The following is a 115,343-nucleotide window of genomic DNA, read 5'->3' as shown; positions in this document are numbered from 1 at the left end:
GCCAAGGACATCGACGACTTCGACTTCGCCGACACGCCGGTCACCCCCTGATGCGCGATCTCGCCCGGCGGCGCCTTCGTCGCCGATCAGCGCAACACCGTCCTGGTCGGCCGCCTTCACGGGTCACCCAACTCGCGCGGAAGGTCGACCGCATTGTGACGGGCGCGTGTCGACTTCCCAACAATGTCAGACAGGAGACACAACGCTATCGGAGCGATCGCATTGCCCGAAATGATTTTCCCAGTTGGCACGACAATTGCGGTCCTATGCGCAAAAGCAAACTAGACCTGAGAGCCGCACCGCATGAATGTAGCCTCCCAATATCTGCCGCTTGTGGCGCATCACGAAGCCGGGCACGCGGTGGCCGCCATCGTTTTGCACCGTCAGATGTTCGACGACGACCGTGAACTCCCTGCTTTCTCAAGTGTTAGTATTTACCCCCACGCCGGTGACGGAGAGTGCGGTGGTGTTGTCGAAGGCGCGGGTTTTTATTTAGCGCAAGGATTCACCTCGAAGCGAAAGCCGATTTTCGAGGACGATATGGATCGATGTTTGGAACGCGATGATGCGATCCGGGAGATAGTTGCGTGTCTGGCAGGTCCTTTTGCAGAATCCGCATTCGAAGGCTATCTGGACCCGCGCGATATGGCGATGAATGCGTCCGATGGGAATGAGGGGAGCAGCGACTACGCGGATGCCAAGCGAATCTATGGTGAGTTGCGGTTCCTGATGCCGCGCCGCCCCGATTGGGGGCGGATCGAAGATTGCACGGCCCGGCTAGTACTCGATCACTGGTCGGCCATCGAAGCATTGGCCGCGCATTTGCTGGTCAAGTATGATCTCCAATTCGATGAGGCTCTGACGATTGTTGCGCCGCATCTTCCGCCCATGCCAGCAGCTACGCCGCCAGAGCGTCATCCGCAGCCTGCTTGATCAGCCATTCGATGTGATTTGACCACATCTGCAACACCTCGCGCTTCTCCTTGACGTTGCTATAGAGATTGTAGATTTCGCCAATGTCTGTCAAGGACGCCGCCTTGTGTTCACTATGTGCTCGATGACGTGTGGCAATACCTGCCGCCTGCCGAGATTTGTCGCGAGCGTCCTGCGCAGATCGTGAAGGGTCCAGTTCTCCAAAGCCACCCCGTCAGTATTGACCTTGCCGTCTAGAGCCTTCTTGCCCTTCGCGTAGCCTGAGAAGTGGCTTCTTTCGTTGCCCCTCGCAGGGAAAAAAACGTGTCATTGGTCTTCGGTACCGACTGGGGGACCGACACCGCCAGTGTGGACAGCGGAATAAGCGTAGGCTCTTCGTTCTTCGTGCGGTCACCCGATAGTTCCATGTTCCGGCTTCAAGGTTGAGGACCAACGCATCGCGGCAACTTCCGTACGCCTCTGTCCGGTCAGAATGAGCAGCTTGACGATGGAGCCGAACGAATAGCCGATATCGCCCGGTTCGGGCTCACAGCCCGTCCATATAGCCGCCAGTTCGGCATCGTTCACCACTCGCTTGCGCTTGACGATCGGGGCCGGATCCGGATTTTCCAATCCCTCGCGGGGAAACCGCGATGAGCCGTTGCGGCGGTTTGCGACACCAGTTGAAAAATGCCCGCATACACCAGAAGGCCGTGTTAGCCGCTTGCGGGTGACCCCCGGCGACGATCTTCTTGGTGATGTTAGCAATGTCGGTGTCGATCACATGGTGGATAGAGCGACTCCCGAGGGCAGGCACAAGATACCGGTTCAGGCTGGCCTCGACCAGTGCGGTGTTTTGAGGGTCGTTACTCGGCGGCCTGGAGGTGACCGCCATCGCCGTCCTCGGTATCGTCAGCGCTGATATGCGCCTGATCGGCAAGGAAGGCTGGCAGTTCCGATGGAGCTATGCTGGAATTTGGGTGACGAGGCTGATCAAGCGGCGCTCTGCGGCTTCGTTTCGATGACCTCGATTCCGTCCAGGAACCTGGCACCTGCGATGAGTTTCGGCAACTGATTTTGTCCTTTCAATCGTGCCACCTCCTGGCCGCGGCAATGACCAGCTTGAAGACCATCAGCTGGGCGATTTTCCAGGATAGCGAGCCCTTGCTACGCACCGTGCGATGGCGAACGGTTGCAAAGACGCTTTCGATGGGATTGGACGATCGCAGATGATCCCAGTGTTCGGCGGGGAAATCGTAGAGCGCCAGCGACGCATTCTGATCTTTCGTCAGTCAGTCGACCGCCTTGGCATACGCTTCGGCCTCCATCTCGATCGCATGCGCAAGCAATTTGCGCGCGCCGCTGCGAAGTACATCCGTCGGGGTATCATCGATTTCGTCGGGCTGACGAAGGCGAACAATGTGTTGATAGTCTCGTTCATGGCATATCACTCTCCTTGAGAGGTACTGGCAGGCTTCATCACCCGCCTCGATACGCCGCTCTCCTCAAGCCGTCATCATCCAGTTTCCGCCATGGCTCCCCCTGATTGATCCGCTTCACCTGTGCAACTGCACAGGCTGCCCTAGCGGGGAGATTGGCCTCCAATGGCGAAAACTTGCCGCAGGAGACCCTCCGATGACCGTGCCTATGGCGCCGCCGCTACGACAACTTGCCGACAAGCAGCGTGCGATCCACTGCCGCGCTACTGCGCCTTCAAGGGACGTCTGGATCGCGACGCAGGAGCCGATGACCGTTACGGAATCAATTCCAGGTCGCGCTGGCCGTCGCTGTGCCCGTTCGACGGTCTGGTGGCAATTTGGGCACATCTTCTGTCGCCGACAGTGGCGATGGCTGACGCTTCAACGAAACGGGGTCTTCGACGTCTGCTGCCTTCGCCGATGCTTTGCGAAGTGGCATAATGTTTCGACGCACGCAGGCGCGGGCAGGGGATGTCAGTCATGAATCTCCTGACTGGCGCGGATCAGGCCGATTGGCGGGATGAAAGATCATACGACTACACCGCTGGCCTGACGCTGCGGGAATGGGCTTGGGAGTTCTTACGCCGCAATCCAGCGTTCCAGCGCGATCTGACCGCTGCGCGCCAGCATTGCAAGACTTGGTCTCTCCAATCCTTTCTCGATATGGTCGCGTCGGCCGGCGACCTGTCACGCTGGGGTGTTCTGTTTCGCGGAGTCTTGTGGCCGCGCTTCGGTCGTATTCTGGTGTCCGCTCTGGTGCGTCCATGTGCTGCCGGTCATTGCGGAACGGTTGCCTGCCTCGTCGCCGACACCGCCGTTCGAACTCTCGGCATTGCCCTGTCGTGCAACCGTCCTGCTGGCGCCCGACAAGAGCCAGCATGTTCTTCTTCGCAATGCGGACCACGCGCTGCAGCTCGCCGTCTCGGGCGCGAATATCCTCCACCCTGTTTGCCTGCATACGCAAGCCATCTGGCCCGCGGTGCTTTTAAAGCATCGACTGAGGGGACTGGAGTGCCTCAATGCTCTCAGTCTAGGGCAACAGTTGCCCCCCCGCTTGTTTGCGCCGGAAAAGCGCGGCGTCCGTTTGTCCTTCGTTCTTCGTGCGCTCGACGGTTCGCTCGCCGGAGCACCTCATCGCGAGCTCGCCGAAGTTCTCATCGGTCAACGGCGCGTCCATGCCGACTGGGCGGATCCTCGCGATCATCTGCGCGACCGCATCCGTCGGGCCGTCTCGCGTGGCCGCGCGCTCATGAATGGTGGCTACAGAGATTTCCTAATTTGAAAAGCGACAGTCCGCGCTGTGCGTCGGTGGATGAACGTTCGCTCGCAGCTGTACCCGTCACCAACAGTTCGCCCGCCGACAGGACTGCATGGCGCCTTGCAAGGTGCGCTCTGGTCTAGCTTGTCGATGCCGAAATGAGATGGGCGAGGGTGCCAAGGCGGTGGTTCATTAGGGCCGGCCTCGACCTGGACGCACATCATTGGTCGGAAAGCGGCGTGCACCGCAATGTCGCCATAGCAGCCAAGATCCTTTGAGTCCGGACCTGCAGTCCTGTTGGACCGGCGGGTGCAACAATATGGAGGGATTTGAGGCCTCACACCGTTCCCTGGTCGACAGCTCGGTCAACATAGCACCCACCGCTTGATTATGGAAATGGTGTGCCTGGAGTGCAGCGAGTAGCGGCTTGCTGCGCACTGTCCTAAGAATAGCAGTCATGACCCGTCTGGGCGTCTCCAACACGACGATTCAACCGCTTGGGCATTGTCGCATATCCCACAATGTAGAATGCGCAACAGGGCAAAAGCTGATCCATCGGCGGTTTATCAATGCTTTTTGGCTTGGCACGGCCCATGCAACGCAATCGGCAAAAGGCGCACGAACTGAGTGGCCCATCGGCCCTAGGAGCGCTGACTTATGCCCTCCCAAGGCATGTCCGGCCCGGCAGCGAGCTCAGTCGCCTGCCGGGCATCCGTGTTTCAGGTCAACGGCGTTTGGAACTTCCAATTAGGTGGCGGCATTGACCGCAGGCCGCCCCCCGGTGGGGCGGAGAGACAGTGCAGCAGGTTTCAAATCCCGCCCATGCAAAGATATTTCATTTCCAGATAGTCCTCGAGGCCATGACGGGAACCCTCCCGCCCGATGCCGGATTGTTTGATCCCGCCAAACGGTGCCGCCTCCGAGGACATGCGTCCCGTGTTGATGCCAACCATGCCATATTCCAGAGCCTCTGCCACACGCCAGACCCGCTTCAGGTTTGAGGCATAGAAGTATGCGGCGAGGCCGTAGATCGTGTCATTGGCCTCGCGCACGACCTGATCCGCATCGTTGAAGCGAATGATCGGCGCGAGCGGCCCGAATGTCTCCTCTTGCGCGACTGCCATGACGCTGGAAATCTCGGTGAGGACCGTGGGTTCGAAAAACGTGCCATTCTTGCCGATACGCTGGCCCCCGCATCGTATTGTGCCGCCTTTCGCAATGGCATCTGCGATGTGAGACTCGATCTTGGCCAGAGCATGCTTGTCGATGAGCGGTCCGATGTCCACTCCGGCATCGAATCCGTCGCCAACCGACAAGTGCCGGATTCTTTCCACGAATTTCTTGACGAACTCATCGTGAACGCTCGATTGGACGTAAATGCGGTTCGCGGAAACGCAGGTCTGGCCGGCATTGCGGAACTTCGCCTGGACCGCACCGTCAACAGCACCGTCAATGTCGGCATCATCGAAGATGATGAAAGGTGCATTGCCGCCGAGTTCAAGGCTGACCTTCTTGATCTGGTCAGAGCACTGACGCATCAGCAGCCGTCCGACCTCGGTCGAACCGGTGAAGCTGATCTTTCGAATCTTGGAATTGGTGCAGAGTTCACGGCCCACGCGATCACCTTCGGACGCATAGATCAGGTTGACCACGCCATCGGGAAAGCCGGCCTGATGGGCGAGGGCGAACATTGCGCCAGCCACGAGCGGCGTCTGTTCAGCGGGCTTGAGCACGATTGTGCAGCCCGCAGCCAAGGCCGGCGAGATTTTGCGCGCCACCATGGAGGCCGGGAAATTCCATGGCGTGATCGTGCCAACAACGCCGATGGGCTGCTTGATCACTAGCATTCGGCGGTCTGTCGAGGGTGCCGAGATCGTCTCGCCATAGACGCGATTGGCCTCCTCGGCATACCATTGCAGATACGCCGCCGCATGCGATACCTCTGAAATGGCTTCGGCAAGCGGCTTGCCCATTTCCGCAGTCAGAATCGCGGCGAGATCGCCTGCATGGTCGATGATCAGCTGATGCCATCGCCAAAGAACGTCGCTACGTTCTCGGGCCGTCAACGCGGCCCATCCCGACTGCGCAACATAGGCCTTGTCTACCGCAGCACGTGTCTCCTCCACGCCCATATCGGGAAGCTCTGCCAAAACTTCGCCGGTCGACGGATTGACGACCTCGAACGTCTTATTGCCAACTGGTCTGCCGAGTGCCGGCAGGCGGTCGATGGCTCCAAACAGGTGCGGGGATTTCAGACGGCGGATCATCGGCAGGCACAGGGGCAATACCGGATTCCTCCTCAACGCAGCGAACATCCAGGTCGACAGGCCGTCAGTGTGTATTCTGCACCAGTGGGTTCGTCGTAGGGCCTCGGCAAAGCAGCTGGTAGACCACGCTAGCCCGATGAAAAGACAGCAGTTTCGTTAGTTTGAGTGCCCGCGGTTCATCAATTGATGGATTGAGCAGTCGGATGTTTGCTTCATCCACCATGCCTGCTGGTGGCATGCGACTGAATTCTGCAAAAAGGCGGCATACATGCTGAGGAGCGCCATTTCGGCGAGAGGCCGCCGGACCGCCAATGCCGCGCAAGGTCGGCGAAAACGACTCCGCGCGTCTGCATGATCTGCTTGGCCCACGGGCCTCCACATTCGCTCTTCCCACGAGAAGCCCCGATGAAGAAGGAAGGTGAGATGAGTTTCTTTACTCATCCTTGCCGCCCAGCGGCGGGCCGACCACCAAAATGGCGGGCTCGGCCGAAAGCAGCTTTTTGGCCGCCGCCTTGACCTGTTTGAGCGTCACCCGACCGATGCTGCGGGCGCGACGCTGGTTGTAGTCGACGTCGGCCTTGTGAATCTGCAAATCCAGGAGCCGGTCTGCAATCGAGCGGGTCGAGCCCAGTTGGTCGATGGCATAGGCGCCGATCAGGTGCTTCTTCGCCGCCTTGAGCTCGGCCCCGGTCGGTCCTTGCTGCGCCATCTGCTTTACCACATCTCGCACGATGCTCAGTGTTTGGGCAGCGCAGTCCGAGCGTGTCTCTGTCGTAACCAGAAGCGAGTCAAGGGTTAGTTCAGAGCTGACGTGATAGGCAAGGCCGCGTTTTTGACGTACCTCCTCGTAAAGGCGGGAAGTCAAGTATGAGCCGCCAAGGATGTCGTTCAGCAGCACGGCCGCGTAGAAATCCGGCGCGCTAGGCTTCACGCCAGGCCAGGCCAACGTCAGCGAAGTCTGCGGCAGGTCGTAGTTCTCCTCCACCAGTTGACCGAGTTTCGGCGCGACATCGTAGACGGGGACGAGGGTTTGTTGCTCAGGCAAATCACCAAACAGCTGGTCAAGCCTTTCCCTCAACGTGTTCGCGTCAATGTCACCCACCACGGCAATATGGAGCCCGTCGCGAGCGAAAATGGCCTGGTGGAAGGCGCGGAGGTCGGACGGCGTGATGCCGGGGAGGCTCTCTTTTGTGCCTTTTCCCGGCCTTGAACAAGGATGCGCGCCATAGATCGCGCGCAGCCATTTGCGCTGAGCGATGGCGTTAGGGTCTCGCTCGCTGCCGACGATGCGGGAGACAATCTCGGCGCGGACGCGATCGATCGGCCCCTGCTCGAAGCGCGGCGCGTTCAGCGCGAGCCGAAGCAGGCCGAACGCCGCGTCCTGCTTTTTGGAAAGCATGCACATCGATCCGTAGATGTCGTCGCTTTGCGCGTCCAAACTCATTTCGGCGCCGGCATGGTCGAGCTTCACCTGGAAGGCATCGCTGTCGTAATGGCCAGCGCCTTCGATGAACAGGCCGGCCATCAGTTTGGCCATCCCCTCCTTCCCGACCGGGTCCTGCTTGGTGCCGCCCTTGAAGGCAAAGCCGATGTTGACCGTCATCTCTTGATTCTCCGTCTTGGGCAAGAGATAGCCCGTGGTCGAACGGTCGAACGCGAGATAGCGGGCGGCAACTGCTTTGATTTGCTCGGGGGTAACCTTGCGGATGCGCTCGGCGCTCGGCCCCATGCTGCGATGAACATCCAGGAGGTGAAGTCCGAAAAGGGCATCATCGCCTGGCTGGTGGAGGACCACACAGTGGAAATCGATTCGGCCGTTCCTCGACATCCTTCACGGTACCGCCGGTGGCCAGCGTCGAGCCGTAGATGCTGGCGAGCCAGTCCAGGTTGTCTTCCGCAAAGATCATATTGCGCAAGTAGTGGTCCTTGGCCTTGCCTAGTTCCTCGTTGCTGACACCATCCTCGGCAATGCGGGCGACTTCGGCAGCGGCCGCCGCTTCGAGATCAGCCAGCTTGGCATCGCCGCGCGGTGCGCCATAGATGGCGAACTTGGTGTCGTCGAGCATAGTGCCCTGGAAATAGACGCGGGCGCTGGAAGCGATACCTTGCTGGACAGCGAGCGCCTGGTAGAGCCGGCCGCGGTTACCGCCGCCGAGAATTTCGGCCAGCAGGTCGAGCGCTTCGGCCTCGCCCGGCTTGGCGGTGTGGTAGGACGGCACCACCCACTGCGTCGAAAAACTGGGCACGCTGACGCGGGCGTCTGAGAGCGTGACGGTGCGCCTGGTGTTCTGCTCGGGCTCAACCGGCCGGATGCGCGGCGGCAGGTCAGGTCCGCGCGCCACCTTGCCATAGGTCTTCTCGGTCAGCACCTTCACCGTCTCCGGCTCGACATCGCCGGCCACGATCAGCACGGAGTTGTTGGGCGTGTAATATTTGTCGTAAAAGGCCTTGGCGTCGACGCGGTTCAGCTGCTCGATCTCCTGCATCCAGCCGATGATCGGGATGCGATAGGGCTGGTTCTGCCACAGCGTCGCGTCGATCTCCTCATGGAGCACGTCCTGCGGGTTAGTGTCGGTGCTTGAGCGGCGCTCCTCGATGACCACGTCGCGCTCGGTCTTGACGACATCGTCGGTCAGGATGAGGTTTCGCATTCGGTCGGCCTCGAAGCTCATCATCAGCTCGAGCGCCGACGGCGCCACTGTCTGATAGAAGGCGGTGTAGTCGGAGGAGGTGAAGGCATTTTGCGAGCCGCCGATCTCGAACACTGCGCGGTCGAATTCGCCGGCCGCATGGTTGGTCGTCGCCTTGAACATCAGATGCTCGAAAAAATGGGCAATGCCGGATTTGCCCGGCGGCTCGTCGGCGCTGCCGATCTTGTACCACACCATGTGGGTGACGATCGGCGCCCGGTGGTTGGGAATGACGACCACCTCCATGCCGTTGTCGAGCACGAAATCCCTCGCCTTGCCGTCCTCCCATGCGACGGGGATCGGAGCCGTCCCCGCGCCGACCAACTCGGACGCAACGGACGTCCTGCGAAGCCCATGAGTGCGGGGCTTGCTTGGTAGTTCTGATAGGGAGAGTGGGGTTATGGGCTGCGTTCCCGGCAAAGTGATCTGTTCCTCATTTTGAAGGATCTATGTCTCCCGAACGCCTATTGGGAGAAAGTGGATCGGCACGCGACGCCGAGCCACGTGAGCCGTCAGCGTGTTGCTGGGCCTGACGCGAGCCTCATCTTTGGATGCGTCCGGGAAACTTTCGGCATGGTGAGGCCATGGGAAGTCTGCTCGTTATCCATTGGGTGTTTGCGGATACCTGAGCATGCCCCGTGCCAAGTAAGAAAGCCCCGATTCGCAAGGTTTGATCCAACCTTGATACTTGCGATATCCGACATTGTCGGGCATCCGACAGAAAGCGCCTTTCGCCGGCGCGCCGGCTATGACGCTCGCCTCCTCCGGCGTGACGACGATCCTTTGGCGGGCGCCGCGCACACCGATCTGCCCGCCTATCAGCACCGCGACATCGAAGGACAGCGCGATCGTGACTGGATGGGTCTTACGCAAACATGCAGCAGTGCCACCGCGATCAGGACTTCATCCGCCCCACAAAGACCCGAGCGCGAGGGACGACGTGTAAGGCAACATGTCATCCTCGATAATGATGCCGCGCATAAAGAGGTAAGGTCCCTCGTCGTACCGGCGAGCCCCTTCGCTGGGTCTCGCGAGGGTCTGGTTTGCGAACGTCGACCGACAGCATCACGGCATGGGCGGCCCCATCGGTAGGCAAGCATTGACCGTGCCATCAGCGTTGAGGCAGCGCAGAGCCCAATTTCCCGGTGCCAGCCGGTACGTTGGAGCTTCAACTGTGGCCAGCCAAGCGGGCCGAGGCCGTGAAACTCCTGATACCCTGGACCGTCCGGATTGCAACGCACGACGCCTTGGTCTCGCGCCAACGTCCATTGACGCTCAGCGAAGCATCATGCGGACGAGCTGGGAAAGCTTGGCCGGGCCGGCGCCTTCCCAGGCGCACGGGACGCGCGACGACCCATGTGGACCTTGGATTTCACTACGCACTTACGCTGCTTCGGCCTTGTCAGCAGCCTGAGCATAAAGCGTGCTCAGCTTTCAGGGCGAGCCTCTTTCATGTTGATAGCATCTGTCGTCATTCAGGATCGCCCCATTTTCGCATGCCGCTTGCAGCTTTCAGACTGTTGTCAGCCAGGGCCGCCATAAAGGGTCTCGTTTAACGCATTCGGGAGGCTTCATGACTCGACCACATTAATTTCGGGCGGTTCGCCGGCGCTCCGAATGGCACTTAACACCAGATCCTCTCCAAACCCGTGATGATCCAAGAGGAAAACGAAAAATCCCTAAATCAGAAAAAAGCACCGATACGGTCGGCTCCAGGCTGATGAAATTGCGGTCTCACTTGCCACGCACGATACTTGCGATGGCGATGGCCATTGCAAGGGCCGGTCAAGCACCCAAGACGCTGACAAGCACGCCTCCGACCAAAGCTCGATCGTTGGCAGCCTTTCTAGCCGTATACTTGGGGCATTTTGGGACGGCGATCCGGACGCCGATTAAAACCTGCCGGTCGTCTAAATGGAATGGTTGGTCCGGGTCCTTACTGGACCTGCGCCAACCCGATCGGGCCGGCGCACAGGGGCACCCAGACAATTGGACACGTCGCCTTTGCGCGGCGGCTTGCACTTTCTCGGATGGCCTTTTTTCTCCCCGGGCGAAATCGAGCGAGCGGTGAGGCGGAGCCTTCGATTTTGCCGATCATGTCGTGTCGCTTCGATCGAACTGCTCAGACGATGATAGCGGCATTGATTGCCGCGGCCGAAATGCGTTGTGTGAAGTACGATTTCTACGCCGTATACATACTGCCGTACAGTTCGCCATGTCAGCAGCCTTGCCAGCAATCCGCCCTGTGTCCAACTGTCGTCGAATTCACCGGTGTCATTGAGGAATTCGTATGATCGCCTCGAAACCATCATTGCGACCGCGGGCGGGCGACGCAAGCTCTAGACTGCCACCGATCCGCTGGATAACCATGTTAGCGATATGTAGACCAAGGCCTGAGCCCGCAGCAGGAGTAGCACCACGACTAAATCGCTTTGTAAGCCCTTCGAGGTCGGGGAGGGGCACCACCGGTCCGGCGTTTGCAATAGCGATGGTTCCATCAGTTTGGACGGAAACTGTTGTCGGAACAGTGGCCAGTCCATGTATCAGCGCATTCTCGATCAGGTTACGAAGGAGGATCCCAAACGCATCGACATCCACTTTGCGCATCAAAGTGGGGCAGCCGTCGACGTTAAGATGCAGGCGTCCGGCATATTGCGGCTTTTTCCTCAGGTCGTCGATTTCCAGCCGAACCGATCGGACAAGATCGATCGCGTGATCCGCCATGCCAACCCCCGATTCAGCTTGAGCGAGCTGAAGCACTTTTTCGACAAGGCGGCCAAGGCTCGACAGCGCTTGCTCGATGCCGCGCGCACGCATTTTGGCCGACCCATTGGGGAGCTCGGCCACTAATCTCTGCATCTGAGCGATTGAACCTGCGATCGGCGTGCGCAGTTCATGCGCACTGTTTGCGGCGAACTCGCGTTCGGCCTCGAGAGCCGCCCGCAGACGATCGAGAAGCCGATTGACGGATGCCGCGATTGGAGCCAACTCTGCCGGGAAATCGCTCAAGTCCATTGGTGACAGATTGCCGCCGTCGCGCGATCCGATCTGCTGTCGCAGTACCTCGATTGGCCGCAGCGAGCGCCGGATCACGATCCACCAAACAGCTAAGCTAAAGGGCAGGAGCACGAGTGTCGGAAGGAAGACAAAAAGTGCGCCCTTCGCGATTGTGGTACGGCGGCCATCAAGCGGTTCGGCCAACTGATGATACACGCCGTCTTGGATCTGCTCTGTGTAGACGCGGTAATCAGCGTTTCCCCAAAAGCCGTTACTCAGGGGAGCATCAGGGAAGGGCTGCTGACCCTCTTCCGGTTCAGAAATAAGCACTACCCCGTACTTATTAATAACCTGCTCACGATAGGTCCAGTACTTTTCATAAGTTTGCAAGTGGTTATTGTATTGATCAACGTGTTTTCCATTCAAGACCTTGATCAGCTCTGGTTGTCTGTACTTTGCGCTCGCCTGGAGCAAGTCATCCGAACTTTCGTTTACATTATTGCAAAAAATGAACGCAGCAATGGTTGGGGCGGCGATCCAAACCAGGAGCGTTGCCCCGCCTAACCACGATATCAGCTTTCTCGTCATGCTGTTCGAGTTCGTCATGTGACCACGAGCCTGTATCCGAAGCCACGCACGGTTGCTATTCTATCCCCGCCGATCTTCTTGCGGAGCCGGCTGACATAAACCTCCACTGTGTTGCTCTCGAACTCCGAATTGAATGAATAAAGCGCGTGCTCGATCTTCCCCTTTGAAACGACCGAACCGGGCTGGCGTAGAAGGCAGTCGAGCACCGCCCATTCGCGTCCAGACAGGTGGACCTCCTGCCCGTCGCGGAAGAGGCGTCGCTCGGCTGCCTGTATGGAAAGCGTCCCAACCGAAAATTGCGGCTCCGGAAAATGCCCTTGGCGACGTGCCACTGCACGGATGCGTGCCGAGAGTTCCCCCAGATCGAACGGCTTGACCAAATAGTCGTCGGCGCCAGCGTTGAGCCCCTCGATGCGATGCGAAATCCGATCGCGGGCTGTCAGAATGATGACCGGCGTTGTATCAAGCCCCTTGATCAGCTCCCGCAGATAGTCGATGCCATTGCCGTCCGGCAGGTGAACGTCGAGCAAAATAACGTCGTAGCCGGCCACAGCTGCATGAACGCGCGCTCTGGACAGGTCCTCGGCCCAGTCGACCGCGTGGCCACCAGCCACCAAATGATCGTGCACAGCACTTCTAAGGTCGTCGTCGTCTTCAATGAGCAGTATTCGCATCAGGCTGCCGAGCTCCGGTATGAGGGCAAGGCTCCTGCCTTATTGATCGAAGCTGACAGTAGGCTGAACCGGCGCCAGCGAATATCTGGGGGCTTTCAGGCTGCTGTCAGCTACAATTGCAAGAAAGGGGTCGTTAACAAAGCCAAACGAAGAGGCCTTATGAAACCCCTCCTGATCTCGGCACTTTTGCTCAATGTGACCACCGGCGGCTGTACACTGGTTGGCGGGCAATTCGACGTGGCGGTCAACGAATGGCAGCCGCGCCACGCGTCAATGTCCAGGCTTGAAACTGACAGGTGTCTTAAATACGAGGGCACCGTAGCGGGTGCCTCCAGTTATCGAACAGTGCCTAGCAGGTCAGAAGTGCACTTTGACCATAGGGGTCGTCCGTATTTTCGGCGCTCGCGAACAGAGTCGACGGTCAATCGATGCGCCACTGCCAGAGTCTGGAACGGTCAAGTGTTTGTTATCCCCCGTCCGGGCCATATTCTCTGCCGAGGACCAAGAAGGCCCTATTTTCGGTGCCCACGAACAGAGCCAACGGTCAATCGATGCGCCACTGCCAGGGTCTGGAACGGTCAAGTGTTTGTGATCCCCTGTCCCGGCCGTGTTCTCTGCCGAACTCGCCCTTGTAGTCGGCACACCAAAGATCGTTAGGGCGACAGCCGTTTGAAAGTGGTGTCCCCGTCGCCCTGTTGCGCCTGCGCTTGCGGCGCTCGACCATGCCGTGGCGGTCGAGCACGGCATATGCACCGTCGAGATCGCGGGCCGGTGCACATCCGGATACAGCCGGGCCAGCCGCTCGCGTATCTTCGGCGCACCCCATGTCGGCTTGTCTTGCTTGAGGCGCACAATCAGCTTCTCGATTTGAAACGGAAGCTGATTGGCGTGGCGATAGGGCCGCCGCGATCGGTCCGTCAGCCCCTCCAGGCCGCTATCATTGTAGCGCGTGAGGATCTTGTAGCCGGTCTTGCGCGAGATATCGAACTCCCGGCAAAGCACCGCCATCTTCTCGCCGTCCAGCAGCCGGGCGACGAACTTCAGCCGCTCTTCCATGACGTTACACTCCTTCCAAGGCACCTTGCTCTCCTTGCAAAGGGCCGAAAGTGTAACCCATCTATCCGGAATGAAATGTCACCCATCTCTCGGGAAGGGCAGTCATGGCCAAGGCAACTGGAAGCCGAATTTTCTTTTAGAGTATGAATCAGCGCCGTCTGCCGAAAAGCGCGTCCACGATCTTCCCTTTTGAAACGACCGTGCAGGGCTGGGGCAGACGGTAGTCGAGCACCGCCCATCCGCGTCAAGTCAGGTAGACCTCCTGCCCGTCGCGGAAGAGGCGTCGCTCGGCTGCCTGTATGGAAAGCGTCCCAACCGAAAATTGCGGCTCCGGAAAATGCCCATGGCGACGTGCCACTGCATGGATACGCGCTGAGAGTTCCCCCAGATCGAACGGCTTGACCAAATAGTCGTCGGCTCCAGCGTTGAAGCCCTCGATGCGATGCGAAATCCGATCGCAGGCTGTCAGAATGATGACCGGTGCCGATTCAAGTTCCTTGATCAGCTCCCGCAGATAGTCGATCCCATTGCCGTCCGGCAGGTGAACGTCGAGCAAAATAAGGTCGTAGCCGACCACAGCTGCATAATCGCGCGCTTCGGACAGGTTCTTGGCCCAGTCGACCGCGTGGCCACCAGCCACCAAATGATCGTGCATAGCACTTCCAAGGTCCTTATCGTCTTCAGTGAGCAGTATTCGCATCATGCTGCCGAGCTCCGGTATGAGGGCAAGGCTCCCATCTTATTGGTCGAAGCTGACAATAGGCTGAACCGGCGGCAGCGAATTATTTGGGGAGCTTTCAGGCTGCTGTCAGCTACAACTTGCAAGAAAGGGGTCGTTAACAAAGCCAAACGAAGAGCCCCTATGAAACCCGTCCTGACCTCGGCACTTTTGCTCAATGTGACCCCCGGCGGCTGCATCAGCAAATTGATTTGGGAAACAGGCGCGCCGGTTCTAACGACCGACGCAGGCCGAGGTCTGGAACAGCTGGACCAGCGAACGGCGTCTTCGGTTTTTCAGGCAACAGCCACATGGAAGAATATGATTGGCTCGACCATGCGCCGAGCTTTGTCGAACGGATTGGTCGCGGGCGCACCACCACAGATTATGGCAGGTTTACGCCCTGGCCTTGACACCCGGGGTGATCGTCACCGGCGGAGCCGCGGCGTACTGATCGGATATCCAACGTCGCTGAGTCTCTCGTCGGTGCAGTGGATCTCTCGGCTTAGCCATCATGCAAAAAACGACGGTTCCGCGACACCACTTTTCAGGTCCGTGACACAGGCTTTGTGAGCCGATCTGTTGTTCTTACCCCAGGCTAATGGCTGAACAGCTCTGTCGCCGGCTCGATGCGCCAGATGGCGCGATGTTTTGAACCCTTTCACGAGGCGACGGCAGCAGCCGACCGGCTCTCCTATCGCGGCTCCCGCGATCCACACACCCAACAAGGGAATCTACCATGGTAATGAAGGCACCGGTTGCCGACGCTAGGAATGGGTCGGTAGTAGATCGGCTGGTCGGCATCGACCTCGCTCGGGGCCTGGCTGTCTTCGGGATGTATGCCGCCCATCTCGGTCCCGACCCCGGCGAAGGAGGACTAGTCGGGTTTCTGATGGAACTAACCCATGGGCGGCCGTCGGCCCTGTTTGCCGTATTGGCCGGTTTTTCAATCCTCCTGATTACAGGTCGCAAGGCGCCGAAGTCGGGGATAGCCGGTAGACAGGCCATCGCCAGAGTCGCAATTCGTGCCCTTGTTTTGCTCGCGCTTGGCTCAATCCTGGGCTGCCTCGGTACCCAGGTCGAAGTCATCCTAGAATACTACGGAATTTGCTTCTTGTTGGTATTGCCGCTCCATCGGCTCAGCGCATATCAGCTGGGCTTGATCGCTGCCGCTACGGCATTAGTTCTCCCGCAAGTCCGTTCCTCCCTTCTGTCGGTTGCCCCCAACCTCCTCGACCCGGTCTTCAACCTCATGGTCAACGGCTACTATCCCGCGGTGACCTGGGTTCCTTTCCTCATCGCTGGCATGGCCATCGCGCGCCTTAATCTTAATACGCTAGCAGCGCATTGGCGCCTTGGTCTGGCGGGGGTCGCGCTGGCCGTGTTGGGCCATGGGGGATCCTTGCTCGCGCTGAGTTCCCGCGCTTTGACTGAAACCTCCTTGTGGTGGTCTGACGTTGACGGCTTTTTTGAGCCTTCCAAGTCGTCATTGATAGTCAAGTCGTCATGGATAGCCGCACCTCATAGCGAAACGACGCTTTCGATCGTGGGCAGCACCGGTTGCGCAATGATCATCTTGGCGGCTTGCATGCTCGCTGTGGATGCGCTCCCGCGTCTGCGAAAGCTGGTCTGGCCAATAATCGCAGTCGGCTCGATGTCTTTGACGGCCTATGTGCTGCACATTGCGGGAATAGCCTATCTTATGAAGATAAACATTTTCAAAGACGAGAGCCTGTCCACGCTCTTTGGCTTCGTTGTGGTTATCAGCACTTTTGCGGTGCTTTGGCTGCGCGTCTTCCAGCGAGGACCGATGGAAGTGCTGATGGGTAGGGTCGCAGATCTCGCGCGTCACATCCGCTGAGCACCGCCGCGCCCCGGCCTCCCGATCACATTACGGACAAAAAAGGTGGGGTTTTGTCCAAAGCTTGTTCGCGGCAGGGGAGGGTACTTCCTCCCACCCTGCCGCCTTGTTGATGGAAGCTAAAACGGTCGCGCAGGCGCTAGAGTTGGCATCGGCATAATCAGCTTAAACTCGCGAAGTTAAACCCGCGGTTGGTCTATGTCGGCCCGCCTCACCTGAAAGGCTAAGGTATCCGTTTCGGTCAAGGGTTTTAGGGGCCATTTTCGCTGCGCCTTGAGGAGAGCGTTTGCTAGGATGAGGAGCTTTCGCAACAAGATGATGACCTTTGCGGGTTTGCCTGCCGCCTTTAGCGCCTGGTATTTTGCCTTGAGGTCGGGGTTGAAGCGCAGGGCGAAGGCCGGGCATGTAGAGGGCCTGGCGAACATTGGCCCGGCCGCCCCGGATGAAGGCGCGGCCGCTCCATTTTGCCGAGGCCGGCGAGGCTTGCGGCCTTTGGTTCCGAGTTCCGGCATGTCGATGGTGAGTGTGCAGGCGGTGGCATCCGAGGCGCCATATGCTGGTCAGGATTTCGCGGCGCTGGACAGCGTCGGGATCGGCTTTCATGAGGGTAAGCATCGTCTGATCGATATCGCTGAGTTCACGTGGATCTGCTCCAGCCACTCGTTGTTGTGGCGCCTGAGCAAGGCAAGCGGTCAAGGTCTGGCTCTGGTGCTGGCTGCGGTGCGATCCCCGCACGGGCCAGGTGCCGATCGTGTCGACGATCCACCTCGCCGCGACCAGAGAGCTGCTACTCTCTTCCGCTGTTCATTCTGGCCTCTTCGCAATGAATGTCATAAAATCACCTGTCGCAATTAATGGTTTTTGATTTGGCTCCAACAGCTGGCAGATATCGCCGAGAGTTCCGCAGAGAGCGTCGAAAGTTTTGGCCGCCTTCTTCCGCAGCCGCGCCTTGAGTTTTGAGCAGACCTGTCTTGATCGGGTTGAGATCGGGCGAGCATGGCGGCAGGATCAGGAGCCAGTGCCCCTTTGGCCAACCAGTGGGCGGCGCGTACCTTGCCGACAATCTGGGGTTCCGAACCCGACAGTTGGTTTTCAACCCGACAGTGGCCCGCCTCAGAGCAGGCTACCGCCCTTCGGAGCAGGCAAAAGCTAATCGAGGTTCGCGGGTTCCGGTTTGAGTGTGCAGGTCGCTGCGCGCCTGATCTTTCGGTCTGGCGGCACATGACAAAAACCCTCATTTTGGCCGACGATACCCGGTCAGGAGCGGGTATCGCAGTCGAGAAGCGACCCGAGCACGTCCACAAGATGTGCCGAGTTTGCAAGGTGTGTCATTGTTTCTGTCAACGTTCGAGCGACAGCGCACGACGAAACGTCTGGCATACGCCTCGTCTGGCACGAGCCTCGCATATGTTGCAGTTGCTGCTGGAGATCAGGCGATCGAGTGGGCCTTGCAATTTTCCGATTTTGCTGCGCCTAAAGTCTCGTGTACAAATCAGGCTGGCGTGAATGGCCTGCCTAAGTGCGACTTATTACAAAGGAATGGATATGGCGACTGGAACGGTGAAGTGGTTCAACAGCACGAAGGGTTTTGGTTTTATTCAGCCTGACAACGGCGGTCAGGATGTCTTTGTCCACATTTCCGCTGTTGAACGAGCGGGCCTGTCGACCCTTAATGAGGGCCAGAAGATCAACTACGAGGTGGAACAGGATCGCCGCACGGGAAAGTCCTCTGCAGGCAGCCTCAGCAAGGCTGGCTAACGGTCCGGGAAAGCCTTGGCAAGGTTTCGTCATCGCCGGAACGCATTGACGGCTCGAAACCCGGGCCGGAGCATGCAAGTTAATGCCGCGGCAGGGATTGCTGGAGCCATCATTAATTACTCTGGAAATGAGGCTCTTGGACGGGAAAGGCGGGGCTCATCCCCGCCCTTTGATTCCGCGCAGATTGGGCCTACGGCTGCTGCGCGTCCGGAACGACTGTTGATACGGATTTAGGCTGCGACCTTCTTGCGGGTCCGTTTCGCCGGCGCCGGGGCGGGGGCTTCCGGCTCTTTCGGTTTGCGGCCGAGTCCCATGGTCTTGGCCAAGGCGGAGCGCGCAGCGGCGTAATTCGGCGCCACCATGGGATAATCCGACGGCAGACCCCATTTGGCGCGATATTCGTCTGGGGTCAGACCATAGTGCGTCGCCAGATGGCGCTTTAGCGATTTGAATTTCTTGCCGTCTTCAAGGCTAATGATGTAGTCCGGTTCGATCGACTTTTTGATCGGGACAGCAGGTTTTTTTACAGGCACAGGCTCTTCTGCCGGTATGAGTCCAGCCGTGCCGTTTAGAGCCCCGTGCACTTGGGCGATCAGGGCAGGAAGCTCCCCCGCCGGGACGGGGTTGTTGGAGACGTAGGCTGATACAACATCGGCAGTGAGCTCGATGAGGATGTCGGTCTTGTGGGGTTCTTCTGTCATAAACTTCTCCGGGCAGCTTGAAACACAGTTGGGCGAAGTGTCGCTACATAGTGGCGGTTGCCGCTGAAAGCAAATGGATCGACGGGTGCGCTGCTCCTCCACCATTGAAGTCTCGGCGACGCATCCCGTCATCGTCCATCGCTAAAGGCAGCGTATTGAATTATGGGAGCGGTCGCGCCCGCCCCACCATAGCGATACAGCAAGACAATCAAAAAAGCCGGTCTTTGCTTGGCCCCAAATCTTTTCTCCTTTCGTGAACGCTGAGCTGCCAAGCTGCTACAGTTCACCTCGCGGGGCAACCGTGCACAACACAGGAGTCGCCCGAGCGATACATTCTTCACTTGCCGCTTATCAGCGCTGGTGATTGCACTTTGCAGCCTGCCTCCGGACCCGCAGCGCTCACGCTGTTGGTTTTGCGCCTGCAGGCGTCGGAAGTCGGATCGCCGCAGCTAATTTCCTCAGGCGGACGAATTCAACAAATCGATTGTTTGGATCGAAGGCATCCGCACCATCGATGCCTCTAGAATAGGATCCAGCTACAATCACCGTGCTGTAATGGCAGGGACGGCCAGCACAAGCGCGACACGATCCGGCGGGTCCATCGCTGCGTTACGTATTCATGGCTACTGCATCGGGCGCTCGGTCGACCGCCTTAAGCCAGGTCGCCGCATTGCGAGACGGTGACCGGCGAGGGAGAGGGCGCTCTGGCAACGAAGCGAGGCGGGTGGCCTTGCGGGTGGCCGCGTGATGTCATCCGGCTCTCCTGCCGATCTCTGCCGGCCAGATCTGGAGCAACTGTTTTGCATAGATATGGCTCTCTTCAGGGGGCCATCTATGATGGGAGCCGAGCGCGTGTTCGAGCGGGGGAACAGGCTGCACATGCGCTGTGCCCACCTATTGCGATCGTGCTAACCTTGGTTGTTCGGACTTGCCGTTAAAGGCAAGCGACAGATTGAAGTTATGCTGCACCATCTGATTGCCTGGCTCGTTTTCGAGAGCTCGCCGATACAGGGCCTGTGCCGCGTCATGCCGCCCCTCAATGTCCAAAATCACGCCCTTCGCATTCAATGCACGTACGTTTCCTGGGGCTGCAACCAAGACGCTGTCGAGCACCTCAACCGCTTCGTGCGGGCGCTTCTGGCCCACCAAGGCATTTGTAAGTCGTATCGCCGCATCAACATTGTCCGGGTGCTGCTTCACCTCATCCCGCAAAGCCCGCTCTTGAACATCCTGACCAACTTCGCGCAAAATGCGTTCGCGCATAGCCGGATCGATTTGATCGGCGCTGAGCAACTCGGGGGAAGATGTCTCCTGCACGGAAAGAGCCGGCTTTTGCCAGCTGGCGCAACCGCCCAAAGGCAGAATGGCGAGTAGGGCAAAAAGAAGTGAGTTCCGGCGCAGAAACATAGGCGATGGAGAAACTGTATTACTATTCATATTATCTCTCAGTTATCGGGGAGGCGCGTGGCGTTCAGTTAGGAAAGGTGGGACTACTCTAACAATCCGCTGTTCGATCCGTGCGGGAGTGTGACGGATCCTGCGGGGCGAATTGTAAAGTCGGAGGCGAGGTCTTGATAAGACAGCACGGCGAGATCAATCCCGTTTCGCGTCAGAAAGCCGCGGACGAAACGTCGGACATCCATCGACGTCAACAGAATAGGGCGGGTTTGACCCGGTTCTGCGTTCGAAAGGACCTGACGTATCTGTGATAGCATCGCTTCGCTTTGCCGATCCTCCAGTGCGAGATAGGGGCCTGCATCCGAATCTCGAACCGCGCCACGCATCACATCCTCGCTCTCGCGCTCGACGACCAAGGCGGACACGATGCCCTCCGTGTTGGCATGGCGGTGGCAGATCTGTCGCTTCAAACCAGAACGGACATATTCCGTCAGCAGGGCAACGTTTTGCTCACGCTCGCTCCATTCGGCCAATGCCTCCAACACGAGACGGGTGTGGCGGATTGGGATACCTTCCTCCAGGAGGCGGCGCAGAACATCGGCAATCCGAGGAATCGGCGTCGTGCGTAGCACCTCTTTCACAAGCTCAGAATATTCCTGCTCCATTCGGCCCAGGAAATGTCGGGTCTCTTGGATGCCCACCAATCGCGGTGCGTAGCGGGTCAACGCTGCATGGACGCGCAAGGCGAGGAGTTCGCCGGGAGCCCTATGCTCCGTGCCGGCGCCCGTAAGGGCCTTTGCAGGGGTATGTTCAACCGGGAGTCTGTCCGTTTTCGGCTCACGTCTAAGGGGGACACCGCTCGAGTCGACGTGCGCTACATCGGCTCGGAGCGTCATCTGGTTTGGATCTAAGGCGTCCTGTTCGACTGGCACGCCCTCGACATCAATCCGGAATTGCGATGCAGGCAGCTGCTCGTCAACCAAGACAGGGATGCGAGGAACGATAATGCCCAGATCGGCTGTGACCAGGAGCGAAACGCGCCCAATATGTTTTTGCAATTCGGCTTGATCGACCGCCTGCATAAGATCTGGCGCTAGAAAAAATGCGATCGGGAATTCCTTCGCAGGCGCGGCTTGCTTAGGCTCCGCTGCAGTTCCACCTTTCGCATCGGCAGTGCCGGCGCCCAGCACATCAGCCTTGACAATGCTTGCCGCAGCGAACACTGCGGCCAGCATCAGAAAGACGGGGAGGGGAAACCCAGGAACGAACCCCATTACAACCAGGACGCCGGCCGCCAGTCGCAAGGCTCGAGTGCTGGCCGTGAGCTGACTGACCATTTCGGTACCGAGGTTGATCCTCGCCGTCCCAGTCACACGGGTGACGATGGTCGCCGCAGTAATGGAGAGCAGAAGGGCCGGAATCTGCGATATCAATGCATCGCCTATCGTCAGCAGAGTATAGTGATGCAGTACCTCGCCGAAGGACATGCCCTTGGAGAGCAGGCCGATCGAAATTCCACCCAGCATGTTGATGCAGATAACCACCAGCCCGGCGATGGAATCGCCCTTCACAAATTTCATCGCGCCGTCCATCGCACCATAGAGTTGGCTTTCCTTCTCTAATTCGGCGCGCCGCCGGCGGGATTCGTTGGCATCGATGTGGCCGTTGCGTAGCTCTGCGTCGACCGCCATTTGCTTGCCCGGCAGAGCATCCAGCGTGAAACGCGCCGCCACTTCTGCCACCCGTTCGGCACCCTTCGCGAGGACCATGAATTGCACCATGGTGACGACCAGAAATATGACGAAACCCACCACGATATTGCCTGAAATGACGAAATCGCCAAAAGTATGAATAATGCTGCCGGCCTCCCCCTCGGCCAGGATCAGTCGCGTCGTTGCGACCGTGAGCGCGAGACGGAATACAGTGGAAATCAAAATAACGCCGGGCAAAGAGGAAAAATCAAGTGGAGTACTGACATACAGGGCAACCATCATCAGCAGTATGGCCAACCCCATATTGAATCCTATCAGGGCGTCGACCACCACGACCGGGATAGGCATGACCATCATCGCGACAGCCAGAAGCAGCATCAACGCAACCATTAAATCCGGGCTGGCCGGCGCACGCTTGATGAAGTCACGCAGGACGTTGGCCATCGAGACACCTTTGCAATCGGTTGAGACTTACTCTGCTGTTACGCCATGAAACGTGGCTTTCGAACTCCGAAGGCGCCTCAGCCTTGGCCAGCGCGTGACCCTGCATGAGAGCCACAAGCAGGCGCGAAATGGCTGGGCAGCAAATGTTTCCAACGCAGCCAGCTTGTCAGCACCGAGCGCGACAGGATGTTTGGCTGGCCATAGAGTGCTGCTTGATGGGGCCTGCGAGCTTTCAATATTGGAGAGCAGCAATGCGGCCATTCCTGCTCAGCAGCACACGGCTGTCCTCAATACGATCGACCACCCATCCATCAGCCAAAATGGCGCCGACAAAATACTTCTCGCTGTCGATGACAATATATGGTTGGACCCCATGCCACACAGCTTCGACCGCGATTGCGGATGGCGCCTTCTCCTCTTTGATGAGCACTCCGTTCACCAGTGTTAGAGTACCCTTGGTGCGACGATCGAACGATTGCTGAAGCTTCTGCCAGCTGATGACCGATTCAGACGTGACGGTGCCTTCGGCGGTCACAACACCCTTTGCCGACCCAATCTTGACGTCGAGAAGACCCGCTCGATCGACTTCCTCCTGCAGCTCTTGGGCCGCTGCCTCCGTAAGTTCATTGTCAGCGCGGTGACTGATCGTTCTGGACGCGACTTCAGCCCGAAGTGAATTGGGGCTCGATCCACTTGCATTGCCAAGATAGGAGATCGTGCCTGAAAGCGCGCCGATCCCGAGTGAGCTGATTATGACCATGGCGAGCACACCGATCGGTAGGCGCGGTATGCCGGTCGAACCAGGCGGCTCTGCATCCTGCACGGACAAAGCAATGGACATCTCGCCTACGAGCAGGACGACAGGAAGGGGCACAACAACGGACTGGCCTGCGGCGATATTCCGGTTGCCCTCGATACTGAGTCCGGGTGCAAGCGCCTCCAGTTCGATCGACTTGCCAAGAAGAGTTACACGAAGGTGATGCGGTGCCAGTCCCTGCTCGACAAAGACCAAATCGGCATCGAAGCCGCTGCCGATTAAACACTTTTGAAGATCCGTCTTGCCGGTCAGACCGCAATAGTGCCCCGAACGCACTTCGAAACGGAGGGAAACGGCGTCATCCACAGAGCATCTCTCAAACAGGATAGAAGCCGCATGGCAATTGCCATGCGGCTCATTTCGGGACTACGTCGCGTCAATAAGGAGACGCGCTAGGGGGCAGTCTAAAACCCGCTTCCGACATTACGAAACGCGTTCGTCGGCGGCCTTCTTGATGGTCTGGAGATTGGTCGTTAGAGTGCGCAACTGGACACTCCTTTTCGTCGCCTCCAAGCTAACATTGGTTAGTTCCTGCACTTGCGCCTGAAAAGCAGTAGCATCAGCTCCGCTTGTATTGCCGGGAGTGCCACTGTTAGTTTTATCGGTATTGCCGGCGCTACTGGTATTGGTATTGCCTGATTTTTTATTATTATCAACTGCAGCCATGATCATTCCTTTTTCTGTTGGAGTTGTGCCGTCAATAACGGCCTGTATGACCTCACGCCGGATTTTCCCGCGTCAGGCATCTTCTGTGTCATCCAAAGCTTCATCGGCCTCAGCCATCGCATTGTTCGCGAATTGGAACGCGAACGATCGCAGGATACTTTGGAAGGCTTCACTTTGTGCTGCAGACTGTGAGTTGTCTTGAAGTTGATCATTTGAAACGGTCCGGTTATCCGCCCGATCGTTCCCGCCAGCTGGCTTGCCATCATTCCCACCAGCTGGCTTGCCATCATTGCCACCAGCCGGCTTGCCATCATTGCCACCAGCCGGCTTGCCATCACCAGAATGCTCGGATTTCGAATCCCCATGGCCCTTTCGGATCAAGGAAGTCCCGAGGTTGCCAACTCCACTCCCAATTGCTGCTATCATCAGGTACTCCGGCATTTGCCATTGGCGGCGACGTGTTAAAGGTTAACCTCGATCAAGCTAAGGGCGGGAGCTTTCGAGAACCTGACGGCTTTTGACAAAAACCGGCCAGCGCAAAAACGTATGCTCTGCAGGATGTTGCTCTCGCATCGAACAGTCGACCACGATCTCGGCTGTTCGGCCAATCCCGCCGTCCACGCATGCCGCGACCGAATGGCAGCCGCAGCAGCTCGTTTGCATCCTCGATGCTGTGGTGTCGAACAGGAGACACGGTCCACGTGCTGCATGACCGCAATGACCGTATTCTTGCTGGCTCCACGGGCGCACGCAACGAGCAGGAACTCGGTCTTTGCATCACCATTCTCTCGCCTGCACATCACGGCCCGGCGCGGTGAGCTCATTGGCTTCGAGAAGGTCGGCGACCGTACGAACATGGGATGGTCTGCCGGCTTTGGGAGGCCGGTGCGGATCCTCTTCTCACCATATCGAAAGCTTGAAGCGGTCGGATTTTCTTGCCCTGTTCGTGAGAACTCCCATCGTCAGCTAATCGTCAGCCAAGCGGTCTATCTAGGCCGGCCGTGCCTGACCTTCGGATCCAAAGGTCCCGTCTCGACACTTTTTGTAACTATAGATCGAAATGGTTTCCCGCGCGATACGCAACGCACACGCTTCTCTGAAGCAAATGTGTGACTTTGTCGGTGGCGAACGAGAGGAGTGACGCCTCAATAAAATCGTCAGGCACGTGTCTAGGAAGGGGAGCTAGCCGAGTTGGTCTGATTTCATTCGCTGTTCCTGGAAATCGGCGGACTGAAGCGCTGATAATCTCAGGACATCGATGGCAACGTTGCGAAAGTCCTGTGAGCTCGGGCCAATCTTGGCCTGCTACTGAGAAGCACTTTGGCGGGAACATTACGCCGTCGCGGGTCTGGCTGACCGTGACGTTAACCGAAAGATGCCGCTGGTCTCGTCAGCCGCCAGCACAATAGCAGCACATTCTCGCCTACTACGGAGACGCAATATGAAGGGCATTGGCCGACCACGGAAATCGCAGGCTGAAACTGGAGCCAGCCGCGCGGGGCGGGCGAGCAGTTCCCTTCCGCAATCAAGTCTTGCTGCGGGAGAAGGTGGACAGTCATTCGATTCCGTTGTGGAGCAGATGCGCTCTGGGGACGCCGATAGGAGGCCCTCCTCCCTTCCAGTTGCGCGCGGTCCAGGCGATGCCCGCGAAAGTCTGCCAGGCGCCTCGATTGGCGAAGATCAAATCCTGAACGCACCGCCACGTGGAGCCGCTGCGCCACCACGCGGAACCGTAGCGCCACGTGGCGCAGCCGCAAGGCGGCGCGGTTCTCCCTCCATGTCTGAGGGCGAAGCCATGGCGCCGGTCGGTAGCCAACTATCAACCGCGCAGGTGGAAGGCACCAGCTCATCGTCAAATGAAGATATCAGTCCGACACAGCTCAGAATGAACAGTCTTGTTCAACAACTGACTGATTGCGAGGCTGCGGCCAGGAAAACCGACGTCCCCGAGGAGGCGGTGGAGCTGATCAGTCGGGTCGTCGATGCAGCCTCAGCAATTCTGGAGTACCGCGCTAGCCTGCCTGCGGCTGAGGCGCAGACAATTATGCCAGACGACAAGGTGCGTAGATGTTGCCAGATCGTGTGCGACGCCGCGAATGAAGTAGACAAACTTGGCCTGTCGACGATCACGAAATTGGACAAAAAGACCAAGAAAGCGGCAGGTATGGTCGATAAACTCTACTCCTACTCCCAGGCGGACCGGCAGGAGCTGTTGATTTTAAATGTGGAGAACCACCATACGGCGGCAATTAAGTGGTGGGAAAAAAAGGCATGGCGCTCCGAACGGCAGCGATCCGCCTGCGCTGCCACCGCTAGCCTATCCAGTGGAACGCCCGTGATGCGGGAAGCCGAGCGGTGCGCACTGCGGCTGCGTGCCGGCTCGGTACTGAGTGTCAGGATCTGGCTGGTCCGTGAGCGGATCGGTCTTGCGCGGGCCAAGATTGAACTGCGGGCGAGCAGGTTCGAGCCAGATTTGAAGGAACTCCTCGTCGGTCGAAATGGAGTGGTGCAGCTGATGGCAAGCGCCGGTCAAGAAGCTCTTCGCGCCCTCTCTTTGGCGAAGGGCATAATGGATGATGGCAAAGCACTCAACGCTCATGATTGCGCGGTTGTAGAAAAAATCATGGAGCGGCTTTCGGATTTTGGATTGGCGTTGCACGAGGTGCATACCAAGCTAAGCCATACCTACCCAGATGCCGGCCTCCCATTGAAACTGTTCGAACGGATCGTGGACGATGCATGGATCACTGCGCACGATGCCATGCACTTGTTGAACCTGCAGTCTCCGCCGTCAGCCATCATGGCGCCACAGGCCCAGGCGGGCGCTGCGATGCCGGCCAGGGCAGGCGCTGCGATACCGGCTGACACTGCTGGTACGGCTGCAGTGTCAGAAGGCACTACAGCGCGAAGGAAAGGGAAGTCAAAGCATAAGTCGGCAGCTCGCGCCGGGACTTCTGCCGCCGGGCAGCCATCAACACCAGTCGCTGCGAACGCCGGCACAGTGCCAGCAGCCAAGGTTCTCGCGCGCTCGGATCAAGTTGCGAGTACACAGGTGAGAGCGCAAGAGGTGGCTGCGAGTTCGTCGGGGGCAGGCTCGACAATCGGGGGCGCCGCGTTGTCAATGGAGGTATTGACGGAGCGGCTCAAACGATTGGACGAACTTTTGCAGTTCGATCTGGCCGGTCAGCAAAGCGTCGTCTCCCAAGTGCGCCAGATGAAGCCTGAGGAGGCCGGTAAGGTCGTGGACGATGTGGCCCAGTACCTGCGAGCCCAGGCCATTGAGATGCAAACCTGTCTCGCCGGGTTGCAGGGGCGTAATGTACGCCTGCTACTCACCTCCACCCAGCTACCCAAAGTGCACGAACGCACAGACCAGCTCAAAGGGTTGCTGAACATGGTGCTGGGACAGGCCAACGCATTGAATGAAGGAAAAGCCGGCATTACGACTGATTGCATGAAGACCTACGCATTTCCGGCGCAAAAATACCTGGAACATTTGTGCAATGCCGACGAATTGATGCCGCCGGAGGCACCGATCGCGCTGCGTGGCGAGCCAGGAAAGCTGTTTGAGATGAAGCTGCAGCCCAAGATGCTGGTCAATGGTGCGATGCCGAGCCCGATGTGGGTGCACATCCACACGAGTCGCCCCGTCATGGCCAGAAACTTGGAAGGGCTGGCTGATTCCGAATTCACCGCTTGCCACGTTAAATCCAACGAACAGCGCGGCTACAATCGAGAGCGAGAGGAAGCCGATGCTAGGTCCGGTCGCGAGAAGGTCATAATTCATCGCGGCAAACTCACCCCCGCTTTCTGTAAGTCCTTGTTGACCTCGGGGCTTGGCCGCCAACCACGCCATTCGCGTGCCGAGCTCCCGTCGGCGCAGGCTGCATGACAGGGCACGTACTTTGGGGTCTAGGGCAGAATGCGGCCGGCCACGCTGTGAGTCAGCGAGCATTTCTCCTGGCCAAACCGCGAATGCCGCTGCGCGAGTTGCGGTCCGGCGATTGGAGTCGATCGGCTACCGTCAGGGCCGATTTGCGATGTCGCGTTACCTGCTGTTGACGTGGCGGCGTATCTTGCCTCCCATCCAACTTATCGCCGAGATCGCGCCGCCAAGATCGAGGCGGAAGGTCTTCCTGCGAGCGCGGAGCAGGCATAGCCGATCCGATCGGGATCGGCGCATCGCAACGACCCAACGGTGTGGTGGAGAAAATTGGATTCGGGAGAGCTCGTATCCAAGAGGCGGAGTTCCGGCCCGAATACAATCCGCTCGCAAGCACCCACGATGCGCATCCGCAGTTTATTGTCTGGGAGATGGGCTGGATTGCTCGGCGGCGCTGGCGCTAAGGCGGGGCTGTCGCCGGACAATTAGCATTCACTGCCAACAGCCTTGCAACCGTCACCAGTTGCAAGGCTCGGCGGCGGGTCGACAAATCACATGAAATCGTCGTCGGACCCGCTATCGCTGCTGTCGCTGTCCTCGGTTTTGTGGAGATAGAGTGGAGGTTTGCCTGCACGCTGCCACTCACCGGCACTGTTCTTCGTCCATTTGTCGGGATGCTGCGTAGGGTCAAGCACCAGGTCGCCATGATCCACTTCAACAAACCCCATCGTCTGCGCGCGCGCTTGTGCTTCCGGATTAGCCGCACGCCAATTCAGCAACGGTCGGTCGCCGTCTATCCGAAGTTGATGCTCCAGCAGAATATCGCCCGCATTTTCGACGAGCGGATGGGCGACTTGAAGATCCACTATGGAAGTGACCTCAGTTCGACCAGGAAATTGTTCCCGCCAACTTTCCGATTCGAACTCGTTCATGCTGAATCCGCCTTCCATTCTCAGCAGTCCGGCACTCCGGTCTCCCAATTGGTAACTGAAATATCGCGCGTGCTCCGTATCTCGACGGATGCCATATTGCTGAGCAACGTCCGCGGTGCGCCTGGCTCGTGACGATACGAACTCCGAATACTCTTGAGGATTGTCGGCGATGTGCGTGATTTCATCACCATGAAATTGCCTCACCTGTCTCCTGAAGGAAGTCCTGTTGATCTCCACCACAGGAGGTCGGGAATTGAGGGAGTATGCTTGGGGAGCCGCCGATGATGAGGCGCCGCTACCTTCCGATCCGGATAAGTGCATTCGGGCAAATGTGTCCGCGAACCCTTCGCTTCCTGCATCCGATTGCTCGCCGGCATTATGCGCGCGGTAACTATCGGATGAGCCACCAATTCGACCATACATGACGATTCGTACTCCTATGTTTCGCAACCGAGCTCAAGTTAGCACGGCTGTTCAACATAGGGCGCTTAGTTGACGACTAGCTGACGAGGGCATTCCAACGGCTGCACCAATCAAATCCGCACTGCCGGCCTCAAAACCTCGGACTGCGCCACGCACCGGCCAGCAGAGGCTGAAAGGTCATGCCCGGAGGACTTGCCGTAGTTGCTGGGTGGCAGATCCGAGGGGAGTGATTGCCCCAGGCCCGCGGTTGCGCGGTTGGCCTGACAGAGACACTGGGGCACGGATGGCCAGCCGACATTTGCCACTAGCATGGAACCAGGTCAGTTTTGAACTGGGCAGTCGTGGACTTCCAATGACTAGGCCAAGCCTGCGGCAAAGAATGCTTTCGCGACAGGCTGGAAATATTGCATAGGAACCGCGTGGCCGAGTTTTGTAGTGCTTATCAGCTGACGCGCTAAGACATGGTCATGGACGATCGTCAGGCGTAGTGCCCGCGCCTCACTCAACACATGTGAAACGCGCTCACCTTCGGCACGGCAAACTAAGAACGGCACCCCGGTTTCACCGCGAACGTAACGCAGACCGATCAGGACCGCCCTTCCTGTTAAGACCAGCGTGGCGCGATGCACGCCAAGCGCAGGCTCGTCGGCCGCCTCCTCGCGGATGCGACGCTGTTCACCTTTCAACTCTGGCGCTCCTTGCTGATCCTTCGACTCGCGCGTCACTTCGGTATTGGTCATGCGCATTTCGCGCAGATACAACGCGCGCTGGAGCAGGAGATCGATCAGTCCGCCGACCAGCAGTGCGCCGGCGCCAATTCCCATCAGCAATTTTGTCTCCATAAAGATGAGGCCAACACAGCCCATGCCGCAGATCGGCAGAGGGACCATTGTCTTCCACATCCCGAGAAGGACAATGGAAAAGGTTGCGCTGAGAACCAATACCTTGAACATGGTCTTGCAGACTTCGACCATGGAACGAGCAGACCCCAAGCGCTTCAGCCCTTCAAAGGGGTCAATTTTCTTAAAGCTGAGCTTCATCGGCTCCAGAGAGAAGACAAATCCACCATTGGCTAGCAGGCTGGCCAAAATCACCGCGGCGACGAGGGTTCCAAGCAGCGGGCCAACAGCCGCGACGGTGAGTTGGACGAGCACAACCAATGCCTGCGGCACCGCGGTATCGAAAGGTAGGCTCTGCAACTTGGTGGCTAATAGGAGCGCTTCCCGGCATTTGTCCTCGATCACGCTGCCTCTTAGCCAAAGGTAGCCGAGCCCAGCGCAAGTCCCGACCGCGCGGACGAAATCGGAGCTACGTGGCAGCTGTCCTTTTTTGCGCGCTTCACTTAACTTCTTCGGGCTGGCGGCGTGTGTCTTCTCTTCACTTGTGTCGCTCATGGCAGCAATTTGTCGAACCACTCCAGCGCGCCGTTGGCTTGTGTGACCTCCAGTTTCATGCTCTCCACCAGATAGGCAGCGTAGGTGACCATGAGAACTGGAAAGACAATGTTCTTGATTGCCGGAGACAGTTGGCTCGCCTTAAATTGCGGGGCAAAGCGACGCAGCAGCATCATCGATATATCAATCAGTATCAGGAAGAACACGACAGGCCCCGATACCAATAATGCCGTGCGCATTATGCGGTCGAGAAGCCCCAACAACTCCATTGCTCCTGGCCCGCTCAGTGTCGGGTGAAACTGATACACCGGCCAGATCAAGTAGCTGCGGTACAGGACACTGATCAAAGTTTCCAGGCCTCCTGATCCGACGAATATGGCAATCGCAGTGATCCCCAGAAAAACGCCCATCGCGGAAGCCTGACTGTTCGTCGCGGGATCGGCCGAAGCGGTCGGGCTGCTGATGCCGCGTTGGTTGTCGATAAGCTCCCCGGCAGCCTGAAGGCCCCAAAGCGGAATGCCAAGAAAAGTGCCAAGGAGTACACCGACAAAAACTTCCTTGAATCCGAGCAGGGTTAGCTGGATCAGGCGTGTATCAGAATCCAGCGCCGGCAATCCGCCGCTGACGTGTGCCAGGCATGGTAGTGCGAAGCCAACAGCCAAACAGCCCCGGATCAGCCCACTGATCTGCGAGCGTGTGAATACGGGAAAGATCAGCATGATGCCCATCGCGCGGGCTGCCCCAAGACCTGCCGCAACGACGAGTTCGAGAGCCGTCTGGATCAGAATTTGAATATCGGCCGATGGCGCGTCCATGGGGCGGACTAGTAGCTAAGTGTCATTGCGGGAAACTCGGTGAAGATCTGATCGGCTAGCTCTATGAGCGGGGCGCTTAGCACAGGAGCAAACAGCCCAATCACCGCGACAACGACCAGAAGCTTCACGGTGAGCGGCAAGCTTTCATCCTGGATCTGCGTCGCCGCCTGGAGGATGCCGATGACGAGGCCGACAACCACTGATGCAATGAGCGGCGGTAGAATCCAGATCATGAAAACCACCAGTGATTGGCTCATAAGAGTAATGATGCTGTATTCAGTGATGATCAGCCTCCCGGTAACGTATAACTCAGCACAAGCCCATGCATCAATTTTGACCAACCATCAATGGCAACAAACAAAAAGATCTTGAACGGGACAGATATAACAGTTGGTGAGACCATCGACATACCCATTGCCATCAAGATAGTTGTCACTATCAGATCTATAACAATAAAAGGCAGATAAAGTAGAAATCCTATCTCAAATCCGCGCTTCAATTCTGATAGCAAGAAAGATGGTACAAGTATTGCAAAGTCATCGGGCGTGGCTGCAGCGTGCATTTCCTCTGGCCAGACCTTTTCTGTCGAAGATAGGAAAAATCGCCGCTGCTCTTCATTTGTGAATTTCTTGAGATGCTCGCGCAAGGGCTCACTTCCGGCTTTAGCGGCGCTTACCCAGTCGTCGAATGTCTGATAGTGGAGCTTGGGATCCGACATGCGGTCATAGGTCTGCTCAGCAACGGGCGCACTAACGAACATAGTGAGGATCATCGCCGCGGCGTACAGCACCACATTGGGTGGTATGGTCTGGGTCCCGAGCGCATTGCGGACGAGGAAAAGAACAATTGATACCTTTACAAAGGCCGTTGTCGTGGCAACTGCTAAAACCAGCAGACCGAGTCCGGCGGTAACCGCAAGAAGCGCCAGGATTGTCGGCTGAGCTTCACTCATTGCATGCAAACCCGCCACGGAGCCTGATGCCCAGCTCTTCTCCGATGCGGACAATGTCGCCACGCCCGATACGCTGACCATTGGCCACTATGTCGACCGGGCCGTCGATCGGCCATCCAAGTTCAAAAATATGCCCTTCGCCGGCACTTCTTAATTCCCCAAGAGAAATAGGCCAGCGGCCGCATTCAAAGACAAGCACGATCTCGACATCGTCGAGATCCTTAGTAAGCTCCAGTTGCGATCCGGGTTGTGTCATATGCGCACTCTCCAAAGGACACGGTCGCGGGCGGAAAGGCCCCCGCAAGATTAATTCATCGCCGTCAAGATCCGCCTCGGCGCACAACTGGCCGACAGCTAGGGTGATCTGGCCGCGGCCGAACGGCGCAATATCGGGCAACAATGCATCACCGACACATGCGCTTCGAAGAAGCGCCGCAGGAAGGCGAAGCGTGCCGACCTCTCCTGCAACAATGAGCGGGAGCTCTGGAGGCAGCCCGCCCAGCTGCCGCGGCAACTGGGCAAGCAGTTCGCCTAGCGCGCGAAACGCAGGCGGTACTAAGCCGTCAAGAGGCGTGAACAGGAATAGACGGCCCTTGCCCTTGACCGCGCCGAAAATGATGTCGAGTTCAAGATGAGGAGCCAGCATCGTGGCTTCGCATACCCGCACGAGTTGCACGTTCAGCCGCGTCGTCTCCTCCAGTCGAGTGACAAGCGGCTCCAGAGCGAGTTCGAGAATTAGCGAAGCAGTTGGCTCGGAAGGGAAGGCCAAGCCGTTCTGCACTGTCGTGATGAACTCCTCTACGAGCGGGCGCGACAGTGACAAGATGACCGTTTCGGCTCCCACTCTCCAGACGCAGTCAAGCATCGGAATGGCAGCAGGTTCCTGCTGCCAGACAAGCCCTGCCGTTCGCACCGATAGCGGCACCTCGTTGATCCGGCTTTGAAACGGCGTGCGCGGCGCTCCTGTATCATTGAGCCACGAGACAACCGTGCGGGACAGTTTCAGAACTGGTTCGAACATGGCGGGTGTGACCGCAGCGCCTATCAAAGACTGCACGGTCGTGTCATTCGGACGACCTCTTGCGACCGTCGGATCCGGTTGCGCGGCATTTAGGCAAGCGACCCCCTCGCATATTTCAGCAGTATCTCATCGTCGGCCTCGATCTCGGCTGCGGCCTCCGAATGAGTCTCGACGGCGCGCCGCACGTCGTCCTCGATTTGTTGCCATTTGTCCCTTGCCGCCGAACATATGACCCATAGCTCCCTCGTCCTGGACGCCGCCATCTCAGCCTCCTCTTGAGCGATTTGGGTATCATCAAGCATCTGCCGTCTGGAATTGATCTCAGCGGCAAGCTGTTCAGTGTGAAGGCGGTGACGGTCGAGCGCTGCGCTAGACAAGTTGTCGAGTGACATCAGATGCTGATAGAGCGCTGCTTCTGTTCTTGAACAATGTTGCTGTATCATTGCAAGCTCCCTAGCGGCATTTTGTACGGCTGAGGCGGCCACATCGCGCTGGGCTTCCTTCTTGGACAGCTCGCCAAGTGCACGACGCTCTTGCATTTCCTTCAGAAGCCGTAACCTCGAAGACTGAACCCAGTTCACGCGGTCAGACGCGACATCCATGCGACCGTCTCCTCGAAATCTGACGCGTCATCTTCGCTCTGGCGCAGAAACTCCCTCAGTTCGTCGATTGACGCGACGGCCCGGTCAGTCAGGGGATCTCCACCTGGCTTGTATTCGCCAACATTGATCAAGAACTCGGTCTCGGCATAGCGCGATAGGAGCTCGCGGAAAATGGATGCTGCCTTGCGATGTGTCCCCGAAACGACTGCATCCATGACGCGGCTGCGACTCTGCAGCACATCAATAGCGGGGAAATGCGATCGCGCCGCAATAGCGCGTGAGAGGATGACATGGCCATCGAGAATACCACGCGATTCCTCGGCGATTGGATCACCCGTGCCATCACCCTCTACAAGCACCGTATAGAAGGCCGTGATTGAGCCCCGCTCACCCATGCCGGCGCGCTCGAGCAGGCCTGGCAGCATGCCAAAAACGGAAGGAGGAAAGCCCCGTCGCGTCGGCGGCTCACCCGCAGCAAGGCCTATTTCGCGCATAGCGCGGCAGAAGCGCGTCAGCGAATCCAGCATGAGAGCAACGCGTAGGCCCTGATCGCGAAAATATTCCGCGAGCGCAGTCGCCATTGGAGCGCATTGCGCACGCTCCACCGCCGAGCGGTCGGAGGTTTCAACCACGACGACCGTACGGAGAAGGCCCTCTTCACCAAGATTCCTTTCGATGAATTCACGAACTTCCCGTCCACGTTCGCCTATGAGCGCCACTATGACGACGTCAGCGGCGGCACCCTTTACGATCTGTGACAACAGCGTCGACTTGCCACCACCTGGCTCGCCATAAATCCCGATCCGCTGGCCCTCGCCGCACGTCAGCAGACCATCGAGGACACGGACCCCAAGCGGGAATGGCCGCTCAATCATGCGCCTCGTCATCGGATTGGGGGCTCTGCCATGCAGGGGCCGAGTTTCGACGGTCTTGATTTCGCCTTTGCCGTCCAATGGGCGGCAACGACTGTCGATCACGCGACCGAGCAAATCGCCGCCGACGGGCACCTCACGCATTCGGCCAGTGGCCACGACCTCTGCGCGGCTGGATAGGCCCACCAAGTCCCCGATCGGTGTCAGCAATACACCATCACCCGACAGGCCGATCACCTCGGCCTCGAGCGACAGCCCGGTTCGCGGGTCCTCTAGGAGGCAAAGTTCCCCAATACGAGTATCTGGCAAGACGGCATGAACCAGTGTGCCGATAGCCCGCGTGATCCGACCGCGCACCGCACGCGTGTCAATTCGCTTGGCCGCAGCCCTCAAAGACGAGATTGCTGGAACGAGAGCTCGAGTGTCGGCGTCAGCGTTATGTTCTGGGACGGGCTTTCTCATAGCTCGCCTTTTTCACATAGCGTCCCGAAACCAAGGCGCAGCGCGCGCATCTGGGCGTCAAGTCCCAGGTCGACATTGCCGTACTCGCTCCACAGCACGCACCGTTGCGGCGACAACGTCGGGTCGGGCTCGATCCGCACCCTTGGTCGACCATCCTGGCCGTCGCATCGAGCAAACTCTCGTGCAAGCATGTCGACTTGCATGGGAGAAACATGAAGGCAAACTTCGGCGCCGCTGTATTGACACTCTATGGCGTGACGAACAGCCCTCACCAGTAGCTCGCCCGGATCGAAAGCGCCGATAAGATCGCTCAATATTTCCATCACGAGCTGCGGCAATTCCTGCTCCAGAGCCGCCTTTCGTCGCGCGATTTCGGAGATTGTCTCCGCAATCAGCCCTGCCATCTCCTCGGTGCCTGCATTCGAGCCCTCCATGTGGCCGCGCACCCACGCCCGCTGGTAAACGGCGCGTGCCCAGTTTCGAACGCGCTGCCGATGCCGTTCTGCCGCGGCAAGCGCTTGCGCGGCGCTGTGCCAGGTTTCGAGCTCGCTCGCGGGTATCAGTGGTCCGATTGGACGCATCTGCGGCGCTATTGGCCCCTCGGAAAGTTCGGCTGTCATTTCACCGGGGTCTCTGTCTCAAAATGAGCTAGTACAAGTGAAAGCAATTGGCCGGCGGCGGTCCAATGCTCAGGTGCTGGAGTCTCCGCGGCAGTCCCCTCGGGCAACCGAAGAAGCACGCGGTTACGCTCGGTCGCTGAACTGTCCTGGAGCCAAGCCCCAAGACATGCATGTCCATCGTATTCGATTTGCTGAGCGAGTTTTTCTGGGTCCGCGATCAGTCTGTTCTCAACGGCATGCAGCAGGTGTCGGATTCCGAATGCGTGTGCATCCACGCCGATGCGTTTAACAAGGATGGCAAGCTCAGGCTGAGAGACAAACGCGACCAGCGAACGGGCATGCCAGATACTACCAGCAAGAAGGGCAGCTCGATATGGATCGTGCCCGCGTAGAAGGTCCGGCCTGCAGCCGATGTGGTTCAGATCCACGTCATAGTTGCCCAGCAATTCTGCCAGCCTTGGATGCAGTCTGGAACACTTCTGCAACTTCACTAACGTTTCTGCCGATAACGCTGGATCAAGACGCGCCGCTAGACGGGTCGGATGGGCCGAAGCCGCAAGCTCGCTCGCGCCCGGAAAACGCAATTGGTGCGGACCATCAGGTCGGGCGGTCTGTATAGGCATTGGCAATGAGATGTCACCCACGTCCAATTGCAGGCATTCTTTTGCGAATGGCCTCGACAGCAGAAGCATCCCGGCGCCCCTCGACCTTGGAAACGCCGGTTGATTGCTTGCGCCGACGCGTAGCAACGCTGCCCAAGAGATAACAGGCCACTGCGAATACGGCTGCGGCAAAACCTGTCACGGTCGCCAGAATTGGCGCAGGAAGAGGTGTTGATGCTTGTGGCAAAACAGCAGTCGGATCGGGCCGTTGCTCGTGTGCGGACCGTTCTACCGGCACCAAAACCACTTCCACCTTATCGTAGGACAAGCCTTCGATGCTGTCGGCTACCAGCATCTTTATCTTTGGCAGCAGAGCCGCGACATTTGTTTTGGCGTCGTGCCTGATAAACACCGCGGCCGAGGATGGCGTGGCGCCGGCTCGCACAAGGTCGTTATGCGGCAGCACGACGTGAACACGTACAGAAAAAACGCCATCGATATCGCTGATCGTCCGCGACAACTCTTCGCTCAGGGCATACACGTAACGGGCACGCTCCTCGGTCGGCGAGGCAATCAGGCCTGATCCTTGGAATATCTCACCGAGGTTCTTGAAGGATTGGCGCGGCAACCCCTTGGCGTTCAGAAGGTTGATTGAGAAGGCGAGCAGCTTTTCGTCAACCTGGATCGTGCTGGTTCCATCCTTGGCGACCACCCGGATCGCGGCGACCCCGTTGTCTTCAAGAAGTGCGAGCATTTCATTTGCCTCACGCTCTTGCAATTGCGTGTAGAGGTCGGCTTTGCAAGCAGTGAGGGCGACGAGAACTGGCAGCATGACAAGTCTAACCGACCGCCACCCTGACAGGCCACGCATGATTTCGCCCTCGGCCAAGCCAATCATGCGCGCGGTTCAGCCTTCCTTCAAAAGTTTATTCACGGATGATGTGACGCCGCTGACGCCTTTGGAGATAAGCGCCACCTGGGTGACGCCGTTGTAAACATCCCGAAGACCAGCCATCATCATTTCGAAGTCTTGCCCTTGTTGAGGAATGCCCGAGATTCCGGTTCCCGCCTCACCTGGGACGGGAAGCTTCTGCGCCGGTCCCGGTAGAGCGCCCTTCGAAAGGGCTATGTCATGGTCGAGCGCGGGGAAGGAAACAGTATTGTGTGGATATAGGGAGGAAATCGTCTGCAACACGCGATCGCCCATGCCGCTCGTCGGCGCAGCCGCGCGCTGAACATCCATCGCCGCAGCAACTGGCGCCGCACTCGCTGGCCCCGCGGCGGCATCGTTTTTCAGCGAGTCGGCTGCATGCCCTAAGGCGCGCTCAAACTGGGCCTGCTCGACAATCGACGGTGATCCGACCCTGGGGAGGCCAGCCGTTAGAGTGGCAGAGATCGACGTGACAGGCATCATCATGTAAGGACTCGGTTGCTCTCTCTGACCGGGCGAGCCCCGCCCATTCATCACCCGGTGTCGGCGCAACACTCCTAGGGGGGCAAGCTGACAACAAGCTGACTAACGGCGGCGTCATTTCGACAATCTAAAATCTCTTCGGCAATTTAGTCACTTGTGATGATTTCAGCGTTTGGTTTATCAGTGCGACATGCCGAGAACGCTTATCCAACCCGTCACCCTGCATGTTTTGAGACTTCTTTGTGCCGGGTTTTTTCTGTCCACCGGGATTCAACCGGCGCACGCAGTCCCGCTGTCCCTTCCGGCGACACCCTATAGATACACGGTTCTGGATCAGGAACTCGCTGCAGCGTTGCAGGAATTCGGCAACAACCTGAATATCAGGGTCAACATCAGTCCTGCGGTGAAGGGGCGAATTCGCGGACGTATGCCTGATTTGCCACCGCGCGCGTTCCTCGACCGCTTGACGAACCTTTACGGTCTCCAATGGTACTATGACGGCCTTGTACTCTATGTGTCTGCTGCACAAGAATCGCAAACTCGAATGCTTTTGATGACGTCGATTCGCTTCGATGCGTTCAAGGGGGCTCTCGACAAGCTTGATATCTCCGACGAGCGCTATGTGGTCAAACCCGTGCCAGGCAATGGCCTCGTCTTCGTTTCCGGTCCACCGCGCTTCGTCGCACTCGTGGAGCAGACCTTTAACGGCTTGGTGGCGGAGGCGCAGGCGCAGACTCACATAGCGGCCACGCCAAAGGAATCAGTGCTGATCTTGTTTCGTGGCTCCTCCACTACGGTCGTTCGCGACGGACGACCGGATGCTTCTTATTCTTCTGACATCCCACAACAGGATAGCGTTGGCGGGAAGCCTGAGCTGGGCAAGAAATGAACATTGAGGATTTCCCGCAGCTCTGAAGAACATGACTGCGGCTACCCCTTTGTGAACTCTTCGCAAACTCGTCAGTTTCTCGAAAGCTAATCCGCTCATGATGAGTCCCGGCAGCTCTCGCGGTGACTCCGGCCATTGTGTTGGACCGAACCTTGGAGCCGGCCCGGAACACAGCAATTGAAGGCAGGGCAGGCGCATTCGTGACCTGCCGACGCTTGGAATTGTCGAATTTTGTGAAACGCAAGGGATCTTCTGTCGGGGTCTCTTGTGGGGATTTCAACGTCACGTCTGAGGATGCATAATGTCGGCCAGCAATCTTTCAACTTTCTACCGCTCAAATTCGCTACAGTCCGCAAGGGGTTGGCCGGGCCTGAAAGTTTCCCATTTTGCGACCCAGCATCAGCAAAGTGCATCGTGCTTCGAAGCGATGCTGTCCACTTGTGTGCTGGCAGACAAGCCCGGCTCTTTCGCGCAAGGGGATCTGCCAGCGTCGAATCTTGATTCGACAATGGATAACTTGCGGCAGGACCCTTTGGGCCATCTGGCACCGGATGTCGAATTGACATTGAAGGGCTTGGAGCAACACCCACTGGATCTGCTGCCGCCAAATATGAGGGCGGCTCTCAAGGAGGACCAATCGCAACGCTCCAAGGCGACTGAAGCCCAACATCTGCTCCGCGTCACCCCGAAGATCGAGCCGGCTCCCAGGCCGAGCCCCGGAATCACGTGGAACGGTGGGTCGCTGACCACGGCTGAGTTGCAGATTGTTGCGGTACTCAACCGTCACAAGGACCAATGCCCGCTTACTTGGAAGTCGTTGACCGACAAAGCCAATGATCCCTCTACGCCACCGGATCTGAAAGCGGCGATCCAGGGACTGCAGCAGGATTCGGGACTTTTTTATGCGATTGGCTCGCAGGGCGACGGCCGCTGTGGAGGCAAGATCAACGCCAAGGACTTGGCCGGATTTTCAAACCACCACCCACAAGTTGCTGCATTTCAGGAAGCCCAAGCGCAAAGCTACGAGCAGAACTACATACCATCCGACGGCAGCGGAGGTTTGCAGCCTTCGGTCATGACTTTGAGCGATGCCTTGCGGGAGTTTTACCGGTACTCCGAAAATCTGTCCAAGGACCTGAGTCTGGATGAGTTCAAGAAAATGGTCGGCGGCGAATCGAAAAACGGCAAATTTCCGCCCCAGGTCATTGCGGCGGCGCAATATTTCCTCGATCACCCCGATGCTTGGAACCAGTTGTGCGGTGGCTCGAAAGGGAAGATGCACAAAGAGGATTTCCTGCAAGTCGCCTCATCGTCGATGAGCCTCACGCAAACTGAGCTGAATACGGTCGAGATGATCAAGGACCATCAGGACACGTTCTTTGGAAGCGGTGTTCTGACTCGCGACAAACTGGCGAAAATGAAAGACGACAAGAGCCTTGATCCGAAAGTGCGGGAAGCAGCCTCTCAGCTCCTTTCAGATCCTCTTCTGTTTGGCCTCCTGAACAATTCGATCACGGGCTATAAGACCCATCATAAATTCTTCGACTTTGGCGGCGGGCATACGGTTGATTCCGGCAATATCAGCAAAAAAGACTTTGCCCATTTTTGCACAAACATGTCGTCTGCGAACCGCAACGTTCAGCAGCCAATCACCCACGGCGCCCAAACCGCAGAAGAGCAGAATGCCGTCGCGGACATGAAGATGGGCCTGATGGACCAGCCTGACATTAAGTCAGCCAAAAAGAACGGCGGGGCCGTCATGCACGTCGTCGACTCCGTGCTCAAAATCGAGACGAAAGTGCTCGACTTGGCGGCAACGGCGGTGGGACTGCTCAGCTTCATTCCGGGCCTCGGACAAGTAGCCGATCTTGCCTCGATGGTTCTCGAGGCTGAGTCGCAAGCAGCCAATCTCCTGCGTACGGCCATTAACGGAGGCGATATGAAGCGAGCGCTGGAGGAAGCTGGCCTCAATATGGCCGCGCAGGCGATCGGCCTTATCGCAGGCCCCGAGGTCAAGCTGGCCATTCGAAATGGGCTCGTAAAGCACCTGATGGAAGAGGCCTTGGCGGCAGGCATTGATCTTTCGGTCTCGACGGCGCAGGACTACGCAGAAGGCTATGTGAATAACCTCAAAGCGCGCCTTGCAGGCGGCCCTGAGCAAAGCCTAGGCCTTCCGAGCATGCCATCATTCCAGAGTGTGGCAAGCAATGTGCCCTTCGTCGGCATTGCCTTATCCTAGCCGTCGCCTTGCGCGGAAGCTTTGGCTCGCGCGCTGACATAAGGGTCATTGTGGCACAAGCAGGGGTTCATCCGCATCAACGCAGCGGTGTTCCTGACGCCATCTGGATCGGACTGTGAGGGGGATGTCCGAAGTCTGTGAAGGCTTCGGTATATGACGACTTCAGAGTTACGCTGAGCCCAGCCATCTCGAGCCGGTGCGCCGGGTCGAGGTTTTCACGGGCGCCGGCCGGCAGCGGGAATGGTCTCCGGAAGGCACGGCGCGGATGGTGGCGGAGCGGCGCAGCCGAAGGAACGGCTGTCGCGCGCCCAGGGCGGCCTCCCGAACAGCAGACGATGATCTCCTGCCTTGGGCCTATATCCTTGTGCCCACGCTCAAGGCAGTCGGCTGAAAACAGCGCTGATTTAAAACAGCATTATCCTGCACTGCACCCTCGATCCTTGCGCTCACCGATCGCTCGTCGACACGCACGCGGTCAAGTCGTTATCGGCGCTATGCCGATGGGCTTCGAGAGCAAGGTGGACGCTGAGCGGTGCGTCAGCCTCAGGGCGCGGCTGGCCAGCTTTGGGTCTCACGCTCTATGACGGCAACACCCGGCTGATCAACTTGGCCTGTTCGCGGGCTCCCGGCAGCGGCGCGGAAGCCACGGTCCGCCTTCCTCGGCTTCAGGCCAAAGATACCGCAGCATGCTCCAGAGCTATGTCTGCCGCCTCCGCCCCATCGTCGCTGGTCATGTGGAAAGGACAAGCAGGCTACGCACCCCATAATCCCGTCGGGCAGGATTCGACAGTCGACGGCGAGACATTCGCCAAACCTCACCCTTGATTCTCAGCAACGTTAAAAAAAATTCACATAATGTTCGTGAGTGTAGTCTCCTGTCAGGTGGTACATTAGCCCCAATATCTGGCGTCTTAGTCGTAGAAAGGACTGTGATCCATCTTCCATTAGCATCCATACCAGCGGATTTACAGCAAATGACGAGAGAGGTCTCATGCGGATTGATGGGGATAGAAGGGCTAGCGGCTTGCTGCATCCCGTCCGGGTTGATGCCAACCAATGTTGACACTGGTAAATCGCCTAAGGACGGCAGCGCATCTTGATCGCCTTCGAATCCTGGGCCTTTGCGCGCATGCGGATCTAACCGTCGGCGAGCTGGCCGATATTACCAGTCTGCCTCGCGAGCAGGTTCGACGCCACGTTCGGCGGCTGGGCAGAGCCAACTTTCTTTGCTGCAACGAACAACGTCCGCAGTCTTCGTACCATATGCAAGCAGGAGGCAAGGATGGCGGGCTGGCTCAATTGGTGGTCGATCTCCTGCCCCACGATGATGGCCATCATAAAAGAGACCTACAACGCCTGGAAGCAATACAAGACGCGCGGTTGAAGGGACCGCCTGCTTGATCGTGAAATAGATCAGTCCAAATGGAGCGCGACTACCATGGATAACTCCGCCGGCGGCGCCATCGCGCAGCCCGACACTTACGGGCGGCCTCACTTAGCCGCCGTCGACTCCCGCGTTCACGAACTGCTTCTAAGACAGGAGCGTCAGGAGCGGACAACTCTCAAACTGATCGCCTCCGAGAACTTTGCCTCCTCGGCGGTGTTGGAAGCGACCGGGTCGATTTTCACCAACAAGTATGCCGAGGGATACCCCGGTGCGCGCTACTACGCCGGAAACGAGATCGTCGATGAGCTTGAGACCCTCGCGATCGAGCGCCTGAAAGCGCTATTTGGCAGTGAACACGCCAACGTCCAGCCTTATTCAGGCTCGCCAGCCAACCAGGCTGTCTATCGCGCGCTTTTGAGCCCCCGTGACAAAGTCATGGGCTTGCCTTTACCCGAAGGCGGCCATCTGACTCACGGTTGGTCCGTCAATTTTTCCGGCAGCGATTATCAGCGCGTCCCGTACAGGCTGCACGAAAAGACACAGCAAATTGACTATGACCACTTGCGCGAGACCGCCAAGCGGGAACGCCCGAAGCTAATTTGGGTCGGCGGAACTGCTTATCCGCGTATTTTTGACTACGCGGCAATGGCCGAAATTGCTTCGGAGGTGAACTCGTATCTGGTGGCTGACATCGCCCACATCTGCGGCCTGGTTGTCGCAGGAGTGCATCCGAACCCCGTGTCCCATTGCGATGTGGTCACCAGCACCTCTCACAAGTCGATCCGCGGTCCCCGGGGTGGCTTCATTTTATCAAGGAATGAAGACCGTTATCAGCCCCTCCATCATCCGAAGAGCAAACACAATCTGCGCCGTGTTCCCTCTTCTGCAAGGCGGACCGCATATGAATACTATCGCCGCGCTTGCCGTCGCTTTGCAGGAAGCAGCGAACTCGTCCTTTCGTGTCTACGGTCAGCAGATCGTCCACAACGCCAAGGCTCTGGCCCAGGCGCTTCTGGAGCGAGGTTATGAACTCGTCACTGGGGGCACTGACAATCACATGCTGATCCTTGATCTTCGGGACCGGCCGCTGTCAGGCAAAGCCTATGCGGAGCGCTTATCGCGTGCAGGCATCATTGCGAATTTCAATATGGTCCCGGGCGACCGGCGGCATCCGGCGCTGACAAGCGGCATCCGCTTAGGGACACCAGCGGTGACGTCCATGGGCATGCGCGAAACGGAGATGGTGCAGATCGCCGCTTTCATCGACTCGGTCTGCCGCCAGCCCGATGACCAGGAAGTTCATGCGAGCGTACGAAGAGACGTTGCCGACTTCTGCACTGCGTTCGATGTTCCCGGCATCCGCGACCGATAAGCCACCCCAATCCAGAAACTCCTCACTAACTCCAGCACTTGAAGCGAGGGCATTTTTATGACCAGGCAGTTCGTGTTCTCTTCCGAATCCGTCGGCGCGGGACACCCCGACAAGATGGCAGACAACATCTCCGATGCCATTCTCGATGCGGTCCTGCGCACCGATCCGAAGGCGCGCGTCGCCTGTGAAGTGTTGGTGAAGACGGGGATGGTCGTTGTGGCTGGCGAGATCACCAGCCATGCCCACATCGATTACAGCCAAGTCGCCCGCGATACGATACTCGATATTGGCTACGACGATGATGCGATTGGCTTTGATGGTCGACGTTGCGCCGTCGTTCTGGCCCTCACCGAGCAGTCGCCCGACATAAGCCAGGGCGTTGATGAAGGACGAGGGCAGGATCTCGGGCAAGGGGCAGGGGATCAGGGCATCATGTTTGGATTCGCATGCAACGAGACGGATACATTGATGCCCCTGCCGATCCAACTCGCTCACCATTTGACGAAAAGACAGGCCGAGGTCCGGAAAGCGGGACAGCTTGGCTGGCTGCGTCCGGACGTGAAATCTCAAGTGTCGGTACGCTACGAAGGGCTCCGCCCGGTGGCGCTGGATACCATAGTCCTGTCAACGCAGCATGACGAAGCGGTCTCACAAGCCACGGTCCGCGAAGGCGTCATTGAGGAGATCATAAAACCGGTCCTGCCGGCCCACCTGGATACTTCGGGGATCAGATTTCTGGTCAACCCAACAGGGCGGTTCGTGGTCGGTGGGCCTGCCGGCGACTGCGGCCTCACAGGACGGAAGATCATCGTCGATTCCTACGGTGGGACCGGGCGTCACGGCGGCGGTGCCTTTTCGGGCAAGGACCCATCCAAGGTTGACCGCTCGGCGGCCTATGCCGCCCGGTATGTCGCGAAGAACATCGTTGCCAGCGGCCTTGCAGAGGTCTGCGAGGTTCAGCTTGCCTACGCGATCGGCGTGGCCAGTCCGGTTTCTGTCATGGTCAATACCTTCGGAACCGCAAGGATCGAGGAAAAAAGGATCGAGCGCCTTGTTCTCGAGGTTTTCAATCTCCGACCGAAAGGCATCATCAAGATGCTTGATCTCTTACGGCCGATATACCGCAAGACGGCGACATACGGACACTTCGGGCGTGAAGAGCCTGAGTTCACTTGGGAGAAGACGGACAAAGCTGACGATTTGCTGCGTGAAGCCGGACCGGCAGCTGCGTGAGGGCGGCTGGATCAAGCGCATGCGGCAACCCATTTCAACTCGCGAGACCACGCCCGGCCGGCGTGGCAAGAAGCCGGCTCGGGTTTTGGCGGAGATTTTGATGCCGGATTATGACGTGCTTTGCATCGGCAATGCCATTGTCGACATCATCGCCCAGTGCGACGAGGAATTCCTCGAGACCAACGGCATCATCAAGGGCGCGATGAACCTCATCGACACACAACGCGCCGAACTGCTCTACAGCCGCATGGGTCCGGCGATCGAAGCGTCCGGCGGCAGCGCCGGCAACACGGCGGCCGGCGTCGCCAGCTTTGGCGGCCGCGCGGCCTTCTTCGGCAAGGTCTCCAACGATGCGCTGGGCGAAATCTACGCCCACGACATCCATGCGCAGGGCGTCGCCTTCGGCACCACGCCGCTCAAGGGTGAGCCGCCGACGGCGCGCTCGATGATCTTCGTCACGCCCGACGGCGAGCGCTCGATGAACACCTATCTCGGCGCCTGCGTCGAGCTTGGCCCTGAGGATGTCGAAGCCGACAAGGCGTCCGGCGCCAAGGTCACCTATTTCGAAGGCTATCTGTGGGACCCGCCGCGCGCCAAGGAGGCAATCCGCCAGACGGCGAAGCTGGCGCACGCGGCAGGCCGAGAAGTGTCGATGACGCTATCGGATTCGTTCTGCGTCGACCGCTACCGCGACGAATTCCTCGACCTGATGCGCTCGGGCACGGTCGACATCGTCTTTGCCAACAGCCACGAGATCAAGTCGCTCTACCAGACATCGTCGTTCGACGAGGCGCTGGCCCAGATCCGCAAGGATTGCCGGATCGCCGCCGTCACCCGCTCGGAAAAAGGCTCGGTGATCGTGCGCGGCGACGAGACCGTGGTGATCAAGGCGACCGCCATCAAGGAACTGGTCGACACGACGGGCGCCGGCGATCTCTATGCCGCCGGCTTCCTGCATGGCTACACGCAAGGCCGCGACCTGCAGACTTGCGGCGACCTTGGCTCACTGGCAGCCGGATTGGTGATCCAGCAGATCGGCCCCAGGCCCCGTCAGAATTTGCGCCGCGAGGCCGAGCAGGCGGGGCTGACCATTCCGGACGTTCAAACGAGTTAGTGGCCTACCTTCCCGTTGTGCAGGCTATCTCGCCAGAAGCGCAATCACGGAATAGGGAAATCCTGATGTCGAACATGATGAAGGCGCTTGTGAAGGCCAAGGCCGAACCGGGCATCTGGATGGAAGAGGTGCCGGTGCCGGAAATCGGCCCCAACGACGTGCTGATCAAGATCAAGAAGACGGCGATCTGCGGCACCGACGTGCACATCTACAATTGGGACCAGTGGGCGCAGAAGACGGTGCCGGTGCCGATGGTGACGGGCCATGAATTCGTCGGCACCGTTGCCGATTTCGGCGCAGCGGTCACCGAATACAAGGTCGGCCAGCGTGTATTGGGCGAAGGCCACATCGTCTGCGGCCATTGCCGCAACTGTCGCGCCGGGCGAGGGCATCTGTGCCGCAACACACTCGGCGTCGGCGTCAACCGTCCAGGCGCCTTCGGCGAGTATCTGGCGATCCCGCAGCACAATGTCGTGCCGATCCCCGACGATGTGCCCGATGAGATTGCCGCGATCTTCGATCCCTTGGGCAATGCCGTCCACACCGCATTGTCCTTCGATCTGGTCGGCGAGGACGTGCTGGTGACTGGCGCCGGGCCGATCGGCATCATGGGCGCGCTCGTCGCCCAATGCGTCGGCGCGCGCAAAGTGGTCATCACTGACATCAACCCGGTGCGGCTGGCGCTAGCCAAGAAACTCGGCGTCCAGCATGTCGTCGACGCCTCGAAGGAGAAGCTGCGCGACGTCATGCCGGTGCTCGGCATGACCGAGGGGTTCGACGTCGGGCTCGAAATGTCAGGCGCCGCCCCCGCTTTCCGCGACATGATCGACACCATGAACAATGGCGGCAAGATCGCCATTCTGGGCATCGCGCCGACCGGCTTCGAGATCGACTGGAACAAGGTCATCTTCAAGATGCTGCATCTCAAAGGCATCTACGGCCGCGAGATGTTCGAAACCTGGTACAAGATGATCGCGCTTGTGCAGGGTCCGCTGGATGTCTCCGGCCTGATCACCCACCGCATCGGCATCGACGATTTTCAGATCGGTTTCGATGCGATGAAGAGCGGCAGTTCCGGCAAGGTGGTGATGGACTGGTAGGGATTGCCTTGGCCGCTATTCAGGAAAAGCTGACGACAGCACCTCTGGTCCGCCGGACATTTTCCAACTAGGGGAACATGGCTGGGTGGAGAGCTATGGCTCCGCTACGTGCGCTCGCTAATCATACACGGCGACGTATCGCGGCCCACCCGGTGACGGTCGATGGGGCAATTCGCTTCAGTCGATGACGGAAACCCGGTGAACCGATGCTGAGGCCCCGACGCGATCGTCTATTTCCTATGATCTGCGATTGAGGTCGAGGTGTTGCCGCTTTCAGCGGGTAAAATGCGATAGACGACTTCCGGTACCCTTCCGGTCAGCGAAAAGGAAGGCAACGAGCCGCATTGCCTCAAGCAAAATGTTACCAATAGTGTCCTGTTCCAAAGGGGATGGACAGGTCGTGCCATTCCGGTTCGGGGGAAGGATGGCGCGGCTCAGCATGGCGACACGGTGAAGCGGCGATCGTGGAGCTTTATTGCGGCGTTGACAAGCGGCGCATTCTGGATGAGTTCGAGGCGGTAACCGGCTATTATTCGCAAGCGCGCGATCCGTCTTATGAACCGTCGTGAGCAGAGGCCGTCTGCGGGCAAGAGCCGCAGCCGCTGTTACGGCAGCGATGTCCGCGACGCGCTCATCGTGTTGTGGGAGGATTCGGAGCGGCTGGGTCCGCATCGACGCTCGCGGCGGCCAGCGCCGCCGGGCAGGAATGAGTTCGCAGTTCGCCGCTCGGTGCCAGCCCGCACCTTCGGCGATTGGAAAGATCCGCCGCCCGGCTTTGTTGAGCGCATTCGGGCACGTCTTCGTCAGGGAGCTTCGTGCAGACGATGGTGCTGACCGGATTGCCGCCGGCTGGACCGATTGCATTCCGCTCCGCACGCGCGACAGCGGCAATGTGATCATGGCGATCAAGCAGGCCCGCTCCCGGTTTCGCTGACCCTGTGCTGCTGTTTGCCGGCATCCGCCCGCACAGGAAGAGCTTGTAAAAGCGGTCGGTGCGGAAATCGAGGAGCCGTTGGTCGTCGATCTTCAGCCTGAACGCGGTCGTTTGCTGGTGCCGCAAATCGGCTGTTGCATGTACATCCCTGTCAGACGTCAGTTTTCCTCGCCTATTTTGGTGTCGAGCGCGAAGTGCTCCAACCAGATTGCAAGGCTTTTTGGAAATGAGAGCGGCTTTGCGCAGGGCGCTCCGTTGTTGAGCATTCAAGCTACCAAGCCAATGACGCGCAGGTTCCACCAGGCTCGCCAGCCTTGAAGGACAGCGAAAAAAGCAGAGCACGACAGACACAACAGTGCATCAGGACGCCGCAGTCGTTGAAGATGGTGCGCTGCATCCATACCGTGGATGCATTCGATCCAAATAATCGATTTGTTCAATCAGTTTCTCGAAAGCTAACCCTACCCTCTGTGGGAATCGGGCTCTGAGCCGCGACGCTGCCTTGCGAGCGCAGGGGCTGCACGTAGGAGAGATGATGCAACGAGAAATCGCACGCGGGTTGCTGGCCTCGTGGGTTCGCCGACCGGCGTATTTGAGCCCGTCAGTTGGTCCTCACCCGCGCCTATTGCCACCGAGCGACTTGCATGTCCCTCCGACTCGGACCAGTTCCGAGAGCTGCGACGAGTTGCGCGCCGTGTGCTCCGATCAGATGGCCGCCGGTGACGCGTTCGATGGGCCGTCCCTCTTCGAGAGGAGATGAAATGCGAACGCTGCTCGTGGATCATCATGCGGATCTTGCGCGCGCCATGCGACTTGCGCTCGGGGATGGCGGCTTCGTCGTTGATGTCGTTGGTACTCTGGAACTGGCTTCGAGTGCATTTTCTTGCGCCAGCTATGAAATTCTCCTGCTGGAATTGGCTCTGCCAGATGGCGATGGCTTGGGTTGGCTGAGGCAGTTGAGGACCCACGGGCATTCAGTTCCTGCCGTCATTATGAGCAGCCTTAACGATCTCGATAAGCGAATTGCGATCTTCAACGGTGGTGCGGACGACTTTCTGCTCAAACCCATCTCTACCGATGAGCTTATTGCCAGAATGAGAGCCATTCTGCGCCGGGCGACACAGATGACCGACCTGAGGCTCGTATTTGGCAATCTCGACTTTGATCCGGTCGCCCGCCAGGTTTTCGTTGATGGGCACCCAATGATGATCGCACGTCGCGAACTCTGTATTCTAGAGCACCTGCTTAACCGGGCAGGCCGCATCGTGCCCCGTGCGCAATTGGAAGATCACCTCTATTCATTCAACGACGACGTGTCTGCCAACGCGCTTGAAGTCGGAATTTATCGTTTACGGGGACATCTGACCAGATCAGGTGCAACGCCACGGATCAAGACCATCCGAGGCATTGGTTACATCCTAGAATTGACTGACGCCTCGTCCGCATAGTTTGTCGAATCGAAAGAAGATCTATTTTGCTGATCCTTCAACATCCTTGCCATGCGCTCAATTGGCGGGCGATCGCCAACAAGGTTACAAGACCTGCAGTTCCCCGTTACCTGGGCCATCTCCTCTGCGCGCTTATTGTGACTTTCCCACTTGGTGTCGCGGCGCAAAACAAGCAGGACAAAGGCCCGCCGCATGCGGCTTCGAATAGCATCAACGCCACGCTGACCCTTTCCTCTTCGCTCGGGGAGACCGTTCATCTGCCCGCGCCAGCCACGACCATCTTTGTTGCTGACCCCACGATCGCGGATTTTCAGGCGCCATCGAGCAAAACAATCTTCGTCTTTGGCAAGAAATCGGGGCGGACCAGCCTATTCGCCTTGGATGGCAATGGCGAGCCTCTCGCCGAATTGCGTATCGTTGTCACGCAACCGATCGGGGATTTACGCGCCATGTTGCGGGAGCAGGTCGGCGACTATCCCATCCGCGTCAACTATACGCCGCGCGGCGCAATCCTTAGCGGGACGGCGCCCGACGCAGAGGTCGCCGACACCGCAAAAAGAGTCACTGAGCAATATCTGGGCGACGGAGCGCAAGTCGTCAACAACATCAAGGTCGCTGGATCCCTGCAAGTTAACCTCAGCGTGCGCGTAGCCGAAGTCTCACGCAGCGCCATGAAGTCACTCGGCGTCAACTTGTCCGCCTTCGGTCAAATCGGCAATTTCAAAGTGGGCGTTCTAAGCGGAAGCGCTGCAAGCGCTGGGTCTGGTTCAACCCAGGGTGGCGGTACAGCAGAAATCGGATTCGACAACGGTGCCGTCAACGTCAGCGCGGTTCTCGACGCGCTCGCCAAGGAGCATATAGCTTCCGTCCTGGCTGAGCCGAACCTCACCGCTATGTCGGGTGAAAAGGCCAGCTTTCTCGCGGGCGGCGAATTTCCCATTCCTGTCCTGCAGGAAAACAGGCAGGTATCGGTTGAATTCCGTCACTTCGGCGTCAGTCTGGAATTTGTGCCGACAGTTCTCAGCAACAATCAAATCAACATTCACGTAACGCCCGAAGTCAGTGAACTGTCGACGCAAGGTGCCGTGCAAATCAACGGAATTTCCGTGCCGGCAGTTTCCACGCGCCGAGCCGATACGGTCGTCGAACTCGCCAGCGGCCAGAGCTTCGCAATCGGCGGTCTAATCAGGCGGAACGTCAACAATGATGTCAGGGCCTTTCCCTGGCTCGGAGAACTGCCGATCCTGGGACCGCTTTTTCGCTCGACCTCGTTTCAAAAAGAGGAGTCAGAACTGGTCATTCTAGTTACGCCTTACATTGTAAGACCAGGCTCCAACCCAAACCAGATGAGCGCACCGACCGAGCGGGCGGCACCGGCTTTGAACGGAGGGGGCGCTCCGACGAATTCCGTGACAAGTCCCCCGCGAGACCGCGCTGCTATCCGTGCGGGCGCGCCAAGCGCCCAGGGCGGTCTCGGCTTCATCATCGAATAGTGTCATCCAAAGATGTTGCGTTTTATAATCCTCTTTGTCGCTCTGGCACCAAGCGTAAGTGGCTGCACAAGCACTACGCCAGTTGATGTCGAACCATCGGCACCAATGCTTGTCCGAGAGGAGACCACCGTCCTGACGTTGCAAAGCCTGCGCGCTTCCGAACGGCAGCGTTTGCGTGTTTTCCTAGACAAGGCCAGTCGCGGCCGGTTCGATGCCATCCACCTCCTCATCAGCGGTTCGCCCCAGCTCAGCGCAGGGGTAGCCCATCAGGCCAGGCAGTTGGCAATCGAAGAAGACAACATTCAATTGCGCGATCAACACGACGCCGGCTCAGTGCGAATTGAGGCGATTGTCTATCACGCCCGTCCGCCGGTCTGTCCCTCATATGGTGCCTTACCCAATGAAGAATCCTTCAAACAGCCGCTTGGTTGTTCGACAGGACATAACCTGGCCGTGATGGTCAACGATCCGCGCGATCTGCTCGACAATCAGGCCGTCAAGGCCGGCGATGGCGATCGTGCTTCTGTACCAGTTGCAACTTACAGAACATTCGGGACGGATAAAGGTGGCTGATACCGCCCTTATCTCGGCAGCACTCCTACCGGAGATTGAAAGCTTCCAATCGCGTCCTGATCTAAAATAAAAGGAACCGCTGGATGCAATATAGGCGCTATATCGAGGGCCTTAGGGCCGTTGCTGTACTTCCGGTCGTACTCTTTCATTTCGGAATTTCGGCGATCCCGGGTGGCTTTAGCGGGGTCGATATCTTCTTCGTCATCTCCGGCTACCTAACCAGCGGAAGCCTCCTGGATGACCTTGAACGCGGCCAATTTTCCATCGTCAACTTCTACTGGCGCCGTGCCCGGCGCATTCTGCCGGCGCTCGTCTTTGTGATGCTTCTCACCTGCATTGCAGCATTGTTCATTCTTCTGCCACCGGATCTGCGCGGATTCAGTCTTAGCATCATAGCTACCTCGACCTTCTGGTCGAACGTTTTCTTCTGGAAAACGTCAAGTTACTTCTCTATCGATGCCGCGCTTCTACCACTGTTGCACACTTGGCCGCTTTCCGTAGCGGAGCAGTACTACATCTTCGCACCAATCCTGATGTTCCTAATCTATCGCTACATCGGGAAGCGCTGGCTGACGACACTTCTTCCGATAATTCTCTGCAGCTTCGTAGTGGCGGTGATGGCGACATCGCTGGCACCCACCGCCGGATTCTATCTGCTGCCGACCCGAATCTGGGAACTCATGTTGGGCGCCCTGCTCATGCTCAAATGCCCCTCGCCGCTGGGCAACCGATTCCTGATGGAGTCGGTGGGGGTGGCCGGATTTGGCCTTCTCGCCATCGGGTTCTTCGCGATTTCGGCGAGTGATCCGTTCCCAGGCTACAACGCCTTGTATCCATGCATCGGAACGGCCCTTCTGATCTATGTTGGCCAAAATACCCCCTCGACGGTCGCCACCCGCATGCTCGAAGTCCGGCCGCTGGTCTGGATTGGGCTCATCTCGTATTCGTTGTATCTTGTTCACTGGCCTCTCAATGCGTTCGCGCACTATCTTTCGTTCCAAAAACTCGATCCGTTGATGACCGGTGCGATGTTGGTGGCAAGCCTCGCATTGGCTGCATTCTCCTGGAAGTTTGTAGAGCAGCCGTTTCGACAGAAGAGGGCCTTCACCTCCCCGGGGCCTATCTTCGCCTTTTCAGCGCTCGCGATCGTTGTCCTTTGTGCCGGCGGAGCGGCGGGGGCGCTCGGCAATGGCTTTCCGCAACGGTTTCCGGACTATGTCCAGCGGCGCATTTCCGTCGGGGACTGGAGGAATGGCATCTGTTTCAACGAGGGCACCAGCCGGATCGAAAGCTGGAATATGGAGGATTGCACGCGCACCAGCGGTTTTCCAACAACGGTTTTTTTGTGGGGCGACTCCTTCGCCGCGCACTATGTTTCCGGCTTGGGTGCTAACATAAATCGATTGCAGGCGAACATCGTTGAATATACGTACGCCAGCTGCGCGCCGATACTCTATTACTACCCTTACGATCGTCTTGATTGTGTCCGGTTCAATCGCAAGGCCTTGGACGTCATCTTGGAAGCGGACATCAAGACGGTTATCCTCAGCGGTAGATGGAGTGACTATGAGGTCAGAGGTTTCGACGGTCTTCAGCAAACAATCGCTACGCTTCGTGCCCTGGGCGTGCGCGTGTTTGTCATCGGCCAGTCTCCGCAGTTCCCAACTGACGTCCGGAAAATTGCGTTCTTCGCCAAGCGCCAAAATCTGGACGATACGTCCTGGCCGATCGCGATGGACCCCGACATCAACGAACGTGTGCGCTCATTTACCAAAGGCGCCACATTCATCGATCCGCTGAAATTCCTGTGCAGCGCAGGACGCTGCGCCTATTCCGATAGAGGAGAGTTTTTATATTTCGACTATGGTCATTTCTCTTCAGCCGGCGCCACACTGGCAATCTCGAAATACTGGCCGGCTTTTGGCAAGGACAATGCTCTTCCTAAGACGAAGTAGCGGCTCAGCGGCTGACAAGCACCAGTACGGGTCCCAGTGATAGCTCCTGCTTCCGCAGCAGCCGCGACGATGGAGCTGTTCAGGTTTAAGGCCCCCCGATAGTGACCTAGGATGGGTGCTGCCACGCGGCTCGGACTCAGCGTGCATTATCACGTAAATGTTGAGAGAATGAATGGCGCCGCGAAGGGCAATTCCAGCCGTCCAAAGCGACAGGCGTGTCGCGGCCTCGACATTGCAGTGGCGCTTACCTAACACGGCCTCACACTGCCCTCTAAGCGGCCCCGAATTTGAACTGACGGCCCCTGGCCGGTTCATCGGGCAGGTCAAGGGCTAGGTGTAGTACACAGGGCTCATAACTTTCAGTTTCTAGTTGGTACGATGGGCCGTGGACGGTCGATGCAGACTTCAAGATGGCGAACGAAGCTCTCCATGCGTGCGTTGTCGAGGCAAGTGCCTTTGCCATGCTCGCGACTGGAGAGATTTCAAAATGAGCCTTGTAAGCGGAGAATGCCGCCGACGCTGTTCGGCTTGCTCGTGCCCTTGACGGCGGTAGGCTCGGCAGGGCCGAGGCCAGAGTTGCCGTAGTGGTCGTAATCGACCTCGGCTGTGACCGTGAAGCCGGGAACGACCATGTAGGCGACGTTTGCAGCCACACCAGCATCCTTGAGCTGATCACCCGAGACCTGAAGGTTGAACGAAGTTTTCTCGTCAAACTCGTAGGTGGCGCCCGCCCAGAAAGCCCACTGGCCGTTCCAGATTTTGTACGAGCCGCGCCCATGATTGGCAATTGCGCCGTTTGAGTCCTCGTTGAGACTGGCATTGGAACCGTAGCCGAAGAGTCCAAACAGCGACAGCTGGTTTGTGACAGCGACGTCGACGCGGATCTTGCCGGCAAAAGCTTCGTAATTGCTGTCATAAGCCGCGACGCCGGTGATCGAGCCCCAGCCTTGCGTGTATTTCAAGCCGGCGACAACGTGCGGAATATAGCTGTCGATAGTACCGGCTGAGCCCGATCCTTGTTCGAGCGAAATCACAGTCGAAATGCCGTTGCCGGCGTCGAAGTGGTACTGAGCCACGTTGGTGTCGAAGCCGGCCGACGGAACGAGCATACTATCGAGAACGTCGCCAGCGTAGCTTACAAACGTATCGAAGGCCGACCCCTCCTTGCCAACTCGCAGGCCTCCCAGCTCGACCCAGGCAGAAGCCAGTGCGAGGCCGCTGTTGAAATCATAGTTCTGAGGACTGTCATGCGAGTTAGCGCTGTTGCCAAAATTCACGTGGGTTTCGGTATAGGTCGTCAACGCGCCGAGCTCGGTCTGCTGGCCGGTCCAAGTTTTGAACGTGAAGCGTGTGCTGTTTCGCCAAGTGCCTTGGTCCTCGCCAGTTCTCACGTCCGAGGTTCTTGCGCTGTCATACGATCGGACGTCACCCAGGCCGATATCGTAACGGACATAGCCGCCGATGCGCAGGCAGGTCTCGGTGTTGGGAATATAGGAATATCCCGAGCCGAGGACGTCGCAGATCTTGATGTACTCGGCCGGTTCCCGCTCGGCGCCAGCTGCTCGACCGACGGAAACGGTCATCAGAGCAGTTAAGCCGAGAAGAGGACTCTTGATGTACATGTCTAGATCTCCATGAAGGAATAAAAAGGATAGAGGCGAAAGAGCAAGCTTTTCCTCTAAATTTTGTGCGTGTTGTCTCCAATATGTGGACGCCAAAGCGCTTGACACGAGAGGTGAGCCAGCGTAAAAGCCACATGTACTTATAATAGTGTTTTCTGTTAGGAGATTCATTATCGTTTACATGTGAAACACTCCGGTCGGACCGCTGCAGCTCTCCGAAATAGAGCAGCAAGCGACATGCCAACCTGAAGCGTAAATGCGGCCGACACCAAAATCGGGCCGACGCGCCTTCGTCTCGCTGGAATCACTTTTTTTGAGGGTCACTGCGAAAAGCAATGTGCGACACGGTTCGCCATGTTCGATATGTGACAGTCTCGTTTAACAGCGACGGCTTCCCGTCTGACCGCAACGGAGGCCGCGCCATGCGCTACCGAGAAGGATCACTGCGCGTACGCTCCGCAAGGGCTGCGCCAGGAACAGAGGGCGTGCGCGTCCGAGGCGTCGCATGGTGGCCGCAGCACCTTTTCGCCGCTGTAAGTTCGCCGTGCAGGTACATTGCGCGGCCGGAAGCGAGAGGGAGCGCACCCTGAAACGGCTGCCTACGGCTCGCCTCGAGTAATTGGCGATGAACAGCATTCTCGAGAACTTAGTCTCGACGGAAAGAGCAACGAAAGGAAGCCGCTTGGACGAGCACGATCCGAAGGAAGAACCGATCGAGACCATTTTCCGCAACGGCACAATCACTGCCGTGGGTATCCTGCTTGCCTTTTCGCTCGGCTTCCTCACTCATTGGGCCGCGAACCCCTTGCCATGGCAACTCTACGATCTGTTCGCCGTAGTGCCGATCCTGCTCGGCATCGCACTGCAGATGAGAGCGCTGTCCATGCTGCTCGACATGAGTTCCTTGCGGCGCCCCATCTACGAACGCGCCAATCGCATTTTCATGGTCGGCCTCATCCAGACCGCGTGTGGCGTCGGCATGGCCATCTTGGTCGATCTTTTCGGGATATCGGTAGGGGGCACGCTGCCCGGCGCTTGACGACAAGCCACACCGCCGCTCTTCGCTCGAAGCGACGTCAAGCCGGGGAACCTTGTGCACCCCCTAGCGGCGTCCTCCTTTCATCAAATGAGCCGACGTCAGCTTTAGAGCGTCTCGGTGGCTAAAGCCGGTATGGTTTTTCGGCCGGCAGGGAAGGCCGCTGGCTGGACCTGGATGGCGTCTGAACGAGGCTTGACAGGTCCGTTGCGTCGGACATGAATTTCGCATTGCAAAGTTCTTCCGCAGACGCCTCAAGCACACTGCACTGGCGTCACGTACTACTCAGACGTTGAATGCGGCACCGCACCATCACCTCAGGCGCAACCATGGCACGCGCGCTCCCCGGCGTGGTTGACCCCATCCTGTCCAAACGAGACTGCGACATAAGCGGGACGCACTGACTTAGGTCAGAGACCAGGACGAGCGCGCAACGAAAGAATGATGGATCAGCGACGTGGGATGACAGCTCCTTGCACACCTCAATCCTGACAAAGTACCGGGACCCCCGGCCGCCTTGGTATACCATCTATCCGACTGTGCCAGACTTCTCTGCGGCAGTTGGTGCTGACGATTATGAGGAATGGCTGGGGGGCCTCCCGGCCGACGAATCGGTGTCGCTCTATTTCCACATTCCGTTTTGCCGATCCATGTGCTGGTATTGCGGCTTCCCTACCGCGGTCATCCGTCGCAACGGCCCGATCCTTAATTATTTAGCGGTGCTGCGTCAGGAGATCAGTTTGGTGTCGGAGCAAGTGCGGCAAGGGCTGCCGGTGAGCGATGTGCATTTCGGCGCGGAACGCCTCACCTTATCGGGCCAGCCGAGCACTTGGCGCTGATGGAATTTCTACGCCGCCACTTCGCTTTCAGCAAAACTGCTGCGATCACCGTGGAGATCGATCCCCGAACGTTCACACCGGAAATGGCCGAAGCCTTGGCAGCTAACGGTGTCAACCGCGCGAGCATCGGCGTGCAGAGCTTTGATCCCGATGTGCAAAGGCGATCAATCGGATCCAGAGTAAGGTGCAGACGGCCGCTGCAGTCCAAAATCTCCGCCGGCATGGCGTTGGCCATATCAACTTCGACCTCATCTTCGGTCTACCGAAACAGACTGTGCAGTCCTGCATCCAGACCGCGATGGCTGCGGTCGCCATGCGCCCCAACCGGCTTGCGGTGTTCGGATACGCGCATATTCCTTCCGTGATAAAGAACCAGCGCCTATCGAGCAGGCAGGTCTACCGGACGGCGATCTTCGCGCCGAACAGGCTGCAGCTGTCGCCGAGACACTGGTTGGCGCTGGCTACCGGGAGATCGGGCTCGATCATTTCGCTCCGCCGGACGACGAACTCGCGCTAGCGCAGAAGACCGGGCGCGCCTACGGCGTAATTCGCTGGGATACTCGGCCGATACTTGCAAAACGTGATCGGCTCAGGCGCGTCGGCTATTGGCCGAGTCCGCGAGGGGTATGTTCAGAACGAAGTAACACGGGATTCTTACGCCCGGCACATCGCAAGTGGACGTCTGGCGACATCAAAGGGTCACCGTCTGACCGACGATGACCGGGTGCGCGCAGCGATCATCGAGCGACTGATGTGCGATTTGGAGGCCGACGTGCCGACCATCTGTGCCGCCCACGAAATCGAACCAGCTCGTTTTCTCGATTCAGTTGAGAGTTTGGTGACGCTGGCTGAGGAGGGGATCCTGGACGTCGAAAACGGCTTCATCCGCGTGCGGCCGGAGCACCGCTTTGTTGTTCGCGCCGTTGCTGCTGCATTCGATGCTTTTCTCGCGAATCGATGAGTTGAGGCCACGACGCCGAAAGGCATCAAACCTTGTTTGGCGCTCGTCGGCATGGGCTCTCGCAGAAGACTCCGCAAGCGTATGCAGGGGACTTCCACTTGACGCCGCGTTCACCATCATCTCGCCTGGGTGCGCGCGAAAGCGCACAACCCGGAGCACGCTGCTCTCGGTGTGAGGCTGTGCTCTGCAAAGCACCGGTGATCCACCCTGTCCCTGGACAGCAGCTTGATGGCGTCATCTTGGAGGACGAGAAAAGATTGTCGAGGTACGGGTACGAATTGCCTCGGTCGTCCGTTCAATCGAAAGCACTGTCTGCGGAGGCACCTCTCCTTCATGCAGTGACAGGAGATGCTGGGCGACTTCCTTATCTGCTGCGGTGAGTCGATGATTTAGGCGGAGAAAGTCCATCCAGGTGGGGGTGCGGAATGTCTCCGTCCAAAGTGACGGTGTTTGCAGATTTCGCTGGAGCGTCCAGTTTCGTGCACCGGCACGGCTCTGGACGTGTCGCCGCGTGCGCATGGAGCCCAGAAAGGCCTCGATATTTTCCTCCGATATCAAATACTCGACCTTGGCCACGATAGGGCCACTTCTGGGTTTCAGATCGAGAGCCACGTCCGGCGGATGAAAAACTGAACTTTCTTGATCGGTTTCTTCCCAGGGACGGACCGGCAACACGATCCCCGCTGCTGCAACCAGCAACAGAGCGCCTGCGGCGCCCTCCAATGCTAAGGTCAAGGAATAGTTTTGCGCGACAGAACCCCAGATCCAGCTGCCAGCAGCCATACCGCCTGCGCTCAAGGCGTAGTAAATGGAGAGCGTGCGGCCTACAACCCACCTTGGGCTTGCCAACTGCACCGACACGTCAATGCCCGTCCAGGTGATAAGCCAACCCGCTCCGCCGAGCGCCAGCGAAATGGCCGCCACAGGAATCGACGATGTAAGGGCAAGGGAGAGGCAACAGACTGCACAAGCCACAGAGGCGAAGGCCACCAGCCTGTTTTGAGACGTGACCTTCCTCAAGAAGCCGTTGCCCATGCCCGCGATGAAAGCACCCATGCCGAAGCCGGCCAATAAGATACCGTAGACAATTGGCCCACTCTTCAACTGATCCCGGACGACGAGGGGGAGCAACGCCAGAATGGAGATGCTTGCCAATCCGAAAAGAGCGGCTCGGGCGGTCGCTGCCCTGATCTCCAAAGACATCGCAGTAAAGCGCACTCCGTCATGAATTGCCGTCGTCATTCTCTCACGAGGGAGAGGCGAAGAGCGGACCTCCCATTTGGTGCGCCATATCGCGCTTATGGGCGCCAGATCACTCACCGCAGCCAAGGCGAAAGCGGCCAGCGGCCCAAAGACGGCCAGGATCACGCCCCCCAAGGCCGGACCAACGCTGCGCACAATGTTGTATCCGACGGACATAAGCGTCACTGCGGCCGGAATGTCGCGTTTGTGAAGGATATCGCCGACCGAAGCGTGCCAAGCCGGATCATTCAAGGCAAAGCCGCAGCCGGCCAGGAAACCTAACCCGAGAATCAGCCAAGGACTGACAAATCCCAGACCCACAGAAATCATCAGCGTCGTCGACGCCGATGCTATCAGGCAGTGTCCCGCAAACATCACCCACCGGCGGCTGAAGTTGTCGGCAATGGCTCCGGCGAAAACTGAGAGGAAGAACACCGGCAATGTGGATGCGGCCTGGACGAGTGCCACCATGAGGTCGGACGCTGAAATCGTTGCCATAAGCCAACTGATGGCGACCGTTTGCACTAGCCAACCGAGGCTGGAAATCTGGGTGGCCGCCCAAATTGAGCGAAACACCTTGTTTCGAAATGGGGCGAGCGTCTTTGAAACGGGCGGTTGAGGATTTTCGCTCTGCATGAGGTATTGCTGGCCTTCGATGAGCGCTGCGATTTGAGCAAGCGGGTCGATACTTAGACATCGCGGAGCACCGCACGGAACCCAGCTCTATGGAGCTTGCCGGCGACTATTTACGTATTGAGCCATTCTCATAGTCTCATTCATGAGCAGTCCTGTGCGCAAGCATTGCTTTGCTAAATTCCCACCACAAGCGCGCCGCCGCTGAGACCCGCACCCGCTGCCGCCAAGAGGACTTTCTCGCCAGGCCGAAACGGCTGCGCCCGATGGGCCAGCGACAATGAGAGCGGGATCGTCGCGGCGGAAGAGTTGCCATATTCGGCGATCGTCTTGACGATCGAGTGATCAGCGATGCCGAGGTTCCTGCCGACCGCGTCGAAAATGCGCGCATTGGCCTGATGCGGCACGAAACGATCGAGGTCTTGCGGCCTCAGTCGGGCAGCAGTGAGCGCATCTCTCGAGCAGGCGGTCATCATCTCCACGGCCTTGCTGAATACTTCACGGCCGTCAGTGATCGTCATCCGTGTCTGCGCGAGGTCGAGGTCGGCATGGAACGGAGTGTTGCTTCCCCCGGCGGGAATCTGGATTAGCCCGTAGCGCGAGCCGTCGGAATCCACCGAAGCGCCGAGAATGCCTCGATCCGGGTCATCGCAAGGACTGATCACCATGGCGCCGGCGGCATCGGCAAACAGCACGGCGCTGGCGCGCTCGGCCAAATTGATGCGGTGGCTGAGGATGTTGGCGGCGATGACAAGGCTCGCTTTGCCGTGCAGGCGGGTGAACCCGTCGGCGAACATCAGCGCATAGATGAAGCCGGCGCAGGCGCCGGTCAGGTCGATCGCTCCGGCGCGGCCTAGCCCCAGCCGATGTGCGACCAGCGGCGCGCTTGGCGGCAGAAGGTGATCGGGCGTCGACGTGGCGAGCAAGAGTAGACCGACGTCGCCGCGGTCGATACCGGCATTGGTCAGCGCCATGTCGCCGGCAGAGGCGGCAAGGCCCGACAGCGTGTCTTCGTCTGTTGCCCAGAAGCGCGAGCGAATTCCGGTGCGCCGCTCGATCCAGCCGGGCTCAAGCCCGAGCCGGTCTTCGATTTCCGGGTTCTCGACCTTGCGCGCCGGCGCATGATGGCCGAAGCCGAGAACGCGCGACGATAGGTTCATGGCCGCGAGCCGAAGCGTTCGCCGGCCTCCTCTATCGCGTCATAGAGCCCGCCCAATTCGTCGCTGGTGATGCAATAGGGCGGTAGAAGATAGAGGACATTGCCGAGCGGGCGCACAAGTAGCCCCCGCTCAAGGAAAAAAGCGCGCAGTTTTGGCCCGATCTCGGCCAGATAACCGGCTGAGCCGGTGCGTAGGTCGAGTGCCGCGATGGTGCCGGTTGTCCGGCAGTCGGTGAAATATGGATTGACCCGGAAGCGTTGCAGCCCGGCGGCCTGCCTCGCGCTCAAGACCGCGATCCGCTCGGCCACCGGCTCGTCACGCCAGATCTCGACATTGGCAAGTGCTGCCGCGCAGGCGATCGGATTGGCGGTGTAGGAGCTCGAATGGAAAAACGTCTTCTTGCGATCCTCCGAAAAGTGAGCGTGGAAGATGGCATCGGTGGCGATCGTGGCGGCCAGCGGGATGGTACCACCGGTCAGACCTTTCGAGGTGCACAAGATGTCGGGCGAGACGGACGCCTGTTCGCAGGCAAACATGGTTCCGGTGCGCCCCCAGCCGGTCATCACTTCATCGGCGATCAGCAGCGTGCCGGAGGCTTCGGCGATCCTCTTCAATTCGGCAAGAACCCAGGCCGGATACATCAGCATGCCGCCGGCGCCAAGCACCAGCGGCTCGACGATCAGCGCGGCTGCGCGCCGGTCGCGGCTAACGGCCTCGAACCGATCCAGCGTTTCCTGCTCGCGCCCGGCGGCCGGGAAGGGGATGGCGTCGACCTCGAACAGCAAAGGATCATAGGCGGCGTTGAAGACGCCGCGGGCGCCGACGCTCATCGCCCCGATCGTGTCGCCATGATAGCTGTGCTCCATGACGGCGATGCGCGAACGCGGCGCGCCGATGTTGCGGAAATAGCCGAGCGCCATCTTCAGCGCGACTTCGACTGAGGTGGAGCCACTGTCGGAATAGAACACCCGGTCGAGGCCGGCGGGTGCGATGCCGATAAGCGCCTCGGCCAGCCGTTCGGCCGGCTCGTGGGTGAAGCCCGCGAAGATGATCTGGTCGAGGCTCGACGCGGTCGTCTCGATGGCCTTCATGATGCGGGGGTGGCGATGGCCATGGGTGACGACCCACCAGGAAGAAATCGCATCGAGGATGCGGAAGCCGTCGGCCTTGTGGAGATAGGCGCCTTCAGTCAGCACGATTTCAGGGACCGAGGGCTCTAGCGCGTGCTGCGTGAACGGATGCCAGACTCGAGACTCCGCCATCAGTCGCCTCCGGCAATCATGGCCAGGTCGAAGCCGGAAATCATTGCATCTCTCAACGTTTCACCCGTCAGCGGACCGAGGTGCGGCAGCCTGCCCAGCTGCGGCACGCCGCCGAATTCCACGATTGTCCTTTGTGTATCGGCCACCTCTTCGCCAATGAAGGCAATGCCGATGAGCGGGATGGAGCGGGCTCTCAGGGCCTCGATCGACAACAGCGTATGATTGATGGTGCCAAGCGCGGTGCGGGCGCACAGTATGACCGGCAGCCGCCATTGTTCGAATATGTCAATGAACCTTGTCTGTCGATTGAGCGGCACCATCAGCCCGCCGGCGCCTTCGATGACGAGCGGTGTCGGCAGGACCGGAAATGAAAGATCGTCGGCCTCGATCGCGACGCCGTCGATTTCGGCTGATCGATGCGGCGACAGCGGCATCGTCAGTCGATAGACTTCGGGCAGCACGCGTCCGTCGGGCAAGCCGGAAAGCCGGGCGACGACCTCGCTGTCGGTCTCCTCGTTGAGGCCCGATTGCACCGGCTTCCAGTAGAAGCCGTCGAGCAGCCCGGCAAGTCCGGCCGAAAACACTGTCTTGCCAATTCCAGTGTCTGTTCCGGTGACGACGATGCGTTTGGTCATGCTGTGGCCAACACTCCGACGAGAGCCTCGACCATGGCGGAAATGTCGGCTTCGTCGACGTTGAGAGTCAGCGAAATGCGCAGGCGCGACGTACCCTCAGGCACTGTCGGCGGGCGAATGCCGCGTATGTCGAAGCCGCGTGCCTGCAGTCCTGCCGCCACCGCCATGGTGCGGCTGTTATCGCCGATCACAAGCGGCTGGATCTGCGAACCGCTGGGCATCACGCCGCAGCGTTCGGCCAATTGCCGGCTCGCGAAAGCGACACGCTCGTGCAACTGAGCACGACGCATAGGCTCGTCAGACAGAATAGTCAGCGCCTCACGTGCCGCGACTGCCATCAGCGGCGATGGTGCGGTCGCATAGATGAATGGCCGGCACCGGTTGATAAGATAGTCGCACAGTGTTCGCGGTCCGGTAACGAGCGCGCCGGATGCGCCAAGCGCCTTGCCGCATGTGTGGAGCGTGACGATGTTGTCGCGGCCTTCATACGCGGCGGCCAGTCCCCGGCCGTCCGGTCCCCAGACGCCGGTGGCATGCGCTTCATCGACGACGATGAATGCCTGGTACCGATCAGCCAGCGCGACCAGGCTCTCCATCGGCGCACGGTCGCCATCCATGCTGTAAAGGCTTTCGAAGGCGATCCACACCCGCCCCATGCCGCCTTCGGCGCGCCAGCGGGTGATTGCGTCCTCGACAGCGTCGACGTCGTTGTGCGCGGCCAGCTTGAACTCAGCGCGCCCGGCCTGGGCACCCTCATGCATGCTGGCATGAGCGAGCTCGTCGAGGACCAGCAGGTCGCCTTTCTGCGGCAGGGCCGTCAGCAGAGCGAAGTTGGCGATATAGCCGCTGCCGAAGAACAGTGCACGCTCGGCTCCGAAAAATGCCGCTGCGTCCGCCTCCAGTTGCTCATGTTCCGGTGCATTGCCGCGCAACAGCCGCGATCCGGTGGCGCCCACTGGCGTGCCCCGCGCAATCGCCGTCGAAACCGCATCGCCCAGTCTTTTGGAGGCGGCAAGTCCGATATAGTCGTTCGACGAGAAGTCGAGCCCGGCGCGCGGTGCGAGCGTCCGCAACCGGTCCTTGCGCCCCAGTCCCCGCAAGGTTGCGTCATAGCGGGCAAGAATTGCCTCCTTCATTGCGTGGCGAGTTCCATAGGCTCAATGCCGAGGCGCCGGAACAGAAGGGTATCCTTGTCCTCGCCGGGATTTCCCGCCGTCAGCAGCGTGTCGCCGACAAAGATCGAATTGGCCCCGGCAAAGAAGCACAGCGCCTGCGTTTCGTCGCTCATCGCCGTCCTGCCGGCGGACAGCCTTACATAGGATTTCGGCATCATCACCCGCGCGAGCGCAACGATGCGGACGAAATCGATCGGATCGATGGCGTCGGCCGCGGCAAGCGGCGTGCCTTCGATGGGAATAAGCATGTTGATCGGCACGCTTTCCGGCGGCTCGGGCAGGTTCGCGAGCGTGACCAGCATGTCGATGCGATCGGTCTTTTCTTCTCCCATCCCGACAATGCCGCCGCAGCAGACTTTCATCCCAACCGCGCGCACGTGCCCAAGCGTTTCCAGCCGGTCGGCAAAAGTCCTGGTTGAAATAACCTCGCCATAGTAGCGCTCAGAGGTATCGATGTTGTGGTTATAGTAGTCGAGACCGGCCTGCTTCAGGCGAGCAGCTTGCTCAAGATCGAGCATGCCGAGCGTCATGCAGGTCTCCATGCCGAGGGCCTTGACGCCCTCAATCATGGCGACCACAACCTCCATGTCGCGCTCCTTGGGACTTCGCCACGCCGCGCCCATGCAATAGCGCGTTGCGCCGCCATCACGCGCCATGGCCGCTTCGTCGATGACATGCTTGACGTCCACCAGCTTCGACGCCTTCACACCGGTTTCGTAATGCGCAGACTGGCTGCAATAGCCGCAATCTTCGGGGCACCCGCCGGTCTTGATGCTAAGGAGCCGCGACAGCTGCACTCGGTTTCGATCGAAGTTCTGGCGGTGGATCGTCTGAGCTAGGAACAGCAGATCGTTGAATGGCATGCCGTAGATGGCCTCGGCCTCTTTGCGGTTCCATCGCGGAGGCGTTCCATCGACCGATTGCATGGTCTGGTTCACGTCGAACTCCGAGTTCATTCCAATCGTCATCGTCAAACCTTTGTTTGCTAGTCCGGTACGCCTTCTTGGCTTTGGGGCGCACTCGCTAAAGGCGAGCTGCGGCACGTCTTTCCAGCACCTCCTACGCCTGCCGAGCTGATGTTGCTCCTCACGCCGTAATCCTCAGTTCAAGTGCTTGCAGATGTTCTGGTGGTCCGGCATGTCCAGGCCGATGTCGAGGATCGGGGCGCTGTGCGTCAGCCAACCCATGGAGATGAGATCGACACCGGTCGCCGCAATCGCCGCCGCCGTTTTCGGCATCACCCGACCGGACGCCTCGGTGATCGTACGGCCATCCACTATAGAAACCGCGCGGGCAAGATCCTCGACCGACATATTGTCGAGCAGCACCGCGTCAACACCAATCGCGAGCGCTGCATCGAGCTGCTTCAGCGTGTCGACCTCGACCTCGACCTTCACCATATGCCCTGCTGCGGCGCGCGCCCGCTCTATTGCTGTGCGGATATCGCCGGCGATCGCGATGTGGTTGTCCTTTATGAGCACGCCGTCATCGAGGCCGAACCGGTGATTGGCACCGCCGCCGACGCGCACGGCGTATTTCTCCAATGCCCGCAGCCCGGGCGTCGTCTTTCGCGTCGATACAATCCTCGCCTTGTGACCGCGCACGGCCTCAACCATGGCCGCTGTGGCAGTGGCAATGCCGCTCAGCCGGCATAAGAAATTGAGGGCCGTGCGTTCGGCCGTGAGCAGGCCTCGTGCGGGTCCGGACAATCTTGCAATGGTTTCCCCGGCCCCAACCTCGCTGCCATCAGGGCGCCAGATCTGGATGTTGATCGCCGGTTCCACGAGAAGGAAGGCATACGAGACCAGATCGAGCCCGGCAACGACGCCCGCCTGCCTCGCTTTGAGCACCAACGTGGCAGTGCAATCATACGGGATAACCGCATCGGTGGTCAGGTCGCCGGATCTGCCCAGGTCTTCGAGGAGCGCAACGCGCACAATCGGTTCGATCAGGGTCGCGGGGAGGGGGGAGAATGAAGTCATATCAAGTGCTCCGTATGGTAGCCCGGCAATCGAGTGCGGCCGCGGCCCGCATTGCGCTGTGCAGTGTCAGCCGTGATGGGCGCACGTTGGCATCGTGGAGCGGGAAATCGGACCGACAGTGCGCGCCTCGACTCTCTTCCCGCCTCAGGGCCGCCGCGGCGATCATCAGTGAGACCAAAGCCGGACCAGAGGCAGCGACACTATTGGCTGCGATCGGCAGCAGGGTCGCCACCGCTTCGCGCATTGCCTCGCCGTCGCGGATGATACCCAGGGCGGCGGAGACAATCGGGCGGACCACGGAAGCGTCTGGTCGTGGAGGGACGAATGTGGAGCATCTGCGCGGTCGCCGGGTATACGACGTGCCGGCAACGCTTTCGGCAACCCAGCTCGCGGTGACCGCCGCTTCGGTGAGCGAGTTGCTGGCCAGGCGGTTGGCGCCGTGCAGGCCGGTACAGGCCACCTCACCGCAGGCCCACAATCCCTCGATGGAGCTGCGGCCGGCGCTGTCTACGGCGACGCCGCCCATGTGATAATGTGCCGCCGGGCGCACCGGGATCAGGTCGGTCGCGGGGTCGATTCCTGCGCTCCGGCACAATTCGGCGATGCCTGGAAAACGCTTGCCAAATCTCGGGCCGAGACTTTGCCGTGCGTCCAGGAATACGCGGCGTCCAACGGCAAGCTGGTGCCAAATGGCGCGCGCTACGACGTCGCGAGGCGCAAGTTCACCGCCAGGTGTGTCGGCGAGGAAGCGCTCTCCTCGCTCATCGATGAGCACCGCGCCTTCGCCACGCACGGCTTCGCTCACCAGCGGCATCGGCCGGCGCGGACCGTCGAGCGCAGTTGGATGGAACTGTATGAATTCCAAGTCGGCGAGTTCCGCCCCCGCCCATGCGGCGAGCGCCAGCCCGTGACCCCATGAGCCAGCGGGGTTTGTCGTGTCGCAAAACAGCCCGCCGACGCCGCCGGTCGCCAGCACCGCGCGACGCGTGGGCAGAGCGAGCGCGCCGGCTCGTCCTGCTGCGACCACGGCGATGACCGACCCGTCCTGCACGACCAGCCGGCGGACCTCCACATTTTCGATAATGGTGATCGAGGCTGTACGCCGAACCGCGGCGACGAGCGCGCGCACCAACTCGCGACCGGTGGCGTCGCCGGCTGCATGCACAATTCGCCGTCGCGAGTGTGCCGCCTCGAGCCCAAGTCGCAACGCGCGGTCAGGGTGCTGGTCGAAGTCGACGCCGAACCTTTGGATCGTCCTAATCGCTTCGGGTGCAGCTCGTACCACTCGCCGCACCGTGGCCTCATCGCAGAGTCCGTCGCCGGCAGCTATCGTGTCGCAAAGGTGAAAATCTGGGCCGTCGTCGCCCCCGAGACTTGCCGCAAGACCGCCCTGGGCAAGTTCACTGCAGGCTCCGGTTCCAAGCGGCGCGTTGGTCAAAAGCACGACCGGTTCCGGCGCCAGATGAAGCGCCGTCATCAGGCCGGCAATGCCGCCGCCGATGACGACCGGCGCCCCGGCGATGTCGCGAACCTCCAGACTCATAGGGAAAGCATGCGCTCGACCGCGCGGCGGGCGGGGCCGGCAATTTCGGGATCAATCCGGACCTCATGCCGGTTCTGCTCGAGTGCGGCGCGAATGTTGGCCAGGTTGATGCGCTTCATGTGCGGGCACAGATTGCATGGGCGAACGAACTCGACGTCGGGATGCGCGACCGCGACGTTGTCGCTCATCGAACATTCGGTCAGAAGGACGACACGCGTCGGTTTCTCACGCTCGACATAATCCGACATCGCCGCGGTCGAGCCGGAGAACTCCGCCTCCGCGACAACGTCTGGTGGGCATTCTGGATGGGCCAGCACGATGACGCCTGGATGGGCATCGCGCAGTTCCCGGATGTCTGCTGCGGTGAAGCGCTCATGCACCTCGCAATGGCCTTTCCAGGCGATGATCTCGACGTCTGTATCGGCTGCCACGTTCCTCGCCAGATATTCGTCCGGGAGCATCAGCACACGCGCCACGCCAAGCGATTCCACCACCGCCTTGGCGTTGCCGGACGTGCAGCAGATGTCGGACTCCGCTTTTACGGCGGCGGAAGTGTTGACGTAAGTAACAACGGGGACCCCCGGATACCGCAGCCGCATTAGCCGCACGTCGTTTGCCGTGATCGATTCGGCCAGCGAGCAGCCGGCGCGGAGATCCGGGATGAGCACGGTCTTGTTCGGATTGAGCAGTTTTGCCGTCTCGGCCATGAAATGAACGCCGGCAACCACGATGATGTCGGCGTCGACCGTCACCGCCTTGTGGGCCAACGCCAGGCTGTCGCCGACGATGTCTGCCACGCAATGAAAAATTTCGGGCGTCTGGTAATTGTGCGCCAGCACCACCGCATTGCGCTCACGCTTCAGCGCTAAGATGGCTTCAATATCGCCGGCGAACGCGAGCCATTCAACGGGTGGGATCACCCGCCGGACACGCTCATACAGGGACGCAGCCATAGGTAACGCCCCAGTCATTGGCGCCTCGATTATATTCGGTTTGACAATAAGGGAATATATCTACCTTGACTATAAGTATGTCAAGCCCGCGCCAGCGGTAATTTTGTCCCGGCGATAGCCCTGTCGTCGAGGACGGCATGCCGGAAGCGATAAAGCTTCGCCGGTCGGCCGCCCGTGTCGAGGGAGGTCTCCCCGGTCTCCTCAACAAGTTCCTGCTGCTCGACCAATCTCCGGAAGTTCGGCTTGTTGATCAGCCTGCCAGCCAAAGCTTCCACGGTTCGCTGCAGTTGCAGCAGCGTGAAGGAAGGCCGCATAAGCTCGAACACGACCGGCCGGTATTTGATCTTCGAACGCAGCCGCGCGATCCCGGTTGCCAGAATACGACGGTGGTCAGCGACCATTGGTTTGCCAGCCGCGGCCGCAATCGCGTCCCTGCCGCCACCGGCCTCCTCAATCAGACCAGCTTCATAGAGCAACTCGTAGCGTTGGAGCGTGAGTTCCTCGTTCCAATGGCGGTCGTCGAAGCCGAAGGCTATCGCAGCGCGCTGCCGGCGCTCGCGTTGAGTGGTCGGCTCGCTGGCGCCGCCGGCCCACTCAATCAGGCGGGGCCGCAATCTATCGAGCAGCACAGGCGGCGTGCCGAAGCGGTGGTCCTCCCAGGGAAAATATTCGTACCAACTTTGCCAGCCGCACGCGGCCGAGTTCGTTGCCTGTTCCTTCCTGGTCAATGCGAGATAGCTGATTGAGATGACGCGCTGGTGGCGCTCAGTGCCGATGCGATCGCGATCGGCGAAGGTGTAGAGTTGCTCGATGTATCCAAGTGCATGGCCGGTCTGCTGCTCCACCCACCCCCTCAAACCCGACTGCAGTGATCGATGCTCAAGGGCAAAAGGTCCAGAAGGGAGGGTGTCCGCATGACCGACTGTGAGGACACAGGGCTCACTGTCGTTTACGGCGACCACGACGGCAGTCAGGTCCACTTTGGCTTCGTCAGCTTTGACGGCGGCTTTGCCTTTCTTGGTTCTTCTTGTCTGAGGATCCATGTTTGCGAAAGCGGGTTGGCCCAACGGAGCGCCTTAATCGATTGAATGTAACCTTGGAAGCCAGCACGTCAACACCAGAGTACTCAAGCGCTGTTTTTAGCTCTTCGCAGTCGCACAAAAATATGCCAAACGCGACACCCGCTGTTGGTAACGTAAGGGAAGGGGCCTCGGTTGAGCGCGGCTGGTGAGATAAAAGGGATGACTCCTCCAGATATTCGATCGCGAAAAGGCCAGACGCCACTTGTATGCTTGACGGCCTACACCACGCCGGTCGCGAGGCTGCTCGATCGCCACTGCGACATCGTTCTTGTCGGCGACAGCGTCGGCATGGTGCTGCACGGCCTGTCGTCGACGCTGGGGGTCACGCTCGACATGATGATCATGCACGGACAGGCCGTTCGCCGCGGCCTTGAACACGCGCTGATGGTCGTCGACCTGCCCTTCGGTTCCTACGAGGAAAGCCCAGAGCACGCTTTCGGCAACGCTGCGCGCGTGATGGGTGAGACCGGTTGTTCAGCGGTAAAGATCGAGGGCGGCGAGACCATCTCGGAAACCATCCGCTTCCTTACCGCGCGCGGCGTACCTGTCATGGCCCATGTGGGCCTGACGCCGCAGGCGGTAAACACGTTTGGAGGCTATCGTGTGCAGGGCCGGGGAGCCGATGCAGAGCGGATCAGGCGCGACGCCAGGGCGGTAACCGAAGCGGGCGCCTTCTCCTTGGTGCTGGAAAAGATACCGGAGCAGCTTGCACGGCAGATAACCGCCGATATCGACATACCCACAATCGGCATCGGTGCCTCGCCAGCTTGCGACGGCCAGATTCTGGTGAGCCACGATATGCTCGGGCTCTTCACCTCATTTCGGCCGAAGTTCGTCAAACGCTATGCCGAGCTCGGTGAGCAGGCTGAGGCGGCAATCGCCGCTTACGCCACCGATGTGCGGAACCGGCACTTTCCGGCGGTCGAACATCTCTATGTCAACGCCTTGAAGGCCGGTGACTTCACATGAGCGTGCCGATCGCTCGAACCGTGAGCGAGCTGCGCGGCGTCGTTGCGCAATGGCGTCGCTCGGGTGCCACGATCGGTATTGTGCCGACCATGGGAGCCTTGCACGACGGGCATCTGAGCCTCGTGCGGAAGGCGCTCGAAAGGGCCGAGCGGGTGATCGTGACGCTGTTCGTAAACCCCAAGCAGTTCAACAGCCCCGCCGACCTGATTGCCTACCCTCGGACGGAAAGCGACGATGCTGCCAAGCTCGCTCTGCTGGGCACGCATCTGCTCTATGTGCCGGACACAGAGGAAATGTACCAGGTGGGCTTCGCCACGGCCGTTTCAGTGTCCGGCATCAGCGAATGCCTTTGCGGCGCATTCCGGCCCGGCCATTTCAATGGCGTGGCGACGGTCGTGGCCAAGCTCTTCCTGCAGGCCGGCGCTGACTTCGCCTTTTTTGGCGAAAAGGATTTTCAGCAACTTCAGCTTGTCAGGCGCTTGGTCCGGGATCTCGACATTCCGATCACTATTGTGCCCTGTCCGACAGTCCGCGAAGCCGATGGTCTTGCGCTATCGTCGCGTAACGTGCGGCTCTCCCCAGCCCAACGCGCCATTGCCCCAAAACTAGCATCGGTCCTGCTCGATACGGCCGAGCGGCTTGCACGCGGCTCCCCCATCCTGCCTACGCTTGATGAAGCGCGTGCAGCAATTCTGGCTGCCGGCTATCGCGAGCTCGAATACCTGGAGCTGCGCGGAGAAACAGACCTGCAATCGTTAGCAAGCCTTGACCGACCGGCACGCTTGCTTGCTGCGGCTTGGCTTGGCGACACGCGGCTCATCGATAACGTCGCAATATCACCCATCGGTAGTTGGTCAGGTGGGCGGAGCTCTCTCCAATCGGAAGCAGCACAGCAATTGCGGTGATGACGGCGGCGCGTCGTATGCCCTGCAGGGACAGGCCATCATTTAGAACCACGTCTCCGTCGGCTTCCAGCAACCTCCGCGAGGTACGCTAAGCGCAGATGCATCGCGTATTTGAAACCTTGGTCGAGCAACTCTCTGCAAGCGTCGATGCCGTCGATCTCCATGAGGCAATGGCGTCCGCCGCAGCCGGGTTCGACTTTCCGCTCTTCGCTTATTTCACCTACCCATCCGCTTCCGGCGACAGGCCGCGATTGATCTCGAATTATCCATCATCATGGACATCACATTACCTGCAACAGCGCTACCACAGCGTGGATCCCGTGATCCTGCGGGGACTGCGGGGCTGGGATACCTTCGACTGGGGTGTGGACCGCGATCACCGTTATTTGCCGACCTCTCAGCAGGAAGTCCTGGAAAAAGCAGCTGAGTTCGGCATTCGCGGCGGACTGACCATGTCGATGCATGATCATCGCGGCCGGTTCGCCGCACTGACCTTCGCCTCCAACGAGGCGCATCCGCCATTTCTGAGGTCGCTGACGCGCTACGAAAAAGCAATGCAACTGGTTGCGATCAACGTTCATATCCATGCCCGGCGCAGGCTCGCCGAAGATTGCGTGGTAGATGGCATAACGCTCACCCGGCGGGAGTTCGAGTGCCTGAAATGGGCGGCGTGCGGCAAGTCGGCCTGGGATATCAGCCAGATTCTCGGTGTCTCGAAACGCACCGTGACCTTCCATCAGGAAAACGCCAAGGCGAAGCTTGGCGTGCGAACCATCAACCAGGCCGTAGTGCGGATGGCTGCTCGGGCGAGATCCTGATCCTCTCCAAGTCTAGCTGTAAAGGTCTACAGGCTGCATTCATGACGGCTTTGCCCTTCGATTGCGTGGACACATCCCGCACGGAGACGACAATGATGCAGCTGATAACACCCGACTGCTACGCCGAGTTTGCGAGCGAACTCAAGGAAATGCACGGACTTAGGTATCGGGTTTTCAAGAAGCGGCTCGATTGGGAAGTGCAGACCGAAGGCGAAATGGAAACGGACCCGTTTGACAGCCTGAACCCCGTCTACCTGCTTCTCAAGGGGTCCGATTGGCGAACTTGCGGCTGCGTCCGCCTTTTGCCGACCACCGGACCGACAATGTTGCGCGATACGTTTCCGACGCTGCTGGATGAGATGGTGGTCCCTGCGAGTGCCGATATCTGGGAGAGTAGTCGTTTCGCGCTCGATCTCCCTGCGACAGCGCCGAAGGCAGCTGGCGGCCTGGCCCAAGCAACCTACGAGCTCTTCGCGGGGATCATCGAATTCGGCTTGGCCAACAATCTCTCCGGGATCGTAACGGTGACAGATACGCGCATCGAAAGGATCCTTCGTCTCGCCACCTGGCCGTTGTCACGTATCGGACAGCCCAAGCAGGTCGGCAACACCGAGGCAGTCGCCGGCTTCCTCGATATTTCCTACGCCAGTCTCTTGCGCATCCGCTGGAGGGGACGCCTCAACGGGCCGGTGTTGTGGCAACCAGTTCTCATCCAATCGGCATAGCGCCTGCGGATGCTCAGCCGTGACTTGAGTTAAGTCTGCTCACGGCCGCCACCGCCGCCGTGAGGGTGAGCGGACCCGCCCCCACGAGCTTTCGACTGTTCCGGTCGATTGGCTCGCGCGGCCGGACTTTGGATTTCCGTAGGCGCAACCCGCAGTCCAGCGTGAGCACGCCAAAATGGCGCCCCTCCGCTTCGTCCAAAGAAGCCAACGTGGCTTCTGAGGTCGTCTTAGAATATTGGACCGGCCGCCGTGAGCGATCGCAACCTCAAACCTTTGCCGGTATGCCGGTTTGGCCGGACCGTCGGCCAGTCGGAGCAGTCCCCTGATAAGGACCCGAGCTGACGCGCGGTCCAACAGCGCCCGAGCCTATGCTTTGTGCATTACCGTTCGGTTGGCCATGTCGTCCAAGACCGCATGAAGAAGGCTTCCAACCTCCTGCGCAGCGAGCTCTGGCGCAATTCCTACATCGGACAATTGAATGAGCATTTTCTTGGCAGCACAGCGCCAGAACGCACTCGCCGCCTCGCCGTTCTTGGTCTCGAGGGCCTGGGCGATACTTTCGACCAATATACGTCGCCGATGCAGCGGAAATACGCAAATGTTTGATTCATGCATCAATCACCTCACAGATTCAGTTCCACAAAGAAAAACACCGGCGTCTTCAAAAGAGCCCCGCTAGCGCGGTGACGGTTCGCGGCGACATGACGAGTTCCACTTCCCCATCGACAAGCTATTGGGAGATGAGCCGCCGGACCGCATATCCGGGACCGCACATAAGGTGAACCACCATTGCTCATCCGGCTGCATTTTCCTGGGCCGTTCGACGAGGCGTTCCAGCCGAATTGACGTCCAATGACTTGATCTCTGAAAGGGCAGGGCGGTACGAATCACCCGATTGTTCCGCTGCTTACATTCCTGCGAGCTTGTGTATGAACGATTAAAGCGTGCCCGAGCCGTTCTTGGTGGCCGCCGCAGAAGGGAATCATGTCATCCGCTGCCTATCGTAGGCGGCGCGACTTCTAGCATGACTGCACTGCCCCGACAGGGCTTTGCAATCGCGCGTTTCGAAGCCTATGCTTTGGCATCGGCCGGCATTTACTTCGGTGCAGCCGACAGTAAGACGTACGCGCTCTTGCCCCGTTGGAAGAGAGCCTTGCCCGATCCCTCTTTCGCGACCAGGTGCTGAAGCCCTCACCCCGCAGGACTTCGCGCTTTTGCGACCATCGCTGCATCACGTCGAACCGGGCATCAAGGACCAGTTGGAGGTCGCGCATCAGCCGATCAAGAACGTATATTTTCCCGAGAGGGGCATCGCGTCGGTGGTCGCCACCATGACCGGCGGGCGGCAAGGTGAAGTCGGCATTGTCGGCTATGACGGGATGAAAGGAATTGCCGTCATTCTCGGAAAGGAAAGCACTACCTGGCGCCTGCCGGTTGAAAACCTTCGCCCTGCGATTAGCCCGTCGCTTCGCACCTCAGTGCTGGATTATGCCCACGCGTTCCTCGTCCAATCATGCCGGACGGCACTGGTCAATGGCCACTCCAAGATCGAAGAACGGCTGGCCCGCTGGCAGCTGATGGTCCACGACCGTGCGGAAGGAGATAAGATCCTCCCGACGCATGAATTTCTGGCGACCATGCTCGCGCCCACCGCCCGGGGTCACCACGGCCCTGCAAATGCTTGAGTATCGAGGACTGGTGCACGCCAAGCGCGGCGAGATCACGATCATCGACCGTGCCGGATTGATAAAGCTCACACATGGCGCTTATGACAAGGAGGAGCAGCGTTATTTCGGCCTGGCCGCTGCCTGAAGCATGTCGGTTGAAACGGGTTCAGCCGACGTCTCCTTGCCCCTCACCAGGTCGCCCAAAAGCATCAGCGGTTTTGAACGAATCGCAGCTATTGTCCGCAATCGGACATAGGCTTGAAGGCGGTCGAATTCGTGCCATAAGTCGGGTTGGTCAGGGTTCAGGGAGGAATTCGTCATGACCAATTCGTTTCACACCGTCACCGTCGAAAAAGCCGCAGAAGCCTATGTCCTTTCCAGGGGAAGGGTCCGCTTTCTCTCCATGGCGCAGGCGATCCGCGCCATCCGAACACTAATGCCGGCATGCAAGGCCACCGACCGCGAGTTGGAGGAACTGTTGGCGGCCGCTTCCTTCGTTCATGGCGTGCCCGTCGCCTTCGACACAAAAACAGCCGATGGTGTAGAACCACGGCTGCATTCCTAAGAGGGCATGCCGCGCCATGCAGACTGTCAGAGGGCATTCGTCAGATGGTAGTCCGCTAACTTAACTGCAGAGTCTAAAGGACGTGTTCCAGCATTGCGAACTCACCGATCGCTTTGTTGCCAAAGCTGCCAGCAAGCGATCGCCTCATCCAGCCGTTTGCACCATCTCATCACAGACATCATCGCGATGCTACCTGTCCAGCATATGTCCAGCATTTCGCAAGGCGGCCAGAAGGAGCCTCGCATAGCCTGTGACATCGATCTGGGCCTGCATCGAAAGGGGCATGCTGGTCCAGTTCTCCAACGGTGCAATGAAAGGTGAGAAGGTGCCATTGACTAGGCAACAACAGCTAACAAGGCCCTCTCGGTCCAATGCCACCACACCGATCTTGTCGCCTGGATATCCAATGGCTGCGACTCGCTGGACCTCCAGGTCACCGTCCACCCGCACGTCAAAAAGAAGGCTACCACGGCTCCTCGTGGCTATCTCAGCCGCCTTCTCATCAAAGCTTGAAGAGAGCAAGCGGACGCTTTCCACCGCCATCTGGAAAATCACCAAATCCAGTTCATTCACGGCCATATGGGCATTTCCGCGCAACGGGTGGTGATTGCAATGACACATACTGCTTGTTCACAGATGTCGGTCACGAACGATCATTCGTCGGGTTCCGGTTCCGACCAACGGTGTCGCCACCTGATCGTGCTGCGGTTCGAACCTTCCGAACGCGAGCCGAGCGCGCTATGAGGTTGGAGTCTAGGTCTCGGACCCTGCCTCGCGGCCTTCTCATCTTTGGCAGACCCGTTGCAACGCCGCCGCGATGGCGCAAACGCCAGATGACGCTGATCCATCGCTTGATCGTGAACTGAGCTTCTGAACACCATTGGGACAGCAGGGTGGAAGGGCTTGACCAACGCTGCCCCCGTTTTCCAAGAGGACCCGTCCTCGATTGAATCTTTCGAGCCCCGTGCGGCGCGCAGCCAAATGATGACGATCTGGACTCAGCTCGCAGACCGCAAGGCAAAGAGGGAACCTTCCAGGCAGCCAAGCTGCTCGACGCAAAGAGCGGCCTTTGGAGTTCCCAAGAATCGACCCTTCCATAGTTGCGACAGGCAACCACTGCACGAGTGTGGGAGAGCGAATCGCAAGCATTGCGTGAGGTCCTGCGCGTTTTCCCCTCTTTGCTATTTGGCACATCGTTTGCGCCGAAGTGGGCGCAGCGTTCGACCGGAGCACTGCATGGGAGAGGGAGGAGCCCCACCCCGATCCGGTCAAGGAGAGAGACGGTGTTGGTTCCAAGAGTTCCCCGCGCGATCGCAGCGCCCCGCAAGCGCCATTTTGCCCGGACCTACGTGCAGGTACTTGCCGCCATAATCCTGGGTGCCGCAATCGGCTATTTCCATTTGGAGACCGGCCACAGCCTGAAGCCGCTCGGCGATGCCTTCGTCGATGTCGTCAAGATAATCACCGTACCTGTCATCTTCCTGACAATGGCGACCGGCATTGCCGGCATGAGCGATCTGCAGAAGGTCGGCCGAGTTGCCGCCAAGGCGATGGTCTATTTTCTCACCTTTTCGACGCTCGCTTTTGTTGTCGGGCTGATTGTCGCGAATATCGTTCAGCCTGGCGCCGGCCTCAACATCGATCCGGCCTCGCTCGATGTCCAAGCCGTTAAGGGCTATGTGGCCACGGCTCACGAGCAGTCCGTGACCAGCTTCCTGATGAACATCATCCCGTCAACGATTGCCAATGCCTTCGCGGAAGGCGACATCCTGCAAGTCTTGTTCCTCTCGGTCCTGTTCGGCGCGGTCTGCCGCTACAACGGCCGCTCGCTCTTCTCTCTCGTCCGATACATCAAGGACGAGCTGCTGCTCGCAATGTCCTCCTCAGAGGCCGCGCTGGCCTCGCTCATGGAGAAGATGGAAAGGGCCGGCGCCACGCATTCGGTCGTGGGTCTCATTCCATTCAATCTGGACGGCACGAATATGATGCTCGCCGCCCTTTTCATCGCCCAAGCGACGAAAACTGATCTCCCGATCGGCTGCCGGATCCTCATGCTGTTTGTCGCATTGTTCCCTTCGAACGGAACAACCCGCATTACCGGTGCAGGCCTCGTCACAATGGCTGCAACGCTCTTTCTTGTTCCGGCCGCACCGGTCACCTCCGTGGGGCTTATTCTTGGCGTCGATCAGCTTATGTCCGAATGCCACGCGCTGACGGTTTTTCTCCGCAGCGTAGCGGCAACGCTGGCTGTCACCCGGTCCGGGGCGAGCGGGATAAACGACGATTCGGGGAGCGCCTCACTAGCGGACCGTTCAGCGCTCCGGCGGTGGACGGTCAAGTCGCCCGGCGTGGTGAACACAATTCCCCGTGCGAACGACGCTCAGCTATTGGGGTGGACCCGATGGCGCAAAGCCGTATTTGAGAAACCGCCAGATCGCACCGGCACCTGTGCGCCTGTAGCAACTGCGGGGCACGATCAAAACTGACCCATTTTACACCAAAAAGGCGGCCGTTGCTGCCACGCCGTCCATGGATTGGAGACTCATGTCTAAGCCGACTGCCATCACTGTCGCAGCTCTTCTTTTACTCCTCGCCTTGCTGGCGAGCCAATATAGCGCGAACCTGCACCGGCAGGCGTGGTCGACCGACAGGCAAAAGTGGAGCGGCGCATTCGACAACGATCTCCTTCGCCAATCGCCGGCAACCCGCAAGGCGATGCCGTTCTGGTCATATTCAATGACTACCACAACTGTCCGCATTGCAGACTGGCTGATATCAACTACCAAAAAGCCTTCAAGCATGAACCCAATCTGAAGCTTGTGATCAAACAGTTCCCGGTCCTGGGACCGGATTCCCAATTCCCAGCCTTCGCCGCACTCGCCTCGAGAAAACAGGGAAAGTTCGACGAATTCCACCGCGCCCTTATGATTTCCCCCAGTTGAAGGGTCACTCTCAAGATCGCAGCGCGTGTAGGCCTTGACGTTGAGCAGCTCAAGCGGGAATGCAAGATCCGGCCATCGCAGATGAAATGCGCGGTCCGCGCACTCGCGAAAGGTCTGCACTTAGACGGTACGCCCGCGTTGGTGGTCGGCGATATAGTGGTCGCCGACCTTGTGGACATGGCCAGCTTGCAACGCTTGCATCGCCGATGCGCGCTCAAAGCGTGCTGGCTCTCGTGCGGGGCAGCATCTGTAGACCGGCCACGCTGTTGTTGCCGGAGCGTGCCGTTTGTGGCAGCTGGCTTTGCTGTCGCTCCTCGTAATCTTGTTGCGGTCATCCAGCTGCCGTGGGCGCCAACAACAATCCTGAGCGCCCGCGCCTGAAGTCGCTGGCCGGGTGCTCGTGAACCGAGCCCGCTTTTCTTCGGCAAGCTCAGGCGGTCTTGGCCCTGCGGCATCGCCCCCTGGCGCGGGGCAGCCTTCGGCTGCTGACGGTCGCCGGCCTGTCGGCCGGCGTCTTTCTATTGTGGCCTTCCCCCTGGCGCAGGGTGGGCAGCACTCCCTTCTAGGCCCGCCGCGGCGTCCCGCAACCCTTCGCTTGTCGCTTTCGGGTCCTCCACTCCGTTCCGGTCCTGCTGATGCAGTCCGCCTCCGACGGCGGGCCTTTCCGGTCGCTTTTGCCGCCCACCCCGCTTCCGGGGAGGGCGCGCGATTGTAGAGCGGAGGACATCACGATGCGTGCAAACAACAAACGTTGCGGCAGCCGACAGGCTGGCGCAGACAGTGGCGGGCGCACCGGCGCCAGCCTTTATCAGGAAATCACCGACCGCATCATTGCCGAACTGGAGCGCGGCACCGTGCCATGGGTCAAGCCGTGGGGCAGGGCAAGGACAGGCCTCGGCCTGCCGCGGAATGCGGCCACCCAGCGCCGATATTCCGGCATCAATATCCTGATCCTGTGGGGCGCGGTCATCGAGCGCGGTTTCCCCAGCCAGAACTGGCTCACCTTCCGGCAGGCGCTTTCGCTTGGCGGCAATGTCAGGAAGGGCGAGCACGGCACCACCATCGTTCACGCTGACCGCTTTGTTCCCAAGAACGAAAAGCAACGCGCCGACACCGATGGCGACGAACCGCAGGCGGTGCCCTTCCTGAAGCGCTTCACCGTCTTCGATGTCGCGCAGTGCGATAATCTGCCCGAACATCTTTACGCCGCCGGCGAGCCTCTGCCTGAGCGCGAGATGGTCCCGCAGGCCGAGGCGCTCATTCATGCAACCGGCGCTGATTTTCGCATCGGCGGCGAGCGCGCCTTCTACATGCCCGGCAGCGACACCATACAGGTGCCGCCGCAGCCGGCTTTCTTCCACCAGATCGACTATTACCGGACCTGCTTTCACGAGCTTGGACACTGGACCGGCCACCCGAGGCGACTCGCGCGCGACCTGTCCGGCTCCTTCGGGTCCAACACCTATGCGCGCGAGGAACTGGTCGCCGAAATCGCATCAGCCTTCATCTGCAGCAGTCTCGGCATCGAGCCGAGCGTGCGCCATGCCGACTACATCGGCTCATGGCTGACGGTTTTGCGCGAGGACAACCGCGCCATCTTCCGCGCCGCAAGCCATGCCTCGAAAGCCGCCGATTTCCTGCTTGGCCGCAATGTCGATGTCGAAGGCGAGGCACATGCCGAAACCGCCTATGGGAGCGCGCAATCCTCACACGCGACCGCCTTGCGCCTCTGATGACGCAAAGCCGCGCGCAACCAACTCGACAGTTCTTTTGAGGTTGCCCTAACGCCGATGGCCGGCGTTGGCGTCGATCGTTCATCGGACCGAGGTTCGCAAAAAAAGAGGGCGGCATTGATGCCGCCCTCTCGTTGCGAAAGCTGCCAGAGCTGGATTAGAAATCCATGCCGCCCATGCCGCCCATGCCGCCGCCGCCCATGCCGCCAGGCATGCCGCCGCCAGCCGACTCCTTCTTCGGAGCCTCCGCGATCATGGCTTCGGTGGTGACCAGCAGGCCGGCGACCGAGGCCGCGTCCTGAAGAGCCGTACGGACAACCTTGACCGGATCGACGATACCCATGGCGATCATGTCGCCATACTCGCCGGTCTGGGCGTTGTAGCCGAAGGTCGCGCCCTTGTTCTCAAGGATCTTGCCGGCAACGATCGATGCTTCCGCACCGGCGTTGGCCGCGATCTGGCGGGCCGGAGCCTGAAGCGCACGACGCACGATGTTGATGCCGGCGGCCTGGTCGGCATTGACGCCGGTGGCCTTGATGTTGGCCGAAGCGCGCAGCAGCGCGACGCCACCACCAGCAACGATGCCTTCTTCGACGGCCGCGCGGGTCGCGTTGAGGGCGTCATCGACGCGGTCCTTCTTTTCCTTGACTTCGACTTCCGTCGCACCGCCGACGCGGATCACCGCAACGCCGCCGGCGAGCTTCGCCAGACGTTCCTGCAGCTTCTCCTTGTCGTAGTCCGAAGTGGTCTCTTCGATCTGCTGCTTGATCTGGGCAACGCGGCCCTGGATCTCGGCCTTCTTGCCGGCGCCGTCGACGATGGTGGTGTTCTCCTTGGAGATCGACACCTTCTTGGCGCGGCCGAGCATGTTGAGGCCGACGTTCTCGAGCTTGATGCCGAGGTCTTCCGAGATGACCTGGCCACCGGTGAGGATGGCGATGTCTTCCAGCATGGCCTTGCGGCGATCACCGAAGCCCGGCGCCTTGACGGCGGCGATCTTCAGGCCGCCACGCAGCTTGTTGACGACCAGCGTGGCCAGAGCCTCGCCTTCGACGTCTTCCGAGATGATGAGCAGCGGCTTCGAGGTCTGCACGACGGCTTCGAGAACCGGCAGCATGGCCTGGAGGTTGGACAGCTTCTTCTCGTGCAGGAGGATGTAGACGTCCTCGAGCTCGGCAACCATCTTGTCGGCGTTGGTGACGAAGTAGGGCGAGAGGTAGCCGCGGTCGAACTGCATGCCTTCGACGACTTCGAGTTCGGTCTCGGCGGTCTTGGCTTCCTCAACCGTGATGACGCCTTCGTTGCCGACCTTCTGCATCGCTTCGGCGATCATCTTGCCGACCGAAGCATCGCCGTTGCCGGCGATGGTGCCGACCTGGGCAACCTCTTCGGAGGTCTTGATCTTCTTGGCGTTCTTGATCAGGGTCGCAACGACGTCGGTTACCGCGAGGTCGATGCCGCGCTTCAGGTCCATCGGGTTCATGCCGGCGGCAACGGCCTTGTGGCCTTCCTGGACGATCGACTGCGCCAGAACGGTCGCGGTCGTGGTGCCGTCGCCAGCGATGTCGTTGGTCTTCGAAGCAACTTCGCGGACCATCTGCGCGCCCATGTTTTCGAACTTGTCCTCAAGCTCGATTTCCTTGGCGACGGTGACGCCGTCCTTGGTGATGCGCGGGGCGCCGAACGACTTGTCGATGACCACGTTGCGGCCCTTGGGGCCGAGCGTGACCTTCACCGCGTCAGCGAGGATGTTGACACCGCGCAGCATGCGCTCGCGGGCATCGCGGGAGAATTTTACGTCTTTGGCAGCCATTTTTAGCTCCTGGCAGGGGCTTCAATCGAGCCCGGGAATTCAGTTGACGAAAGGGCCTGATATGAGCCGATGATGCCCATGATGTCGGATTCCTTCATGATCAGAAGGTCTTCGCCATTGAGCTTGACTTCCGTGCCCGACCACTTGCTGAACAGGATGCGGTCGCCGGCCTTGACGTCCAGCGGGACCAGCTTGCCAGCTTCGTCACGAGCGCCGAAGCCGACAGCGATGATCTCGCCTTCCTGCGGCTTTTCCTTTGCCGTGTCGGGGATGATGATCCCGCCAGCGGTCTTGGATTCGGATTCGACCCGGCGAACGACCACGCGGTCATGCAGCGGGCGGAACTTCGACTTTGCCATTTTCGGATTTTTCCCTGGTGCGCTGTTGAGGGGTTTTTGTTAGCACTCGCGATGGACGAGTGCTAACGCGATAGTGAGGTAGGCTGTAAGCGGGCACTCGTCAAGACGGACGAGGGCAGGCGAGGAGCTCTGGCCCCCTCCCCGGTGGAACCCAACGCATACGCGGCATCCGCGTTGATGGCTGCGAGCCCCACATTTCCATTGAATTCGGCGTCATGACGCCAACTTGCTCGCGCCGCTTCCAAGTCGTCAGTCGTGCTGCCGTCAGCACGAACATAGGGCTGCGCTTCACTTCCCGTCGAAGCCGCGGCAAGCAGCGTCGCCGTCAGCACGCTCCTTTGCAGATGCTTGCCAAAGGTGGACAGTGAGCGCACCTGCGCCGGGCTGTTGGTGCGAACGTAAGACGTCATTGACAACTCCTTTTTGCAAGTCGAGCCCCTTCTCCACCTTCGGCCGCCGTCGACGCGAAGAAGTCCGCATCGCGTTGAAGACGAGCTGCGAAAAAGAGAAAGATGTGTTTGATGGCTGCGGCCCCAACGGTGCCTTCAGATTTGAGATCACTTCCGCCGCGAGCGGCTGAAGCTCCTCGCAACGTCAAATCGAATCTGCTGCCAAGCCTCCAGGAAAGGAGAGCATTGCTCATCTCGCGCTTGTGCATGCAGTCAACCTTCGATCCGTGTTGCCACATCAAGAGCAAATGCCGTGCCAAAGCTCACTGGGAAGTGAACGCATGGCTCTCCCTGAAAACCTCACAAATCCAGCATGGTCAATTGTGCGGAACCCGACATGCGTCTTCTGCCACTGTCAGCTTTCGGACAGGCATGACGCGTTTCGCGCCGACCACCGGTCGATCGGTTTTGGGGCCGGTCTGTTCGCCTCATAAGAGCGCGTTACATTGCGTAGCGGTTTCCCGAGCGCCGCCACATGACACTGGACCTGCAGGTAGCACCGGCTTCTCATCCAGCCTTACTTTGGCCCCCTCGCGTATCAAATTCCCGCTGGCGAGCCCTGCTTTCATAGATCGCACCATGCCGGATGTCTGCTCTGGCGCCCGACCCGCTGGCACGATCTCGATCCGGCATAAGGGCGCAGCATCTTTGCAGGCCGTTTCATCCCGGCGTCCTGCTTGGCTGACAGACCGCACTTGGCGAGCGGTCTCCATGCTCTCTCCAAGGACCATCCCTGCGGCTGGCTTGTCGACCTATGGGCGGGTCCGGCCGCCCGAAACCCTCGCGCCATCAGCTTTTTTCCCCGCCGCCTGCGGCGGCTTCCTCGCGCCGCTTCGCTCACAAAAAAGCTGCCCGCTCGGGTCCTTCACTGTCGCTGCGGCCCTGTCGGATTCAGGCGGTCCTGACGCGCCCATTACGGTGCGCCATCGCAGGGGATGGTCCCCGGCGAAACCACAAAAGGAGACTTCGAAATGACCGCGATCGGTTACGTCAACAAGCAGGAAAACGGCGCCTACAAGGGCCAGTTCAAGACGCTCAGCGTCCGCGCCGACATCGATATCGTCCCCAACCAGGCCAAGAGCGCCGATAACCATCCCGACTTCCGGGTGCTTACGCAAGGGGTCGAAGTCGGCGCTGGCTGGATCCGCACCGGCGAGACTTCCGGCAAGGATTATGTGAGCCTGTCGATTGCAGCGCCGGAGTTCGGACCGCGCAAGCTCTACGCCAATCTCGGCCGAGCCGCCGGCCAGGACGATCACGACACCTACGCCATCATCTGGAACCCGGCCGACTGACCGGCCGAGATAAGAGCCTCGCGCCGCAGCCCCGGCGCGGGGCTCATTCCCAGGAGTTCCACCCAAACCCCGTCCGCCCTAAAGGGCGGCGAAAACTCTCCCCCGACTCTTCGCCCGTCCCCGAGACGATCTCCCTCGCCCATCCTCGCCCTCGCTTGTCCGAAGCGAAACGAGGATCATCATGGACGACGAAAACGAACGCGCGGCCCGCGCGAAAAAGGGCAGCCCGTTTCTCAGCACAGCCCAAGCCGCCTTCTATATCGGGCTCTCCCAGCGCACGCTCGAAAAGATGCGGCTCAAGGGCGGCGGCCCGAAATTCCGCAAGCACGGCCGCTATGTCCGCTATCACATCGACGAACTCGACCATTGGTCGAAAGGACACCCGCAGCACTCCATCGCCGGCGATGGCAAGGCCGGTTCCGGCCAGGGCGGCACGGGAGGCCGTTCATGAGGCGGCGCCCTTCCATCCATCTGATCGGCAGCCGCCTGAGGCGTGTTCGAGCCCGTAAGACGGTCGCCTTGGCCGCGGCCGGTCTCGGTCTTTTGGGCTTCACGGCGCTGGGAAAGCCCGCCCCTTGGCTGGTCTGGAACGCCTCGGCCAGCGCGCCGATCGGCCTTTACCGCATCGCTGCGGGAGCGCTGGCGCGTGGCGATCTCGTGCTCGTGCGCCCGCCTGAATACGCGGCGTATCTCGCCGCCGAGCGCAGCTATCTGCCTCGCAATGTGCCGCTGGCAAAACGTCTTGCAGCGCTGCCGGACGATAATGTCTGCGCCTTCAATGACGCCATCATCATCGGCGGCGACATCGTCGCGCGCCGGCTCAAAATCGACGCCGAAGGCCGACCTTTGCCATGGTGGAACGGCTGCCGAGCGCTCGGGGATAACGAGGTTTTCCTGCTCGGCAGCGACAAAAACCGCTCCTTCGACAGCCGCTATTTCGGGCCTGTTCCCACTCAAAATGTCATCGGGAGGCTCGTACCACTATGGACCGAGTGACCCTCCTCTTGTTGGGCATGATCGCCATTGCGCCATGCGCCTGTTCCGCCTCGACCGGCGCTGAGCCGGTCGCCATCTCCCAAAGTCCGCAGCTGCGAAAGTGGCAGACGTTGGTATCGGAAGCAAGCCGGCGCTTCCATATTCCCCAAGCCTGGATCTATGCCGTCATGGCTGCCGAAAGCGGCGGCAAGACAATGCGCGGCGGCCGCCCCATCACCTCCCCCGCTGGCGCCATGGGCCTCATGCAGGTGATGCCCGGCACCTATGAAGAGATGCGGGTCGAACACGGCCTTGGGCCTAACCCCCACGATCCGCGCGACAATATCCTGGCCGGCACGGCCTATCTCAGTGCCATGTATGACCGCTTCGGATTTCCTGGCCTGTTTGGCGCCTACAATGCCGGTCCCGAGCGCTACGACGAGCATTTGAAGCGTGGCAAACCGCTGCCAGAAGAGACCGTCGAGTACCTCGACCAACTCAAGGCGGCCGGAGTTTCGGCGGCCGACATCGAGGCGTTCGAAAGCCAATCTGTCGCTCCAAAGGCGCAAATCGCTCCTCTCGGACGGTCGCTGTTCTTCATTCATGACGGTGTTCACTCAGGCGTGCGAAACGGCGATCTCTTCGTGCCGCTCGGCAAGGACGGCGCGCAGCCGAAGGAGCCGGTGCGTTAGCCATGGCGGACGGGGGCGCGTCTGGCGGGGCTGGGCGCGGAAGGCAAGATAAAGGTACCGCCTCCAGGAGGCGGTTAAATCTTTGTCTGCACATCGTTTTTCCGGGAGGCTGCCGCCGGTGCCAAGAGGGTTTGACGTGTAAGTGTCTGATTTTGCTTGATATGTCTGGGAGGCTCGCATTAAGGATGACGAGTTCAGGCCGAAGCTCGGCAAAATCGGGTCGCGCGGCTCGAAGGCCGGCAAACGCTATGCCGGCCAGGTTCGTGCGGCGATCAACCGGGCTGGCGGCCGGCCGCAACGCGGTGGTCGCTTCACAGGAAGCCGGACAGGGCGCGGCGGGGCGGCCGCCGCACTGCTGAAATCGCGCGACCGGTATGCCGCCTTCCGCCAGCGCCGGGTGATCGTCAAGGCGCGGGTCGTCAAGCTCGCCGGCAAGGGCGCGGACGGGGCGCGTGCCCATCTACGCTATCTTCAGCGCGACGGGGTCACCCGCGAAGGTGAACCTGGCGAGCTCTACGGCGCCGACAGCGGCCGCGTCGACGGCAAGGCGTTCATCGATCGCGCGGACGGCGACCGCCATCAGTTCCGCTTCATCGTCGCTGCCGAAGACGGCATCGAGTACGACGACCTCAAGGCGCTGACGCGGCGGCTCATGGCGCAGATGCAGGAAGACCTCGGCACGAAGCTCGACTGGGTCGCGGTCGATCATTTCAACACCGGCCACCCGCACAGCCACATCATCGTCCGTGGCAGGGACGACCGTGGCGAGAACCTGGTCATCGCGCGCGAATATATCTCATCTGGCATCCGCGAGCGGGCGGCCGAGCTGGTCAGCCTCGATCTCGGTCCGCGAACCGACCGCGAGATTGAGCTTCGCCTGCGCCGGGAAATGGAGCAGGAACGCTTCACCAGCATCGACCGTCGGCTGCTCAGCATGCGTGATGATGACGGCCTGGTCTCGCCGGGCGGTCCCGACGCCATTCGCCAGACGCTGCACCAGGGACGGCTGCGCAAGCTCGAGCGGATGGGTCTGGCCGCGGAGGTCGGCGCTGGCTCCTGGCGCCTCGACGATGAGCTCGAAGCCACGCTGCGCCGCACCGGCGAACGCGGCGACATCATCAAGACCATGCACCGCGAACTGACCGGCAAGGGGCTTGCCCGCAGGGCCGCCGACTGGGTGATCCACGATCGATCCGGCGAGCCCGTCCAGTCTCTCGTCGGTCGCGTTGTCGCGCGTGGACTGGCCGACGAGATCAATGACCGCCATTACATGATCGTCGACGCCGTCGACGGTAAGAGCCATTGGATCAACATCGGTAGAGGCGAGGCGATGGAAACGATGCCTAATGGCTGCATCGTGCGTGTCGCGCCAAGGAACACCGAGCCGAGGCAGGTCGATCGTACCATCGCCGAAATCGCCGCCGCGCATGGCGGCCGTTACGACGTCGATATGCACCTGAAGCATGACCCATCCGCCACCGAGAGCTTTGCGCGAACGCATGTGCGGCGGCTGGAGGCGATCCGCCGCGCGACCGGCGGCGTCGAGCGAGAGCCGAACGGCACCTGGCTCATCGCGCCGGACCATCTCGATCGCGTCGCGAATTATGAGGGCCAGCGGGCCAGGGCCGAGCCTGTCGTTGCCGACAAGCTCTCCTCAATGGCGCTGGAGCGACAGGTCAGCTTCAACGGCGCCACCTGGCTCGACCGGGAGCTGGTTGCCGATAGACCCGAGCCTTTGCACGGATCCGGCTTCGGCCGCGACGTGAGAGAGGCGCAAGCTCGCCGGCGGCAGTGGCTGATCGCGCAAGGCCTCGCGCATAAAGAACAGGATGGGATCGTCTATCGAGCCAACATGCTTTCGATCCTGCGCCAGCGAGAACTGAACCGTGTTGCTGGCCAACTGTCGGAGGAACTTGGCCTGCCCTATGCCGAAGCGCGATCCGGAGGACGAGTAGAGGGTACGCTCCGCCGCTCCGTCGAGCTTGCCAGCGGAAAATATGCCGTCGTTGAAAAGTCGCGCGAGTTCACGCTGGTGCCATGGCGGCCGGTGCTTGAGCGCCATGTGGGCAAGGAGGTCTCCGGTGTCGTAAGTGGGGAGGGGATTTCATGGACCGTCGGCCGGCAAAGGAGCGGACCTGGTGTTTCGTGAGATGGTGTACAGCTTTTTAGCCAGCGGCGCGGGCAGCCATGCGAGCCCGCGTAGACCTTATGGCCGCACGCCCGCAATCGGTCGCATGGACCTGCCAGGCGGGGCGGCTTTGGAGCGTTCGGACCCGACACGCTGCGTGAGTGGCCAGACTTCGAGCGCTCGAAGATGCGGACTGTTGTCTGCTGGCCGGCGTTATTCCGGCTGGCCTATGACCGCGGCGCAACAGTTCACCGCTGAAGTTGCCACGGGCGAACATCGACAAGAGAAAAAACACCATTGCGCGATACAAATCGCCGTTGAAAGCGTTTAGGTTGCATGCGCTTCGCCAAGTAAACGGATACCCCAGAAGAGAGCCATGACCACGGCCCGCCATATCGTGACGCTGCTTAAAAGCCACATTGCCGGCGACGAGGATCGTTTCCTCTCTATCGCGATGCAGCTTGCTGCGCATGAGGCACGTCAAGGCCATGGTAAGCTTGCTCAGGAGCTCAAGGATCTGGTCGACGCAGCCAAGAGCAGGGACGCCCGGATTGTCAAGAGCAGTCGGCCGGTTCCCCTTTTTCAGCCAAAGGGCGAGCTCGCAGGGCTCCTGCATGTGCGCTATCCGGACCTGCGACTGACCGACATGATTTTGCCGGACAGTCTGCGCTCGCGCCTGCACCGCGTGCTGGGAGAGCAGCGCCAACAAGCAAGCTTGCGCGAGCACGGGCTTGTTCCCCGTCGCAAACTGCTTCTGGTCGGCCCGCCAGGATCAGGCAAGACGATGACCGCATCGGCATTGGCCGGGGAGCTTCATCTGCCCCTTTTCACGATCGTCCTCGATGGTTTGATCACCAAGTTCATGGGAGAGACTGCCGGAAAGCTGCGGCTTGTTTTTGATGCAATGCAGGCGACGCGGGGCGTCTACTTCTTTGACGAATTCGATGCCATCGGCGCGCGTCGAGGCGAACGCCAGGATGTTGGCGAGATTCGGCGCGTGCTGAATTCGTTTCTGCAGTTTCTCGAGCAAGACGACAGCCACAGCCTGATTATTGCGGCAACAAATCATCCCGAGCTGCTCGACAGAGCTTTGTTCCGCCGTTTCGACGATGTCATCGAATACGCCGTGCCCGATCGGCCGATTATAGAGGCGCTGCTTCGGGCTCGACTCGACCGCTTCGACACCAGAGGGCTTGCCTGGAACGAGGCGATCTCTCAGGCAGAGAGACTGTCGCAGGCCGAGATCACGCGCGCGGCCGACGACGCTGCAAAAACCATCATATTGCGGGGGGGGAAGCGGATCACCTCGGAAGCGCTCATCGACGCTCTGAAGGAACGCCGGCAGGCGTCGCTGTTTGAGTAGCGACAGCACAGATCATAATGGCAGACGATTTTCCGCGCGACCGCGCCCATATCCACCTTCGCAACAACGGCATTCGGGAAGCCTATCGGCGGCCCAACCAACTTATACATGCACCGCCGCTGCCGGCGCGTGATCGGGCGTCGCATGCTGCGGCCTTGACGCAATCCATCGAACAAGCGGTCGAAAGTGCACGCCAGCAGATTGCGGCGCGTGACCCCCAGCTGTCGGTCGGCACGCCTGGCTTTTACCTCGCGATCGATCTGCCCATGTCCGGACGGGCGGCCCTCGACCAGTTGGCCGATCGTCGCCAGCACATGGAGCTGGTCGCCGTCCATGAGCCAACTCAACCCGGTGCTCCCATCACAGCGTCGGTGTTCCTGCCGCAAAGCGCGCAAGCCTATTATTTGCGGTAAGTCGAGGCGTATCGAGACGTTGATACTGACCGCGGCAGACCGCGCAACGAGCCGCTCGTCTCCCGCATGGAGACAGTCAGGCTGGCGACTGCACGATCGTTGTTTACCGACCACGACGACCTCTTCCCCCAGGCCGCTGACGAGCAGGTGTGGTGGGAAGTCTGGCTGCGCGACGGTCGCCGCGAGAACTTCGAGCACATTGCCGAAGCCCTGAACATCACTTTGCGCACGCATGCGGTTAGGTTTCCGGAGCGGGTGGTCATGCTGGCCCTCGCCAGCACGGCAATGCTCGACCGCATGATTGCGCACAGCGATGTCGTCGCCGAGCTGCGGCGCGCGAAGGATACGCCGTCCTTCTTCCTGGGCCTTGGCGGCGCGGAGCAAAGGGACTGGAGCGACGAGCTTCTCGGGCGCGTCAGACCGCCTCAATCCGATATTGCGGTCTGCATTCTCGACAGCGGCGTGCGTCGCACCCACCCGTTGATCGAACCCGCACTTGCCGTTTAAGACTGGCACACCGTCAAACCGGCATGGGGCAGCGACGACACACCTGCGTGGAGCGGCCACGGGACGCGAATGGCAGGTGTCGGCCTGTACGGTGATCTGGTCCCGCTCCTGGTCGGAGGCGATCCAGTTCCATTGCCCTTTCGGCTGGAGAGTGTTCGTATCCTTCCGCCAGAAGACGAGGCAAACGATCCAGAACTCTATGGCGCGATCACCGCGGAAGCGATCGCCCGCGCCGAGGTGCAGGCGCCGGAGCGCCGCCGCGCGATCGCAATGGCTGTGACAAGCGCCAGTCCGGCGCGTGGAAGGCCCACATCGTGGTCTGCCGCTATCGACCAACTCTGTTTCGAAGAGGAACAGCGACGCTTGATCGTTCTCTCTGCCGGCAACATCGGCGATGACCTCATGCCGGCCGAGCATTTGACGCGCAACGATCTGGAAGCAGTCGATGATCCTTCTCAGGCCTGGAATGCGCTGACGGTCGGCGCTTTCACAGAAAAGGTCGATATCATTGACACCGACTTTTCGGGCTACGCTCCGATCGCGCCGGTCGGCGAGCTCTCGCCGCGCAGTCGCACTTCGGTCGTTTGGGACAGGCAGTGGCCGGTGAAGCCCGAGGTCGTCTTCGAAGGCGGCAATCTCGCCCATGACGGTGTGTTGCCCGGCGAGCCGATCGACGATCTGCAGATATTGACCACTTTCTGTCGACCCGAACTGCGCCACTTCACCACCCTCGGAGATACGAGCGCGGCAACGGCCCATGCCGCACGGATGGCGGGACTAATTCTATCAGCGCGCCCCGAGCTGTGGCCTGAATCGGTTCGCGCCCTGATCGTCCACTCGGCCGAATGGACTCCGGCGATGCGCGCACGCATCGATGCGTGCAACGGAGCGAAGGGCGAGATCCAGGCGCTCGTGCGGCGCTATGGTTACGGCGTGCCAGATCTTGGGCGCGCGCTTCTGTCAACGGTGAACGACCTCACGCTTATCGTTGAAGATGAGCTTCAGCCTTTCCAGCGCGAGGGCGGCGCGGCTGCCAAAACGCGTGACATGAAGCTGCATCGCCTGCCTTGGCCGAAGGAGCAGCTCGCGGCGCTCGGCGCTGCCCAGGTCGAGCTCCGCGTCACGCTGTCCTATTTCATCGAACCCAACCCCGGTGAACGCGGATGGACCCGCCGGCATCGTTACGCGTCCCATGGTCTTCGGTTCAGAGTAAAGTCAGCGACCGAGACAGTCGACGAATTCCGAGCCCGCATCAATCAGGCCGCTCGGGACGAGGAGGAAGGGGCGCCTGCTGGAGGCGGAGAAGAGTGGCTGCTCGGCACCTTCCGCGATCGCGGCTCGTTGCACGCCGATTTCTGGTCGGGCAGCGCCGCCGATCTCGCCGAGCGTGACGCGATCGGCGTGTTCCCGGTCGGGGGCTGGTGGAAGGAGAAGCCTTACCTGGAACGCGTCGACGCTCTGGCTCGGTACGCCCTGATTGTGACGATTCGGGCGCCTGGGGTCGATGTTGACATCTTCACACCCGTCGAAGCAGCCCTGACTGTCGAGACGTCGGTCGAGACCTGATGCAGCACTGTCCAAACCGGCCAACAACGGAGGTTTGACCAGCCTCTGGTGCCATGGCGGCTGGTGCTGGATCATCACGTCGGCACGGGATCATGCGCGGAGGACGATAGGCCGGCAAAGGAGCGGGCCAAGCGTGTCATAATGGCGCCCATGGTCACGCCCACAAGCCGCGCCCCCTGCGTCTACGGAGAGGTGCGCGTCTGCTTAGGCGGCCGAGACATCGCTTACCTGATCAACGCGCTCCGTATTTGCGCCTGTAAGCGGCAATGAAATCGTCGTCGCTACAGATGCAGCGGCCGCTGGAGTCCTTGGCCTTCGGATCGTGCAAGTGAGAGCCAAGGGGGCGCAGAAGATTCACCCGAGTGCTCGTCGTCGGGCTCATGGGAAACCCCGCACTATGCTTGACCAAATCCGCGGCAAGCATAATCCCGGCAAGCACCGACTGAAAGGCCATCGGAACCACAGTTCGAACGCGGCGACTTCCTTCGCTAAGCTGGAACACCAGACCGCCGCAGATAGCCTGCTGATAAAAGGAGCGCAGGGGCTGGCCGACAAACGGGGCTAGCGGTTCAAACGGCACAGCCATCGCTGTAGCCACGCGAACTACAAAGTCGTTGGGAACTCCGGCATTTGTCTGCAGGAGCGTTTTCACCTGCTCGTGTGCTTCCGGTATTCCGAGTTCCTCGGCAATCAGCTGGTGCTCGTCCTTGGATTTTCCGGATGGCAGGTACATGCAACAAAGGCAAGCCTGGCCGTCATCGAAACCATGCCGGGAGATACCGAGATCGTGCTCCTGCATCCAAGCGTTTGCGATCCATCGCGGCAGTGCACCTTGGACAGCCAGACGGTCGGCGGCGGTGTCAAGCGCCACACCCACTTGGTCTAAGACCCAATTGCCCCGGCGCGCAACATATTCTGCCCACGTCAGAGGGTGCGCCTCGACCTCAAGGCCAGTCGATCTAAGGGCGGTGGCTGCAAGAACCGCCTTGGACATACCAATCTCCGCCTGGCCGGCCAATGCGTAGCGCTGCAGGTTTGAGAGTTCGATCGCTTCGTGATCGATTACATGCAGACGACCCTTGAGATCGGGTTGTCTCGCTAGCGCCCAAAGCGAGCCATGGCCTATCGCACCGAGCCCAACGAGGTGGGTTTCGCCAAGGTCGACTGGGAAGTCGATCGGGCCAGCCTCCCCGGCTTTGGTCTTGTCGTAGCTGCATAGCGAGAGGTCGATGGTTTCGTCCAACTCGGCGCCGGTCAACTGGGCGGCGAAGATAGTTCGAAAGACGTTGGCGGCGCCGAAGCAACTGGCGGCGCCAGCTCCAAAAGGCAGCAGACTTGGGCCAGAGCCCACCGGGTCCGTACGCGACAGCTTTGCCGCCCAACCGTCCGATCCCACGAAAAAGATCGGGCACCGGAGTGATGGGCGCGTTACCCCTGCAACGACGCAGACGGTGGCAGACTTGCCGGAACGCCGGATGCCGACTTTTGGATTGATCGACTTTGCCAAGCGCTCCAGCGCTTGGGCTTGAGAGCTCGCCGCGCTGTCCAGCGGGAGTATCGCCAGAACCGGGTAGAGCCTAGCGAGCAATCTCACCGCAAGATCTAGTGTCGCCTGGCCTTCGGCGCAGGAAGCGGCCTGATGGTCGAAGGCGACTGCCACGACCTGCTTTTCAAGAGCTGCTTTGAAGTCTCCCAGATGAAAATCGGCCAGGACCTGAGATGCCGCCGTGGCGGCACGATCGATGAAGTTAGCGAATGCCATTGTTCAACTCGATATCATGATCATTCGCGACAGTGCCGCGGGAGGGAGCGCATTCCATTTGGCCTTTTCGTCAAGCCGATAGGCGGCGACCCGAGCAAAATCGAAAGGCTCGCGGGCGAAATTCGGCACTACCAGCGACAGACACCCAACCGTGGTAGCAACCGCATAAGCGTCGTCCGTCGTCGAATGGTAGGCGCGGCCCGGATGGCTGTGAATCTGGGCCAAGAGTTTCAGGCCGCTTTTGTAGAGCCAGACATTGAGCCGGTGCAGTTCTTCGGCCGCAACGATCACGCAAACGCCATCGTTTGTCCGAATGTGACGCTGCGCCGGGATAACCGTCTCTGTTACGGCAAAGTGCCGGTCTTGCTGAACGCCGACCCAGAGCGCCATCCCCTCATTGCCTTCGCGACCAACTGAGCGCAGATGCCCATGCGTGGTCGAGATGCAGCCGCGCGGGAGAGTCACGATCGTTACATCTCTCAAACCAGTCATTCTTGTATCGCCTGAGGGGATACCACCATTCCTACGATTGCCGGTGGGAGTTGAATCTGCAACTGCTCTATAGGAATGATTCCGTACTTGATGATCTTGTCCAGGATGAAGGCCAAACAGCCTTCGCCAGAACCCCGATGAAGTAGCCATGGATCACCTGAATGGGCTGGATTGTCGTGGTATTCCCGGACGCCCGCCATGCACAGGAATGGTTCGTCCTCGGGACTGTTGGCCTGGATGAAGTCCGTCAGCGGCACGGCGTTCTGCTGGATGAGAGCTCCTATCATCTCCGGCGGCGTTCCGGGCAGCGGCGGACGTCTAAGCATTTTCAGGTATAGATCTTTCCGGGCAATCGGATGACGCGTAAACGGATCGACGAAGACCACGGACGGTGGTCTTAAGTCGTAGTCGGTGAAGTCGACCTCGCTCGCTGCGCTGATCACCCGTGGTTTTAACTTGAGGCTTGCGAAAATGAAGAAAGCGCGCGGAAAGGTCGCCTCGATCAAGAAGCAGCCCTGAGCCCGATAGACATCAGCATATGGCCGGAACCGGCCGATCTCCCGATCAAACTTCGCTCGGGAGACCTCCGGATCCACACTTTGGGGTTTAGGCACCTGCGACGCCCGCCTTCAGGCTGAGGAACAGGGTCACAGTATTCGGGAAACCGAAATCGCCAAGCTTCTTGTCGACGTCGAGCAAGTTGCCGGCCTCATCCTTCAATTCCCAATTCTCGGCTGGTTGGGCGACATTCTGCGTGTTCTCAAGGGCTTTGGTACGAATGACGTGAAGCGGCTGGTTGGGATTGGCTTCGACCTGCGTGGGCTGGCCGTTCACCACCATCGTGATCTCGATCTTGCCCGGCCCGCCGCCGTGATTATCGCCCTTACCCGAATCCTTCGACATTGTCCTACTCCTGTGGCTTGCCAACCGTCCCACGCCCTGGCGCCCACCTGCGAGTGAGACCGGCGGTCTTCAATCGTTCACCCGGCGCCACGGCCGCGAGTACGCGAAAGACAGGGGATAAGCTACCGAATCGGTGCTTGCCTTCTTTTATGGGTGACTTGAGCCGCAAGTAAATGGTCTCAAATTGCTCCTCACAACTATAATCGATTATAGCAATGCGAAAATATTGGCGACACGCCTATTCATCTGCTCTCTCACTCGCCTGCTCCGTGCTTGGCAAGGGGAGCTTTGACTGCGTCACGCGTCCCCCAATCCTGCAACGCATTCACCCGAGCCTGCGCGACACCAGCGCCCGCACCGGCCGTGATCCGCAGAACGAAACGCTGATCGTGGCGTTCTATCGCGAACTGGCGCTGCTGTTCTGGCTAGACGATTGCAACGACGTTGGCCTGATCGCGCCGGAGCAGCTCGCCGCCGTGGAGCAGGCGCTGGGGCACGGCGTACCGTGCGTTCTCTCCGGATTCGAGGGCTGCGCTCAGCTGCGCGCTTCGCTGGTGCTGGATCGGCGAACGGCGCCGGCCACGGTGGCCGCTGGCTGGGAGTACATCCATTTCGAACACTGCGCACTGCCCGAGTTGGACCTGACGCAGATCGACCTGCGCGCCTCGCTGCTGGGCAAGGCTATGCGCGCGCCGCTGCTGATCAGCTCTATGGCCGGCGGCATGCCACGGGCCGAGGCCATCAACCGGCATTTGAGCGAGGCAGCGCAAGCCTTGCGGATCGCCATGTGCGGTTCGCAGCGTGTGAGCCTGCAATCCCGTAACTCCCAGGGGCTAACGCGCGCGCTGCGCCGCCTGGCGCCAGACATTCCCTTGCTGGCCAATATCGGCGCCGCGCAACTGCGGGAGGCCGACGGCCTGGACCTGGCGCGTCGCGCGGTGGACGCGCTGGAGGCCGATGGGCTCATCGTCCATCTCAATCCGCTGCAGGAAGCGGTACAGCCGGGAGGGCGACCGCGACTGGCGCGGCGTCCTGGCGCTGATCGCTGGCGCCGCGCGCATCGTGGGCGTGCCGATCGTGGCCAAGGAAGTGGGGGCGGCCTGTCCGCCTCGGTGGCCTGTGCGCTCGTCGAGGCGGGCGTGGCGGTAATCGATGTCGCCGGCGCCGGCGGCACCAGTTGGGCCGCAGTGGAGGGCGAGCGCGCCCGCAATGCCGCCGACCGTGCAGTGGCGATGTCATTCGCCAATTGGGGGATTCCCACCCTGACCAGCGTGCAGGCGGTGCGTCGGGCGCTGCCAACGGTGAAGCTGATCGCGTCGGGCGGGATCCGCGATGGCGTCGACGTGGCCAAGGCCATCCGCCTGGGCGCGGACATCGCCGGGCAGGCGGCCAGCGTGCTGGGCGCGGCGACAGTGTCCACCGAGGCCGTTGTCGCGCATTTCGAGATCGTCATCCGCCAGTTGTTGGGTCACCATCAAACCAATTTGACGCCCCGGGACAATATCGTCCGGCATTGTCCGGTGTGCGACGATGTTGGGGATGCGACATAGGCGGATTGCCGTGTATTAAACCGCTTTTCCTTTGGCACGCATATTGCGCCCTATCGGTAAACCTCGTCATGGGCCGGCGGCAATCGCTCGGAGATTGTCGAAATAGCACAATCTGCCGGGGTGACATCCGGCCCGACTAGAGCAGGACCTTTCAGATGATGCAGAAAAGCAAGCGGCCATACTCGCGGGGAAATAGTCGCGTCAGGGCTGCATGGACGCTCTTTCCTGGTTGTTTCGGCGACGGACGCCAACTCTTCAATCGGCACCCGAACCAGTGCCTGGATGTCCAAGGAGCGCCCCTGTTGCGCGTGCCTGGCTGCACCCGCGTGCTGGCTCTCCTCCAAGGCGACGCTCGGCGCTGCTGCAGACCGGCGACGAGAACCCAACTTCAAAATTAGCATTCCGAAAACCGAAAGAAGTGAACAGGTATGTCCAGGATCGGCGCTTTGACGCGCGCGGCATGGCGATCGGCAACTCAGACGCTGGCCAAGGGTTCGAAAAGTTTACACCCGACGCTAGCGCCGGCCGATTTCAAGCGCGCACTTACGATCAACGATCGATATGGCGGGCTCACTGTCAATGTCCCCAAAATGCCTTTCTGGCTGACCGGGGGTGAAGCCTTCGTCTACCGCCGGACTAGCCACGGCGAGCAGCAGTTCATGCAGGTCGATGCTGCCACGGGTTTCAAGCGGCCCGCTTTCGATCAGGCGCGTCTGGCGGCAGCGCTAAACAAGGTGAGCCATGAGAGCTATCAAGCCGGCAATCTTCCGTTCGACCGTTTCGAACTGAGTGAGGATGGTCGCAGGCTCGACTTCCAGATTGAAGACACCCGGTGGAGCTGCGACCTTGCAAGCTATGACTGTACCAGCACCACATTCGATGCAAGGAAAGGGGACCGTAGGGAGCTCAGCCACCGCTACACGCCGCCAGCGGAGAACAACCCCGACAAGAGCAACGCGTCGCCCGACGGCAAATGGATCGCCTATATCAAGAACTGCAACGTTTTCCTGCGCAGCGAGGACGGATTGCAGGATGTTCCTCTGAGCCGGGACGGAGCCGAAGGCAATTGCTACGTCTTTTCGACGCTGAGCTGGTCGCCGGACTCGCGCCACCTCGCCGCTTACCTTGTTCGCCCCGGCTATAGGCGAGAGGTCCGCTACCTCAATTCATCGACGGACCAGTTGGAGCGGGAATATTCAACAATATTCTATCCCAGGCCGGGCGATGTCCTTCCGCTGCCCCAACCAGTCCTGTTCGACATTGCCGGCCGGCGCCAGATCGTGATTGACGGTGCCCTCTTCTCGAACGTCTTCGAACTTTCCCCTCTCCGGTGGTGGGCGGACAGCCGCGGCTTCACTTTCGAATATAACCAGCGCGGGCATCAGCTCTATCGCTTGGTCGAGGTAGACGCCGCCTCGGGCCGCGGGCGCTCCCTGATCGATGAGACCAGCGAGACATTCGTGGATTATTTGCCGCTGGGGCATGGCCAGGAGGATGCCGGAAAAATCTTCCGTTACGATGTCGATGACGGGAAGGAGATCATCTGGGCATCAGAGCGCGACGGGTATGAGCATTTGTATCTTTTCAACGGCCGGACAGGCGCGCTCGAAAACCAGATCACCCGAGGTGAGTGGGTCGTCCGGAGGGTCAACCATGTCGATCCGGTGAAGCGTCAGATCTGGTTCGAGGCGAGCGGGATGAACTCGCAGGAGGACCCCTATTGGGTCCATGCTTACCGCATCGGCTTTGACGGCAAGGGACTGACTGCACTGACGCCCGAACCGGCCAACCACCATATCGAGTTCTCGCCTGACAGGCGCTATTATGTCGATCTCTGGTCACGCATCGATCTGCCCCCGCGCATGGCACTCTACCGCGCCAGCGACAATGCCAAGCTCCAGCAGATCGAGACGGCCGACATTTCCGAGCTCGTCGCCGCAGGCTGGCAGCCGCCGCTCAGTTTCCATTCCAAGGGGCGCGACGGCAAAACTGACATCTGGGGTGTGCTCCACCTGCCAGCCAACTTCGACCCGACGAAGAAATACCCGGTTGTGGAGAATATCTATGCTGGACCCCACGGCTCCTTCGTCCCAAAATCCTTCTCGCGGTGGACAGAGCCGCTCACGCAGCTGGGCTTCGTCGTTGCTCAGATCGACGGCATGGGCACCAACAACCGCTCCCGCGCCTTCCATGATGTTGCTTGGAAGAATCTGAAGGACGCAGGATTTCCCGATCGCATTCTGTGGCACAAGGCGGCGGCCGCGCAATATCCATGGTACGACATATCCAACGTCGGCATTTTTGGCGCATCCGCCGGCGGCCAGAGTGCAGTCAGCGCGCTGCTCTTTCACCCCGATTTCTACAAGGTCGCCGTCGCCAAAAACGGCTGCTTCGACAACAGGATAGACAAGACCTGGTGGAATGAACTGTGGATGGGGTGGCCGGTCGGCATTGAATATTCGCAATCCTCCGCCGTTGACAATGCTCACAGGCTGCAGGGCAAGCTGATGATCGCGGTCGGCGAAATGGATGATAATGTCGATCCGTTTTGCTCGTTCCAGCTTGCCGATCGACTCATCAAGGCAGGAAAAGATTTTGACATTGTCTACGTTCCTGGTGCCAATCACCATACTCTAGGCACCTACACCGAGCGCAAACTCCTAGACTTCTTCGTTCGCAACATTCTCGGTCAGACCCCGCCCGACTGGAACAGCAAACCGATCGAGCTGGAGTAGCTTGTGGCTCTTGCAATTGTTAGCTCGCCTTATCGGCTGTAATCAGGGCGAGGCGCGAGCAAATCTGCACCGAAGGACGATCGTGGAGTCTAGGACTTGCGCTGCGTATTGAGGATAGGCTCGCCGCGACGTTGGTCTGAGCAAACTGCTTGATAGGCACGCCTGCAGACCGCGTGTGTGCGATTGCAAGATCCCCTATCAGCCTGGTGTGAAGCGTTCAGGGGAAAAGCCGCACCCAACGCCGCTTCCGCTCGCCGTAACGCTACGGCGGTGCGGCCCACCCGATCCGCTCGACGAGCATAGGAACACATAGGTCCCCGAACGGACGATTACCTTGGCAATAGAAGACCCTCGTCGGTCATCGCCGCTGTGGGTGGCAGCCCGTCGGTCTGGAGCTGCCACGATTCTCATCCTCGCGTCACATATGAGCTGAAGCTTTCCGGATCGGGTATCCAATCGGCATCCAGTTGCTCGGCGATATGGTTGAATTCTACCTCAGGACAAGAGTGAGTAGAGCAGCCCCGCTACGAAAATCCTATCCTGGTTCGTTTGACGCATCGACTATTCAGATTGATTGGCGTGATACCCGGCGCGGCCGCAACACGCTAGGCCGTCAACCGCTGAGCAGAAAACCAGCCTTCGCCTTCCGCGGCGGCGGACCTCGTCAGCCTTTCGAAAGCTTGCCTGAGTAGGTTGCTCATGTGATCTGTGGAAGTGAGGCTAGCGTGCACCCGTACAAACTGGACATTCATCGTAGCAGCTTGGCTGCAGGTGCAGCACGCCGTACCGCACGAGCAAGCGGACAAGCCGGCCAAGCCGGTTTTGAGCAGCACTTGGGCGAATTGCAGGCGGCGGATGAGTTGATGAGTGCACCAGGCGAGGATGTCCTCGTCAATGGCTCGCATGGCAAAGGTGAGTTGAGACCAACGAAGAGGCAGAGGATCCAAAGCAATCTGCAGCATGCTGTCACTGAGCGGCAACCAGGTCAGGTTGGTGACTCAGGCGCTCGCGCGATGATGCAACTCCCTGCCCATCAGGTGGGTACATCGGAACGGGAGGCGCAGCTCGCGATGCAGGGGGATGAGCACGAATACACCCCAGCGCCGCATCTCGATGGGTCGATGCCCTCGACAGTGCAGCCGGATCGTCCAATTGTGGCCCCCGACGGTGCCGACAAGCGTCCTGTTTATTCCAACGATGCCACCGCCATCGAAGGGCTGAAGTCTGCACTCCTTGCGGGTAAAGCCAGGCCGGACACGGTCACTCGCAGCGCAAATTCTCTTTTCGGCTTTAGTCGTTGGCTCTTTCAAAACAAAAAGCCAGGGTTTGCTGCTCGGCTTTACCATCCGTCGCTGAGCCAGGATCTCGAGGAGTACGAGAGTAGGGGTGGTTCCTCCACAGTGGCTGGCGCACTGCGTCAACTGATGAAGCCGATAGGCGGAGCCGCCCCGATTGTGGGTCGCGCTGTCCTGAACCCCCATCCTGACGACGCCGCGCTCACTAGACATTTCAGATCCGCGAGCGGCTACGCAACTGCTCTTAACCATTTCAGTCATTACCTACGTCAAAATGACAAGCTCGGGATTGCGGGCCGGATTTACGATGAATCGCTGGATAAAGATGTTGAGAGCTACAAGGCCGCCTCCTCTACTCGTGGAGCTCCGATCGAATCTGCACTGGTTTATATCCGCAAGCACCCGCCGCGCGTTATACTCGGGAGTCATCTGGAAAACGCGGTCAGCATGGAGGCTCGTCCCCGTGGCGACGCTGCTCAGCATACCGCACCACAGCAGGGATTCGATTGGCCAGAGGAGCTCCTGCCGGTAGGTTATAAGGAGGGCACCGATCTACCATTGTCTCTCGCCCCAACCGCGCACCAACACCAAGCACCCGACTTTGGAGAGGCCGTCCCTCACTTGAACTGGCGCCACGGCGACCAGGGCGCCCCGGAGGGGCTGGTAGCTGCACGGGACAGGAGCAGCCCGCTGCCAAGCGAGGCGGTGCCACATAAATCTGGACGGGGACTCGCTACGCAGCCCAGATTGTGGGCGGAGAAATCCGCCTCGCCAGAGCTCTTTCGACGGCGGGCGGAGCAGGCTCTGCCGGCGTCCGCCAGAGGTGTGGAGACATCCTCCGCGGTTGATGAAGCCGCCGCTCGCCAAGCTTTGGCTTGGTTGCAGCAGGAGATGGAGGGGATCGAACCGATGCAGGATCCTCATAAGGTGGCTACACCGGAATCTGAGGCGCAGCTCGTCAGGCAGAGGGATGAACACGAATCCACCCCAGCACCGCATCCCGGAGGTGGTGGTTCGATGTCCTCGACAGTGCAGCCGGATCGTCCAATTGTAGTCCCCAACGGTTCCGACAAGCGTCCTGTCTATTCCAACGATGCGACCGCTATCGAAGGGCTGAGGGCAGCATTCCACGCGGGTAAGGCCAGCGCGAACACGGTCACTTTCAATGTAAATTCTCTTTTCGGCTTTAGTCGGTGGCTCCTTCAAAACAACAAGCCAGGGTTTGCTGCTCGGCTTTACCATTCGTCGCTGGATCAGGATCTCAAGGAGTACGAGAGTACGGGTGGTTCCTCCACCGTGGCTGGCGCACTGCGTTACCTCAAGAAGTCGACAAGCGGAGCCCCGATTATGGGTCGCCCTCTCGTGATCCCCTATCCTGACGATGCCGAGCTCATTAGAGATTACAGAGCCGCTTCGACCAAGGAGTACCTGGCAGCGCCTGCGACCGGACGGAATCCAGATACCGTGGGCGGCTATACAAATTTTCTTAGACATTTTAGCCAGTATCTGCGTCAAAATAACAAGCCTGGGATTGCCGCTCGGATTCACGACAAATCGCTGGATAAAGATGTTGAGAGCTTCAAGGCTGTCTCCTATGGTAATAGACTAAGTATCGGTTCTGCATTGGCTCACCTCCGGGATATCCTGCCGCGCATTGTGCTCGGGCGCGAAACTGTCCTTGCTGCTCATCCGGCAGACGCAGTCACCAGGCGCGTTGGGGCCGCTGCTGAAGCTGGGCCAGCGGCACCGGCAAGAGCTCCCCAACCCGCCTCGCCAGCAACCGCTAAGCTGCCAGGCACCTACCGCGGCCTTCCACTGGTTGATGTGACCACACTGACGACCAGTTCCTCTGGGGCTCAGATCGGGGCGCTCGATCCGACAGCCCCGTCCAACGTTGCAACGGGGCGGGTGCTCGGCGCCGCCGAATGGCTGAGCGACGCCCATGTCCAGAGAGATTACAATTTGCTGGAGCGGCAACTGCAGGGGATCAATCCGGCGCTCGCTGCCCGGACTCGGCTGGTGGATCCTTCCGTATCCCATCTACTGCGACACACGTCGCCGCAAGACGCTCGAGGCATATTGCAGTCCATCTATAATCAAAACAACGCCACAGCCGACTTCCTGTTCTTGCCAGTGAATAATGGCACGGCTACTAGCCCCGGCACCCATTGGTCGCTGCTGCTCGTTGATCGCCGCGACCCCGAAAGGCGGTTCGCCTATCACTACGACTCCCTCCAGCGAGAGGGATATAACGACGTGCCTGCAAAACAGCTCGCAGGACTGCTGAATGCTACCTTGGCGCCAGCCCCCATGGCCAGACAGACGAACCATTATGATTGCGGCGTATTTGTCCTGGAGGGCACGTGGGCGCTGGTTGAACGATTGGTGAAAGGGCAGCGGCCAGACCACGAGCCGCTGCCCCTCGACAACCTCGTTGCCGATCGGCAGGCGCTGCAAGACCGGCTAAGGAGGCGCTTGCCGCACGAGGAAGAGCCGCGGCAGCTGCTGGAGGATGAACCCGCCTCCCCACCGATGATGGCATTCGAGCCAGGGGAACTGCGGCAACTGTTGGAAGACGAGCCTGACTCCCCACCAATGATGGCGTTCGAGTCAGGGGAACTGCGGCAACTGTTGGAAGACGAGCCTGCCTCCCCACCAATGATGGCGTTCGAGTCAGGGGAACTGCGGCAACTGTTGGAGGACGAGCCTGCCTCCCCACCAATGATGGCGTTCGAGCCAGGGGAACTGCGGCAGCTGTTGGAGGATGAACCCGCTTCCCCACCGATGATGGCGTTCGAGCCAGGGGAACTGCGGCAGCTGTTGGAGGATGAACCCGCTTCCCCACCGATGATGGCGTTCGAGCCAGGGGAACTGCGGCAACTGTTGGAAGACGAGCCTGCCTCCCCACCAATGATGGCGTTCGAGCCAGGGGAACTGCGGCAACTGTTGAATGATGAGCCTGCCTCCACTTGGGCACAAATCAATTCGACCCCACATGCGCGAGCGGACGGTGTTCATCAGCCAGCCCAGGCGCCCTGGCTCCCTGAACGCAGAAGATAACTTTGCGGAGGAGCGGTCACGCAACTGTCGGCGGCGCCGGGCCTCAGGGTGAATGGAGAGGATGGTGTCGCGTGAAGGCGCAACACGCGTGCTGACCGACCTGCATAGTAGGAAGTCGTTCATTGCTCCCAAATCGTATGTGAGGAACATTCCTGTCCCGGCTGCACCGCGCGATGCTAGGTCGCGTTGTTCAGCGGGCCAAGCCGATGACACCTACGAAGCTACTGATCGGGCAGATCGCCGTTGTGTGCGCAATTGTCATTATCGGCGTATGGACGGCAACCCAATGGTGCGCTCAAATGCTGACCTACCAGACGCCTCTCGGCGCACCATGGTTTCTCTTCGCCGGCTGGCCAATCTACAAGCCGTGGAAGCTGTTTGAATGGTGGTTCCACTTCGATGCTTATGCGCCGGAGGTCTTCGACAAAGCCGGTACGCTTGCAGGCGCCAGCGGATTCCTGGGCTGTGCCGCCGCAATCGCAGGCTCGCTTTTGCGCGCGCGACAGCGCGGGTCGGTTACGACCTATGGGTCTTCACGGTGGGCCACGACTCATGAGGTCGAGACGGCAGGGTTGTTACGGCCGGCGGGCGTTTTCCTCGGTAGGCTGAACGATCGCTATCTGCGCCATGACGGCCCGGAGCACGTCATGGCATTTGCGCCGACGCGTTCGGGCAAGGGCGTGGGGCTGGTTGTTCCAACGCTACTTTCCTGGACCGGGTCTGCCATCATTCATGATATAAAAGGCGAAAATTGGCAGTTGACCTCCGGCTGGCGGTCGAAATTCTCGTACTGCCTTCTGTTCAATCCGACCGACCCGAGATCGGCACGCTACAACCCGCTGCTGGAGGTGCGCAAAGGCCCAGATGAGATCCGGGACGTTCAAAACATCGCCGACATCCTCGTCGATCCCGAGGGCGCGCTGGAGCGACGGAATCACTGGGAGAAGACCAGCCATTCACTCCTAGTTGGCGCCATTTTGCACGTGCTCTACGCTGAAGAGGACAAGACGCTAGCCCGCGTCGCCACCTTCCTGTCGGACCCGCAACGCTCGTTTGCCGCAACGCTACGGCGGATGATGACGACAAACCATCTCGGGACGGGGCATAACCCTCAGGTCCATCCCGTAGTGGCCTCGGCGGCTCGCGAACTCCTGAACAAGTCGGAAAACGAGCGCTCAGGCGTCCTCTCGACCGCCATGTCCTTTCTTGGGCTTTATCGTGATCCAACGGTCGCGGCGGCCACTTCGTCCTGCGACTGGCGCATCGCTGACCTAGTGGATGGAGAGCGACCGCTGTCGCTCTATCTGGTCGTGCCGCCTTCGGATATCTCGCGCACCAAGCCTTTGGTGCGACTGATCTTGAACCAGATCGGCAGGCGGTTGACGGAGCGTCTGGAGGGGACCCGAAGAAGAGCCGTAAGCATCAGCTGCTCATGATGCTGGACGAGTTTCCGGCGCTCGGTCGCCTCGACTTCTTCGAAACGGCGCTCGCCTTCATGGCAGGTTATGGCATTCGCTCCTATCTGATCGCACAATCTTTGAACCAGGTTTCAAAGGCCTATGGCGAGAACAATGCTATTCTCGACAATTGCCACGTGCGAATTGCCTTTTCCTCCAATGACGAACGCACGGCCAAGCGCATCTCGGATGCCCTCGGCACCGCAACCGAACTTAGGTCGATGCGCAACTATGCGGGCCATCGGCTTGCGCCCTGGCTTTCACATGTCATGGTGAGCCGCCAGGAAACCGCGCGCCCGCTCCTGACGCCAGGCGAGGTGATGCAATTGCCGCCGTCAGACGAATTGGTCCTGGTTTCTGGGTTGCCGCCGATCCGCGCCAAGAAGCTGCGCTATTATCAGGATCAGAATTTCACAGATCGGGTGCTGCCTGCGCCGGTGCTGCACGACGGACCCTATGCGGACTGCCCTGCATCACGCCCGGACGGCTGGACTGGACAAGTGTGCAGCGTCGATAGCCGACTTGCTGCGGACGAGGAAAGCGCCGACGCGCCAGTTGAAGACGAGGGAGGCGTTCAGCAGCAACGCCATCCAAGCCTGCCCGAAGAAGACGTTGTTGTCTCTCAAGAGCCCGATCAGGCCGATCTGTACAAGCCCGCAGACGATGACAGCGAAGCGCTCGCGGACAAGCGTGTCATGGATCGGATTTCCACTGCGGCCCGCGCCTACGGTATCAACGAGGGCAGGGGCGACGATGTCATTCCCGGCTTCTGAAGTCCGCTGAGTTGCAGAGCGCACCTCAGCGTAGATAACGGCCATAAGCAATTTTGAGCGTCTGGCCGATGCTTCTCCCGTCGCCGGCGCAACGCCGGGCCGTCGGAACGAGCCGCATGAAGCCGCACCGCATTCGCCATCAGTTTCTGCTTGAGCCGGAGCTCAGCGAGAAACTGGACAACCTCAGTCGCGATCCGTCAACGACCAAATCAGCGATCGTGGCGAAGGCGATCGAGGCGTTCATCGAGCGGCGTGGCGAGAGCGAGTTCGATCGGCGCTACGGCGTAAGGCTTGACCGGCTCTCCCGCGATCTTGCCCACGTCAGGCGCGATTCCGAGGTGATCCTGGAGAGCCTGGCGCTCTTCATCCGCTTTTCGATCACCCTTCACGCCCACACGCCGGTCCCGGATCGGGCAACGCAGGCTATTGCCCAAGAGCGTTTCGAGAAATTCGTTGAGAAGGTCGGCCGCCAGATCGCTTCCGGCAAAAAGTCGCTTAGCAAAGACAATGGTGGGGGAGGGGAAGGATGAGCTCTCATCCCGAGGCCGACCACCGGCGGCGTGTCATGCTGCGCACCGCCATGGGTCCGGCAATCACCGAAGCCCTGGCCGATCCGTCCGTCATCGAGGTGATGGTCAATCCCGACGGCGCGCTGCGACTCGACCGGTTAGGCGAAGGTCGGGTCGATACCGACGTTCACATGCACCCGTCCGAGGCAGAACGTATCATCCGCCTGGTTGCTTCGCACGTGCGCGCCGAGGCGCACGCCGACAACCCGATCGTCAGTGCCGAATTGCCGTCTGGCGAACGCTTCGAAGGCCTGCTGCCACCTGTGGTGTTGGCGCCATGTTTTGCCATCCGCAAGCCCGCCGCGAAAGTCTACACCCTGGCCGACTATGTTGCCGAACGCATCATGCTGCCGCTGCAGGCCGATGCGCTGAAAAAGGCCGTCCGCGAGCGGCGCAACATGCTGATCGCCGGCGGCACTTCCTCGGGGAAGACAACACTCGCCAACGCTCTGCTGGCTGAAGTCGCCGAATGCGACGATCGGGTGATCCTGATCGAGGACACACGCGAACTGCAGTGCGCGGCCAGGGACTGCGTTGCCCTGAGAACAAGGCGGGGCTCGGTCACCCTTGCCGATCTCGTGCGCTCGACGCTGAGGCTCAGGCCGGACCGCATCATCGTGGGCGAGGTGAGGGGCGCGGAAGCGCTCGACATGCTGAAGGCATGGAACACCGGGCACCCAGGCGGCATCGCTACCGTACACGCCAATTCCGCGCGCTCGGCTCTCTATCGCATTGAGCAACTCGCCCAGGAAGCGGTGGTCACCGTTCCCCGCCGGCTCATCGCTGAGGCGATAGATCTGATCGTCTTCATAGCGGGACGCGGCTCGTCGCGCCACATCGACGCAATCGCCGAGGTCACCGGTCTCGACGGCAGCGGCGATTACGCCGTTGCCCCGCTCACGCTTTCGCAACTCCAGCAGCTTTGAAAGGCCTTCCTCATGCGCAAGAAGCTTCGCTTTCTTTCGTCCACAGCGCTCGCGTTTCTTAACACGGCCCCGGTTTATGCCGCCGGCTCCGGCATGCCGTGGGAGCAGCCGCTGCAGCAGATCCTGGAGTCCGTGCAGGGACCGGTCGCCAAGATCGTTGCGGTGATCATCATTATCACCACCGGCCTGACGCTTGCCTTCGGCGACACCGCCGGTGGTTTTCGGCGCCTGATTCAGATCGTCTTCGGTCTGTCAATCGCCTTCGCGGCATCGAGCTTCTTCCTCTCCTTCTTCTCCTTCGGTGGTGGGGCGCTCGTCTGATGGCCGCCGGGGAGCAGCATATCGAGGGCTTCGCAGTACCGGTCCACCGGGCGCTGACCGAGCCGATCCTGCTCGGCGGGGCTCCGCGCGCGGTGGCGATCCTCAACGGTACAGTGGCCGCGGCCATTGGCTTCGGCTTGCAGCAATGGATTGCTGGTCTGGTGCTTTGGATCGCAGGCCACTCGTTAGCGGTGTTTGCCGCAAGACGCGATCCGGACTTCGCCAGCGTGCTTGTGCGCCACCTACGTCTGAAGGGGTGGCTTGCATGCTGAACCTTTCGGAATATCGAAGCAAAGCCGACCGGCTTGCCGACCATCTACCCTGGGCTGCCTTGGTGGCGCCCGGCATCGTGCTCAACAAGGACGGCAGCTTTCAGCGGACGTTGCGGTTCCGCGGCCCGGATCTCGAAAGTGCGACGGAGGCTGAACTCGTCGGCATTTGCGCCCGGGCGAACAATGCTCTCAGACGCCTTGGCTCTGGCTGGGCATTGTTCTTTGAGGCCGAGCGCACAGAAGCGCTGGGCTATCCGAACTCGCATTTTCCTGACGCCGCGTCGTGGCTGGTCGACGAAGAACGCCGCGCTGCTTTCGAGGGGAAGGTAGCGCACTACGAGAGCCGCTATCATCTGACCTTGGTGTTTATGCCACCGCCGGACGCCCAGGCGCGCGCAGAAAGCGCGCTCGTCGACTCTCATTATTCCCGAGGAGAAAGAGACTGGCGCCAGGATCTGGCGAGGTTCCGTGACGAGACCAACCGCGTGCTCGATCTCTTCTCGGGTTTCATGTCCGAAGTACGCGTCCTCGATGATGCTCAGACGTTGACCTACCTCCACGGCACGATTTCGCCTCGTCGCCATCCTATCATGGCCCCGGAAACGCCGATATATCTGGATGCAATCCTGGTCGATGCGCCGCTTACCGGTGGCCTGGAGCCGATGCTGGGTGAGCAGCATCTTCGCACACTGACCATCCTCGGCTTTCCGAACCTCACCCGGCCCGGAATCCTCGATACCCTCAATCATCAGGATTTCGCCTATCGCTGGATGACGCGCTTCATTCCGCTCGAGAAAACGGAAGCCACGAAGACGCTGACGCGATTGCGCCGGCAGTGGTTTGCCAAGCGCAAATCGATCGTGGCAATCCTACGCGAGGTCATTACCAACGAGCCGGTCCCGCTTGTCGATAACGATGCCGACAACAAGGCGCTCGATGCCGACGAAGCCCTTCAGGCATTGGGCGGTGATCATGTGAGTTTCGGCTATCTCACCACCACCGTGACGGTGTGGGGCGAGGATCGCCAAGCCGCTGCAGAGAAGCTTCGCGCGGTCGAGCGCATCATCAATGGGCTCGGCTTCACCACGATCCGAGAAGGCGTCAATGCGGTCGAGGCTTGGCTCGGCTCATTGCCTGGCCATGTCTACGCTAACGTTCGCCAACCGCTCGTTCATACATTGAACCTTGCCCATCTCATGCCGCTGTCGTCGGTTTGGGCCGGTCCTGCGACAAACGAGCATCTCGCGAAAGTCACCCAAACCGAAGCGCCACCGCTTTTCGTTGCCGAGACCAGTGGGTCGACACCGTTTCGGCTTTCCACCCACGTCGAAGATGTCGGCCACATGCTGGTTGTTGGTCCGACCGGCGCCGGCAAGTCGGTTCTGCTTGCTCTGATTGCTCTGCAGTTCAGGCGCTATGCCGGCGCCCAGGTTTATGTCTTCGACAAAGGCAATTCGGCCCGTGCTGCAACACTTGCCATGGGTGGAGAACACCACGCGCTAGGAGCGGACGGTTCCCTTGCCTTTCAGCCACTGCGCAGCATCAACGACCAGGCTAGCCGAAGCTGGGCGGCCGAATGGATCGCCAGCCTTGTTGCCCACGAGAACGTCACCGTCACGCCGGAGGTGAAGGAGGCTATTTGGTCAGCGCTGGCCAGCCTTGCCACCGCGCCGGCGCAGGAACGCACACTGACCGGTCTTTCGGTCCTGCTTCAATCCAATGCGCTGAAGACCGCATTGATGCCCTACACGCTCGACGGTCCCTTCGGCCGCCTGCTCGATGCCGATCATGATGGGCTGGCCTTGTCGGATGTGCAGTGTTTCGAGACCGAGGAGTTAATGCACAGCCAAGGCGCTTTGCTGCCGGTGCTTACCTATCTGTTCCAGCGACTTGAGGAACGGTTCGACGGACGGCCCACGCTGATCATGCTCGACGAGGCGTGGGTCTATCTCGACAATCCGCTGTTCGCCGCCCGCATCCGCGAATGGCTGAAGGTGCTGCGAAAGAAGAACGTGTCGGTTGTCTTCGCTACGCAGTCGCTGGCTGATATCGCGGGCTCTGGCATAGCGCCGGCAATCATCGAAAGCTGCCCGCAGCGCATTTTCCTTCCCAATGATCGTGCCGTGGAACCCCAGGCGCGCACAGCCTACGAGCGCTTCGGTTTAAGCGAGCGGCAGATCGAATTGATCGCCCGCGCCACGCCGAAGCGTCAGTATTATCTGCAATCGCGCCGCGGCAACCGTCTGTTCGAGCTCGAGCTTGGCCCCATCGCTCTTGCGCTTTGCGGTGCTTCCGATCCGGCCACGCAGACTCTGATCGACAGGATCATGTCCGAAGACGGGCAAGGCAGCTTTGCCTCGCAGTTCCTGATCGCGCGCGGCCTCGATTGGGCCGGCGAACTTCTCAAGCAATTCCCTCAACCAGACAAGGAGCAATTCTCATGATGCGGCGACGCCTTCTCTCCGGCCTGATCACCGTTTCCCTGATCGCCAAGCCTATGGCCGACTATGTGCAGCCCGCGTACGCCCTTATCGTGTTCGATCCGTCCAATTATGCGCAGAACGTGCTGACGGCCGCGCGCGCATTGGAGCAGATCAACAACCAAATCCAGTCGCTGCAGAATCAGGCGACCATGCTGCAGAACATGGCGCGCAATCTTCAGCGTCTGGATTTCTCTTCCGTTGGCCAACTCACCGGTTCGCTCCATCGCATCGACGGCTTGATGGACCAGGCGAGTGGCCTCAGCTTTGATCTGGGCAAGCTTCAAGACCAGTGGCGCAGCCAATATCCGGAAAGCTACGACGCCACGATCAAAGTCAGCGATGTGGCGAGTGCTGCGCGGGAGCGTTGGCAAACCGCCATGCAGGCGTTCCGCCAGACCATGGGTGTCCAGTCGCAAATCGTCGAGAACGTCCGCGCCGACGGCGATCTGCTCGCCGATCTCGTCAACCGCAGCCAAGGGGCGGCCGGTGCGCTTCAGGCAAGCCAGGCCACCAACCAGCTGATGGCGCTTTCGACAAAACAGCAGATGCAGATCCAGACGCTGCTCGCAACGCAGTTTCGAGCTGAGGCCGAGGATGCCGCCCGCAAGGCCCAGTCAGACGAAGCCGCCCGCGAGATGACGAAGCGGTTCTTGGGTACCGGCTCGGCTTATCCCGGCAATTAATCACGAGTTCATCACGACGAGAAAGGCAGCGGCATGAACGACCTTGGCGTCATCGATCGCTTCATGGAGACCTTCATCCGCTACATCGACAGCGGGTTCGGTCTGCTATCGGGCGACCTCGCCTTCCTCACTACCATTCTGATCGGCATTGACATCACACTTGCCGGCCTGGCGTGGGCGCTCGGCGACGAAACCAGCGTTCTCGGCCGGCTTGTCCGCAAGGTGCTCTATGTTGGCGTCTTCGCCTTCATTCTGAACAATTTCAAGAACCTCGCCGATATCGTTTATCGTTCTTTTGCCGGTCTCGGGATTAAGGCGTCGGCCGGCAATCTGTCGGCAGACAATCTCTTGCGCCCGGGCCGCATTGCCGCGACCGGTTTCGAAGGTGCTTGGCCAATGCTTGACCAAGCCAGTCAGCTCCTGGGCTTCCCGGAAATCTTCGGCAACGCACTGACCATCTTCGTGCTGCTGATGGCCTGGTTCCTGGTTATCATCGCCTTCTTCATCCTTTCCATCCAGCTTTTCATCACCATCCTAGAGTTCAAGCTCACCACGCTGGCAGGTTTTGTTTTGGTTCCATTCGCACTTTGGAACCGTTCAGCGTTCCTGGCCGAACGCGTGCTCGGCCATGTTATCTCGTCAGGCATCAAGGTGATGGTGCTCGCCGTCATTGTCGGTATCGGCTCCACGCTCTTCGGGGAGTTCGCTTCCGCATTGCAAGGCAAGGAGCCGGATCTTGCCGGTGCCATGTCCCAGGTACTGGGCGCACTGGCACTGCTTGGCCTTGGCATTTTTGGGCCGGGGATCGCGTCGGGTCTTGTCTCAGGCGCACCGCAGCTTGGGGCGGGCGCCGCCCTCGGCACGACCGCGGCGGCAGCGGGTGTATCACTCGTTGCTGGAGGCACAGCATTTGCTGGCGCGCGTATGGCAACCAGCGGCGGTCTCGCCGCCATCCGAGCCGGCACAACAATGGGATCGGCTGCTTCCACGTCATGGCAGATCGGGCGCGCAACCTCGCCCGACGCTGGCCTCTCCGGTGTGGCTGCTGGAATGCATGGTGTAACCAGTGCAGCTGGCGGCGCCGCTATACGCATAGCGCGATCCGCCACTGCAAGTGTTGGGCGCAACGCCGATGCCGGGCGCGATGCCGCGTGGACCGCGACCGGCGGCGCGCCGACAGCGTCAATGACCGAACGCTCTGCCGGTTCGGCCACTGTTTCGGCGCCGACGTGGGCAAGGCGCCTACGTTCTGAACAGACCGCCCGGGCAAATCGCCACGCTGCCATGCAAGCTGTCCGAGACGGAGACCGGCCGGGAGGCAGCGCCAACCCCTCTCTCAACGACAAGGATGACTAGATGCTCTTCAAGCGACCCGTGCACCGTTACGGCAAAACACCCGAACCGGTCACGCCGTATCAAAAAGCCGCCCAACTGTGGGACGAGCGCATCGGCTCATCTCGACTGCAGGCCAGGAACTGGCGGATCATGGCCCTTGGCTGCCTGGCCTTGGCGACCGGGCTTTCCGGCGGACTCGTATGGCAGTCGATGCAAAGCCGTGTCGTGCCTTATGTCGTCGAGGTCGATGGCTTCGGCGAGACGCGCGCCGTCGCGCCGGCGGTCCGGAATTATGAGCCCTCGGATGCTCAGATCGCCTGGCATCTCGGCCGCTTCATCCAGAATGTCCGTTCCGTTTCCACCGATCCGGTTTTGGTTCGGCAGAACTGGTTGGCAGCGTACGACTTTGCTAGCGATCGCGCAGCGCTCTTCCTCAACGAATACGCCAAGGCGAACGACCCCTTCGGTCAGATCGGAACGCGCAGTGTTTCGGTACAGGTCACCAGCGTGGTCAGAGCCTCCGAAAGTTCATTCCAGGTCAAATGGACCGAGCAGGTGTTTGAGCGCGGAAGCCTTGCCAGCACGATGCGCTGGACTGCGATCCTCACGATCGTGATCCGCTCGCCAAGCAATACGGATCAGCTGCGCAAGAATCCGCTCGGCGTCTTCATCAATGCCATTGACTGGTCACGCGAGCTCGACAGCGCCGTCCCAGCCCCCCTTTCTCCGACGGAGTCCACCAATGAAAGGTAAAATGTCACCGATTCGTGCCGTGCTGATCCTATCGGTGTCGGCAGCGGTCGTTTCCGCTTGTGCATCGAAGAAGGTGCCGCCGCCTGAGATTTCCTATGACGCTGCCGACTTCAAACCGGCCGCGATCGAAAAAGCGCCGGAGAGGCCGATTAGAATTGTCGAGGTGCCAAAACCACTGCCGCTGCCTGGCCAAATGCAGCCCGAGCCCGGCAAGGCCGAGGACAAGCGCCCTCCTGAAGAACGCGTCGCTGATGCCAACAAAGCCGCGACCCAGCAACCCACCAAGTACGGGTATGTTAATGCAGTGCAAGTCTACCCCTTCACCGATGGCGCGCTTTATCAACTCTATGCCGCGCCGGAGCGCGTGACCGACATCGCTCTGCAGCCGGGCGAGAAACTAACCGCCGTGTCGGCTGGCGACACCGTGCGCTGGGTCATTGGCGATACCGCAAGCGGCACCGGTGACAATCAGCGCACCCATGTTCTGGTAAAACCCTTCGCGCCGGGTCTTGCCACCAATGTCGTCATTACGACGGACCGGCGGACCTATCATTTGCAGCTTCAAAGCACCGAGAAGACCGCAATGGCGGCAATCTCCTGGACCTACAGCCAAGACCAGATCATCGCGCTTCGCCAGCGCAATGCTCAAGCCGAGGCAGTTACACCGGTCGCGTCGAACATCGCGCTCGAAAACCTTCGCTTTCGCTACTCAATCAGTGGCGACACACCGCCCTGGAGACCGACGCGAGCCTTCGACGACGGCAGCAAGGTCTATATTGAGTTCCCTCGTCGCATAGATCAGGGCGAGGCGCCACCACTCTTCATCGTCGGCGCAGATGGGAGCAGCGAGCTCGTCAACTATCGCGTGCGCGGCAACTATTACATCGTCGATCGGCTCTTCGCCGCGGCCGAACTTCGCCTCGGCACCAAGCGGCAGCAGGTGATCCGCATCAGCAGGATTGACGGCAGGCAACCGCAACGGCGGATCTCGCTCTTTCGCGGCAGCCGGCGAGGTGAGGGCTCATGATCGAAAATTCCCGCTCTGGCATCCCGCCGAAACTGGATCCCGAGGAACTGCAGCTTCGGGCCTCTCCCCGCCGCGTGGTGCGGTTCAGGCGCGGTGTGATCATCGCTATCGCAGCGCTCGGATCCGGCGCTGTCTTCGGCGTTACCATGATCGCCCTCCAGGGGCCGGCCCTTCGCATCAGGGATCAGGCGGAAGATCTCTACAACACTGAGCGCAAACCAACCGCCGAGGGACTCGATACGCTTCCCCATGACTATTCCGGCATGAAGCCAAAGCCTCCCGTCCTTGGGCTACCTTTGCCGGGCGACCTCGGCCGCCCCATCCTCGAGCGGCAGCGCCAGCTCGGCATCGTGCCGGGCCAAGACATCTCGGCCGAGGAGCAGCGTCTAGCGCAGCAGGCGATCGAAGCGCGTGAATCGCGGGTGCTTTTCCGCGTCGAAAATCGAGCTCAACAGACAGATGTCGGAGAGAGCGTGCAAACTGCTCAGCATCCATTTGAGGCGCTTCCCCAATCCGAAGCAGGACGCGCGTCAGCCTCGGTGGCGGCGGCGGAAGGCGACCAGAACAATCAGCAGCGAAAGCTTGATTTTCTCAGCCAGCGGAGCACTGGCGGGATCTACAATCCGCATGCGCTTCAGACGCCGATCTCGCCATATCAACTGATGGCTGGCAGCGTGATTGCCGCCAGCCTGATCACCGGCATCAATTCCGATTTGCCGGGCCTTGTCGTCGCGCAAGTCACCGAAAATGTGCACGACACGGTCACGGGCAACATATTGCTGATTCCGCAGGGCTCACGTCTTATCGGCGTCTACGACAGCGTCGTCGCGTTCGGGCAAAAGCGAGCGCTGCTGGTCTGGCAGCGCATTCTGCTGCCCGACGGCTCGTCGGCCGAAATCGACAATCTGCCCGCGAGCGACACCGCCGGCTACGCAGGGCTGGAAGACAAAGTCGATTTCCACACTTGGCAGATGATCAAGGGAGTGGCGCTTGCCACATTGCTCGGTGTCGGCACAGAATTCAGCCTCGGCGAAAACGAGAGCGATCTGGTCAAGGCGATCCGGGAATCAGCCCAGCAGAACGCCAGTCGAGCCGGCCAGCGCATCACCGAAAAAAACCTCAATATCCAGCCCACCATCGTCGTCCGCCCAGGTTGGCCACTGCGCGTCATCGTGCACAAGGACATCGTGCTGCGGCCATACGCCAGTTGAGCA

91 protein-coding genes and 12 pseudogenes (1 of these 103 running past the window's edge) are annotated in these 115,343 nt (G+C 59.9%); 54 read left to right on the top strand and 49 right to left on the bottom strand.

Features of this window, described 5'->3' with window-relative positions; translation table 11 throughout:
• Both EJ068_RS12355 and EJ068_RS12350 read left to right on the top strand, forming a co-directional pair.
• Positions 1–111 (top strand): annotated as a pseudogene (locus EJ068_RS12355) (ATP-binding protein) (its annotated part extends 203 nt beyond the left edge of the window); the annotation flags it as partial.
• A gap of 192 nt (positions 112–303) precedes the next feature.
• Entirely contained in the window at positions 304–933 is a 630-nt protein-coding gene (locus EJ068_RS12350) for a hypothetical protein (protein WP_127294579.1), read from the top strand.
• On the opposite strand, the gene EJ068_RS33645 is transcribed toward EJ068_RS12350, so the two are convergent.
• The gene (locus tag EJ068_RS33645) at positions 899–1,027 is read right to left on the bottom strand and encodes a hypothetical protein (protein WP_135907184.1); all 129 of its coding nucleotides are present in this window, start codon (positions 1,025–1,027) and stop codon (positions 899–901) included. The two genes, EJ068_RS12350 and EJ068_RS33645, sit on opposite strands and share 35 nt — an antisense overlap.
• Positions 1,028–1,323: 296 nt before the next feature.
• Positions 1,324–1,545 (bottom strand): hypothetical protein, encoded by a 222-nt coding sequence (locus EJ068_RS12345; protein ID WP_127294581.1) that lies wholly within the window; start codon positions 1,543–1,545, stop codon positions 1,324–1,326.
• A gap of 251 nt (positions 1,546–1,796) precedes the next feature.
• Between EJ068_RS12345 and EJ068_RS32575 the strand changes: the two genes are divergently transcribed.
• A complete protein-coding gene (locus EJ068_RS32575) occupies positions 1,797–1,937 on the top strand; it encodes a hypothetical protein (protein WP_164546995.1) in 141 nt (46 codons plus the stop codon).
• Here the strand turns inward: EJ068_RS32575 and EJ068_RS12340 are convergent.
• Positions 1,906–2,204 (bottom strand): annotated as a pseudogene (locus tag EJ068_RS12340) (IS256 family transposase); the annotation flags it as partial. The gene EJ068_RS32575 and the pseudogene EJ068_RS12340 overlap by 32 nt on opposite strands.
• Here EJ068_RS12340 and EJ068_RS12335 point away from each other — a divergent pair.
• Positions 2,142–2,372, top strand: a complete 231-nt coding sequence (locus EJ068_RS12335) for a hypothetical protein (RefSeq protein ID WP_127294583.1) — start codon at positions 2,142–2,144, stop codon at positions 2,370–2,372. The pseudogene EJ068_RS12340 and the gene EJ068_RS12335 sit on opposite strands and share 63 nt — an antisense overlap.
• Positions 2,373–3,156: 784 nt before the next feature.
• Positions 3,157–3,672, top strand: a complete 516-nt coding sequence (locus tag EJ068_RS12330) for a DUF2285 domain-containing protein (RefSeq protein WP_245329899.1) — start codon at positions 3,157–3,159, stop codon at positions 3,670–3,672.
• Positions 3,673–4,457: 785 nt separating this feature from the next.
• Here EJ068_RS12330 and EJ068_RS12325 read toward each other — a convergent pair.
• The 7 genes and pseudogenes from EJ068_RS12325 to EJ068_RS12295 all read right to left on the bottom strand — a co-directional run bounded on the left by EJ068_RS12325 (position 4,458) and on the right by EJ068_RS12295 (position 14,623).
• Positions 4,458–5,933 carry an NAD-dependent succinate-semialdehyde dehydrogenase gene (locus EJ068_RS12325; protein WP_095486045.1) on the bottom strand — a complete coding sequence of 492 codons (1,476 nt, stop codon included), beginning with the start codon at positions 5,931–5,933 and terminating at the stop codon, positions 4,458–4,460.
• Positions 5,934–6,348: 415 nt separating this feature from the next.
• Positions 6,349–7,542 carry a pitrilysin family protein gene (locus EJ068_RS12320; protein ID WP_348527596.1) on the bottom strand — a complete coding sequence of 398 codons (1,194 nt, stop codon included), beginning with the start codon at positions 7,540–7,542 and terminating at the stop codon, positions 6,349–6,351.
• Positions 7,528–8,929 (bottom strand): annotated as a pseudogene (locus tag EJ068_RS12315) (pitrilysin family protein); the annotation flags it as partial. The pseudogene EJ068_RS12315 and the gene EJ068_RS12320, both read right to left, overlap by 15 nt.
• 1,950 nt (positions 8,930–10,879) lie before the next feature.
• Positions 10,880–12,208: a HAMP domain-containing sensor histidine kinase gene (locus EJ068_RS12310; protein ID WP_128363309.1), complete on the bottom strand. Its 1,329-nt coding sequence runs from the start codon at positions 12,206–12,208 to the stop codon at positions 10,880–10,882.
• A complete protein-coding gene (locus tag EJ068_RS12305; protein ID WP_127294589.1) occupies positions 12,205–12,864 on the bottom strand; it encodes a response regulator transcription factor in 660 nt (219 codons plus the stop codon). Before EJ068_RS12305 ends, EJ068_RS12310 begins: the two co-directional genes overlap by 4 nt.
• Positions 12,865–13,483: 619 nt before the next feature.
• Positions 13,484–13,920 (bottom strand): annotated as a pseudogene (locus tag EJ068_RS12300) (helix-turn-helix domain-containing protein); the annotation flags it as partial.
• 244 nt (positions 13,921–14,164) lie between these two features.
• Positions 14,165–14,623, bottom strand: coding sequence for a response regulator transcription factor (locus tag EJ068_RS12295; RefSeq protein WP_224570033.1), 459 nt, complete (start codon positions 14,621–14,623; stop codon positions 14,165–14,167).
• A gap of 754 nt (positions 14,624–15,377) precedes the next feature.
• Here EJ068_RS12295 and EJ068_RS12290 point away from each other — a divergent pair.
• From EJ068_RS12290 to EJ068_RS12280, 3 genes are all read left to right on the top strand, one after another.
• Positions 15,378–16,499 carry a DUF418 domain-containing protein gene (locus EJ068_RS12290; protein WP_128242924.1) on the top strand — a complete coding sequence of 374 codons (1,122 nt, stop codon included), beginning with the start codon at positions 15,378–15,380 and terminating at the stop codon, positions 16,497–16,499.
• A 315-nt stretch (positions 16,500–16,814) separates the two neighbouring features.
• On the top strand, positions 16,815–17,354 hold the full coding sequence (locus tag EJ068_RS12285; protein WP_128242923.1) for a hypothetical protein: 540 nt from the start codon (positions 16,815–16,817) through the stop codon (positions 17,352–17,354).
• A 690-nt stretch (positions 17,355–18,044) separates the two neighbouring features.
• The gene (locus EJ068_RS12280) at positions 18,045–18,257 is read left to right on the top strand and encodes a cold-shock protein (protein ID WP_008874821.1); all 213 of its coding nucleotides are present in this window, start codon (positions 18,045–18,047) and stop codon (positions 18,255–18,257) included.
• A 230-nt stretch (positions 18,258–18,487) separates the two neighbouring features.
• Here the strand turns inward: EJ068_RS12280 and EJ068_RS12275 are convergent, their stop codons facing one another.
• The 6 genes from EJ068_RS12275 to EJ068_RS12250 form a co-directional block, all read right to left on the bottom strand.
• Complete coding sequence (locus EJ068_RS12275) at positions 18,488–18,958, bottom strand: MucR family transcriptional regulator (RefSeq protein WP_127294595.1); 471 nt, start codon at positions 18,956–18,958, stop codon at positions 18,488–18,490.
• A gap of 894 nt (positions 18,959–19,852) precedes the next feature.
• On the bottom strand, positions 19,853–20,395 hold the full coding sequence (locus EJ068_RS12270) for a tetratricopeptide repeat protein (protein WP_245463404.1): 543 nt from the start codon (positions 20,393–20,395) through the stop codon (positions 19,853–19,855).
• A 53-nt stretch (positions 20,396–20,448) separates the two neighbouring features.
• On the bottom strand, positions 20,449–22,512 hold the full coding sequence (gene sctV, locus EJ068_RS12265; protein WP_127294597.1) for a type III secretion system export apparatus subunit SctV: 2,064 nt from the start codon (positions 22,510–22,512) through the stop codon (positions 20,449–20,451).
• Positions 22,513–22,744: 232 nt separating this feature from the next.
• Complete coding sequence (locus tag EJ068_RS12260) at positions 22,745–23,635, bottom strand: hypothetical protein (protein ID WP_127204234.1); 891 nt, start codon at positions 23,633–23,635, stop codon at positions 22,745–22,747.
• Between the two features lie 117 nt (positions 23,636–23,752).
• Positions 23,753–23,995 carry a nodulation protein NopA gene (locus EJ068_RS33215; RefSeq protein WP_224570034.1) on the bottom strand — a complete coding sequence of 81 codons (243 nt, stop codon included), beginning with the start codon at positions 23,993–23,995 and terminating at the stop codon, positions 23,753–23,755.
• A gap of 72 nt (positions 23,996–24,067) precedes the next feature.
• Positions 24,068–24,421, bottom strand: coding sequence for a nodulation protein NopC (locus tag EJ068_RS12250; RefSeq protein WP_129554541.1), 354 nt, complete (start codon positions 24,419–24,421; stop codon positions 24,068–24,070).
• 1,351 nt (positions 24,422–25,772) lie between these two features.
• On the opposite strand from EJ068_RS12250, the gene EJ068_RS12245 reads away from it, so the two are divergent.
• Positions 25,773–27,887 (top strand): hypothetical protein, encoded by a 2,115-nt coding sequence (locus EJ068_RS12245; protein WP_245463403.1) that lies wholly within the window; start codon positions 25,773–25,775, stop codon positions 27,885–27,887.
• A 542-nt stretch (positions 27,888–28,429) separates the two neighbouring features.
• Here EJ068_RS12245 and EJ068_RS12240 read toward each other — a convergent pair.
• The 9 genes from EJ068_RS12240 to sctL form a co-directional block, all read right to left on the bottom strand.
• Entirely contained in the window at positions 28,430–29,233 is an 804-nt protein-coding gene (locus tag EJ068_RS12240) for a hypothetical protein (RefSeq protein WP_024505378.1), read from the bottom strand.
• 356 nt (positions 29,234–29,589) lie between these two features.
• Positions 29,590–30,627, bottom strand: a complete 1,038-nt coding sequence (locus tag EJ068_RS12235) for an EscU/YscU/HrcU family type III secretion system export apparatus switch protein (RefSeq protein ID WP_029354843.1) — start codon at positions 30,625–30,627, stop codon at positions 29,590–29,592.
• A complete protein-coding gene (gene sctT / locus EJ068_RS12230) occupies positions 30,624–31,442 on the bottom strand; it encodes a type III secretion system export apparatus subunit SctT (protein ID WP_091595845.1) in 819 nt (272 codons plus the stop codon). The genes EJ068_RS12235 and sctT overlap by 4 nt, the downstream gene beginning before the upstream one ends.
• A gap of 8 nt (positions 31,443–31,450) precedes the next feature.
• Positions 31,451–31,726, bottom strand: coding sequence for an EscS/YscS/HrcS family type III secretion system export apparatus protein (locus tag EJ068_RS12225; protein ID WP_128242929.1), 276 nt, complete (start codon positions 31,724–31,726; stop codon positions 31,451–31,453).
• Positions 31,727–31,728: 2 nt separating this feature from the next.
• A complete protein-coding gene (sctR, locus tag EJ068_RS12220) occupies positions 31,729–32,394 on the bottom strand; it encodes a type III secretion system export apparatus subunit SctR (RefSeq protein WP_029354851.1) in 666 nt (221 codons plus the stop codon).
• The gene (gene sctQ, locus EJ068_RS12215) at positions 32,387–33,415 is read right to left on the bottom strand and encodes a type III secretion system cytoplasmic ring protein SctQ (protein ID WP_126105039.1); all 1,029 of its coding nucleotides are present in this window, start codon (positions 33,413–33,415) and stop codon (positions 32,387–32,389) included. Before sctQ ends, sctR begins: the two co-directional genes overlap by 8 nt.
• An 89-nt stretch (positions 33,416–33,504) precedes the next feature.
• Positions 33,505–34,017 carry a hypothetical protein gene (locus EJ068_RS12210; RefSeq protein ID WP_129554540.1) on the bottom strand — a complete coding sequence of 171 codons (513 nt, stop codon included), beginning with the start codon at positions 34,015–34,017 and terminating at the stop codon, positions 33,505–33,507.
• Positions 33,993–35,351, bottom strand: coding sequence for a type III secretion system ATPase SctN (sctN, locus tag EJ068_RS12205; RefSeq protein WP_024505372.1), 1,359 nt, complete (start codon positions 35,349–35,351; stop codon positions 33,993–33,995). The genes EJ068_RS12210 and sctN overlap by 25 nt, the downstream gene beginning before the upstream one ends.
• Positions 35,348–35,971, bottom strand: coding sequence for a type III secretion system stator protein SctL (sctL, locus tag EJ068_RS12200; protein ID WP_091595841.1), 624 nt, complete (start codon positions 35,969–35,971; stop codon positions 35,348–35,350). Before sctL ends, sctN begins: the two co-directional genes overlap by 4 nt.
• 170 nt (positions 35,972–36,141) lie before the next feature.
• On the opposite strand from sctL, the gene EJ068_RS33640 reads away from it, so the two are divergent.
• Positions 36,142–36,363 (top strand): hypothetical protein, encoded by a 222-nt coding sequence (locus EJ068_RS33640; RefSeq protein ID WP_029354860.1) that lies wholly within the window; start codon positions 36,142–36,144, stop codon positions 36,361–36,363.
• Between the two features lie 244 nt (positions 36,364–36,607).
• On the opposite strand, the gene sctJ is transcribed toward EJ068_RS33640, so the two are convergent.
• Positions 36,608–37,444, bottom strand: a complete 837-nt coding sequence (gene sctJ, locus EJ068_RS12190; RefSeq protein ID WP_280953371.1) for a type III secretion inner membrane ring lipoprotein SctJ — start codon at positions 37,442–37,444, stop codon at positions 36,608–36,610.
• A 36-nt stretch (positions 37,445–37,480) separates the two neighbouring features.
• A complete protein-coding gene (locus tag EJ068_RS12185) occupies positions 37,481–37,990 on the bottom strand; it encodes a nodulation protein NolB (protein ID WP_095486057.1) in 510 nt (169 codons plus the stop codon).
• A gap of 187 nt (positions 37,991–38,177) precedes the next feature.
• Between EJ068_RS12185 and EJ068_RS12180 the strand changes: the two genes are divergently transcribed.
• Together EJ068_RS12180 and EJ068_RS12175 are read left to right on the top strand one after the other, a co-directional pair.
• Positions 38,178–38,876 (top strand): secretin N-terminal domain-containing protein, encoded by a 699-nt coding sequence (locus tag EJ068_RS12180; RefSeq protein ID WP_095486058.1) that lies wholly within the window; start codon positions 38,178–38,180, stop codon positions 38,874–38,876.
• A 301-nt stretch (positions 38,877–39,177) separates the two neighbouring features.
• A complete protein-coding gene (locus tag EJ068_RS12175) occupies positions 39,178–41,115 on the top strand; it encodes an HrpF/NolX family T3SS translocon protein (protein ID WP_129554539.1) in 1,938 nt (645 codons plus the stop codon).
• A 1,137-nt stretch (positions 41,116–42,252) separates the two neighbouring features.
• Here the strand turns inward: EJ068_RS12175 and EJ068_RS32570 are convergent.
• Entirely contained in the window at positions 42,253–42,453 is a 201-nt protein-coding gene (locus EJ068_RS32570; protein WP_024505365.1) for a hypothetical protein, read from the bottom strand.
• A gap of 100 nt (positions 42,454–42,553) precedes the next feature.
• Here EJ068_RS32570 and glyA point away from each other — a divergent pair.
• The 9 genes and pseudogenes from glyA to EJ068_RS12120 all read left to right on the top strand — a co-directional run bounded on the left by glyA (position 42,554) and on the right by EJ068_RS12120 (position 53,724).
• Positions 42,554–43,874 (top strand): annotated as a pseudogene (gene glyA, locus EJ068_RS12160) (serine hydroxymethyltransferase).
• A gap of 57 nt (positions 43,875–43,931) precedes the next feature.
• A complete protein-coding gene (gene metK / locus EJ068_RS12155; RefSeq protein WP_063169265.1) occupies positions 43,932–45,107 on the top strand; it encodes a methionine adenosyltransferase in 1,176 nt (391 codons plus the stop codon).
• A gap of 100 nt (positions 45,108–45,207) precedes the next feature.
• On the top strand, positions 45,208–46,221 hold the full coding sequence (locus EJ068_RS12150) for an adenosine kinase (protein WP_126063919.1): 1,014 nt from the start codon (positions 45,208–45,210) through the stop codon (positions 46,219–46,221).
• A gap of 65 nt (positions 46,222–46,286) precedes the next feature.
• On the top strand, positions 46,287–47,321 hold the full coding sequence (tdh, locus tag EJ068_RS12145; RefSeq protein ID WP_126063920.1) for an L-threonine 3-dehydrogenase: 1,035 nt from the start codon (positions 46,287–46,289) through the stop codon (positions 47,319–47,321).
• 714 nt (positions 47,322–48,035) lie between these two features.
• Positions 48,036–48,204 (top strand): annotated as a pseudogene (locus EJ068_RS33210) (transposase); the annotation flags it as partial.
• Between the two features lie 812 nt (positions 48,205–49,016).
• A complete protein-coding gene (locus tag EJ068_RS12135; RefSeq protein ID WP_024505585.1) occupies positions 49,017–49,703 on the top strand; it encodes a response regulator transcription factor in 687 nt (228 codons plus the stop codon).
• Between the two features lie 71 nt (positions 49,704–49,774).
• A complete protein-coding gene (locus EJ068_RS12130) occupies positions 49,775–51,196 on the top strand; it encodes a type II and III secretion system protein family protein (RefSeq protein ID WP_050580548.1) in 1,422 nt (473 codons plus the stop codon).
• Positions 51,197–51,208: 12 nt separating this feature from the next.
• Positions 51,209–51,769, top strand: a complete 561-nt coding sequence (locus EJ068_RS12125) for a CpaD family pilus assembly lipoprotein (RefSeq protein ID WP_063169261.1) — start codon at positions 51,209–51,211, stop codon at positions 51,767–51,769.
• 83 nt (positions 51,770–51,852) lie between these two features.
• Positions 51,853–53,724 carry an acyltransferase family protein gene (locus EJ068_RS12120; protein ID WP_126080682.1) on the top strand — a complete coding sequence of 624 codons (1,872 nt, stop codon included), beginning with the start codon at positions 51,853–51,855 and terminating at the stop codon, positions 53,722–53,724.
• A gap of 482 nt (positions 53,725–54,206) precedes the next feature.
• Here EJ068_RS12120 and EJ068_RS12115 read toward each other — a convergent pair whose 3' ends face one another.
• A complete protein-coding gene (locus EJ068_RS12115; protein ID WP_126063922.1) occupies positions 54,207–55,346 on the bottom strand; it encodes a porin in 1,140 nt (379 codons plus the stop codon).
• Between the two features lie 682 nt (positions 55,347–56,028).
• Between EJ068_RS12115 and EJ068_RS12110 the strand changes: the two genes are divergently transcribed.
• Together EJ068_RS12110 and hemN are read left to right on the top strand one after the other, a co-directional pair.
• On the top strand, positions 56,029–56,385 hold the full coding sequence (locus EJ068_RS12110) for a hypothetical protein (RefSeq protein WP_024505577.1): 357 nt from the start codon (positions 56,029–56,031) through the stop codon (positions 56,383–56,385).
• A 470-nt stretch (positions 56,386–56,855) separates the two neighbouring features.
• Positions 56,856–58,182 (top strand): annotated as a pseudogene (hemN, locus tag EJ068_RS12105) (oxygen-independent coproporphyrinogen III oxidase).
• 234 nt (positions 58,183–58,416) lie between these two features.
• Here the strand turns inward: hemN and EJ068_RS12100 are convergent.
• The 10 genes from EJ068_RS12100 to EJ068_RS12055 form a co-directional block, all read right to left on the bottom strand.
• Positions 58,417–60,060, bottom strand: coding sequence for an MFS transporter (locus EJ068_RS12100; RefSeq protein WP_126063923.1), 1,644 nt, complete (start codon positions 60,058–60,060; stop codon positions 58,417–58,419).
• 173 nt (positions 60,061–60,233) lie between these two features.
• A complete protein-coding gene (locus EJ068_RS12095) occupies positions 60,234–61,217 on the bottom strand; it encodes a beta-ketoacyl-ACP synthase III (RefSeq protein ID WP_126063924.1) in 984 nt (327 codons plus the stop codon).
• Positions 61,214–62,479 carry an adenosylmethionine--8-amino-7-oxononanoate transaminase gene (locus EJ068_RS12090; protein WP_126080683.1) on the bottom strand — a complete coding sequence of 422 codons (1,266 nt, stop codon included), beginning with the start codon at positions 62,477–62,479 and terminating at the stop codon, positions 61,214–61,216. Before EJ068_RS12090 ends, EJ068_RS12095 begins: the two co-directional genes overlap by 4 nt.
• Complete coding sequence (gene bioD, locus EJ068_RS12085; RefSeq protein WP_063169254.1) at positions 62,479–63,114, bottom strand: dethiobiotin synthase; 636 nt, start codon at positions 63,112–63,114, stop codon at positions 62,479–62,481. The genes EJ068_RS12090 and bioD overlap by 1 nt, the downstream gene beginning before the upstream one ends.
• Positions 63,111–64,250, bottom strand: coding sequence for an 8-amino-7-oxononanoate synthase (locus EJ068_RS12080; RefSeq protein WP_024505572.1), 1,140 nt, complete (start codon positions 64,248–64,250; stop codon positions 63,111–63,113). The genes bioD and EJ068_RS12080 overlap by 4 nt, the downstream gene beginning before the upstream one ends.
• Positions 64,247–65,215, bottom strand: a complete 969-nt coding sequence (bioB, locus tag EJ068_RS12075; protein WP_245454882.1) for a biotin synthase BioB — start codon at positions 65,213–65,215, stop codon at positions 64,247–64,249. Before bioB ends, EJ068_RS12080 begins: the two co-directional genes overlap by 4 nt.
• 174 nt (positions 65,216–65,389) lie before the next feature.
• On the bottom strand, positions 65,390–66,271 hold the full coding sequence (gene nadC / locus EJ068_RS12070; RefSeq protein WP_024505570.1) for a carboxylating nicotinate-nucleotide diphosphorylase: 882 nt from the start codon (positions 66,269–66,271) through the stop codon (positions 65,390–65,392).
• A gap of 1 nt (position 66,272) precedes the next feature.
• Positions 66,273–67,814: an L-aspartate oxidase gene (locus EJ068_RS12065; protein WP_024505569.1), complete on the bottom strand. Its 1,542-nt coding sequence runs from the start codon at positions 67,812–67,814 to the stop codon at positions 66,273–66,275.
• Positions 67,811–68,785, bottom strand: coding sequence for a quinolinate synthase NadA (gene nadA, locus EJ068_RS12060; protein WP_126063925.1), 975 nt, complete (start codon positions 68,783–68,785; stop codon positions 67,811–67,813). Before nadA ends, EJ068_RS12065 begins: the two co-directional genes overlap by 4 nt.
• Before the next feature lie 62 nt (positions 68,786–68,847).
• Positions 68,848–69,810 (bottom strand): hypothetical protein, encoded by a 963-nt coding sequence (locus EJ068_RS12055; RefSeq protein WP_126063926.1) that lies wholly within the window; start codon positions 69,808–69,810, stop codon positions 68,848–68,850.
• A 171-nt stretch (positions 69,811–69,981) separates the two neighbouring features.
• Between EJ068_RS12055 and panB the strand changes: the two genes are divergently transcribed.
• The 4 genes from panB (at position 69,982) to EJ068_RS12035 (ending at position 73,266) form a co-directional block, all read left to right on the top strand.
• Complete coding sequence (gene panB / locus EJ068_RS12050) at positions 69,982–70,818, top strand: 3-methyl-2-oxobutanoate hydroxymethyltransferase (RefSeq protein WP_126063927.1); 837 nt, start codon at positions 69,982–69,984, stop codon at positions 70,816–70,818.
• On the top strand, positions 70,815–71,723 hold the full coding sequence (gene panC, locus EJ068_RS12045) for a pantoate--beta-alanine ligase (protein WP_024505565.1): 909 nt from the start codon (positions 70,815–70,817) through the stop codon (positions 71,721–71,723). Before panB ends, panC begins: the two co-directional genes overlap by 4 nt.
• Positions 71,724–71,821: 98 nt before the next feature.
• On the top strand, positions 71,822–72,541 hold the full coding sequence (locus EJ068_RS12040; RefSeq protein WP_126057768.1) for a LuxR family transcriptional regulator: 720 nt from the start codon (positions 71,822–71,824) through the stop codon (positions 72,539–72,541).
• A gap of 92 nt (positions 72,542–72,633) precedes the next feature.
• Positions 72,634–73,266, top strand: a complete 633-nt coding sequence (locus EJ068_RS12035) for an acyl-homoserine-lactone synthase (protein ID WP_126057769.1) — start codon at positions 72,634–72,636, stop codon at positions 73,264–73,266.
• 366 nt (positions 73,267–73,632) lie between these two features.
• Here EJ068_RS12035 and EJ068_RS33205 read toward each other — a convergent pair whose 3' ends face one another.
• Positions 73,633–73,881 carry a DUF6074 family protein gene (locus tag EJ068_RS33205; RefSeq protein ID WP_063169245.1) on the bottom strand — a complete coding sequence of 83 codons (249 nt, stop codon included), beginning with the start codon at positions 73,879–73,881 and terminating at the stop codon, positions 73,633–73,635.
• A gap of 599 nt (positions 73,882–74,480) precedes the next feature.
• Here EJ068_RS33205 and EJ068_RS12025 point away from each other — a divergent pair.
• From EJ068_RS12025 to EJ068_RS12020, 3 genes are all read left to right on the top strand, one after another.
• On the top strand, positions 74,481–74,951 hold the full coding sequence (locus EJ068_RS12025; RefSeq protein ID WP_245454734.1) for a hypothetical protein: 471 nt from the start codon (positions 74,481–74,483) through the stop codon (positions 74,949–74,951).
• On the top strand, positions 74,944–75,078 hold the full coding sequence (locus EJ068_RS33635) for a hypothetical protein (RefSeq protein WP_256754986.1): 135 nt from the start codon (positions 74,944–74,946) through the stop codon (positions 75,076–75,078). The genes EJ068_RS12025 and EJ068_RS33635 overlap by 8 nt, the downstream gene beginning before the upstream one ends.
• A 174-nt stretch (positions 75,079–75,252) precedes the next feature.
• Positions 75,253–75,498, top strand: coding sequence for a hypothetical protein (locus tag EJ068_RS12020; protein ID WP_063169243.1), 246 nt, complete (start codon positions 75,253–75,255; stop codon positions 75,496–75,498).
• A gap of 189 nt (positions 75,499–75,687) precedes the next feature.
• On the opposite strand, the gene EJ068_RS12015 is transcribed toward EJ068_RS12020, so the two are convergent.
• The gene (locus EJ068_RS12015; protein ID WP_024505560.1) at positions 75,688–76,077 is read right to left on the bottom strand and encodes a hypothetical protein; all 390 of its coding nucleotides are present in this window, start codon (positions 76,075–76,077) and stop codon (positions 75,688–75,690) included.
• 707 nt (positions 76,078–76,784) lie between these two features.
• Here EJ068_RS12015 and EJ068_RS12010 point away from each other — a divergent pair.
• Positions 76,785–77,984, top strand: coding sequence for a cation:dicarboxylase symporter family transporter (locus EJ068_RS12010; protein ID WP_306462679.1), 1,200 nt, complete (start codon positions 76,785–76,787; stop codon positions 77,982–77,984).
• A gap of 6 nt (positions 77,985–77,990) precedes the next feature.
• Here EJ068_RS12010 and EJ068_RS33200 read toward each other — a convergent pair whose 3' ends face one another.
• Positions 77,991–78,560 (bottom strand): hypothetical protein, encoded by a 570-nt coding sequence (locus EJ068_RS33200; RefSeq protein ID WP_245454735.1) that lies wholly within the window; start codon positions 78,558–78,560, stop codon positions 77,991–77,993.
• Between the two features lie 611 nt (positions 78,561–79,171).
• Between EJ068_RS33200 and EJ068_RS12000 the strand changes: the two genes are divergently transcribed.
• Positions 79,172–80,173, top strand: a complete 1,002-nt coding sequence (locus tag EJ068_RS12000; RefSeq protein ID WP_126059319.1) for a zincin-like metallopeptidase domain-containing protein — start codon at positions 79,172–79,174, stop codon at positions 80,171–80,173.
• Positions 80,174–80,330: 157 nt separating this feature from the next.
• On the opposite strand, the gene groL is transcribed toward EJ068_RS12000, so the two are convergent.
• The 3 genes and pseudogenes from groL to EJ068_RS11985 form a co-directional block, all read right to left on the bottom strand.
• A complete protein-coding gene (gene groL / locus EJ068_RS11995) occupies positions 80,331–81,986 on the bottom strand; it encodes a chaperonin GroEL (protein WP_126057772.1) in 1,656 nt (551 codons plus the stop codon).
• A gap of 65 nt (positions 81,987–82,051) precedes the next feature.
• Positions 82,052–82,345: pseudogene (gene groES / locus EJ068_RS11990) on the bottom strand (co-chaperone GroES); the annotation flags it as partial.
• A 62-nt stretch (positions 82,346–82,407) separates the two neighbouring features.
• On the bottom strand, positions 82,408–82,755 hold the full coding sequence (locus EJ068_RS11985; RefSeq protein WP_063169239.1) for a hypothetical protein: 348 nt from the start codon (positions 82,753–82,755) through the stop codon (positions 82,408–82,410).
• Between the two features lie 1,010 nt (positions 82,756–83,765).
• On the opposite strand from EJ068_RS11985, the gene EJ068_RS11980 reads away from it, so the two are divergent.
• From EJ068_RS11980 to EJ068_RS11950, 7 genes and pseudogenes are all read left to right on the top strand, one after another.
• Positions 83,766–84,089, top strand: a complete 324-nt coding sequence (locus EJ068_RS11980; protein WP_024505644.1) for a DUF736 domain-containing protein — start codon at positions 83,766–83,768, stop codon at positions 84,087–84,089.
• Positions 84,090–84,270: 181 nt separating this feature from the next.
• Entirely contained in the window at positions 84,271–84,540 is a 270-nt protein-coding gene (locus EJ068_RS11975; protein ID WP_024505645.1) for a helix-turn-helix domain-containing protein, read from the top strand.
• Entirely contained in the window at positions 84,537–85,085 is a 549-nt protein-coding gene (locus tag EJ068_RS11970; protein WP_024505646.1) for a S26 family signal peptidase, read from the top strand. Before EJ068_RS11975 ends, EJ068_RS11970 begins: the two co-directional genes overlap by 4 nt.
• On the top strand, positions 85,073–85,756 hold the full coding sequence (locus tag EJ068_RS11965; protein WP_024505647.1) for a lytic transglycosylase domain-containing protein: 684 nt from the start codon (positions 85,073–85,075) through the stop codon (positions 85,754–85,756). The genes EJ068_RS11970 and EJ068_RS11965 overlap by 13 nt, the downstream gene beginning before the upstream one ends.
• 178 nt (positions 85,757–85,934) lie before the next feature.
• Entirely contained in the window at positions 85,935–87,905 is a 1,971-nt protein-coding gene (gene rlxS / locus EJ068_RS11960) for a relaxase/mobilization nuclease RlxS (protein ID WP_024505648.1), read from the top strand.
• Between the two features lie 355 nt (positions 87,906–88,260).
• Complete coding sequence (locus EJ068_RS11955; RefSeq protein ID WP_126057775.1) at positions 88,261–89,247, top strand: ATP-binding protein; 987 nt, start codon at positions 88,261–88,263, stop codon at positions 89,245–89,247.
• A 17-nt stretch (positions 89,248–89,264) separates the two neighbouring features.
• Positions 89,265–91,733: pseudogene (locus tag EJ068_RS11950) on the top strand (S8 family peptidase).
• A gap of 232 nt (positions 91,734–91,965) precedes the next feature.
• On the opposite strand, the gene EJ068_RS11945 reads toward EJ068_RS11950, so the two are convergent.
• The 4 genes from EJ068_RS11945 to EJ068_RS11930 are packed head-to-tail and all read right to left on the bottom strand — an operon-like array spanning position 91,966 to position 94,890.
• On the bottom strand, positions 91,966–93,495 hold the full coding sequence (locus EJ068_RS11945) for an E2 ligase fold family C protein (RefSeq protein ID WP_126057776.1): 1,530 nt from the start codon (positions 93,493–93,495) through the stop codon (positions 91,966–91,968).
• Between the two features lie 3 nt (positions 93,496–93,498).
• Positions 93,499–93,987, bottom strand: a complete 489-nt coding sequence (locus EJ068_RS11940; RefSeq protein ID WP_126057777.1) for a Mov34/MPN/PAD-1 family protein — start codon at positions 93,985–93,987, stop codon at positions 93,499–93,501.
• Entirely contained in the window at positions 93,984–94,601 is a 618-nt protein-coding gene (locus tag EJ068_RS11935; protein WP_126057778.1) for a putative metal-binding protein, read from the bottom strand. Before EJ068_RS11935 ends, EJ068_RS11940 begins: the two co-directional genes overlap by 4 nt.
• On the bottom strand, positions 94,594–94,890 hold the full coding sequence (locus tag EJ068_RS11930; protein WP_126057779.1) for a DUF2604 domain-containing protein: 297 nt from the start codon (positions 94,888–94,890) through the stop codon (positions 94,594–94,596). The genes EJ068_RS11935 and EJ068_RS11930 overlap by 8 nt, the downstream gene beginning before the upstream one ends.
• 311 nt (positions 94,891–95,201) lie before the next feature.
• On the opposite strand from EJ068_RS11930, the pseudogene EJ068_RS32935 reads away from it, so the two are divergent.
• The 15 genes and pseudogenes from EJ068_RS32935 to EJ068_RS11860 all read left to right on the top strand — a co-directional run.
• Positions 95,202–95,441: pseudogene (locus EJ068_RS32935) on the top strand (hypothetical protein); the annotation flags it as partial.
• A pseudogene (fni, locus tag EJ068_RS11925) lies at positions 95,430–96,353 on the top strand (type 2 isopentenyl-diphosphate Delta-isomerase); the annotation flags it as partial. The pseudogenes EJ068_RS32935 and fni, both read left to right, overlap by 12 nt.
• Before the next feature lie 515 nt (positions 96,354–96,868).
• A complete protein-coding gene (locus tag EJ068_RS11920) occupies positions 96,869–99,175 on the top strand; it encodes a S9 family peptidase (RefSeq protein WP_126080685.1) in 2,307 nt (768 codons plus the stop codon).
• Between the two features lie 833 nt (positions 99,176–100,008).
• Complete coding sequence (locus EJ068_RS11915; protein WP_245454737.1) at positions 100,009–103,530, top strand: Ulp1 family isopeptidase; 3,522 nt, start codon at positions 100,009–100,011, stop codon at positions 103,528–103,530.
• 206 nt (positions 103,531–103,736) lie between these two features.
• Positions 103,737–105,760, top strand: a pseudogene (locus tag EJ068_RS11910) (conjugal transfer protein TraG).
• Between the two features lie 116 nt (positions 105,761–105,876).
• On the top strand, positions 105,877–106,290 hold the full coding sequence (locus EJ068_RS11905; protein ID WP_095488561.1) for a CopG family transcriptional regulator: 414 nt from the start codon (positions 105,877–105,879) through the stop codon (positions 106,288–106,290).
• A complete protein-coding gene (gene trbB, locus EJ068_RS11900; RefSeq protein ID WP_024502850.1) occupies positions 106,287–107,255 on the top strand; it encodes a P-type conjugative transfer ATPase TrbB in 969 nt (322 codons plus the stop codon). The genes EJ068_RS11905 and trbB overlap by 4 nt, the downstream gene beginning before the upstream one ends.
• Before the next feature lie 12 nt (positions 107,256–107,267).
• Positions 107,268–107,576 (top strand): TrbC/VirB2 family protein, encoded by a 309-nt coding sequence (locus EJ068_RS11895; RefSeq protein WP_126057781.1) that lies wholly within the window; start codon positions 107,268–107,270, stop codon positions 107,574–107,576.
• Positions 107,576–107,848 (top strand): VirB3 family type IV secretion system protein, encoded by a 273-nt coding sequence (locus EJ068_RS11890; RefSeq protein ID WP_024502852.1) that lies wholly within the window; start codon positions 107,576–107,578, stop codon positions 107,846–107,848. Before EJ068_RS11895 ends, EJ068_RS11890 begins: the two co-directional genes overlap by 1 nt.
• Positions 107,842–110,292: a conjugal transfer protein TrbE gene (trbE, locus tag EJ068_RS11885; RefSeq protein WP_126057782.1), complete on the top strand. Its 2,451-nt coding sequence runs from the start codon at positions 107,842–107,844 to the stop codon at positions 110,290–110,292. Before EJ068_RS11890 ends, trbE begins: the two co-directional genes overlap by 7 nt.
• On the top strand, positions 110,289–111,014 hold the full coding sequence (gene trbJ, locus EJ068_RS11880) for a P-type conjugative transfer protein TrbJ (protein WP_024502854.1): 726 nt from the start codon (positions 110,289–110,291) through the stop codon (positions 111,012–111,014). The genes trbE and trbJ overlap by 4 nt, the downstream gene beginning before the upstream one ends.
• Before the next feature lie 33 nt (positions 111,015–111,047).
• Entirely contained in the window at positions 111,048–112,370 is a 1,323-nt protein-coding gene (gene trbL, locus EJ068_RS11875; RefSeq protein WP_126057783.1) for a P-type conjugative transfer protein TrbL, read from the top strand.
• Entirely contained in the window at positions 112,371–113,102 is a 732-nt protein-coding gene (trbF, locus tag EJ068_RS11870; protein WP_126063930.1) for a conjugal transfer protein TrbF, read from the top strand.
• Between the two features lies 1 nt (position 113,103).
• Positions 113,104–114,129, top strand: a complete 1,026-nt coding sequence (gene trbG, locus EJ068_RS11865; protein WP_127232321.1) for a P-type conjugative transfer protein TrbG — start codon at positions 113,104–113,106, stop codon at positions 114,127–114,129.
• Positions 114,126–115,340 carry a TrbI/VirB10 family protein gene (locus tag EJ068_RS11860; protein WP_126057785.1) on the top strand — a complete coding sequence of 405 codons (1,215 nt, stop codon included), beginning with the start codon at positions 114,126–114,128 and terminating at the stop codon, positions 115,338–115,340. Before trbG ends, EJ068_RS11860 begins: the two co-directional genes overlap by 4 nt.
• Positions 115,341–115,343: the final 3 nt, after the last annotated feature.

The sequence above is a fragment of the Mesorhizobium sp. M2A.F.Ca.ET.043.02.1.1 genome (assembly GCF_003952405.1).
In the GTDB taxonomy this organism is placed as follows: Bacteria; Pseudomonadota; Alphaproteobacteria; order Rhizobiales; family Rhizobiaceae; genus Mesorhizobium.
The sequence above is the reverse complement of the archived record's forward strand: the minus strand, read 5'-3'. Positions and strand labels throughout refer to the sequence as shown.

What these genes read in the sequence shown, in the direction of transcription:
- EJ068_RS12275 (WP_127294595.1), bottom strand. Translation starts at nt 18,958, where the DNA reads ATGACAGAAGAACCCCACAAGACCGACATCCTCATCGAGCTCACTGCC.
- EJ068_RS12175 (WP_129554539.1), top strand. Translation starts at nt 39,178, where the DNA reads ATGTCGGCCAGCAATCTTTCAACTTTCTACCGCTCAAATTCGCTACAG.
- EJ068_RS12035 (WP_126057769.1), top strand. Translation starts at nt 72,634, where the DNA reads ATGATGCAGCTGATAACACCCGACTGCTACGCCGAGTTTGCGAGCGAA.
- EJ068_RS12095 (WP_126063924.1), bottom strand. Translation starts at nt 61,217, where the DNA reads ATGAACCTATCGTCGCGCGTTCTCGGCTTCGGCCATCATGCGCCGGCG.
- EJ068_RS33205 (WP_063169245.1), bottom strand. Translation starts at nt 73,881, where the DNA reads ATGCATGAATCAAACATTTGCGTATTTCCGCTGCATCGGCGACGTATA.
- EJ068_RS12020 (WP_063169243.1), top strand. Translation starts at nt 75,253, where the DNA reads ATGACCAATTCGTTTCACACCGTCACCGTCGAAAAAGCCGCAGAAGCC.
- EJ068_RS11980 (WP_024505644.1), top strand. Translation starts at nt 83,766, where the DNA reads ATGACCGCGATCGGTTACGTCAACAAGCAGGAAAACGGCGCCTACAAG.
- EJ068_RS12080 (WP_024505572.1), bottom strand. Translation starts at nt 64,250, where the DNA reads ATGAAGGAGGCAATTCTTGCCCGCTATGACGCAACCTTGCGGGGACTG.
- EJ068_RS12125 (WP_063169261.1), top strand. Translation starts at nt 51,209, where the DNA reads ATGTTGCGTTTTATAATCCTCTTTGTCGCTCTGGCACCAAGCGTAAGT.
- EJ068_RS12235 (WP_029354843.1), bottom strand. Translation starts at nt 30,627, where the DNA reads ATGAGCGACACAAGTGAAGAGAAGACACACGCCGCCAGCCCGAAGAAG.
- EJ068_RS33635 (WP_256754986.1), top strand. Translation starts at nt 74,944, where the DNA reads ATGCTTGAGTATCGAGGACTGGTGCACGCCAAGCGCGGCGAGATCACG.
- sctT (WP_091595845.1), bottom strand. Translation starts at nt 31,442, where the DNA reads ATGGACGCGCCATCGGCCGATATTCAAATTCTGATCCAGACGGCTCTC.
- EJ068_RS12250 (WP_129554541.1), bottom strand. Translation starts at nt 24,421, where the DNA reads ATGATAGCAGCAATTGGGAGTGGAGTTGGCAACCTCGGGACTTCCTTG.
- nadA (WP_126063925.1), bottom strand. Translation starts at nt 68,785, where the DNA reads ATGACTGGGGCGTTACCTATGGCTGCGTCCCTGTATGAGCGTGTCCGG.
- EJ068_RS12350 (WP_127294579.1), top strand. Translation starts at nt 304, where the DNA reads ATGAATGTAGCCTCCCAATATCTGCCGCTTGTGGCGCATCACGAAGCC.
- EJ068_RS11945 (WP_126057776.1), bottom strand. Translation starts at nt 93,495, where the DNA reads ATGGCATTCGCTAACTTCATCGATCGTGCCGCCACGGCGGCATCTCAG.
- sctV (WP_127294597.1), bottom strand. Translation starts at nt 22,512, where the DNA reads ATGGCCAACGTCCTGCGTGACTTCATCAAGCGTGCGCCGGCCAGCCCG.
- sctQ (WP_126105039.1), bottom strand. Translation starts at nt 33,415, where the DNA reads ATGTTCGAACCAGTTCTGAAACTGTCCCGCACGGTTGTCTCGTGGCTC.
- EJ068_RS11965 (WP_024505647.1), top strand. Translation starts at nt 85,073, where the DNA reads ATGGACCGAGTGACCCTCCTCTTGTTGGGCATGATCGCCATTGCGCCA.
- trbJ (WP_024502854.1), top strand. Translation starts at nt 110,289, where the DNA reads ATGATGCGGCGACGCCTTCTCTCCGGCCTGATCACCGTTTCCCTGATC.
- EJ068_RS32570 (WP_024505365.1), bottom strand. Translation starts at nt 42,453, where the DNA reads ATGATGGCCATCATCGTGGGGCAGGAGATCGACCACCAATTGAGCCAG.
- EJ068_RS11970 (WP_024505646.1), top strand. Translation starts at nt 84,537, where the DNA reads ATGAGGCGGCGCCCTTCCATCCATCTGATCGGCAGCCGCCTGAGGCGT.
- EJ068_RS11985 (WP_063169239.1), bottom strand. Translation starts at nt 82,755, where the DNA reads ATGACGTCTTACGTTCGCACCAACAGCCCGGCGCAGGTGCGCTCACTG.
- EJ068_RS12295 (WP_224570033.1), bottom strand. Translation starts at nt 14,623, where the DNA reads ATGATGCGAATACTGCTCACTGAAGACGATAAGGACCTTGGAAGTGCT.
- EJ068_RS11930 (WP_126057779.1), bottom strand. Translation starts at nt 94,890, where the DNA reads ATGTCGAAGGATTCGGGTAAGGGCGATAATCACGGCGGCGGGCCGGGC.
- panC (WP_024505565.1), top strand. Translation starts at nt 70,815, where the DNA reads ATGAGCGTGCCGATCGCTCGAACCGTGAGCGAGCTGCGCGGCGTCGTT.
- sctL (WP_091595841.1), bottom strand. Translation starts at nt 35,971, where the DNA reads ATGACAGCCGAACTTTCCGAGGGGCCAATAGCGCCGCAGATGCGTCCA.
- trbB (WP_024502850.1), top strand. Translation starts at nt 106,287, where the DNA reads ATGAGCTCTCATCCCGAGGCCGACCACCGGCGGCGTGTCATGCTGCGC.
- nadC (WP_024505570.1), bottom strand. Translation starts at nt 66,271, where the DNA reads ATGACTTCATTCTCCCCCCTCCCCGCGACCCTGATCGAACCGATTGTG.
- EJ068_RS11895 (WP_126057781.1), top strand. Translation starts at nt 107,268, where the DNA reads ATGCGCAAGAAGCTTCGCTTTCTTTCGTCCACAGCGCTCGCGTTTCTT.
- sctJ (WP_280953371.1), bottom strand. Translation starts at nt 37,444, where the DNA reads ATGCGTGGCCTGTCAGGGTGGCGGTCGGTTAGACTTGTCATGCTGCCA.
- EJ068_RS11955 (WP_126057775.1), top strand. Translation starts at nt 88,261, where the DNA reads ATGACCACGGCCCGCCATATCGTGACGCTGCTTAAAAGCCACATTGCC.
- EJ068_RS12115 (WP_126063922.1), bottom strand. Translation starts at nt 55,346, where the DNA reads ATGTACATCAAGAGTCCTCTTCTCGGCTTAACTGCTCTGATGACCGTT.
- sctR (WP_029354851.1), bottom strand. Translation starts at nt 32,394, where the DNA reads ATGAGTGAAGCTCAGCCGACAATCCTGGCGCTTCTTGCGGTTACCGCC.
- EJ068_RS11940 (WP_126057777.1), bottom strand. Translation starts at nt 93,987, where the DNA reads ATGACTGGTTTGAGAGATGTAACGATCGTGACTCTCCCGCGCGGCTGC.
- EJ068_RS12290 (WP_128242924.1), top strand. Translation starts at nt 15,378, where the DNA reads ATGGTAATGAAGGCACCGGTTGCCGACGCTAGGAATGGGTCGGTAGTA.
- EJ068_RS12270 (WP_245463404.1), bottom strand. Translation starts at nt 20,395, where the DNA reads ATGAATAGTAATACAGTTTCTCCATCGCCTATGTTTCTGCGCCGGAAC.
- trbG (WP_127232321.1), top strand. Translation starts at nt 113,104, where the DNA reads ATGTCACCGATTCGTGCCGTGCTGATCCTATCGGTGTCGGCAGCGGTC.
- bioB (WP_245454882.1), bottom strand. Translation starts at nt 65,215, where the DNA reads ATGCAATCGGTCGATGGAACGCCTCCGCGATGGAACCGCAAAGAGGCC.
- EJ068_RS11860 (WP_126057785.1), top strand. Translation starts at nt 114,126, where the DNA reads ATGATCGAAAATTCCCGCTCTGGCATCCCGCCGAAACTGGATCCCGAG.
- EJ068_RS12090 (WP_126080683.1), bottom strand. Translation starts at nt 62,479, where the DNA reads ATGGCGGAGTCTCGAGTCTGGCATCCGTTCACGCAGCACGCGCTAGAG.
- EJ068_RS12310 (WP_128363309.1), bottom strand. Translation starts at nt 12,208, where the DNA reads ATGACGAACTCGAACAGCATGACGAGAAAGCTGATATCGTGGTTAGGC.
- EJ068_RS12285 (WP_128242923.1), top strand. Translation starts at nt 16,815, where the DNA reads ATGATGACCTTTGCGGGTTTGCCTGCCGCCTTTAGCGCCTGGTATTTT.
- EJ068_RS12245 (WP_245463403.1), top strand. Translation starts at nt 25,773, where the DNA reads ATGTCTGAGGGCGAAGCCATGGCGCCGGTCGGTAGCCAACTATCAACC.
- EJ068_RS33215 (WP_224570034.1), bottom strand. Translation starts at nt 23,995, where the DNA reads ATGGCTGCAGTTGATAATAATAAAAAATCAGGCAATACCAATACCAGT.
- bioD (WP_063169254.1), bottom strand. Translation starts at nt 63,114, where the DNA reads ATGACCAAACGCATCGTCGTCACCGGAACAGACACTGGAATTGGCAAG.
- EJ068_RS11920 (WP_126080685.1), top strand. Translation starts at nt 96,869, where the DNA reads ATGTCCAGGATCGGCGCTTTGACGCGCGCGGCATGGCGATCGGCAACT.
- EJ068_RS12210 (WP_129554540.1), bottom strand. Translation starts at nt 34,017, where the DNA reads ATGGATGTCGCGTCTGACCGCGTGAACTGGGTTCAGTCTTCGAGGTTA.
- EJ068_RS12135 (WP_024505585.1), top strand. Translation starts at nt 49,017, where the DNA reads ATGCGAACGCTGCTCGTGGATCATCATGCGGATCTTGCGCGCGCCATG.
- EJ068_RS12180 (WP_095486058.1), top strand. Translation starts at nt 38,178, where the DNA reads ATGCCGAGAACGCTTATCCAACCCGTCACCCTGCATGTTTTGAGACTT.
- sctN (WP_024505372.1), bottom strand. Translation starts at nt 35,351, where the DNA reads ATGAGAAAGCCCGTCCCAGAACATAACGCTGACGCCGACACTCGAGCT.
- EJ068_RS12305 (WP_127294589.1), bottom strand. Translation starts at nt 12,864, where the DNA reads ATGCGAATACTGCTCATTGAAGACGACGACGACCTTAGAAGTGCTGTG.
- EJ068_RS12280 (WP_008874821.1), top strand. Translation starts at nt 18,045, where the DNA reads ATGGCGACTGGAACGGTGAAGTGGTTCAACAGCACGAAGGGTTTTGGT.
- EJ068_RS12000 (WP_126059319.1), top strand. Translation starts at nt 79,172, where the DNA reads ATGCGTGCAAACAACAAACGTTGCGGCAGCCGACAGGCTGGCGCAGAC.
- trbL (WP_126057783.1), top strand. Translation starts at nt 111,048, where the DNA reads ATGAACGACCTTGGCGTCATCGATCGCTTCATGGAGACCTTCATCCGC.
- EJ068_RS11975 (WP_024505645.1), top strand. Translation starts at nt 84,271, where the DNA reads ATGGACGACGAAAACGAACGCGCGGCCCGCGCGAAAAAGGGCAGCCCG.
- EJ068_RS12120 (WP_126080682.1), top strand. Translation starts at nt 51,853, where the DNA reads ATGCAATATAGGCGCTATATCGAGGGCCTTAGGGCCGTTGCTGTACTT.
- EJ068_RS12100 (WP_126063923.1), bottom strand. Translation starts at nt 60,060, where the DNA reads ATGCAGAGCGAAAATCCTCAACCGCCCGTTTCAAAGACGCTCGCCCCA.
- EJ068_RS11905 (WP_095488561.1), top strand. Translation starts at nt 105,877, where the DNA reads ATGAAGCCGCACCGCATTCGCCATCAGTTTCTGCTTGAGCCGGAGCTC.
- trbE (WP_126057782.1), top strand. Translation starts at nt 107,842, where the DNA reads ATGCTGAACCTTTCGGAATATCGAAGCAAAGCCGACCGGCTTGCCGAC.
- EJ068_RS12240 (WP_024505378.1), bottom strand. Translation starts at nt 29,233, where the DNA reads ATGTATGGTCGAATTGGTGGCTCATCCGATAGTTACCGCGCGCATAAT.
- trbF (WP_126063930.1), top strand. Translation starts at nt 112,371, where the DNA reads ATGCTCTTCAAGCGACCCGTGCACCGTTACGGCAAAACACCCGAACCG.
- EJ068_RS12015 (WP_024505560.1), bottom strand. Translation starts at nt 76,077, where the DNA reads ATGGCCGTGAATGAACTGGATTTGGTGATTTTCCAGATGGCGGTGGAA.
- EJ068_RS12185 (WP_095486057.1), bottom strand. Translation starts at nt 37,990, where the DNA reads ATGATGATGCCTGTCACGTCGATCTCTGCCACTCTAACGGCTGGCCTC.
- metK (WP_063169265.1), top strand. Translation starts at nt 43,932, where the DNA reads ATGACCAGGCAGTTCGTGTTCTCTTCCGAATCCGTCGGCGCGGGACAC.
- EJ068_RS12150 (WP_126063919.1), top strand. Translation starts at nt 45,208, where the DNA reads ATGCCGGATTATGACGTGCTTTGCATCGGCAATGCCATTGTCGACATC.
- EJ068_RS12040 (WP_126057768.1), top strand. Translation starts at nt 71,822, where the DNA reads ATGCATCGCGTATTTGAAACCTTGGTCGAGCAACTCTCTGCAAGCGTC.
- tdh (WP_126063920.1), top strand. Translation starts at nt 46,287, where the DNA reads ATGTCGAACATGATGAAGGCGCTTGTGAAGGCCAAGGCCGAACCGGGC.
- EJ068_RS12335 (WP_127294583.1), top strand. Translation starts at nt 2,142, where the DNA reads ATGATCCCAGTGTTCGGCGGGGAAATCGTAGAGCGCCAGCGACGCATT.
- EJ068_RS12065 (WP_024505569.1), bottom strand. Translation starts at nt 67,814, where the DNA reads ATGAGTCTGGAGGTTCGCGACATCGCCGGGGCGCCGGTCGTCATCGGC.
- groL (WP_126057772.1), bottom strand. Translation starts at nt 81,986, where the DNA reads ATGGCTGCCAAAGACGTAAAATTCTCCCGCGATGCCCGCGAGCGCATG.
- EJ068_RS33640 (WP_029354860.1), top strand. Translation starts at nt 36,142, where the DNA reads ATGTCCATCGTATTCGATTTGCTGAGCGAGTTTTTCTGGGTCCGCGAT.
- EJ068_RS12055 (WP_126063926.1), bottom strand. Translation starts at nt 69,810, where the DNA reads ATGGATCCTCAGACAAGAAGAACCAAGAAAGGCAAAGCCGCCGTCAAA.
- EJ068_RS11890 (WP_024502852.1), top strand. Translation starts at nt 107,576, where the DNA reads ATGGCCGCCGGGGAGCAGCATATCGAGGGCTTCGCAGTACCGGTCCAC.